Raw genomic sequence first — 112,063 nt, 5'->3', positions numbered from 1 at the left:
CATCCTGCACAACACCGACGGCCGGCTGGTGGTGGACGCCGCGCTCTTCGGCGAAGACGACCTGCTGATCCTGTTCAGCTTCGCGCGCGCCACCTTCATGGTCGACATGGAGATACCGAGCGCCTACGTGCAGTTTTTGCGCAGCCTGATGCCGCGCAAACCGCGCGCCGAGTTCTACAACGCGCTGGGCCTGGCCAAGCAGGGCAAGACGCTGTTCTACCGCGACTTCCTCTTCCACATGCGGCACAGCACCGACAAGTTCCGCATCGCGCCCGGCATCAAGGGCATGGTCATGCTGGTGTTCGATCTGCCGAGCTTTCCGTTCGTGTTCAAGGTCATCAAGGACTTCTATCCGCCGCAGAAGGACACCTCGCGCGAGCAGATCCGCGGCAAGTACCTGCTGGTCAAGCAGCACGACCGCGTGGGCCGCATGGCCGACACGCTGGAGTTCTCCGAGGTGGGATTTCCGCGCGACCGGTTCACCGACGAGCTCATCGCCGAGATCCAGAAGTTCGCGCCCAGCCAACTGGAGATCAGCGACCGCGATGGCGATGGCACGACCGAGGTGGTCTTGAAGCACTGCTACATCGAGCGCCGCATGATCCCGCTCAACATCCACCTGCAGGAAGCCTTCGACGCGGGTGCCCATGCGCAGATCGAGCACACGGTCATCGAGTACGGCAACGCCATCAAGGACCTTGTGGCGGCCAACATCTTTCCCGGCGACATGCTGTGGAAGAACTTCGGTATCACCCGCCATGGCAAGGTGGTGTTCTACGACTACGACGAGATCGAGTACATCACCGACTGCAACTTCCGCCGCGTGCCCGCGCCGCGCACCGAAGAAGACGAGATGTCGGGCGAGGTCTGGTACACGGTGCACAAGCACGACGTGTTCCCCGAAACCTTCGGCCCCTTCCTGCTCGGCAACCCCGTGGTGCGCGAGGTGTTCATGAAGCACCACGCCGACCTGCTCGATGCCGCCTTCTGGCAATCACACAAGGAGCGCATTGCCGCCGGCCATGTGTTCGATGTTTTCCCATACGAGCGCGACCGGCGTTTCCTCGCCCACGCGCTGGCCTGACCCCTTCTTCCACCACTTCCAAGGAGATTCACCATGTCCCAAGACGCAATCGTCATCGTCGGCGCCGCCCGCACCCCCATGGGGTCGTTCCAGAGCGACTTCGCAAGCCTCTCGGCCCACGACTTGGGTGGCGTCGCCATCAAAGCGGCGGTGCAGCGCAGCGGCGTGGACCCGGACCAGGTGGACGAGGTGCTGTTCGGCAACTGCCTGATGGCCGGCCAGGGTCAGGCGCCCGCGCGTCAGGCTGCGTTCAAGGGCGGGCTGCCGAAGTCGGCCGGTGCGGTGACGCTGTCCAAGATGTGCGGCTCGGGCATGAAGGCCACCATGCTCGCGCACGACATGATCGCCGCCGGCAGCGCCACCGTGATGGTGGCTGGCGGCATGGAGAGCATGACCAACGCGCCCTACCTGATGCTCAAGGGCCGCGGCGGCTACCGCATGGGCCACGACAAGATCTACGACCACATGATGCTCGACGGCCTGGAGGACGCTTACGAAGCGGGCCGCTCCATGGGCACTTTTGGTGAAGACTGCGCCGCCAAGTACAGCTTCACCCGCGAGCAGCAGGACGCGTTCGCCATCGCCTCCGTCACGCGCGCCAAGGCCGCCACCGAGAGCGGGGCCTTCGCTGCCGAGATCACCCCCGTGACGGTCAAGGACCGCAGCGGCGAGCGTGTGGTGAGCACCGACGAAGGCCCGGGCAAGGTCAAGCTCGACAAGGTGACCAGCCTCAAGCCTGCGTTCAAGAAGGACGGCACCATCACCGCCGCGTCCAGCTCGTCCATCAACGACGGCGCCGCCGCGCTGGTGCTCATGCGCGAGTCCACCGCCAAGGCCCAGGGCCTCAAGCCGCTGGCGCGCATCGTGGCGCACAGCACCCACGCCCAGGAACCCAACTGGTTCGCCACCGCCCCGGTGGGCGCCACGCAGAAGCTGCTGGCCAAGACCGGCTGGAGCGTGGCTGACGTGGATCTGTGGGAGATCAACGAAGCCTTCGCCGTGGTGCCCATGGCGCTCATGACCGAGCTGAGCATTCCGCACGAGAAAGTCAACGTCAACGGCGGAGCGTGCGCGCTGGGCCACCCCATCGGCGCCAGCGGCGCGCGCATTCTGGTCACGCTGCTGCACGCGCTGCAGGCGCGCGGCGGCAGGAAAGGTGTGGCAACCCTGTGCATTGGTGGTGGTGAAGCCACCGCCATGGCGATTGAACTGGTGTAACCCGGACACGACCTGGCCATGCTGAACCAAGACCAACTCATGATCCGCGACGCGGTGCGCAGCTTTGCCCAGGAGCAGCTCTGGCCGCATGCGGCGAAGTGGGACAAGGAGCACCACTTCCCGACCGACGTGCACAAGGGCCTGGCCGAGCTCGGCGCCTACGGCATCTGCGTGCCCGAGGCGCTGGGCGGCGCGGGGCTCGACTACGTGACGCTGGCCGTGGTGCTGGAAGAAATCGCCGCCGGCGACGGCGGCACCAGCACCGCGATCTCGGTCACCAACTGCCCGGTCAACGCGATCCTCATGCGCTACGGCAGCGCGGCCCAGCAGGAACAGTGGCTGCGCCCGCTGGCCGCCGGCCAGATGCTGGGCGTGTTCTGCCTGACCGAGCCGCATGTGGGCTCGGACGCCTCGGCCCTGCGCACGACGGCGACGCGAGAGGGCGACGAATATGTCCTCAACGGCGTCAAGCAGTTCATCACCAGCGGCAAGAACGGGCAGCTCGCGATCGTGATCGCGGTGACCGACAAGGGCGCCGGCAAGAAGGGCATGAGCGCCTTCGTGGTGCCCACCAGCACCCCGGGCTATGTGGTGGCGCGGCTGGAAGACAAACTCGGCCAGCACAGCAGCGACACCGCGCAGATCAATTTCGACCACTGCCGCATCCCGGCCGAGAACCTGATCGGCGCCGAGGGCGAGGGCTACAAGATCGCGTTGTCCGCCTTGGAAGGCGGACGCATCGGCATTGCCGCGCAGAGCATCGGCATGGCGCGCAGCGCGTTTGACTGTGCGCTGGCGTACTCCAAGGACCGCTCAAGCTTCGGCCAGCCGATCTTCAACCACCAGGCGGTGGGGTTTCGATTGGCGGACATGGCCACGCAGATCGAGGCGGCGCGCGCCCTCACGCACCATGCGGCGGCGTTGCGCGATGCGGGTCAGCCTTGTTTGAAGGAAGCTGCGATGGCCAAACTGTTTGCCAGCGAAATGGCCGAGGCGGTTTGTACTGCAGCCATTCAGGTGTTTGGTGGGTACGGTTATGTGAGCGACTTCCCGGTGGAGCGCATCTACCGGGATGTGCGGGTGTGCCAGATTTACGAAGGCACGTCGGACATTCAGAAGATCATCATTGCACGAGGATTGTGACCCCCTGCGCCGCTGACGCGGCTTCCCCCTGGGGGGTGACGCCGCAGGCGGCGCAGGGGGTGTCTTGAGCCGCGGCGCGGGGGGTACCATCCCCCACCATGAACATCATCATCCTGGGCGCAGGCCGAGTCGGAGAGAGCGTCGCCGAGAGCCTGGTCTCCGAGCAGAACGACATCACGGTGATCGACATGGATCCGGCGCGTCTCAGGATGCTGGAGGAGCGGATCGACCTGCGCGGTGTGGTGGGCAACGGCATTCAACCCTCGGTGTTGCGCGAAGCCGGGGCGAAAGACGCCGACATGGTGATCGCCTGCGCCGCCAACGACGAAACCAACCTGGTGGTGTGCAAGGTCGCGCACGACATCTTCAACGTGCCCAGCACCATCGCCCGGCTGCGCTCGCCCGAGTTCGCCGAGGGCGACGAGCTGCTGGGCCGGAACGGCTTCGCGGTGGACCACGTGATCTGCCCTGAAGAGTCGGTCACGCGCTACATCCACCAGCTCATCAGCTACCCCGAAGCCTTGCAGGTGCTGGAATTTGCCGACGGCCGCGCCAGCCTGATCGCCATCCGCGCCACGCATGGGGGTTCGCTCGTGGGCCACACCATCGGTGAATTCCGTGAGCGCTTCCCCCATGCCGAGATGCGCGTGGTGGCGCTGTACCGGCTCGACACCGAGATGGAGGCCACCAAGTCCACGCGCATCCTCGCGGGCGACGAGGTGTTCGTGCTGGCCGACACGCAGAAGATCCGCTATGTGCTGGGGGCCATCCACAACATCGACAAGCCGGTGCGCCGCATCATGATCGCCGGTGGCGGCAAGGTCGGGCTTCGCCTGGCGCGTTCGCTGGAGGGCCAGTGCCAGGTGAAGATCATCGAGCATGACCTCAGGCGCTGCGAGTACCTGGCCAGCCAGGTACCGTCGGGCATGCTGATCCTCAATGGCGATGGCGCTGACGAAGACCTGCTGCTCGAAGAGAGCGTGGGCGAGATGGACATGTTCCTGGCGCTCACCAGCGACGACGAGGACAACATCATGTCGGCCATGCTGGCCAAGCGCATGGGCGCCGGACGGGTGATGGCGTTGATCAACCGCCGCGCTTACGCCGACATGATGCAGGGCAGCACCATCGACATCGCGATTTCGCCGTCGCAGACCGTCATCGGCGAGTTGCTCACGCACCTGCGCCGCGGTGATGTGGCGGCGGTGCACAGCCTGCGCCGGGGTGCGGCCGAGGCGCTCGAAGGCATTGCGCGCGGCGACGTGAAGACCAGCAAGCTGGTGGGCCGCCGCGTTGAAGAGCTCAGGCTGCCCAAGGGGGTGCGCATCGGCATCATCGTGCGCGGCGAGGGACGCAAGTCGGAGGTGCTGATGCCGCACCACGATACGGTGATCCAGGCCGACGACCACATCATCATGTTCATCCCGAACAAGCGCCTCGTGCGCGAGGTCGAGCGCTTGTTCCAGGTGGGCGCCACCTTCTTCGGCTAGACCCGACGTGCACAGCCTGCTGCCCGTGCTCTCGGTGTTCTCGCGCATCTTGCTGGCGTTCGCGCCGGCATTTCTGGTGCCGCTTGGCTGGGCGCTGTTTCTGGACGCACAGGGCCACGCCATGGTGTGGGCCGTGGGCTTCGCCGTCACCATCCTCAGCGGCCTGCTGTTGTGGAAATGCACCCGGCAGCACCGCCGCGAACTGCAGACGCGCGACGGCTTTCTGCTCGTCAACCTGGTCTGGCTGGTGTTGCCGGCCTACGCGGCGGTGCCGCTGCTCTACACCGTGCCCGACATTGGCTGGACCAAGGCCTACTTCGAGGCCATGAGCGCGCTCACCGCCACCGGCGCCACCGCGCTCTCGGGGCTGGACGCGCTGCCGGTGTCGGTGAACGTATGGCGCTGTTTCCTGCAGCTGGTGGGCGGCCTGGGCATCATGCTGCTGGTGGTGGCGGTGCTGCCGCTGCTGGGCCTGGGCGGTGTGCAGCTCTACCGGGCCGAGACACCCGGGCCCATGAAGGACACCAAGTTCACCCCGCGCATTTCCGAGACCGCTCGCGGCCTGTGGGGCGTGTACGTGATGTTCTCCGTGGCCTGCATGCTGGCCTACCGCTGGGCCGGCATGGACTGGGCCGATGCCTTCATGCACATGTGCACCACCATGGGCCTGGGTGGTTTTTCGTCGCACGACGCGAGCTTCGGCCATTGGGATTCACCGACGATCGAGGCCGTGGCCACGGTCTTCATGGCGCTGGCCGGCGTGAGCTTCATGCGCTATTTCATCGTGCTGCGCCAGCGCTCCCTGCGCCCGCTCACCCACGACCGCGAGATCCGCACCTATGTCACCGTGCTGGTGGTGGCCGTGGTGCTGGTTGCATTCTTGCTGACAGCGCAGGGCGTGGTTGACAACTTTCCCGAGGCGCTGCGCACCAGCGCGTTTCACGTGGTGTCGGTGGCCACCACCACGGGCTACGCCTCGACCGATTACGCGCAATGGCCCGTGTTCGCGCCGGTGCTGCTCATGTTCCTGGGCTGTTTCGTCTCGTGCGCCGGCTCCACCGGCGGCGGCATCAAGCTGGTTCGCATGGTGCTGCTGATCAAGCAGGCGCGGCGCGAGCTGGTGCGCATCGTGCACCCGCGCGTGGTCAACCCGGTCACGCTGGGAGGCGCGATCATGCCCACCTCGGTCATGACCGCCGTGCTGGGCTACATGCTGATCTACGGTGCTGCCACCATGGGGCTGACCATGGTGTTGCTGTTCACCGGGCTGGACATCGTCACCGCGTTCTCGGCGGTGGTGGCCACGGTCAACAACATCGGCCCGGGCCTGGGCGAGGTGGGGCCGGCGAGCAACTTCGGCGTGCTCAACGAATTCCAGATCTGGGTCTGCACGTTTGCGATGCTGCTGGGGCGGCTTGAATTGCTGACCGTTTTGGTCTTGTTCACGGGGCACTTCTGGAGGAAGTAGGTCCACCCCCGCGCCGCGCTTTCAGCGCGTCACCCCCTCAAGGGGGCGATGCCTGCGGCCTGGCAAAGCCAGTTCCGCGGCATCCTTGGTTGGGGGCACCTCGTGTGTTGCGTTTCAGGTGCGTGCTGGGATGGTCAGGCCGCGTTGCACCGCTGGCCTTTGCTCGAAAGCCGCGAGCACCCTCGGCAGCTCGGCGAAGTCGCTGAAACTCACGAGATCGCCCGCGCCATAGAACCCGACGAGGTTGCGCACCCAGGGCCAGATGGCCATGTCGGCGATCGTGTAGTCCTTGCCCATGATCCAGTCGCGCCCGGCCATGCGCTGGTTCAGCACGCCCAGCAGGCGCCGGGTTTCGGCGGCGTAGCGGTCGCGCGGACGCTTGTCCTCGAAGTCCTTGCCGGCGAACTTGTGGAAGAAACCGAGCTGACCAAACATGGGGCCCACGCCACCCATCTGGAACATCAGCCACTGCAGGGTCTCGTAGCGCGCGGCCGGGTCCTTGGGCAGGAACTGGCCGGTCTTCTCGGCCAGGTAGATCAGTATGGCGCCCGACTCGAACAGGGCGAGTGGCTGGCCACCGGGGCCGTCGGGGTCGAGGATGGCCGGGATCTTGTTGTTGGGGTTGAGCGAGAGAAAGGCCGGCGACATCTGGTCGTTGGTCTCGAAGCTCACCAGGTGTGGCTCGTAGGGCAGGCCGGTCTCCTCCAGCATGATCGAAACCTTCACGCCATTGGGCGTGGGCAGCGAATACAGCTGCAGACGGTCGGGATGCTGTGCAGGCCACTTCTGCGCGATGGGGAAATGGGTGAGCGATGTCATGTGGGTTCCTTCTTGAACAAGAGCCGCATTGAACACCCGGCTCGCATGACCCGGGCGCTGCAAGGACATCGATAATCGGTTGCACACGCCATTGACCTCGCCGTTCAAACCCCCGCCCCGCGCCCATTCCACCCGATGAAAGACACCTGCCCCTGTGGTCGCATCGCCGCCCTTCAGGCCTGCTGCGCCCGCTATATCGGCACCGGTGTGCCCGCGCCCGACGCCGAATCGCTCATGCGCTCGCGCTACACCGCGTTCGTGCGCGGTGACACTGCGCATTTGCTGGCCACCTGGCATGCGGGCACACGGCCGGCCTCGATCGAGCTCGACGACGGCGTGAAATGGCTGGGGCTGGAGGTGAAGCGACACACGCCCGTTGACGCCACGCATGCCGAGGTGGAATTCGTCGCGCGATCCCGCGCGAAGGGCCGGGGGCAGCGCCTGCACGAGCGAAGCCGTTTCGTGCGCGAAGACGGGCATTGGTTTTACGTGGATGGCGACATCCTGACCTGAGGGACACCATGTTTGAAGCGGTGCTTTTTGATTGCGACGGCGTGCTGGTGGACAGCGAGCCCATCACCAACGGTGTGCTGCGCGAAGTGCTCAGCGAGAGCGGCTGGGCGATCACGCAGGCCGAGTGCATGAGCATCTTCATCGGCAAGGCGGTGCGCGACGAACGCGCCCGTATCGAGGCAGAGACCGGAAAACCGCTCACCGAAGAATGGATGCGCGCGTTCTACGCACGGCGTGACGCGCGCCTGCGCGCCGAGCTGCAGCCGGTGCATGGCGCCATCGATGTGGTGATGGCCGCGCACCGCCACACGGGCGGCCGCATCGCCTGCGCCTCGGGCGCCGACCGGCCCAAGGTGGTGATGCAGATCGAGATGGCGGGCATGCAACCCTATTTTGGTGACCGCATCTTCAGCGGCCACGACCTGCCGCGCTCCAAGCCCGCGCCCGATGTGTACCTGGCCGCTGCGGCGCACCTGGGCGTCGACCCGACGCGCTGCCTGGTGATCGAAGACACCGGCACCGGCGCGCAGGCCGGACTGGCGGCTGGCGCCACCGTGTGGGGCTATTGCCCTGAGGGCCATGGTCGCGCGTTTGAAGGGCAGGGCGTGCACCGTGTGTTCCACCGCATGCACGACCTGCTGGACTCACTGACCTCGCCAATCGCCCGGTGACTTGCCGGTCCAGCCCTTGAAGGCGCGGATGAAGCTCTTCTCGTTCTGAAAGCCCGCCGCCTCGGCCACCTGCTTGATCGGGCGCTTCGTGCGCAGCAGCAACTCGGTGGCACGCTGGCGGCGCACCTCGTCCTTCAGACTCTGAAGCGAAGCCCCCTCGTCCTTCAATTGCCGGTGCAGCGTGCGCGGTGAGGTGTTGAGCACGGCGGCCAGATCGCTGGCGTTGTGGGCGTCTTGCGGGCGACTGGCCAGCACCTGGCGCACGCGCTGCACCAGCAGGCGGTCACGCCGGTAGGAGCGCACCGTCAGGGGCAGGGCGCGCTGCAGCAACTGGTTCATGGCGGCTTCGTCCCGGCGTACCGGCAGGCTCAGGTAGCGGGCGTCGAAGTGAATGGCGGCGTGCTCCGCGTCAAAACGGGTTGGGCCATCGAAGAGCACGCCGTAGGCGTCGGCATGGCGCGGCGCGGCGTAGGGGAATTGGGCACCGAGCAGGGCAACGCGCGAGTCCACGTACCAACTGGCCAGGCCGTGGATGTTGCGCAGCAGCGAGACCGCACACAACTCGGCCATGGGGCCAGGGTCGCGGTGCAGGCGCAGCGCGATGCTGGCCACATCGCCCACCACCTCCAGCGTCAGCGTGGCGTCGGGCGCCAGCAGGCCGTGGTGGCGACACCAGCGCTTGAGCGCCACGCCCAGCGTGGGGCTGGAGAGCGAGGCGCGCGCGAGCATGCCGTAGCTGCCCCAGGGCAGGGGCCGCGCAAAGCAGCCCAGGCCTTCGTCGTCGAGTTCGCGCATGGCCGCACCCGAGATCACCTCCATTTGCGTTGCGGTGATGCTGGCACCCGGTTTTTTGAGTTGTGCTGGCGTTATTTGTGCCTGCTCCAACGCCCCCGACGGATCCACGCCCCGGGCCTCGTAGGCCAGCACCATGGCCCGGATCAGTGCCATGGGCGTGAGCGCAGGACCTCCCAGCAGACGGGCAGCGTCGGGCAGTGGGGCCGGGCGTCGGATGGCAGCCTGGGACATACCCGGATTTTCAGGGGCGTTGGCGGCATTTGCAACCCAGGTGACCGACACGGCCCCGGTGCTATCCGCCAGAATGATCCATTCCCTACAAGACAACCTGACAGGACCGCACCATGTCGACCCTGGAGACACAACTCAACGCCCGCTCTGCCGACTTCCAGGCCAACGCCGCCGCCATGCGCGCCGTGGTGGACGACTTGCGCGCGCAGGTGGCCAAGTCCACCTTCGGCGGTGGCGAGGCCGCGCGCGCCAAACACACCAAACGAGGCAAGCTGCTGCCGCGCGACCGCGTGCAGATGCTGCTGGACCCAGGCACGCCGTTCCTGGAACTGAGCCCACTGGCCGCACTCAACATGTACCCCGACCGCGACGGCACCGACAGCGCGCCCTGCGCCGGCGTGATCACCGGCATCGGCCGCGTGAGCGGGGTGGACTGCCTGATCGTCTGCAACGACGCCACGGTGAAGGGCGGCACCTACTACCCCATGACGGTGAAGAAACACCTGCGGGCGCAGGAGGTGGCGATGCAGAACAACCTCACCTGCATCTACCTGGTGGACTCGGGTGGCGCCAATTTGCCGAACCAGGACGACGTGTTCCCCGACCGCGAACACTTCGGGCGCATCTTCTACAACCAGGCCAACATGAGCGCCAACGGCATCGCGCAGATCGCCGTGGTCATGGGTTCATGCACGGCGGGCGGCGCTTATGTGCCCGCCATGAGCGACGAGACCATCATCGTCAAGAACCAGGGCACCATCTTTTTGGGTGGCCCGCCGCTGGTGAAGGCCGCCATTGGCGAGATCGTGAGCGCCGAAGATCTGGGCGGTGGCGACGTGCACACGCGCCTCTCGGGCGTGGCCGACCACCTGGCGCAGAACGACGCGCACGCGCTGGCTCTGGCCCGGCAGGCCGTGGCCACGCTCAACAAACGCAAGATCGCCACGCAGGCGCTGCGCGAGCCGCGCGCGCCGCTCTACCCCACCGAAGAGATCTACGGCGTGATCCCCACCGACACGCGCAAGCCCTACGACGTGCGCGAGATCATTGCGCGCATCGTCGACGGCAGCGAGTTCCACGAGTTCAAGGCGCGCTATGGCGCCACCCTGGTCTGCGGCTTCGCGCACATCGAAGGCATGCCGATCGGCATCGTCGCCAACAACGGTGTGCTGTTCTCCGAGAGCGCGCAAAAAGGCGCGCACTTCATCGAACTGTGCTGCCAGCGCAAGGTGCCGCTCTTGTTCCTGCAGAACATCACCGGCTTCATGGTCGGCAAAAAATACGAGAGCGAAGGCATTGCGCGCCACGGCGCCAAGATGGTCACGGCCGTGGCCACCGCCAGTGTTCCGAAGTTCACCGTGATCATTGGCGGCAGCTACGGCGCCGGCAACTACGGCATGTGCGGCCGCGCCTACAGCCCGCGCTTCCTCTGGATGTGGCCCAACGCGCGCATCTGCGTCATGGGCGGCGAGCAGGCCGCCGGCGTGCTGGCCACCGTCAAGCGCGACGGCATTGAAGCCAAGGGCGGCACCTGGAGCGCCGAAGAAGAGGCTGCCTTCAAGCAGCCGGTGCTCGACCAGTTCGCCCACCAGTCGCACCCGTACTACTCCAGCGCCCGCCTGTGGGACGACGGCGTGATCGACCCCGCCGACACGCGCCGGGTGCTGGGCCTGGCCCTCTCGGCCGCACTCAACACGCCGATCGGCGAGCCGAAGTTCGGCGTGTTTCGCATGTGATGCCATGGACGCTCGCGCCCATTTCACCCAACTGGCCCGCTACAACGTGTGGGCCACCGAGCGGCTGCTCTCGGCCATCGAACCGGTGAACGAGTTCGACTACCGGCGCGACCTGCGCCTGTTTTTCAAGAGCATTCACGGCACGCTCAACCACCTGCTGGTGGGCGAGCACATGCTGTGGCAGCGGCGCTTTGCGCGGGGCGAGAGCCCGAAGCTGGAACTGGACATGGAGGTCGAGCCCGAGCGCGACCGCCTGGCGCAAGCGTTGAAAGGCGGCGCCAAGGTGTGGGAGCCGCTGATCACTGGCTGGCCCGCCGAGCGCTTTGACGGGCAGCTCAACTACACCAACATGCGAGGGCAGGCCATGAGCCTGCCGTTCGCCACCACGCTGGCCCACGTGTTCAACCACGGCACGCACCACCGCGGGCAGATCAGTGCAGCGCTCACCATGCTCGGTCAACCCGCGCCCGAGCTGGATCTGGTGTTTTTCCTGCAGCAGACCGCTTGACGACCACAACGAAAAACCGCGAGACAAACCCATGACCGCCACCATCTACGACAACCCCGACCACGAACTGCTGCGCGACCAGGTGGCGCGTTTTCTCGAGCGCGAGGTGGAGCCGCACGCGGCCGCGTGGGAAGAGACCGGCATGGTGCCGCGCGACGTGTTGCGCCGCATGGGTCAGGCCGGTTTGCTGGGCATCGCGTTTGAAGGCGAGTACGGCGGTGCCGACGCCGACGCCATGACCAACCTGGTGTTTGCCGAGGCCTTGTCGCAAAGCACCTTCGCCGGCTTCATCATCACCGTGCTCGTGCACACCGACATGGCCGGCCCGCACCTGCACCACGCCGGTACCCCGGCGCAGAAGGCCAGGTACCTGCCCAAGGTGACGGCGGGCGAACTGATCACGGCGGTGGGCATCAGCGAGCCCGGTGCCGGCTCGGACGTGGCCGGCATGCGCACCACGGCCCGGCGTGAGGGCGACGAGTGGGTCATCAACGGCACCAAGATGTTCATCACCAACGGCGTGCACGGTGACCTGTATTTCGTGGCTGCCAAGACCGGCAGCGCGCGGCACGACATGTCGATGTTCATCGTCGAAAAAGGCACGCCGGGTTTCACCGTGGGCCGTGCGCTCAAGAAAACCGGCTGGCTCTCCAGCGACACGGCCGAACTCGTGTTCGACAACGTGCGCATCCCCGCCGAGAACCTGCTGGGCGAGGAGGGCAAGGGCTTCTACTCGGTGATGAAGAACTTCCAGACCGAGCGCATTGCCCTGGGCGCCATGGCCATCGGCCATTGCACGCAGGCACTCAAGATCACGCTGGACCATGTGCGCCAGCGCCAGGCCTTTGGCGCCACGCTGTGGGACCAGCAGACCATCCGCCAGCGCCTCTCGATGCTGGACGCCAAGGTGCGCGCGGCGCGGCAGTTCATGTACCACTGCGCTTGGAGCGTCACGCAGGGCCACGACATCGTTCAAGAGGTGTCCATGCTCAAGGCGCTGACCGGCGAGCTGGTCAACGAGGTGGTGCAGACCTGCCAGCAGTTCCACGGCGGCATGGGCTTCATTCGCGAAACCGCCATCGAGCGCCTGTGGCGCGACGCGCGTGTGTTGGCCATCGGCGGTGGCGCCACCGAGGTGATGCTCGAAGAAGTGGCCAAGAGGTATTGACCATGAGCAACGTGCTGGATGTGACCCGCCCCAGCGCCCATGTGGCGCATGTGTGGCTCAACCGCCCCGATGTGCGCAACGCGTTCAACGACGACGTGATTGCCGCGCTGACCGCCACCTTTGAAGCGCTGTCCAAGGACGAGAACCTGCGCGTGGTCGTGCTCGGCGCGCACGGCAAAGCGTTCTGCGCCGGTGCCGACCTGAATTGGATGAAGACCATGGCCGGCTACAGCTGGGACGAGAACCGCGCCGATGCGCAGAAGCTCGCCGACATGCTCTGGACGCTGGACCAGTGCCCGGTGCCGGTGGTGGGCCGTGTGCAGGGCGACTGTTATGCCGGCGGCATGGGGCTGGCCGCCATCTGCGACGTGTTGGTGGCGGTGGAGGGCGCGACCTTCTGCCTGTCCGAAGCCCGGCTGGGCCTGCTGCCCGCCACCATCAGCCCCTATGTGGCACGAGCCTTGGGTGTGCAAGCCTCGCGGCGCTACATGGTCACCGCCGAGCGCTTCAGTGCGGTGCGCGCGCACGCGCTGGGCATGGTGCACGAGCTCGCCACGCCCGAGACGCTGGACGCGAAAGTCGACGAGATCGTGGCCAACCTGGTCGCCAATGGCCCGAAGGCATCGCGCGAATGCAAGCGCCTGGTGCGTGATGTGAGCGGCGTGCCGATCACCGCCGAACTGCGCAGCGAGACCGCGCGCCGCATCGCCGACATCCGCGCCAGCGACGAAGGCCGCGAGGGCCTGCAGTCCTTCCTGGGCAAACGCGCACCCGGCTGGTTGCCACCAGGCTGATCGGTCATGACGGACGCCCTCGCTTCCCTGGGAACCCCCGAGCTGCTTGCTCTGGCGGGCGCGCTCGGGTGGGCCAGCGGTTTCCGTCTGTACGCGGTGGTGTTTCTGGTGGGCGCGGCCGGTGCGCTGGGCTGGATGGAGCTGCCCGCAGGCCTGCAGGTGCTGCAGCACCCGCTGCTGCTGGGGGCCAGTGGTTTCATGCTGTCCATCGAGTTCTTTGCCGACAAGATTCCGGTGGTCGACTCGATGTGGGACGTGGTCAACAGCGTGGTGCGCATTCCGGCTGGCGCGGCGCTGGCGGCCAGCGTGTTCGGCGCCGACAGCGGCGCCACGGCCCTGGCCGCCGCACTGTTGGGCGGCTCGCTGGCGGCCACCAGCCAGGCCGCCAAAACCACCACCCGCGCGGCCATCAACGCCTCGCCCGAGCCCTTCTCCAACATCGCCATGAGCCTGGTCGAAGACGGCCTGGTGGTGGGTGCCGTGTGGCTGGCCACCAACCACCCCGTCGCCTTCGGTGTGCTGCTGCTCATCACCGTGGTGCTGATGTGGGTCGCCACCTGGATGCTTTTCAAATTCCTGCGCGCGGTGTTTCGCCGCACGCAGCGCTTCTTCTCCGGACCTGCCAAGGAAACCTGATGTTCACCAAGATCCTGATCGCCAACCGAGGCGAGATCGCCTGCCGTGTGGCCGCCACCGCCCGCCGTCTCGGCGTGCGCACCGTCGCCGTGTATTCCGACGCCGACGCCAGCGCCAAGCATGTTGCGGCGTGCGACGAGGCTGTGCACATCGGCGGCAGCGCTCCCAAGGACAGCTACCTGCGGTGGGAGCGCATCATCGAAGCCGCCAAGGCCACCGGTGCACAGGCCATCCACCCCGGTTACGGCTTCCTCAGCGAGAACGACGCGTTCGCCACCGCTTGTGCCAACGCCGGCATCGCCTTCATCGGCCCGCCGGCCTCTGCCATCCTCGCCATGGGCCTGAAGGCCGAGTCCAAACAGCTGATGGAAAAAGCCGGTGTGCCGCTGGTGCCCGGTTACCACGAGGCCGACCAGGACCCGGCCATGCTGCAGCACGAGGCCAACCGCATCGGTTACCCGGTGCTCATCAAGGCCAGCGCCGGTGGCGGTGGCAAAGGCATGCGTGCGGTGGACAAGGCCGAGGACTTTGCGGCCGCGCTGGCGAGCTGCCAGCGCGAGGCGCGCAACAGCTTCGGCAGCGATGCGGTGCTGATCGAAAAATACGTGCAGCGCCCGCGCCACATCGAGATCCAGGTGTTCGGCGACACGCACGGCAACTGCGTGTACCTGTTCGAGCGCGACTGCTCGGTGCAACGCCGTCACCAGAAGGTGCTGGAGGAAGCGCCCGCGCCGGGCATGACGCCCGAGTTCCGCCAGCAGATGGGGCTGGCGGCGGTGGCGGCGGCCAAGGCCGTGAACTATGTGGGCGCCGGCACGGTGGAGTTCATCGTCGAACAACCGCCCGAGGGCGGCATGCGTTTCTTTTTCATGGAGATGAACACGCGCCTGCAGGTGGAGCACCCGGTGACCGAAGCCATCACCGGGCTGGATCTGGTGGAGTGGCAGTTGCGCGTGGCGTCCGGCGAGCCCTTGCCTCTGAGGCAGGACGAGCTGCGCATCCATGGCCACGCCATCGAGGCGCGCATCTGCGCCGAAACGCCGGACAACAACTTTCTGCCCGCCACCGGCACGCTGGCGGTGTACCGCAAGCCGGCCTGCAGCGCATTCGAACGCGGCGTGGTGCGTGTGGACGACGGCGTGCGCGAGGGCGACACCATCAGCCCGTTCTACGACTCCATGGTCGCCAAGCTGATCGTGCATGGCGCCACGCGGCAGGAGGCATTGGCGCGCATGGACGCGGCCCTGGCCGAAACGCGCATCGTCGGCCTCTCGACGAACGTGCAGTTCCTGCGCCACGTGGTGAACAGCCCGTCGTTTGCGCAGGCCAACCTGGACACGGCGTTGATCCCGCGCGAGGCGGCGGTGCTGTTCCACCAGGACAAGGTGGGCCTGGCGCTCGCGGTGGCCGCTGCCGTGGCGCAGACGCTGGTGGGCGAGCGCGCGCTGGAGGCTGCCGACCCGTTCTCGCGCCGCGACGGCTGGCGTCCGCACGGCCTGACCGTGCGCCGCTTCGATTTCGACTACATGGGCGAGCCCCTGCTCGCGCACCTCACCTACCTGCACGACGGCGCCTTGCAGCTCGCCTTTGGCGAGGTCAGCGGCGTGCTGCAGTTCGACACCTTGCCCACCGAGGGTGGCGCCCGCATGGACTTGCGGTTCCAGGGTCAGCGGCAGACCGTGCAGACCTGGCAGCAGGGCGAGATCGTGCACATCTTCTGCGCGCTCGGCGCCACGCAGATCACCGAGATCGACGCGCTGGCCCACGCCGGCGTGGCCGCAGCCGACGGTGGGCGGCTCACAGCACCCATGCCGGGCAAGGTGCTCTCGTTCGCGGTGAAGGCGGGCGACGTGATCAAGAAAGGCCAGGCGCTGGCCGTGATGGAGGCCATGAAGATGGAGCACACCATCGCTGCGCCCGCCGACGGCACCGTGGCCGAGCTGCTGTACGCGCCGGGTGACCAGGTGAACGAAGGCGCCGAGCTGCTCAAGATCACCGCCGTGTGATGGGGGTGACTGCGCTCGCGGGCGGCTTCTTTTAAGCTCGCGGCATGAACATCACCATCTGCGTTGCCCAAACCAAAGCCGCCCCTTGGGAAGAGGGCTTTCGCGCCTTGCTGCCCGATGCCCATGTGAGCACCTGGAAAGCCGGCGACCCGCAGGCCGACTACGCCATCGTGTGGTCGCCGCCGCAAGCGTTTCTGGACGAACAAGCCGGCCTCAAGGCCATGTTCAACATCGGCGCCGGGGTCGACGCCATCATGAAGCTGCGCCTGCCGCCGCAGACCCAGGTGGTGCGGCTGGACGACGCCGGCATGTCGGTGCAGATGGCTGAGTACGTGTGCCACGCCGTGATCCGCCACTTCCGCGAGTTCGACGGCTACGAAGCCGACATCGCGGCCGGGCAGTGGTCCTACCGCAAGCCGCGCAGCCGCGCCGACTGGCCCGTGGGCGTGATGGGCCTGGGCGTGCTCGGCGAGCGCGTGGCGCGCGCCCTGAGCGTGTTCGAGTTTCCGGTGCACGGCTGGAGCCGCAGCCCCAAGCAGATCGACGGCGTCACCTGCCACTCGGGCAGCGAAGGCTTCAACGGGTTTCTGGCCGCCAGCAAGGTGCTGGTCAACCTGCTGCCACTCACGCCCGACACGCAGGACATCCTCAACCGGGAAACGATGGGCCGCCTGCAGCCCGGTGGCTATGTGATCAACGTGGCGCGCGGCGCGCACCTGGTCGAAGACGATCTGATGGCCTTGCTCGACAGCGGGCACCTCGCCGGCGCGACGCTCGACGTGTTTCGCACCGAGCCGCTGCCGGCCGATCACCCCTTCTGGCAACACCCCAAAGTCACTGTCACGCCGCACACCTCGGCCCGCACCCTGCGCGACGAAAGCATCGCGCAGATCGCCGGCAAGATCGTGGCGTTGTCGCGCGGCGAGCCGATCGCGGGTGTGGTGCACCGCGACCGTGGATATTGAAAGCAAACCTCCCATGAACATCCCCTCCCGAGTCAGGCTCATCGACGTCGGCCCGCGCGACGGATTGCAGAACGAAAAGCAGCCGGTGCCCGCCGCGGTGAAGATCGAGCTGGTGCACCGCCTGCAGGCCGCTGGGCTGAAAGAGATCGAAGTCACCAGCTATGTAAGCCCCAAGTGGGTGCCGCAGATGGCCGACAACCACGAGGTGATGGCCGGCATGTCGCGCCAGGGTGGCGTGCGCTACTCGGTGCTCACGCCCAACCTCAAGGGGTTCGAGGCGGCGGTGCTCGACAAGCCCGACGAGATCGTGGTGTTCGCCGCCGCCAGCGAGGCGTTCAGCCAGAAGAACATCAACTGCTCGATCGCCGAGAGCATCGAGCGCTTTGCGCCGGTGGTGGAGGCCGCGCGCGCGGCCGGCATCGCGGTGCGCGGCGCCATGAGCTGCACCGTGGGTTGCCCGTACGAAGGCGAGATCGCGCCCGGGCGCGTGGCGTATCTCGCCGGGCTCATGAAGGGCATCGGCGTGCAGCGCGTGGACGTGGCCGACACTATTGGTGTGGGCACGCCGCGCAAGGTGCAGGCCGCACTTGAAGCCACCCTGCAGCACTACGGCATCGACGACATCTCCGGCCACTTCCACGACACCTATGGCCAGGCGCTGTCCAACACGCTGGCCGCGCTGGAGCTGGGTGTGTGGAACTTCCAGTCGTCCGTGGCCGGCCTGGGCGGTTGCCCGTATGCCAAGGGCGCCACTGGCAACGTGGCCACCGAAGACGTGGTGTACCTGCTGCACGGCATGGGCATAGCGACCGGCATCGATCTGGACGCACTGGTCGATGCGGGTGCCTACATCAGCGAGCATTTGGGCCGGCCGAGCGGCTCGCGCGTGGCGCGCGCGCTGCTGGCCAAGCGGGCGGGCTGAAGGAGCAAACGAACATGGAACTGCAAGTCTGGCTGGCGTATTTCCTGGCCTCGTGGGCCATTGCCCTGTCGCCGGGGTCGGGTGCGGTGCTGTCCATGACGCACGGCCTCGCCTATGGCGTGCAGAAGACCAGCGCCACCATCGCCGGCCTGCAGCTGGGGCTGGCGGTGATTCTGCTGGTGGCGGGCGTGGGTGTGGGCGCGCTGCTGCTGGCGTCGGCCACCGCCTTCACGGTGGTGAAGTTCGCTGGCGCGGCCTATCTGATCTGGCTGGGTTGGAAGCAATGGCGCTCACCCGTGAACGCGCAGGCCGCCACCGGTGAGGCCTTGCCCGCACAGCCGGGTGTACCGAGCGCGCGCGAGCGCTTCGTCACCGGCTTCTTCACCAACGTGACCAACCCCAAGGGCATCGTGTTCATGGTGGCGGTGCTGCCGCAGTTCATCGATCCGCAGCGACCCCTGTGGTTGCAATTGGTGGTGTTGCTGCTCACCACCATCGGGGTCGATCTGGTGGTCATGCATGGTTACGCGTTTCTCGCCTCGCGCGCCCAGCGCTGGCTGGCGACAGCAAAGGCACGGCGCGCGCAAAACCGCGTGTTCGGCGGCGTGCTCATGGCCATGGGGGCGAGCCTGCTGCTGGTCAAGCGCGCGGCCTGAGTCACCCCGATTCCGCAAGCGTCCGGGGAGCGCTCAGCCGGCGGGCGGCACGTGCAGCACGGTGCACGGTATCCAGGTGTCGATCCAGTCTTCCGCATTCATGGGGGCGTAAGGCGCCACCGTCGTGCCCGGTGTGCCGCGCCGACCGGGCTTGCGCTGCCACAGGTGCACCGACACATCAAACTCGTAGCCACTGAGGCTTTTGCCTGTCACGTACAGACCCAGCGCCTGATCGGGTTGCAGGGGCTGGGACACGCCGTCGATCGTGATCTGGCCGGGCCAGGGCAGCCAGCGCTGGTTGTATTGTTCGGCCACCCAGGGCCAGTCGGTGCGATGCAGAGGACAGTTGATCACGCCACCATGGCGCTTGCCTTCCACCATGGACTCCCCTGCCAGGGCCATTTGCAGTTGCAGGGCAAAGCGTTGGCGGGTGCGTGCATCGATCTCCAGGACACGGATGTCCTTGCGCAGCAAACCGATCGCCACCTCCGCCTGGTGCAGGAGGGCGCGGGCTTTCTGATCGTCGGATTGGAGGTCGTCCTTCAGCCTGTGGAGCGGGGCGAGCAGGTCCGAGCAGGCTTGCGAGGCGGTGGAGGTGTTGTCCAGCGCCTTCACCCGGAACAGCATGTCCTCGATGTCCCCGATGAAGAACGCGGCGGTGGTGCTCAACGCGTTCTGCACCGCGAGGTCGACGTCCGCCTCGGTCAGGTCCAGGTCGGCGCGTGCGAGCTTGTCCGGCATCTTTGTCTTGACCCGAGCTTCCTGGCGTACTGCTTTTTCCGAGGCCACGATGGCCTTGCGATCCAGTCGCTTCGGAGTCCCTTCGCTGATGGGACCCTCGATCCACCGCAACAGACGGTTCACGGACCACGTGTTGACCGGGTCAAGATTGGGTGGGCCGGATGGGTCGTCGCTCCTGGCGGGGGCAGGTGTCCGTGCCAGCTTGTTGTAGAGGCGCAGGCGCTGGGGTGTCATGCGAAGAAGCTGTTGCAGCCAGACCTGAGTGGCCGCCGTGATGGCAGCCAGGTTCTGCTGCTGCACCTTGGTGCCCAGGGGCACCCCTGCGCGCGTGGCATCGACGGTGGCCTCGATGACCGCCTGGGCGCGGGCCAGGTCGGCCGCGCGGCCCATCGCCACCTGGTTGGTCACGATATCTTCAATGGCTGTCTTCATCGAGCCGTCCAATCCCGCCGCCATGCAATCCTGCAACACGCTCACCAGAATGTCCCCCTCGGATGCCACCAGCAGGCCAGCGCCGAGCAGGGCCTGCTGGGTGCACTGCACGGCGCCAGCGAGGTGGTGTTGGGCGGCCTGCGCCAGCAGTTCGAGAAACCCCTGCCGGTCGGCCCATGCGCGCGTGAAGCCGGCGCTGACCAGCAGAACGTCGTCTGCTGTTCTCGACTCAATGCCCAGTGTGTGGGTCAGCGCATCGAGACGGGTCACGAAGTCCTGGCATTGGGCCTCCCAGGCCGGATCGACCATGGACACCATCTGCAGCCGGGCGGCCTGGCTGCGGACCATGATTTCCAGGAAGGCATCGGGCGCCAATGGCGCCAGGAGCCGGATGTGCCGGAGGCCGTCGATCATGCTGGGCAAGGTCGGCGTGCCGTTGAAATGGGCATCCAGCGTCGTGGCGATGCGGGCCTCGCGCGCCTTGCGCTGCGCGTCGGGCAGCCGCAGGTGGGCCAGCGCAAGGTACAGATCGGACAGCAGGTCGCCCGTATCGACTGGCAAGCCTCGGGCGATGGTGCTCAGGCCGTTGAGCTGGGCATCCGTGAGGTCGGAGACTTCATTGCGGATCTGCTTGAGCGTCTGGCCTCGTGCGGACGCTTGAGCCAGGGTCAAGTCCGGCAATGCAAGATCCCGGCACAGGAAATAGCTGACGGTCCAGGGGGCGTCGACGTGAGCTGGTATGTAGTCCAGTTGACCGTACATGGGGCTTCCTTCGGGAGGTTGGCGGATGGGGGATCAGTTTGTCCGCCTGCCCATGCGTCAACCATCGCTTCGCGAGCCCATGTCAGCAGCGTCCTTGGAGGGTCGATACCATCGGTGCCATGAGCGATGTTTCCACCTCCACCACCCCGGCCGTTCAACGCGTGACCGATCACTTGCGTGCGCTCGGCCATCCGCACTCCCCGCGCATGCTTGAAGACGCCGCGCGCACCGCGCAGCAGGCCGCCGACGCGCTGGGCGTGGCGCTGGGCCAGATCGCCAAGAGCATCGTGTTTCGCCGCAAGTCCGATGAGGTCGCGGTGCTGGTCGTCACCTCGGGCGACCTGCGTGTGGACGAGAAGAAGGTGCAGGCCATCGTCTGCGGCGAAGGCGGCAAGCTCGGCCGCGCCGACGCCGATTTCGTGAAAAGCGCCACCGGCTTTTCCATCGGTGGTGTCTCGCCACTGGCGCACGCAACAAGGGTCGTCACGCTGATCGACGCACAGCTGTTCCGCTTTGACACCATCTGGGCCGCTGCGGGCCATCCGCACGCCGTTTTTCCCCTCACCCCCCAACAACTCCAGACCCTGACCGGTGCACCCGTGCACGACGTCACCGTGGCCTGAAAACCCGTCTCACCATGTCCCTGCCCACCCGCCCTCCTGTCACGCTCCAGGCCGCCCGCGCCAAAGCGGGCATCGCGCCCGGCGTGCCGTCGCCCTGCATCTCGGTCTGCGAGATGGACGAGGCCAAGCTGTCGTGCAAAGGCTGCTTTCGCACGCTGGCCGAAATTTCCCAGTGGAGCCGCATGGGGGATGCCGAGAAACTGGTGGTGTGGCAGCAGATCGAAGCCCGGCAGGTGAGCCTGGCCCCGGGTCCGTGACCCCGTCCTTCGTTCGGGCTGAGTTAGTCCACGCCCTCACCAGCACCAGACCATGACCAACACCGAACTTCGCGAGATCACGTTCCACTACGACCCCATCTCGCCTTATGCGCATCTTGCGTTCGAGTGCCTGCCCCTGGCGCTCATGGGCCACAGCGTGGCGGTGCGCTACAAGCCGGTGCTGTTTGCCGCGCTGCTCAAGGCTCACGGTCAGCTCGGCCCGGCAGAGATCCCCGCCAAGCGCGACTGGACCTACCGCCAGGTGGCGTGGCTGGGCCACCACCATGGCGTGCGGCTGGAGCTGCCCGCGGCCCATCCCTTCAATCCGCTGCCCTTGCTGCGCCTGGGCCTGGCTTGCGCCACAGACGATGCCCCCGGCGATACCAGCCGGTATGTGACCGAACAACTCTTCCACCACGTGTGGCACGGCGGACAGGACGCCGCCGACCCGGCGCGCCTGGCCGAGCTGCAAGCCCGCCTGCAGGACCACATGGTCCAGCGCGGCAAGCCATGGAGCCCGCCCGACGGCGAGGTGGTGAAACAGCGGCTGCGCGCCAACACCGACGAAGCCATGGCGCTCGGTCTGTTCGGCGTGCCGTCGGTGGTGGTGGATGGCCGCGTGTTCTGGGGCTTTGACGCGTTGCCGATGTTGCGCGCCCATCTGGAGGGCGACGCCTGGTTTGACGGTGGCTGGGACGCTGCGGCGCAACGGCCCGAGGGCGTGCGCCGGCGCTGACGGATCACGCCGCGAACGCCTCGCGCACGCTCAGCACCTCGCCCGTGTTGGCCGCCTCGTAGCCCTTGAGCGCAGCCACCCGCGCCCGAAAGGCCGGTGAACGCAGCACGGTGAGCACCGGCCGCAATTCGTCGCGCTGGATCGCATCGGCCGGCATGGCGAAGAAGTAGCGCTCCTTGAGCAAGGGAATGAAATGCAGGCCGAAGCGGTGCGCAGCGGTCTGCACACCGATGCCCACATCGGCCATGCCGCTGGCCACATAGGCGGCCACCGCCGCGTGGGTGAGTTCGGTGTTTTCAAAGCCGGCCACCGCGCGCGGCGCGATGCCCTGGCGCTGCAACAGCAGATCGGTCAGCACCCGGGTGCCCGAGCCTTCGGGTCGGTTGACAAAGCGCAGCCCGTGGCGGGTGAGGTCGTCCAGGCCGTGGATGCCCAGTGGGTTGCCGGCCGCCACAAACAGACCCTGGGTGCGCACCGCGAGATGCACCAGCTGGTGTTGATCGCGCTGGAGCCAGGGCAGGTAGCGCTGGGCCGCCGCGGCTTCGAATTCGCCCAGCGGCACGTGAAACCCTGCCAGCTCGCACTCGCCCTGTGCCAGCGCCGCCACCGCCTCCAGGCTGTTGCGGTAACGCAGCTCCACCGGCACCTGGCGCGCGGCGAGCTGTTCGCACAGCGCGGCCACGGCAAAGCCGTGGCTGGCGTGCAGGCGCGGCACCGCGCGCTGGCGGCGTTGCACGCGCCCGAGCTGGCCTTGCAGCTCCGAGGCCAGCGAATCCAGCAGCGGTTGCAGCCGCGCGCCGATCCGAGCGTCGGCCCAGATGAGCTTTTCCCCCAGCTCGGTCAGCACCGAGCCCCGGCCCCGCCCGCGCACCAGCAGCGCCTGGCCAAAGAGCGCTTCCGCCTGCTGCAGCAAGCCCCAGGCGTGGCGGTACGACAAGTCCAGTTCGCGGCCCGCCTGCGAGATGCTGCCCGAGGCCTGCACGGCCGCCAGCAGGTGCAGCAAGGTGTTGGCGTCGAGCGCGGAGCCGTCGTCCTGGCTGATGCGCCATTGGGGTTGCAGGGTGATGCTCAGCATGGGGCTATTTATGAAATGGAGAACATATTAAAACCCGCCCACGGTGCTAGGCTGAAGGCATGAACACCGTGATCCCCATCCGCTCCGTGGACACCCCTGTCCGCACGCCTCTGCGCGGTGCCGCACGCCATGCGCCCAAGGGCCGGCAAGTGCAGCCCGCCGCGCGCGAGCGCGTGCTGGCCTTGTGCGCCGGCCTGGCGCCGCGCGCCGACTTGTTGATCGAGCACCTGCACCGGCTGCAGGACGGGGAAGGGGCTTTGCGCCACGGGCAGCTGGCAGCGCTGGCCGAACACCTGCGGCTCAGCCAGGTCGAGGTGTTCGAGGTTGCGAGCTTCTACCACCACTTCGAGATCGTGGACGACGAGGCGGCCGTGCCCGCCACCGTGGTGCGCGTGTGCAACAGTCTCTCGTGCACGTTGGCAGGCAGCGAGACCCTGATGGCCGAGCTGCAGGCCTCGCTGGCGCACGACGCTTCGGTGCGCGTGCAGGCTGCGCCCTGCATTGGCCAGTGCCACCGTGCACCGGCCGCCTGCGTGGGCCAGCGGCAGTTGCCGCATGCGAGCGTGGATGCGGTGCAGGCTTTGCTGGCCAGAGGTGACACCGGCCCACGCGAACTGCCGGTACCCGACGCCTCCGATCTGAAGCAGTTGCAGCGCGTGCTTTCCGGCGAACTCGGCGCCGAGCAGGTGCTGGCCGAACTCAAGGCCTCCAACCTGCGTGGCCTGGGCGGCGCGGGCTTTCCGGCCTGGCGCAAGTGGGAGACGGTGCGCGCGCAGAGCGGCCCGCGCCACATGGTGGTCAACATCGACGAGGGCGAGGTGGGCACCTTCAAGGACGGCCACGTGCTCACCAGCGCGCAGGCCGGTGCACCGCAGGTCTTGGAGGGTCTGTTGATCGCAGCGCAGGTGGTCGGCATCGACCACGTGTGGCTGTACCTGCGCGACGAATACCACGACGCTCGCGTGCTGCTGCAGCGCGAACTCGACACGCTGGCGATGCGGCTGCCAGCGCTGACCGTCCAGTACCCGGGCTACACGCCGCCCATCATCGAACTCCGGCGTGGCGCAGGCGCCTACATCTGCGGCGAAGAGTCGGCGCTGATCGAATCGGTGGAAGGCAAGCGCGGCCTGCCGCGCCTCAAGCCCCCCATCGTCGCGCTGCACGGTGTGTTCGGCCGGCCCACGCTGGCGCACAACCCCGAAACCCTGTGGTGGTTGCCGGAGATCCTGGCGCACGGCGCAGCGTGGCTGACTGCGCACGGACGCGCCGGGCGCAACGGCCTGCGGCGTTTTTCGGTGTCGGGCCGCGTGAAGCAGCCGGGTGTGTACCTCGCGCCCGCCGGCATCACGCTGCGCGAACTCATTGACGAACACGCCGGCGGCATGGCCGAGGGCCACACGCTGTACGCCTACCTGCCGGGCGGCGCCTCGGGCGGCATCCTGCCGGCGGCGCTGGCCGACGTGCCGCTGGACTTCGACACCCTGGCCGAGCACGGTGCCTTTGTCGGCTCCATGGCGGTGGTGGTGCTGGGCCAGCACGACAAGGCGCGCGACGCGGCGCTCAACCTCATGCGCTTTTTCGAACACGAATCGTGCGGCCAGTGCACGCCCTGCCGCGCCGGCACCACCAAGGCGGTGGAACTGATCCAGGCGCCGGTGTGGGACGCCGCATTGCTGGCCGAGCTCTCGCAGGTGATGCGCGATGCCAGCATCTGCGGCCTGGGCCAGGCCGCACCGAACCCGGTGGACAGTGTGCTGCGGTTCTTTTCTCACGAGGTGCGCGCATGAAGGCCAACGACTTGCCGGACCACGCCGCCCCGATCGCCTTCACGCTCAATGGCCGCGCAGTGGAAGCCGCGCCGGGCGAGACCCTGCTCAAAGTCGCGCAGCGCGCCGGCGTGGCCGTGCCGCACCTGTGCCACAAGGACGGCCTGCGCAGCCCGGGCAACTGCCGGGCCTGCGTGGTGGAGATCGATGGCGAGCGGGTGCTGGCACCCTCGTGCTGCCGCGCGCCCACGCCGGGCATGGTGGTCACCACCGACAGCCCGCGCGCGGGCGCTGCGCAGAAGACGGTGCTGGAATTGTTGTTGTCGGACGCGCCCGACACGGCTGCGCTCAAACACGACAGCGAGCTGGCGCGTTGGGCGGAGCTGGCGGGTGCCAGGGCAGGGCGTTTCCCGGCTCGGGCCGCCGCTGCGCAAGACCTGAGTCACCCGGCCATGTCTGTCAACCTCGACGCCTGCATCCAGTGCACGCGCTGCATCCGCGCCTGCCGCGAAACGCAAGGCAACGACGTGCTGGGCCTGGCGTTCCGTGGTGGCCACGCGCAGATCGTGTTCGACCAGAACGACCCCATGGGCGCGAGCACCTGCGTGGCCTGCGGTGAATGCGTGCAGGCCTGCCCCACGGGCGCCATCGCGCCGGCCAATGGCGCGTACGCACAACCATCGCAAAGGCAGGTGGATTCGGTCTGCCCGTTTTGCGGTGTGGGCTGCCAGCTCACCTACTTTGTCTCCGAAGACAAGATCGAACACGTCGAAGGTATCGACGGCCCGGCCAACGAAGGGCGCTTGTGCGTCAAGGGCCGTTTCGGTTTCGACTACGCGCACAGCCCCGAGCGGCTCACGCGCCCGCTGATCCGACGTGCCGACGCGCCCAAAGATCCGCAGTCGGTGATGCGGCGTGATTGGCGCGAACTGTTCCGCGAAGCCAGCTGGAACGAAGCACTCGACGTTGCCGCGAACGGTTTCAAACAGGCCATGGCCAGCACCCCTGCACGCGGCCGCCAGGGCCCGGTGGCCGGCTTCGGTTCGGCCAAGGGCACGAACGAAGAGGCCTACCTGTTCCAGAAGCTGATCCGCACAGCCTTTGCCACCCACAACGTCGACCACTGCACGCGCCTGTGCCACGCCTCCAGCGTGGCCGCGCTGATGGAAGGCCTGGGCTCGGCCGTGGTCACCAACCCGCTGCGCGATGTGGAACACGCCGACTTCGTGCTGCTGATCGGTGCCAACCCGGCGCAGAACCACCCGGTGGGCGCGACCTGGATCAAGAACGCGATCAAGCGCGGCATGAAGCTGGTGCTGGCCGATCCGCGCCGCACCGAGCTCGCTCGCCACAGCTGGAGGCACCTGGGCTTCAAGTCGGGCACCGACGTGGCCCTGCTCAACGCGCTGCTGCACACCATCGTGTTCGAAGGGCTGACCGACCCGGCCTACATCGAGGCTCACACGCTGGACTTTGCGCAGTTGAAAGCGCACCTCGTGGACTTCTCGCCCGAAGCCATGGCGCCGGTCTGCGGCATCGACGCCACCACGCTGCGCGAGGTGGCGCGCGCCTACGCCACGGCCAGGAACGCCATGATCCTCTGGGGCATGGGCATCAGCCAGCACACGCACGGCACCGACAACGCGCGCTGCCTGATCGCGCTTTCGCTCATCACCGGGCAGATCGGTCGCCCCGGCACCGGCCTGCATCCGCTGCGCGGGCAGAACAACGTGCAAGGCGCGAGCGACGCGGGGCTCATCCCCATGGTGCTGCCCGATTACCAGAAGGTGAGCGATCCGCACACCCGCGAGAAGGCGGAGCACCTGTGGCACCTGCCCCCCGGCACACTGGGCAGCGAGCCCGGCCTGACCGTGGTGGAAATCATCGACGCCGCGCACCGCCGCGAGATCCGCGCCATGCTGATCCAGGGCGAGAACCCGGCCATGAGCGACCCCGACGCCACCCACGCGCGCGAAGCGCTCGCCGGGCTGGACCACCTGGTGGTGCAGGACATCTTTCTCACCGAAACCGCCAGCCTGGCCGACGTGGTGTTGCCCGCCACGGCCTGGCCCGAGAAGACCGGCAGCGTGACCAACACCGACCGCTGCGTGCAGCTCGGCCGCAAGGCCGTGCGCGCACCCGGTGAAGCCATGGCCGACGCGTGGATCACCGAGCAGCTGGCCCGCCGGCTCGGCCTGGACTGGCGTTACGGTGTGGCTGCCGACGGCACTGCGGCCACGGATGCGCTGGGCGGCATCGGCGCCGTGTTTGAAGAAATGCGCGCCATGATGCCCAGCATCGCCGGCCTGTCGTGGGCGCGGCTGCAGCGCGAAGGCGCGGTGACCTACCCGGTGAGCAGCGAGAGCGACCCGGGCCACCCGGTGGTGTTCACCGACGGTTTTCCCACCGCCAGCGGGCGCGCCACGCTGGTGGGTGCCAGCGTCACGCCGCCGGCCGAGGTGCCCGATGCCGCGTTCCCGATGGTGCTCATCACCGGACGCCAGCTGGAGCACTGGCACACCGGCAGCATGACGCGGCGCAGCGAGGTGCTGGATGCGCTCGAACCCGGCCCGGTGGTGAGCCTGCACACCACCACCGCGCAGCGGCTGGGTCTGAAGGCCGGTGCGCTGGCGCAGGTGCGTTCGCGCCGAGGTGAGGTGGCGTTGCCGGTGCGGCTGGACGATGCCATGCCGCTGGACACCGCCTTCATTCCGTTCGCTTACGCCGAAGCCGCGGCCAACCTGCTCACCAATCCGGCCCTGGACCCGGTGGGCAAGATCGCCGAACTGAAGTACTGTGCGGTGGACGTGCGGCCCTCGGTGTCCACGCAGGAATCGGTCCGGGTTTGATCTGACGCAAGGTCTGCGGGCCCGCGCTTTCCTACGATGGACGGGTGCCGCCGCGCGCGGCCCGGTTCATCCACCCCCTTCAGGAGAGCAACCATGTTCAAGAAGATCCTGCTGCCCACCGACGGCTCCGAACTCGGTGTCTTCGCCACCCGCGCCGCCGTCAAGCTGGCCAAAAGCCAGGGCGCGCACATCGTGGGCGTCTATGTGATCGATCCGTTCCCCTACATCGGCATCGGCGATGCCTCGGCCATCGGCCTGCAGGCCTACCTGACCGAAGCCAAGGCGGCCGCCGGCGTGGCGCTGGACGCCGCCCGCATGGCCTGCGCGGCCGACGAGGTGCCGTTTTCGGGCGACACCATCGAGCGCAACGTGGTGTACGAGGGGATCATCGAAACCGCCGAGGCCGAGGGCTGCGACCTGATCGTGATGGGCTCACACGGGCGCCAAGGCGTCAAGGCCCTCATTCTGGGCAGCGTGGCGCAAAAGGTGCTGACCCACGCCAAGATGCCCGTGCTGATCGTGAAGTCGTAGGGGATGGTTTAGCGCATGAACTTGCCGGCGGCGTTCACGATGGACAGATCGGAAAAATCCAGCCCCGTGTGGTCGGTGGCGCTGTAGTTGATCTGCAGCCCGCCGATGTCGTGGTTGCGCAGGCCTTCCAGCGCGTCGCGCAAGGCCACGGGTGTCGGGTTGGGGCCGGCGCGCCGCAGGCCTTCGGTGACGACCTTGGCGGCGGCAAAGCCTTCCATCATGGCCGGTGACACACCGTCCAGTCCCTTGGCCTTGGCCAGGTTCTGTGCTTCCTTGATCAAGGGGTAGGCCACCGAGCGTTCGTTGGGGAACACCTGTGTGACGATCACGCCGCGTGCGTGTTCGCCGAGCAGTTTGATGAAACCCTCCGAGGCGTTGTTGGACAGCGTGACCAGCTGGGCTCGCGAGCCCGCCGCGCGGATCGCCTTCATGCCGTTGGCGGCGTTGCCGGCCGAGCCGATGACCATCACCGCCTGGGCGTTGCTCTTGGCGACGCGGTCGGCCAGTTCGGTGAAGTCGGGCTTGTCGCGCGGGAATTTCTCCTGCAGTACCGGCGTCTGCTTCACGGTTGCGAAACCCTTGAGCGCACCGGCGGCCGAGTCGGCGCCGAACGAGTCGTCGGTCTCCAGCAGCGCGATGCGTGTCATGCCGATGCTGGCCAGGTGTTCGATGGCCTTGGCGGCTTCGCGCTGGTAGGTGGCGCGCACGTTGAAGACCCAGGGGTTCACCGGTTCGTGCAGCACCATGGCGCCCGTGCTCGGTCCCACCAGTGGCACCTTGTATTCGGCCAGCAGGGGCAGCAGCGCTTGCGAGTGCGGCGTCCCGCGGTTCAGGAACAAGGCCAGCACCTTCTGTTGCGTGATGAGCTGGCGCGACACCTCCACCGTGACCTTGGGATCGAACTGGTCGTCGACCGACACCAGTTCGATCTTCTGACCGTTGACACCGCCGCGCGCGTTCACCGCATCGAAGTAAAGCCTGGCGCCGTCGATGTTCTCTTTGACCCCGGCCGCCACCGAACCGGTGATGCCCGAAGGATTGCCGATTCGCAGCTGGGCCCAGGCGGGCACGGTGAACAGGACGAGGCCGACCAGGCCGACGGTGGCGAGGCTCTTGGGCCAGGGCGTGAAGGTATTTTTCATGGGGATGTGTCTCTGAAGGTGGGCTGAGTCTAGGCAGCCTGGCCAGGCGGGAAATTGTGGGTATGACGTACACGACGGGGGGTATGCCGCGCGGCTCCGTAGAATCTTTGCGTCCCCCTCTGGAGCCCCTGCATGTCCGATGCCTTTTTGCCCGACGAGCTGCCTGCGGCCGCGATTCAACCCGCGTCCGACCACGAGGGGCGCGACCGACCGACGGAAGGTGGCACCGGGCTGATCCGCATCCGCGGCGCGCGCCAGCACAACCTGAAAAACATCGATCTCGACATCCGCACCGGTGAGCTCACGGTGGTCACCGGACCCAGCGGATCGGGCAAGTCGAGCCTGGTGTTCGACACCCTTTTTGCAGAGGGCCAGCGGCGCTATGTGGAAACCTTCAGCGCTTATGCGCGCCAGTTTCTGGACCGCATGGACAAGCCTGCAGTGGATCGGGTGGAAGGCGTGCCACCGGCCATCGCGATCGACCAGACCAACCCGGTGCGCAGCTCGCGCTCCACGGTCGGCACCATGACCGAGCTCAACGACCACCTCAAACTTTTGTTCGCGCGCGGCGCCGAGCTGTTCGACCGCGACACCGCGGCGCTAGTGCGGCACGACTCACCGGAGTCGATTTATGCCGAGTTGAGTGCGCGCGCCGCAGCGCAAGGTGACCCGCGACTCGTCGTCACCTTCCCGGTGGAGTTGCCGGCCAGCACCACACCCGAAGAAATCGAACAGTGGCTCTCGGCCAGCGGCTACACGCGCGTGCAGGCCGAACGCGTCGTGCACCGCGCCGCACCGGCTGTGGATGACAAAGTCAAAACCAAAGGCAAGGCCAAGGCCGCGCCCATGGAGGCCATCAAGGTGCTTGACGTGGTGGCCGACCGCTTCCGTATCGGCACCACCGAACCCGCGCGCGTGATGGAAGCCATCGAAGTGGGCTTGAAGCGCGGCGGTGGCAAGCTCATGGTCTATGCCCTGAAATTGGAATCTGACCCCCAATTGGGTGCGGCGGCTGAGCCCGAGATCTGGAGGTTCAGCACCGGCCTGCATTGCCCCGAGAGCGACATCCGCTACAGCGAGCCCACGCCGTCGATGTTTTCGTTCAACTCGGCGGTGGGGGCTTGCGAGGCCTGCCGGGGCTTCGGGCGGGTGATCGGGGTGGACTACGGGCTGGTGATTCCCAACGACAAGCTCACGCTGCGCGCCGGTGCGATCAAGGTGTTCCAGACGCCGGCCTGGAAAGAGGCGCAGGACGACATGATGCGGCACGCCGAGGCCGCGGGCATCCCGCGCGACACGCCCTGGGCCAAGCTCACCGACGAGCAGAAGCACTGGGTCAAGGCCGGCTCGCCGCAGTGGAACGGCAAGTGGAACCAGCACTGGTACGGCGTGGACCGGTTCTTCGAATACCTGGAAAGCAAGGCCTACAAGATGCACATCCGTGTGCTCTTGTCCAAGTACCGCAGTTACACCGAATGCCCGAGTTGCGGCGGCGCCCGTCTCAAGACCGACAGCCTGCTCTGGCGTCTGGGCACGAAGGCGCAGGCGGATGCGGTGCTGCCCGTGGCGAAACGCTATTTGCCGAAAGGCGTGAAGTGGAGCCGAGCGCAGGTGGAGGCCTTGCCGGGGCTGTGTCTGCACGATTTGATGTTGTTGCCGCTGGACCGGTTGCGCACGTTCTTCGCTTCTCTGGCTCCCTCCCCCGCTGGCCAACAAGCCCCCATCCCAACCTTCCCCCAAGGGGGGAAGGAGCCGAATGCCGGCCAGGCGCAGGCCCTCAAACTCCTGCTTGACGAAATCAACACCCGCATCCGTTACCTCTGCGAGGTCGGCATCGGCTACCTCACCCTCGATCGCCAGAGCCGCACGCTGTCCGGTGGCGAGGTGCAGCGCATCAACCTCACCACGGCGCTCGGCACCTCGCTGGTCAACACCTTGTTCGTGCTCGACGAGCCCAGCATCGGCCTGCACCCGCGCGACATGGCGCGCATCGTTGATGCGATGCTGCGCCTGCGCGACGCGGGCAACACGCTGGTGGTGGTCGAGCACGACCCGGCCGTGATGCTGGCCGCCGACCGCCTGATCGACATGGGCCCAGGCCCGGGCGAGCGCGGCGGGCAGATCGTCTTCGACGGCACGCCCGAGTCGATCCGCAGCGCCGACACGCTCACCGGCGCCTACCTGGGCGCGCGCAAGACCATCGGCATGGGTTTCAAGCGCGCGGTGACCGACAGCACGCCGCGCCTGATCCTGGAAGGTGCGCGCGAGCACAACCTGAAGGACGTGTCGGTCGAGTTCCCGCTGCAGCGCCTGGTGGTCGTCACCGGTGTCTCCGGCTCGGGCAAGTCCAGCCTGATTCAAGACGTGCTGGCCCCAGCGCTGCTGCGCCACTTCGGCAAGTCCACCGACACGCCCGGCGCGTTTGACCGCCTGCTCGGCGCTGAGCAACTGAGCGAGGTGGTCTTCGTCGACCAGTCGCCCATCGGCAAGACAGCGCGATCCAACCCGGTGAGCTACGTGGGCGCGTGGGATGCGATCCGCGCGCTGTTCGCCGACGCGCCACTCTCGCGCCAGCGCAGCTACACCCCCGCCAAGTTCAGCTTCAACAGCGGCGACGGGCGCTGCCCCACCTGCGGCGGCTCGGGCTTCGAGCACGTGGAGATGCAGTTCCTGAGCGACGTGTATCTGCGCTGCCCGGACTGCGACGGCAAGCGTTACCGGCCCGAAATCCTGGAGGTGCGCATCGAACGCGGCGATCGATCGCTCAACGTGGCCGACGTGCTCGACCTCACGGTGAGCGAGGCCGCCGCGTTGTTCGCGAACGACCGCGAAGTGATCCGCGTGCTGCAGCCCATCGTGGACGTGGGCCTCGAATACGTGAAGCTCGGCCAGCCTGTCCCCACGCTGTCGGGCGGCGAGGCGCAGCGCCTCAAGCTTGCGGGCTTCCTGGCCGAGGCCTCCAAGAGCGCGAGCGCGAGCCGCCAACCCCTCTCGCGCAAGGGCACGCTGTTCCTGTTCGACGAGCCCACCACCGGCCTGCACTTCGACGACATCGCCAAGCTCATGCGCAGTTTGCGCAAGCTGCTCGACGCCGGCCACTCGCTGGTGGTGATCGAACACAACCTGGACGTGATCCGCTCGGCCGACTGGTTGATCGACCTCGGCCCCGAAGGTGGTGACGCGGGTGGCCTGGTGGTGGCCGAAGGCGCGCCCGAGCAGGTGCGCGAACACGCGAGCAGCCACACGGCCAAGGCGCTGCGCGAGTACGCCTTGTCCATGGGCGAGGTCCACGCGGTGCGCGAGGGTCGCGTGGCCGACTACCTGGGCCAGTCCAGCGGTCTGGCCGCAGCCGCCCGGCGCAGCGACCAACATGGTCACGCCATCCGCATCGTCAACGCCAAGGAGCACAACCTCAAGAACCTGAGCGTGAACATCCCGCGCGGGAAGTTCAACGTGATCTCCGGCGTGAGTGGCTCGGGCAAATCCACGCTGGCCTTCGACATCCTGTTCAACGAAGGCCAGCGCCGCTACCTGGAGAGCCTGAACGCCTACGCGCGCAGCATCGTGCAGCCCGCGGGCCGGCCCGAGGTGGACGCGGTCTACGGGATTCCGCCCACGGTGGCGATCGAGCAAAGACTCTCGCGCGGCGGGCGCAAGAGCACGGTGGGCACCACCACCGAGGTCTGGCACTTCCTGCGCCTGCTCTATGTGAAGCTGGGCACGCAGCACTGTGTGCACGATGGCGCGGCCGTGATGCCGCAGAGCGCCGACAGCATTGCAGCCTCCATCCTCAAGCGCTACGCGGGCCAACACATCGGCCTGCTCGCGCCGCTGGTGGTCAACCGCAAGGGCGTCTACACCGAGCTGGCCGACTGGGCGCGCCCGCGCGGCCACACTCATTTGCGCGTCGATGGCGAGTTCCTCCCCACCACCGGGTTCCCGCGCATCGACCGCTTCAAGGAACACACCATCGAGCTGCCGGTGGCCGACTTCGTGGTGAACGCTGACCAGGAAGCCCAGCTGCGCAGCCAGCTCGCCAAGGCACTGGAGATCGGCAAAGGCGTGGTGCACGTGTTGCACCCGCTCGACGGTCTGGCGCGGGCGCTGGAAGAGGGTGCTTCGACGCGCGAGCTGGGTCGGCTGGAGGTGTTTTCCACCACGCGCGCCTGCCCGGTGTGTGCCACCAGCTACCCCGAACTCGACCCACGCCTGTTCTCGTACAACAGCAAACACGGCTGGTGCCCCGACTGCGTGGGCACGGGCCTCAAACTCTCGCGCGACCAGCGCAGCGTGCTCGACGATTCGGTGCGCGACGACAGGGAACGCGGGCGCGAACAGAGCTTTGCCGAACCCGAGGTGGAAGACCTGGTGGACGAGGTCTGCCCGGGTTGCGAAGGCACCCGCCTGAACGCCCAGGCCCGCGCGGTGAAGTTCAGCGCGGTGGGCATCACCGACGTGGCGCGCTTGTCGGTGCGCGAGGTTCGGAGTTGGGTGCAAGGCCTCATGAAAGAGGCCGTGATGTCCACGCGCGAAACCGGCATCGCACGCGACCTGCTGCCCGAAATCGAAAGCCGCCTGGCGTTTCTGGAAGAGGTGGGCTTGAACTACCTCACGCTGGACCGGGGCGCGCCCACGCTCAGCGGCGGCGAGGCGCAGCGCATCCGCCTCGCGGCGCAGCTCGGCAGCAACCTGCAGGGCGTGTGCTACGTGCTCGACGAGCCCACCATCGGCCTGCACGCACGCGACAACGCGATATTGCTCAACGCGCTGCACAAGCTCGGCGACATGGGCAACACGCTGGTGGTGGTGGAGCACGACGAAGACACGATCCGTCGCGCCGACCACATCATCGACATCGGCCCGAGTGCTGGCAAACGCGGCGGGCGTGTGGTGGCGCAGGGCAGTGTGGACGACCTGTCGGCGAACCCGGAGTCGGTGACGGGCCGGTATTTGCTGCACGCGATGAAGCATCCACTGCAGCCGCGGCGCGAGGTGACCCCGCTCGACCCCTTCCCCCGCTGGGGGAAGGCAGGGATGGGGGCCGGCGCTCCGAATGCAGCGGCTCAGGCGAGCCCCCACCCCAGCCCTCCCCCAGCGGGGGAGGAAGCCAGTCATTGGCTGCAGGTGCACCGCGCCCAACTCCACAACCTCAACCAGCTCGATGCCGCCGTCCCCCTGCAACGCCTGGTGGTCATCACCGGCGTGTCCGGCTCCGGCAAGTCCACCCTCGCACGCGACGTGCTGCTGACCAACGTGGCCGCCGCCGTGGCCCAGCGCAGCACCAAAGCCGGCCGCGACGCCATGGACCAAGGCCAGTTCCCCGCGTGGTCCGGCTGCGCCAGCGTGAGCGGCTTCGAGTCCGTGGACCGTGTGCTCGAAGTCGACCAGACACCCATCGGCAAAACGCCACGCAGCTGCCCGGCCACCTACATCGGCTTCTGGGACACGGTGCGCAAGCTGTTCGCCGACACGCTCGAAGCCAAGGCGCGCGGCTACGGCCCGGGCCGCTTCAGCTTCAACACCGGCGAAGGCCGCTGCCCGGGCTGTGAAGGCCAGGGCATGCGCACCATCGAGATGAGCTTCCTGCCGGACGTGAAGGTGCCCTGCGAGGTCTGCCATGGTGCGCGCTTCAACCCGGAAACCCTGGCCGTCACCTGGAAGGGCAAGAGCATCGGCGACGTGCTGCAGATGGAGGTGGACGAAGCGGTCGACTTCTTCGCCAGCATGCCCAGCATCGGCCACCCGCTGCAGCTGCTCAAAGACGTGGGCCTGGGCTACCTCACGCTGGGCCAGCCCAGCCCCACGCTCAGTGGCGGCGAGGCGCAGCGCATCAAGCTGGTGACCGAACTCAGCAAGGTGCGCGACGACATCACGCGCCGCGGCCAGAAGCCGCCGCACACGCTCTATGTGCTGGACGAACCCACCGTGGGTCTGCACATGGCCGACGTGGAAAAACTCATTCGCGTGCTGCACCGCCTGGTGGACGGCGGCCACAGCGTGGTGGTGATCGAGCACGACCTGGACGTGATGGCCGAAGCCGACTGGATCATCGACCTCGGCCCCGAGGGCGGAGGTGGCGGTGGCCTCATCGTGGCCGCAGCCCCGCCCGACGAGGTGGTGCGGCTGGACACGCACACCGGTCGCGTGCTGGGGCCGGTGCTGGCGCGTGCTTGATGAACGTCCTTTCCCCCGTTTGCCCTGAGCTCACCTTGTCCGTTCGCCCTGAGCCTGTCGAAGGGCTTGCGCGATGCTGGTGGGCGGGGCTTCGACAGGCTCAGCCCGAACGGGTATGGGCTCAGTCCGAACGGGTATGGGCTCAGCCCGAACGGATGCGGGTTCGATTCAAACAAGGCAAGGCGTGAGCGCACACCAGGTCATCCACATCCACCCGGCCGCACCTCTCCAGCCTGCGCTGGGCGCACCCTGCAACGGCTGTGGCGTGTGCTGCCTGGCCGAGCCTTGCCCACTCGGGCAGGTGCTTTCACGCAAGCGCAGCGGGGCGTGTGATGCCTTGCGATGGGACGAAGTGCAATCGGTCTACCGCTGCGGTGCCATCACTGATGCCGCCGGTGTGCTGGGCCCGCGCTGGCGCTGGGCGGCACCGGTGTTGCAGAAGCTGGCGGGGCGGTGGATTGCCGCGGGTGGGGGGTGCGATGCCCACCTGAACAGCGATCGGGGCTGATCAGCGCGCGAACAGCGCGACCACGCCGATGCCCAGCGCGGCGAGCACAAACATGAGCACGCGCGTGCGCACGCGCAGCAACTCCACAGCGGCGACCAGGCGCGCGTTCTGCTCGGCCAGCTCAGCCAGGGTCTGCGCCATCTGGGTCTGTGTCTGCGTCTGCTGGTCGATCAGTTGCCGGGCTTCAATGAGCCGGTTGCGCAGTTCACCCAGGCTGGGCGGTGTGTCCGACACGAGGTCCATGGGCGCGCCGGTGACGGGCGCTGTCTCGGGCGTCTTCTGCCGCTCCATCAGTTTGCGCGCGGCGTTGAGCACCTTGGGCGCGTGTTCGATCACGTCGCCCCAGGGAATCACTTTGAGGGCGAGCAGCCAGGGGATGGCCATGGGGAGGGTCCTTTCGCAGGGCGGAAACGCGGAATGCACCCTTGGGAGCAGCTTAACCCCGTGGGGTTCCCGCAGATGGGGACGGCGCTGCGCGTCTCAACAGCCACCAGCCCAGCCCGGCCACCGACAACAACAGCACCGGAAATCCCACCGTGGGCGCCCACTGCAGGGCCGCGGCGCCGGCGGCCGGCGCCAGCACGCCGCCCAGCGTGTAGGAGAGCACCAGCACGGCGGTGCTGTTGACCAGCGTGATGCCGTCTTCGCGCGAGCCGATGTCGATCATGGCCAGGGTGTAGAGGCTGCCGCCGGCGCCACCCCATAAAAAGGCCACTGGCGCGGCCAGCCAGGGTGTGCCGGCCACGAAGGGAATCACCAGCGTGGCCAGCAGCGTGATGAGCGCACACATCCGCATGATCGTCAGGCGGCTGGCGCGGGCGTTGCCCCAGCGTTGTGCAGGGTGGTGGGCCAGGCGGTCGGCCAGCAGGCCGGCGGGCAGCATCATGATGGCGCTGCCCAGGCCGCTGGCCGACACCAGCAGCGCAGCGGCGGTGGCGCCCAGGCCCAGCGCCAGACCGTACAGCGGCAGGATGGACGTGAGGCCGCTCTCGAAGAAACCGCCCACAAACCCCACCGTCATGATCAGCGGGTGCAGGCGCAGCGCGTGCCACACGCCCGATAGGCCAACCTTGGCGTTGTGCGCATCGGCGGCGGCAGGCAGGCGCGGAATGAGCAGACTCCAGCCCAGGCCGAACACGGTGAGCGCCAGCGCCAGCCAGAGCGCCGCATCGCTCTGCGCGCCGTACCAGGCCAGCACCAGCGGGCCGAGCACGAAGGTGGTGCCGACCATGGTCTCGAAAATGCCGACGTTGCGCCCTCGCTGTGTGGGCGGTGAAAACTCCGCCACCACGGCTTCGGCCAGCACCCAGCGCAGGCCGGCGGCCATGCCTTCGATGAGGATGCACACGAACCACAACACCAGCGAGTGGCTGAACAGGAAACCCATGATGGCCACCACCGGCACGAAGGCCGCGAGCCACAGCGAGGGCCGCCTGCCCAGGCGCTGCGTGATGGCCGAGGCAAACGGTGTCATGGCGAACACGCCGAGCCAGCCGGTGGCCACGAACACGCCGGCCAGCGCCGTGGACACGCCATCGCCCTTGAGTCGCAAGAGCAGCAGTGGCATGAGCATGAAGTAGCCCACCAGCTGGAAGAAGGTGGAGCCAAAGATGGCCACCAGCCCGAGGCGCGCCTGTGCGGGCACCAGCGCGCTGGGCGCGGTGCCGGTGAGGGCCTGGCTGTGCTGCGGCGGCAGCGGGTGTTCGCTCATTTGTCGATGGCCGAGAGCACCGCGTCCGCCACTTCGGCAAATCCCGCGCCGCGCGCGCCCTGCGCGACAAAGCGCGGGTGGTGGCTGAGCGCGGCCCAGAAGCGCGCCACGTTGGCCACGCCCACGCTGTGCGGGAAGTGGCCGAACATGCGCGCGTCGTTGGTGGAGTCGCCCACGTAGACCCAGCGGTCGAGTTCGGTATCCAGGTCGCGGCCCAGGCGCGTGCGCACGATCCAGCGCGCGCCGGCCAGCTTGTCGTGATCGCCGATCCAGCCGTTGATGTGGATCGAGCTCACGGTGGCGTTGAGGCCATCGCGGCGCATCAGCGCCACCACCTGCGCGATCTCGGCTTCGTTCAGGTGCGCGAACTCGCTGTGGTCGATGGCGATGTCGGTTTCGCGCCCGGGGCTGTCGGTGGCCAGCCGGGTTTGCGGCAGTTCGCGCAGCACGCGCTGTGCCGTGGCCTGCAGGCGGGCGAAGTTGGTGGTTCGGGTGGCGGCGTCTTGAAGGTAGTCCCGGCGGAGCCGGCCGTCGTCGCTGCGCCACAGCGCCACGGCGCCGTTTTCCGCCACGATCGCGTCCACCGGCCAGGCCAGTGCAAAGGCCTCGCTCCAGCCGGCCGGCCGGCCGGTGATGGCCAGCACCGGCAGGCCAGCGGCGCGCAGGCGGTGCAAGGCGTCCAGCGCATCGGGCGTGATGGCACCGTTGGTCGTCAATGTGTCGTCGATGTCGGTCAACACCCCATGGATGCGCGCGCGCGCCGCGGCGGGCCACAGGACGAGCGGGGAGGGCGTGGGGAGGGTCGGCATGGGGCCGGGAGTGTCGCACAGGCGTGTAGCAGGTCCGGGTTTGAGTCCCTACAAACACCCACCCGCAGGCTTGCTGGGCTAAAATCCCGCATCCGAGGAGCGTTGCAGCGTCCCCATTTGCGGGGCGTGAGGCTCGGACCATCCATGCAACGACGCTCATCCACATCCGTGCGATGAGCTTTTTTTCGCCCGCTGATGTGGTTTATCCATCCTTACTGGAGCGAACCATGAATGCCCGTCTGAACAACCCCACCTTCACCGATTGCGCGATCGCCGACATCACCCTGGCCGATTGGGGCCGCAAGGAAGTCAAGATCGCCGAGACCGAAATGCCCGGCCTGATGGCCATCCGCGAAGAGTTCGCCAAGGCGCAGCCGCTCAAGGGTGCGCGCATCACCGGCAGCATCCACATGACGATCCAGACCGCCGTGCTGGTCGAAACCCTGCAAGCCCTGGGCGCCAGCGTGCGCTGGGCCTCGTGCAACATCTTCTCCACGCAAGACCACGCCGCCGCCGCACTGGTGGCCAACGGCACGCCGGTGTTCGCACACAAGGGCGAGTCGCTGGACGAGTACTGGGACTTCACCCACCGCATCTTTGAATTCGGCGCCGCCGGCACCGAAGGCGAAGGCCCCAACATGATCCTGGACGACGGCGGCGACGCCACCCTGCTCATGCACCTGGGCCAGCGCGCCGAGAAGGACGCCTCCGTCCTGAACAATCCACAGAGCGAAGAAGAGATCTGCCTGTTCAACGCCATCAAGGCCAAGCTCTCCGAAGACAAGACCTGGTACACCCGCAAGGCGGCGCAGATCATCGGCGTGACCGAAGAGACCACCACCGGCGTGCTGCGCCTGAACGAGATGTCGGCCAAGGGAACACTGCAGTTCCGCGCCATCAACGTCAACGACAGCGTGACCAAGAGCAAGTTCGACAACCTGTACGGCTGCCGCGAGTCGCTGGTCGACTCCATCAAGCGCGCCACCGACGTGATGATCGCCGGCAAGGTCTGCGTGGTCGCTGGTTACGGTGACGTGGGCAAGGGCTCGGCCCAGGCCCTGCGCGCCCTCAGCGCCCAGGTCTGGGTGACCGAGATCGACCCCATCAACGCCCTGCAGGCCGCAATGGAAGGCTTCAAGGTCGTGACCATGGAATACGCAGCCGACAAGTGCGACATCTTTGTGTCCGCCACTGGCAACAAGAACGTGATCCGTTACGAGCACATGGCCGCCATGAAAGACGAAGCCATCGTCTGCAACATCGGTCACTTCGACAACGAGATCGACGTGGCCTCGCTCGAAAAGTGTGTGTGGGACGAGATCAAACCCCAGGTCGACCACATCACCTTCCCCGACGGCAAGAAGATCACCCTGCTGGCCAAGGGCCGCCTGGTGAACCTGGGTTGCGCCACTGGCCACCCCAGCTTCGTGATGTCGTCGAGCTTCGCCAACCAGACCATTGCGCAGATCGAGCTGTTCACCAAGCAGGACCAGTACGAAGCCGGCAAGGTCTACGTGCTGCCCAAGCACCTGGATGAGAAGGTCGCGCGTCTGCACCTGAAGAAAGTCGGCGCCATGCTGACCGAACTGAGCGACGAGCAGGCGGCCTACATCGGCGTCTCCAAGCAAGGTCCGTACAAGGCCAACACCTACCGCTACTGATCCGCATGCGGGCAGACCAACTGCTCGTCGAGCGCGGGCTGGCGGCTTCCAAGTCGCAAGCGCAACGGCTGATTGCATCGGGTGTGCGCTGGCGGCTGCCGCCGGGCGACTGGAAAACCGTCTCGAAGAACGGCGAAGAGCTGCGCGAGACGGTGGAGTTGCAAGCGGTGGACAACGCCGAGACGCGTTTTGTCTCGCGCGGTGGCCTCAAGCTCGACGGTGCGCTGCAACGCGTGGCGCTTGACGTGCGTGGCCTGCGCTGCCTCGACGTGGGGCAGAGCAGCGGTGGTTTCACCGACTGCCTGCTGCAGCGCGGCGCACAGCAGGTGGTGGGCGTGGACGTGGGCCAGGGCCAGCTGCATCCGCGCCTGCGCGCTGACGCGCGGGTGGTGTGTATCGAGCGCTGCAATGCGCGTGATCTCACCGTTGAGGCCTTGATGGATGCGGGCGGCTCAGCTGCCGCCGCACCGTTCGACCTGATCGTGGGCGACCTGTCCTTCATCTCGCAGACGCTGGTGTGGCCAGCGCTCGTCCCCTTGCTCACAGCGGGTGGGCATGTGCTCATGCTGGTCAAGCCGCAGTTTGAACTGCAGCCCGAGCACATCGGCAAGGGCGGCCTCGTGAAGAGCGAAGCGAGCTACCCGCTGGTGCGTGAGCGCATCGAGCAGGTGGTCCAAGACAGCGGCCTGGCGCTGCTGGACTACTTCGAGAGCCCGATCACCGGGGGTGACGGCAATCGCGAATTTCTGGTGTTCGCCCGCCTGCCGGCCTGAAGCTGGAGGCGGCGCCGGACCCGCACATTTCTGGAGAACCCCATGGGTCTGCCCGTGAGTTTTGAATTTTTTCCACCCAAGACACCCGAGGGTGTGGAGAAGCTGCGCGCGGTGCGCCAGCAGCTGTATGCGTTGAGGCCCGAGTTCTGCTCGGTGACCTACGGCGCGGGTGGCTCCACGCAAGAAGGCACCTTCAACACGGTGCGCGACATCCTCGCCGAATCGGTGCCGGCGGCCTCGCACTTCTCGTGCATCGGTGCCACCAAGGCCTCGGTGCGGGAGCAGCTCGCCACGCTCAAGGCCATGGGCGTGAAGCGCCTGGTGGCCCTGCGCGGTGATCTGCCCAGCGGTTATGGCGCGGGTGGCGAGTTCCACTACGCGAGCGACCTGGTGGCCTTCATCCGCGCGGAGACCGGCGACGATTTCCATATCGAGGTGGCCGCGTATCCGGAGGTGCACCCGCAGGCGAAGTCGCCCGAGTCGGATCTGCAGGCCTACGCGACCAAGGTGCGCGCGGGCGCGCATTCGGCCATCACCCAGTACTTCTTCAACAGCGACGCCTACTTCCGCTTTGTGGACGACGCCTACAAGCTGGGCGCCGACGTGCCGGTGGTGCCCGGCATCATGCCCATCACCAGCTCCACGCAGCTCATGCGTTTTTCGGACGCTAGCGGCGCCGAGATCCCGCGCTGGATCCGGCTGCGCCTGCAGGCCTTTGGCGACGACACGGCGTCCATCAAGGCCTTCGGCCTGGACGTGGTGACCGACCTGTGCGACCAGCTGCGCAACGGCGGCGTGCCGGCGCTGCACTTCTACACCATGAACCAGAGCGCGGCCACGCTGGAAATCGCGAAGCGCCTGCAGCTGTCATGAGTTTCAAGTCCGCGTTCACGCTCGCCCTGGCCACTGTGTTGTGGCTGGGCGGCTGTGCGACGCGTGCGCCCTCGCAGCCCGACCCGGTTGAGGGGGACGAGCCAGCCGCGGTACTGGAAGAGCGCGAGATCGAGCGGGGCCAGGCCTCGTGGTACGGCGATCCCTTTCATGGGCGGCGCACCGCCAGCGGCGAGATCTTCAACATGCACGATCTCACCGCCGCCCACAAGACGCTGCCCTTCGGCACGCGCTTGCGGGTGCGCAACCTCGCGACCGGGCAAGACGTGTTGCTGCGCATCAACGACCGTGGTCCCCACGTGAGGGGTCGCATCATCGACCTGAGCCGCGCTGCCGCGGCGCAGGTCGGCCTGCTGGGCAGCGGCACGGCGACGGTGGTGCTGCTGGCCGAATGAGTGCCTCGCGGCCCGCCGGATGCTCATGGACGAACTTCGCCCGGTGATGACCGGGCTGGAACTGGTAGCCTCCAACTGGGCGAGATGGCAGCGATCAGGCTGCACGCCCTCACATCAGGAGCCCGTATGCATTCCCCTGCTTCATTGAACCGCCGCACCGTGTTGATGGCCGTCGCGGCCACCGTGGCCGCGCCCGCGCTGAGGGCCCAGACACTGCCCCGCACCATCCGGCTGGTGGTGCCGTTCCCGCCCGGCGGCTCGCCCGACATCCTGGCCCGGGCCTTGCAGCCCCGGCTGGCCGCCGCGCTCGGTGTGAACGTGGTGATCGACAACAAACCGGGTGCCGGGGGTTCACTGGGCGCCACGGACGTGGCGCGCTCGGCGCCCAATGGCGCCACGCTGCTCATGGGCCACACCGGCACGCTGGCCGTCAACCCCGCCATCTACCCCGGCCTGGCCTACGACCCGCAGAAGAGCTTCGCCCCGATCGCCTGGGTGGCCCGTGTGCCCAACGTGCTGGTGATCAACGCATCGCTGCCCATCACCTCGTTGAAGCAACTCATCGAGCGCGCCAAAGCGCAGCCCGGCCAGCTCACGCACGCTTCGGGCGGCAATGGCAGCGCCGCCCACATCGCCTTTGAATACCTCAAGCAGCGCGCGGGCATGTTCATGCTGCACATCCCCTACCGCGGCACGGCGCCCTCGATCACCGACGTGATCGGTGGTCGCGTCGACTGCACCTTCACCGGCGCGCCAGCCGTCCTGCCGCACGTGCAGGGTGGCCGCCTGCGTGCGCTGGCGGTGTCGAGCCCGCAGCGCCTGCCCGCCCTGCCCAACGTGCCCACGGTGGCCGAGAGCGGTTACCCCGGCTTCGAGGCCGATCAGTGGTACGGCATCGTCGGCCCCGCCGGCATGCCACCCGACCTGGTGGCGCGGCTCAACGCAGAGATCAACGCGGCGCTGGTCCACCCCGAGGTGCTGGAGCCGCTCACGCGCGAAGGCGCCACACCCATGCCGTCGAAGCCGCAGGACTTTGCCGCGCTCATCGCGCGCGAGATTCCGCGCTGGGCCGAGGTGGTGCGCATCGGCAACGTCAAGCCGTCCTGAGTTTTCAATGCGGTCACCGCTCGCCGTGGCCGCCGCCGAAAATTGATCTGCGTCAAACGCCGGTGTGATCGCCGAGGGCGTGGTCGGCCGTATTGATGCAGCGCAATATGTCGCGGGTCGGGGTCTTCTGTAATCGATGTCGGGAATGTTCCCGCTTCGATCACTGAACACCATGAAAAAGACCACTGTGGCTCTCGCCTCCCTCGTGCTGATGGCATCGGGCGCGGCCCTTGCACAAGACTTCAACGCAGGCTCGCTGCTGGTGCGCGCCCGCGCCGTTCATCTGGACAGCGCCAACAAGGACAGCACCGGCCTGGATCTTTCGATCAACAACAAGACGCTGCCCGAAATCGACTTCACGTACTTCTTCAGCCCCAACCTGGCGGCCGAACTGGTGCTGACCGTGCCGCAGAAGCAGCGCGTGTACGCCGGCGCCACCCAGATCGGCAGCTTGAAGCACCTGCCGCCCACGCTCACCTTGCAGTACCACTTCAACCACAGCAACGGCATCAAGCCCTACCTGGGCGCCGGTCTGAACTACACGCGCTTCAGCTCGGTGGATCTGCTCGGTGGTGGCGCGGACCTCAAGCGCAACAGCTATGGTCTGGCCTTGCAGGCCGGCGTTGATGTGCCGCTGTCCAAGAACCTGTACCTGAACGTCGACGTGAAGAAGGTCTACATCAAGACCGACGTGATCGCCGCTGGAAGCAACATCGGCACCTTCAAGGTGGACCCGATTCTCCTGGGCGTGGGTCTGGGCTGGCGCTTCTGAGGCGGCGCTTCAGCGCTCGTCGAAGCTGATCACGAGCGCATCGCTCGTGGGTCGCGCCTGGCAGCTCAACACGAAACCCTTGTCGGTTTCCCAGGGCTCCAGCGTGTAGTTTTTCTCCATCGCCACCGAACCCTCCATCACCTTGGCGCGGCAGGTGCAGCACACGCCGCCGCGACACGACCAGGGCAGGTCCAGGCCTGCGCTGAGGGCCACGTCGAGCACCCGCTCGTCGCGGTTCATGCGCAGCGCGTGCGGCTTGCCGTCGAGCAGCACGGTGAGCGCGACGTCACCGTCGGTGCGCACGGCCGCATCGGCATGGCCGAGCACCACCGCCTTGCGCGCTTCGGCCGGCAGGGCTTGCAGCGTGGGCGAGGTGAAGCGCTCGGTGTGCACCCGGTCGGGCCGCACGCCGGCGTCGAGCAGTGCTTGTTCGGTGGCGTCGATCATGGCCTCAGGCCCGCAGATGAACACCTCGTCCATGCTGGCCACGGGCAGCAGCGTGGCGATGAGCGCGCGCACCTTGTCGCCGTCGATGCGACCTTCGAGCAACGGCACCTCCTGTGCCTGGCGCGAGAGGATGTGGATCAGCGTGAGTCGGTCGGCATACCTGTCCTTCAGGTCCTGCAGCGCTTCGTTGAACATCACGCTGTCCATGCGCCGGTTGCCATAGACCAGGGTGAACTTGGCCTGAGGTGATTCTTCGAGCGTGCTGGCCATGAGCGAGAGGATGGGCGTGATGCCTGAGCCAGCCGCAAAGCCCACGCGGTGCAGTGCACGCGGCTTGTGCACGGTGAAGCGGCCGTCGGGTGGCATTACCTTGAGCGTGTCGCCGGCGCGCAGTTCGCTGGCCGCCCAGTTGGAAAACACACCACCGTCCACCGGCCGGATGCCCAGCGTGAGTTCGCCCCGCTGCGTGAGCAGGCTGCGCGGGCTGCTGATGGAGTAACTGCGCCGCACGTCTTGCCCGCCAATGGTGGCGCGCAAGGTGAGGAACTGGCCCGGCTCGAAAGCGAACGCCGTGCGCTGCTCGGCCGGTATGGCCAGGGTGATGGCCACGGCGCCGGCAGCTTCGGGGCTGATGCGGGCGATGGGCAGCTCGTGGAAGCGGTGTGCGGTGCTCATGGCATCAATAGGGTTTGAAGTAGTCGAAGGGCTCAAGGCAATCGAGGCAGCGGTACATGGACTTGCACGCGGTCGATCCGAACGGCGAGGTTTCGGTGGTGTGGGTCGAGCCGCATTGCGGGCAGGGCACCACCTCGCGTTGCAGGGCCTGGCGTGAAAACTTCAGCACGTTGCCGCCCGCGTTGGCGCTGCTGCCGCACTGCGGTGGCGCAATGCCGTAGGCGCGCAGCTTCTCGCGTGCGGCCTCGCTCATCCAGTCGGTGGTCCAGGCGGGGGCGAGCTGCGTGACCACGCGGGCGCGGATGCCCGCGCTTGCCAGGGTGGCGCGCACATCGTCCTCGATCTGTCCCATGGCCGGGCAGCCGCTGTAGGTGGGCGTGATCACCACCTCGGGGGTGCCGTCGGCACCCGTGCGCACGTCGCGCAGGATGCCGAGTTCACTCAGGCTGACCACCGGAATTTCGGGGTCGCTCAGATCGGCGAGCGAGGCCCAAATGGCGGCGTGTTCGTGGACGACGGCGATGGTCATGGCGATCACCACACCGCTTGTGGGTGCGTGCGCGCCAGGCTCTGCATTTCGGCCAGCAGAAAACCCATGTGTTCCGAATGCACGCCGAGCTTGCCCTGCGGCACGTAGCCTTGCACGGCAGGGCGTTGGAGCGTGGCTTCGGTCACTGTGTCATCCACCAATGCGTCCCAGTCCGCCTTGAGGTTGGCGACATCCACGCCCGTGCCACTCTGCACCGCCTGTGTTTCAGCTTCGCTGCCGATCCAGAACTCCTGGCAGTAGGGCAGCAGGTGGTTGAGTGCCGCTTGCGCGCGGGCGTGTGATTCGTCGGTGCCGTCGCCAAAGCGCACCAGCCAGTCGCTGGCATGGCGCAGGTGGTAACGCACCTCCTTCAGCGATTTCGCGGCGATGGCGGCCAGGTGCGCGTCCGCCGATGTCTGCAGCCGGTCCCACACCAGCACCATGAGCGCGCTGTAGAGAAAGTTGCGTGTGATGGTGGTGGCGTAATCGCGGTCGCCCGATGAGGTGCTGGCCAGGGGACCGCTGTGCGGCAACTCCAGCAGCGTGAGGTTGCGGAATTCGTGCGTGTCGCGGAAATAGGCCAGGGTGTCTTCGGTCACGCGGCCATCGGTGCGCGCGCCCTGCAGGTGTTGGAAGCGCTGCGTCAGGTCGGCATCGTCGTTGATGAGCGCGGCGGCGTGCTGGTAGAGCATGCGGGCCTGGCCCAGCAGATCCAGGCTGTTGTTGGCCAGGGCCAGATCCTCTTCCAGGATGGGCCCGTGGCCGCACCACTCGGCGTTGCGCTGGCCGAGCACCAGGGCGTTGTCGGCCAGGTGCAGCAAATAGGCCACGGGCGCGTGGGTGGGCGCTGAAACCATCACATGTGCCCCACTTTGTCCGGGATCTCGTAGAAGGTCGGATGCCGGTACACCTTGTCGGCGGCCGGGTCGAAGAAGCTGTCCTTGCTGTCGGGCTCGCTGGCGGTGATGCTGTTGGACGGCACGACCCAGATGCTCACGCCTTCCTGGCGGCGCGTGTAGACGTCGCGCGCCATCTGCAGTGCGTGGGGTGCGTCGCTGGCGTGCAGGCTGCCGCAGTGCTTGTGCTCCAGGCCCTGCTTGCTGCGCACGAAGACTTCCCACAAGGGCCATTCCTTGAGTGCGGCTGTGTTCATGCGGCCTCCTTCATGGTGCGTGCCTGTTGTTTGGCCGCGTGGGCGAGCGCCGCTTCGCGGACCCATGCGCCGTCGTTCCAGGCCTTCACGCGCGTGGCCAGGCGCTCCTTGTTGCAGGGGCCGTCGCCATTGACCACGGCCCAGAACTCGTCCCAGTCGATCGAACCGTAATCGTGGTGGCCACGCGCCTCGTTCCATTTCAGGTCGGGATCGGGAAGCGTCACGCCCAGCACCTCGGCCTGCGGCACGGTCGCGTCCACGAACTTCTGGCGCAGGTCGTCGTTGGAAATGCGTTTGATGCCCCAGCGCATGCCCTGCACGCTGTTGGGGCTGTCGGCGTCGGGCGGGCCGAACATCGCCAGGCACTTCCACCACCAGCGGTTCACCGCGTCCTGCACCATGGCTTTCTGCTCGGCCGTGCCCTGCATCATGGTCATCAGCGACTCGAAGCCCTGGCGCTGGTGGAAGCTTTCTTCCTTGCAGACGCGGATCATGGCGCGCGCATACGGGCCGAAGCTGCAGCGGCACAGCGGGATCTGGTTCATGATCGCCGCGCCGTCCACCAGCCAGCCGACCACGCCCACGTCGGCCCAGGTCAGCGTGGGGTAGTTGAAGATCGAGCTGTATTTGGCCTTGCCCGAGTGCAGCGCGTCGAACATCTGGTCGCGGCTGGTGCCCAGGGTCTCGGCTGCGCTGTAGAGGTACAGGCCATGGCCACCTTCGTCCTGCACCTTGGCCACCAGGATGGCCTTGCGCTTGAGGCTGGGCGCGCGGCTGATCCAGTTGCCTTCGGGCAGCATGCCCACGATCTCGCTGTGCGCGTGCTGGCTGATCTGGCGCACCAGCGTCTTGCGGTACGCGTCGGGCATCCAGTCGCGCGGCTCGATCTTGCCGTCGGCGTCGACCACAGCGTCAAAGTGCGCCTGCAAGGCGGTGTCGTGGGGCACCGCTTTCAGCGGCGTGCCGGACTTGGTGTCGGCGTCGGGAACGTTGAACGACTGGGTGTACATGCGCGTCTCCTGCGCCGCTGGCCGGGCGCGTGAGTCGCAGTATATCCAGTTAACCGACCGAGCGGTCGGCTAATTTTCAACCGCCCGATTCGAGGGCCTGGGACTTGCCCCGGCCGCGTCCCAGGTGGGCCAGCAGTTGCGGCAGCGCCTGTTGCAGCACACCCTTGAGTGTGTGCGGCGGGTTGACGACAAACATGCCGCTGGCCGTCAGTCCGGGCCGATCTTCGGGACCGTGTGTCGGGTCCTGGCCAATGGCGAGCGTGGCGTTGAGCCAGGGTTTCTGCGCCTGGTTGGCCAGCGTCTTGAGACGGCGCGGCAGGTCGTGCGCTTCGGGCCGCGGAATCACCGGGTACCAGACGAGATAGGTGCCGGTCGGGAAACGCTTGATGGCTTCTTGTATGCAGGCGCTCACTTTTGCGTAATCGCTCTTGATCTCGTAACTCGGGTCGATCAGCACCACAGCGCGCTTGGAGCCGGTGGACGAGGGCGGCGGAGGCAGCAGCGGGCGCAGGCCCTCAAAGCCGTCCTCGCGGGCCACCGCAATCTGCCGTCCGGCGTCGAGCTGGGCGATGTTGGCCGCGAGCGTCTTGCTGTCGGTGGGGTGCAGTTCGAACAGCTTGAGCCGGTCGCGCGACTCGGTGCGCATGAGCTGCTGCATCACGAAGGGTGAGCCGGGATAGACGCGCAGCGCGCCTGACGGGTTGAAGCTGGCGATGGTGTCGAGGTAGTCGTCAATCGCGGGCGACACGTCCTTGGCCGGCGGCTGGTCGGCCGACCGAAGGGCCGCCATCAGCTTGACCACGCCGTCCTTGGCCTCGCCCCCGGTCTCGGTGTAGTCACCATCCAGGCGGTACAGGCCGGCCCCCGCGTGGGTGTCGACCAAGGTGATGCCGGCCTCTTTCTGCATCAGATGGCGCAGCGTGGCGATGAGGGTGGTGTGCTTTAGCACGTCGGCGTGGTTGCCGGCGTGGAAGGCGTGTCGGTAGCTGAACATCCGTTGATGGTAGCGGTTTGACCACGCCGGGCGGGTTTGCAAAACTGAAATTTGCCAGCCACCCCCGCAATTTCGTACAATCGATGGCTTCGCAGCGAACTGCTGGCTCCGCGGCGAAGTGTTCAAAACCCACCTAAGAGCGTTCCGTCAGAGAACGACCGACCGTGGAAAAGAGCCGCCAAACCACCTCTCCAAGAGAAAACTCATGACCAAAACGTTCAGCGCAAAACCCGCTGACGTGACGCACGAGTGGTTTGTGATTGACGCGACCGACAAGGTCCTCGGACGAGTTGCCAGTGAAGTGGCTCTCCGTTTGCGCGGCAAACACAAGGCCATTTACACGCCTCACGTCGATACCGGTGACTTCATCGTCATCATCAACGCAGCCAAGATCCGCGTCACGGGCAACAAAGCCCTCGACAAGGTCTACTACCGTCACTCGGGTTACCCCGGCGGTATCTACGGCACCAACTTCCGCGACATGCAGGCCAAGCACCCAGGCCGTGCGCTCGAAAAGGCTGTCAAGGGCATGCTGCCCAAGGGCCCGCTCGGCTACGCCATGATCAAGAAGCTCAAGGTGTACGGCGGTGCAGAGCACCCGCATACCGCCCAACAGCCGCAAGTGCTGGAACTCTAAAGGAGCCTTGAGATGATTGGTGAATGGAACAATGGAACCGGCCGTCGCAAATCCAGCGTCGCCCGTGTTTTCCTGAAAAAAGGCAGTGGCCACATCACGGTCAATGGCAAGGACATCCAGGCCTACTTCGGCCGCGAAACCTCCATCATGATCGCCAAGCAGCCCCTGCTGCTGACCAACCACGCCGAGACGTTTGACATTCAGGTCAACGTGCACGGTGGTGGTGAGTCCGGCCAGGCCGGCGCCGTGCGCCACGGCATCACCCGCGCCCTGATCGACTACGACGCCACGCTCAAAGCAGGCCTGTCGCAAGCCGGTTTCGTGACGCGCGATGCCCGCGAAGTCGAACGGAAAAAAGTCGGTCTGCGCTCTGCACGCCGTCGCAAGCAGTTCAGCAAACGCTAATCTGTCTGGCCTCAACTGCAAAAGCCGCCTTCAAGTCGAACTTGGGGCGGTTTTTGCTTTCTGGGCCCGGGTTGCGTTTGCTTTCACTTGAAAGGTTTGCATGCGGTTTCGGCTTCTGCGCAGAAAACTCACCGTCAGCGCGCCGCGCATGGCGGTTCGCAGCGCGTTGCCCTGGCCGTTTCGCTGGTTGCTCGGTGCTGTCGTGCTGGGCTTCTCTGGGGCGTTGGCGCTGTGGGCCTTCGAGTTCGGCCGGGACATCGCTGGCCTGGACCGGGCGTCCAAGCAGGAGCTCACGCAACTGCGCAGCGAGGTGCAGACCTTGCGCGCCGATCTGCTCAATGCGCAGTCGGTGGCCAACACCTCCGAGAGCCTGCTCACGACCGAGCGCAGCGTGCAGGAGCAGCTCGCCATGCGCATCCGCCAGCTTGAAGCGGACAACGAACTGCTGCGGACCGACCTCGGGTTTTTCGAGCGCCTGATCCCCGGCTCGGGTAGCGATGCGCTGAGCATCCGCGGCTTGCAGGCCGAACGGGTGTCCGCCACCCAGTGGCGATGGCAGGCGCTCATGATGCAGGCCACGAAGAACGCGCCCGATTTCAAGGGAACGCTCGAAATCACTTTCACCGGCACGCTGGACGGCAAGGCGTGGTCGCTGGCGCAGGCGCCAGCACCGCAGCCGGTGTTGATCAAAGGCTATTTGCGCCTGGAGGGCATCGTCGATGTGCCCGCGCAGGCCATGGTAAAAAACGTGACGGCCAAGGTACTTCAAGGAAGCTCGGTGCGGTCGGTACAAACATTCCAGCTGTGACAGCAGCGTTCCGTCGTTTGGAGAAGCCCATGTTCGGCAAGAAAAAACAGCCCCCCATCAAGAGCCTGATTGCGCAGGGCACCCGCATTGAGGGCAATGTCCTGTTTCACGATGGCCTGCGGGTCGACGGCGAGGTGGTGGGCGACATCCGCGCCAGCGACGAACACCCCAGCATCCTGGTGATCAGCGAAGTGGCTGTGGTCACGGGGCAGATCCTGGCCGACCACGTCATCATCAATGGCCACGTCAAGGGACCGGTGCAGGCCTTCGAGCTGCTGGAGCTTCAGCCCAAGGCGCGCATCGAAGGCGATGTGTCGTACAAGGCACTGGAAATGCATCAGGGCGCGACCATCACGGGGCAGCTCAAGCCCATGGTCGGCGGTGTGGAAGACAAACCCACACTGAAACTAGCGGCAAACAATGGCTGAGCGCAATCCCGACCAAATTGATTTACTATCTTTCCCAACCCCGGTGCGCGGTGCGCCCGATCTTTTCTCCGTGGACCTGCCCAAGGGCCACAACATTCCAAGAGGTCATCCATGAGTGCAGTGGCAGAAAACATCCAGACTGAAATGCCGGCGCCGCTGGTGTTCACCGACAGCGCAGCCGCCAAAGTGGCGGAGCTGGTGGCCGAAGAAGGCAACCCCGATCTGAAGCTGCGCGTGTTCGTGCAAGGTGGCGGATGTTCCGGCTTCCAGTACGGCTTCACCTTCGACGAGGTGGTCAATGAAGACGACACCACCATGTCCAAGAACGGCGTGTCGCTGTTGATCGACGCCATGAGCTACCAGTACCTGGTGGGCGCCGAGATCGACTACAAGGAAGACTTGGAAGGCGCGCAGTTCGTGATCAAGAACCCCAATGCCAACAGCACCTGCGGCTGCGGCTCCAGTTTCAGCGTCTGAACCACTCACGCGATCCACGCGCCAATAAAAAAGGGGAGCTTGAAGCTCCCCTTTTTCATGTCTGCTTGTTTCAGGTTTATTCGGCGCTGGCCTGCTGAACGCTGGCTGCTGCGTTGAGTTGCACCCTTTGCAGCTGGGCCAGGGCATCAAAGCGGGCGCGGGCCGAGGGGTTGATTGGAATGGACTCGCTCTGGCGGGCGATGGCCAGTGGGTCCTGGGGAATGCCGTTGTTGCGGAACTCGAAATGCAGGTGGGGGCCGGTGGACGCGCCGGTGGAGCCCACGTTGCCGATCATGTCGCCCTGGCTCACCTTCTGGCCCTGCCGCACGCCAATGCGGCTCAAGTGGGCAAACACCGTGGTCTGGTTGCTGCGGTGGCGGATGTGGATCACGTTGCCATAGCCGCGCTGCACGCCAGCGAATTCGACCACGCCATCACCGATCGTGCGCACAGGGGTGCCGGTCGGAGCCGCGTAGTCGACCCCCAGGTGGGCCTTGTTCACGCCCGAGATGGGGTGAAAGCGCATGCCGTAACCGCTGCTCACGCGCGAGAACTCCAGCGGTGAGGACAGGTAGAACTTGCGCGAGCTCTCGCCGTTGAAGCCGTAGTAGGCACCGCGTTGGCCGGGCTCTTCAAACCACACACCTTCGTGTTTGCGGCCGCCGTTGACGAACTCGGCGCTGAGCACGCGACCGGTGCGCATGCTCTCGCCATCGGCCTCCAGGCTCTCGTAGACAACGCTGAAACGGTCACCCTGGCGCAGGTCGCGGCGGAAGTCGATGTCGCTGGAGAACATCTCGGCCAGCTGAACCGCGACGGGGTCGGGGATGTTGGCGGCGTCGGTGGCGGCAAACAGGGAGCTGCGGATCACGCCACTGGCCAGGCGGGCCGAGGCGGTGAGTTCACCGGTTTCAAGGCGGGACTTGAAGCCCTCGGCGCTGTTCTCGATCACCAGGCGGGAGAACTTGCGATCATCGCCGGCGAGCCAGCGCGAGGTCAGGCGTTGCAGTTCCTGGCGGTCATTGGTTTCCACATTCACCAGCCGGCCGGCGCGGCCTTGCAGCAACTGGCGGGCCGTTGGGTCATTGCGCAGGAAACCCTGTGCTTCGGAGTCGACCACGCCCAGGCGCTGCAGCAGGCTTTGGGCCGTGTCATCGCGCCGGGTCACTTCGCTGCGGAACAGCACGAAGTCGGTGGCGGGCGCACCGAGCACGTTGGCGGATGTGGATGCGGAGGTGTCGATGGCTTCGATGACCTCACGCACCGGGAGCTGGGAAGCGTCGGGTGCGAGCGGCGCGATGCCGAAGGCGGTGACGCCGGTGCCCAGCAGCAAGACGCCGATGCCGCCCATGATGCGGCGGGGATGGCGTGCGAGGCTTTGGCGGATGGCATCGGCGACCAGGGTCGTTGAGTGGAGCAGCGAGCGGATCAAAATCGGGGCTTCCTGGAAAGAGGTCCAACGGTCTGTTGGTTGGGGCACACAGGCTGAGAGGCCGGGGCGGAACAAGTTCACACGAATTGCGCCGGGGCGATGAACCGGGTCCAGGGTGTGCAAAAAGCGCGCCAACTAAAATCCGTCACTCGGCGCGAAGTATAGCCAGCGCCATGTAGCCCGCATCTGAGAAAACGCGTATGAAACCCAGCACCCTGGCAGAACAAAGTACTCACCAAAACCATCCTGTTGAGGGCGTCCTGACGGACGGTGTGAAAAATGCCTTGGGCGTGACACTTCGGGGGTGCGAGGAATTGATCCCCCAGGCCGACTGGATCAAAAAATTGTCACGGTCGGAGCAGAGCGGACAGCCGCTGCGCATCAAATTGGGGCTGGACCCCACCGCGCCCGACATCCACATCGGCCACACGGTGGTGCTCAACAAGATGCGCCAGTTGCAGGACCTTGGGCACCAGGTGATCTTCTTGATCGGCGACTTCACCAGCCTGATCGGCGACCCCTCGGGCCGCAACAACACGCGCCCGCCGCTCACCACCGAGCAGATCCAGGTCAACGCCGAGACTTATTACAAGCAGGCCAGCCTGGTGCTGGACCCCGCGCGCACCGAGATTCGCTACAACAGCGAATGGAGCCTGCCGCTGGGTTCGATGGGGATGATCCAGCTGGCGGCCAAGTACACGGTGGCGCGCATGATGGAGCGCAACGATTTTCACGACCGCTTCAAGGCCGGCACGCCGATCAGCGTGCATGAGTTCCTGTACCCGCTGATGCAGGGTTACGACTCGGTGGCGCTCAAGAGCGACCTGGAGCTGGGCGGCACCGACCAGAAGTTCAACCTGCTGATGGGCCGCCACCTGCAGGCCGAATACGGCCAGGATCCGCAGTGCATTTTGACGATGCCGCTGCTCGAAGGCCTGGACGGCGTGGACAAGATGTCCAAGAGCAAGAACAACTACATCGGGATCACCGAAGCGGCGAACTCGATGTTTGCGAAGGTGCTGAGCATTTCCGACACGCTGATGTGGCGCTGGTACACGCTGTTGTCGTTCCAGTCGCTGGCGCACATCGACGGCTTGAAGCAGGCCATTGCCCAGGGCGCGAATCCGAAGGACGCGAAAGTGGCGCTGGCCAAGGAGATCACCACGCGTTTCCACAGCAAGGCCGCGGCCGATGCGGCGGAGCAGGACTTCATCAACCGCAGCAAGGGCGGTGTGCCGGATGACATTGCCGAGGTGTCGTTGTCGGGTGCGCCGTTGGGGATCGGGTCGTTGTTGAAGTCGGCGGGCCTGGCGCCGTCCACCAGCGAGGCCAACCGTTTGATCGAGGGCGGTGGGGTGCGAGTGGATGGGGCGGTGATCAGCGACAAGGGCTTGAAGCTGCCTGCGGGGACGTTTGTGGTGCAGGTCGGGAAGCGGAAGTTTGCTCGCGTCTCCTTGAGCTGACAGCTACTTCATTCGTTGCGTTTCGCTCATTGACCTCGCAAGATCGGAGCGGCATGGCGCTCCGATCTGACGAGATGTGGCCGCACCAGCTCAGCAGGCGAAGAAGCTAACGGCCCCCAGCTCTCTCCAACATCAAAACCATCGCCGAATACCCACGCGACCGCGCCAAAGCCAGCGGCGTCTGGCCATGCCGATCGGCCAGCTGCAGGTTCGCACCCGCATCGATCAAGGCCTTGAGCGTGGCCTGGTGGCGTGATCCGCCATCGCCCAGCACCACCGCTTCGATCGCGGCCGTCCAGTGCAGGTTGTTCACGTGGTCCAACGGCGCACCGGCGGTGATCAACTGGCGCACCACACCGTCGTGCCCCAGGTGCGCGGCGGCAATCAGGGCGGTGCCGTCGTAGCGGCTGGTGGTCTGCTTCGCGCTGGCGCCCAGTTGCAGCAACACGCGCAGCGTCTCCTCGTCGTCCGCGACCGACGCGATCGTTACCGCGTCGTAACGATCGTTTTCCAGCCGGTTGATCTCGGCGCCCGCCTTGGCCAGCGCGGCGATCGCATCCCGCTGCCGCGCGAAAGTGGCCACGTGCAGCGGCGTGCGCCCGTGCGCGTCGGTGGCGTTCAGCGCCGCGCCGCCGGCCACCAGCCGCGCGATCTTCGCGGCGTCGCCCTTGTGCGCCGCGGCGTGCAAGCCGGTGTAGGCCGCTGCTTCGGCCGCGCTGGGGGCGACCTGGGCCTGAGCGCTCGCACCGGCGAACACCAGTGACAGGAGCACCAACAGCGTTTTCATTTCAGCAGCTCGGCCACCTTGGCAATGCCCGCGTTCGCGCACTGCTCGTCCAGATGGCCACCGGGTGCACCGCCCACGCCCACGGCGCCGATGACCTCATTGCCCACCTTCACCGGCACGCCACCGCCCAGCACCAGGAAGCCCGGGATGTCCACCAGCGTGGCGGCGCCGGGGTTTTTCTGCACGCTCTCCAGCATGGCGGCGGTGGTGTTGCGCGCCGAGGCCGAGGTGTAGGCCTTGCCTTGCGCGGCGCCGATGGTGTGCGGGCCGGCGTTGTCGGCGCGCTGCAGGGCGCGCAGGGTGCCGGCGCGGTCCACCACGGCGACTGCGACGTTGTAGCCGCTGGCGCTGCACGACGCAACGGTGGCCGCGGCGATCTGGTTGGCCAGGTCCAGCGACATGTTTTTCTCCACGCGAACGGCCTGGGCGCTGGCGGCGCAGGCGATGAGGGACATGGCGAGGATGGATGCCTGAGCGACGAATTTCATGGGGTTCTCCGGTGTTGTTGAACGGTTCGATCAACCGTGGGAGAACTGTAGAAATTCGAGCGCGAAATCACCATTCGGGGGGCTACGCGCGGCCCTCCGTAGAACTACGCAGTGCCGGCATCGCCGGCGTCGACCAGCGCGGCGTAGTGCCGGATCAACTGCGCCAGCGACGGCGCCTGCAGCTTGCTGAACAGGTTGGCGCGGTGGGTCTCCACCGTGCGCGGTGACAGGCCCAGCGCGCGGCCGATCTCCTTGTTGGTCAGTCCCTCCACGATCAAGCCCAGCACCTCGCGCTCGCGTTCGGAGAGCTGTGCGTAGCGCTCACGCGCGGCGCGGTCGGTCTGGTGGCGGTGGCGCGAGCGCACGTGCTGGCGCACGGCGTTCTGCAGCGCCTCCAGCAGAGCCTCGTCGTCCACCGGCTTTTCCAGAAACTCGGCCGCGCCGGCCTTGAAGGCGCGGCGGCACATGTCCACCGTGCCGTGGCCGGTGAGCATGATCACCGGCTGGTCCACGCCCTGCGCCACCAGGGTGTCGAGCACGCTCAGGCCGCTGATGCCGGGCATGCGCACATCGAGCACGATGGCGCCGATGCCTTCGCGGTCGAACGTGCTCAGGAAAGCCTGCGGATCGCTCCAGGGCTGCACGCGCAGGCCCACGGTGCCGATCAGCAGGGCCAGGCTCTCGCGCACCGCCTGGTCGTCGTCGATCAGGTGGACGGTGGGGGAGAGGGTGTCGGTGCTCATGCCTGGTCGACGGCGAGTGGCAGGCGCAACCGGAACACCGCGCCGCCAGTGGCTGCGTTGGCCGCGCTGATTGAGCCGTCCATGCCGCTGGCCAGTGTTTCGCACAGGCTCAGCCCCAGGCCCAGGCCGCCTTCGCGGGTGGAGAAGAAGGGCTCGAACAGGCGCGGCAGCACGTCGGGAGGAATGCCGGGTCCGCTGTCGGCCACCGAGAGTTCGCCCCGCCCGTCGACCGAACGCAAGTTGAGTGTGAGCCGACGCTGTGCGGCGGGCACCTGTTCCAGCGCCTGCAGTGCATTGAGGATCAGGTTGTGCACGATCTGGTCGAGCGCCACCGGGTCGGCCATCACGGCCAGCGCGGGCGCGCCTTCGAGCGTCGGCGCCACGCCACGCCGCAGGCACTCGGGCTCCAGCAGGTACAGGGCGCGGCGCACCGCGTCGGCCATGTCCATCGCCTGGCGCTGGTCGCCACTGTCGGGCCGCTCCACCGCGCGGCGCAGCCGACCCACCACCTCGGCGGCACGCCGGGCCTGCGCAGCGGCTTGTGCCATGGCGCCGCGCGCAGTGGCCAGCTCGGGTGGGTCGTCGTCGAGCAGGCGCTGCGCGGCCTGCGTGTTGGCCAGCACTGCGGTGAGGGGTTGGTTGAGTTCGTGCGCCATGCCGGCGGCGAGTTCGCCCAGGGTGTTCAGGCGCGCCACCTGGCCCAGGCGCAGCAACTCTTCGGCGCGGCGGCGCGCCGTGCGCTGGCGCTGCAGGTGCCGTGCCACCGCCAGCAGGGCCGCCACGGCCAGCACCCAGGCCAGCATGCGGGCCCAGGGCCACTGGCGCCAGCCCAGGCTTTGCGTGGCGACCACGTCGAACGGCTGGCTCTCGGCCGCCAGCAGCTTGTGGAATTCGAATACCGAGCCGGTGCCAGCCTGCAGCCGGCCCGGCTGGATCACATGGCGCTGACCCGAGTGCACCAGCTCGACCCGCACCGCGCTCGTCCCGGCCGCCATCGGCCACTCCGCCCACGGCACCAGGGCCTGCAGGTCGATGGTGAGCGCATAGCTGGCGGGGACCGCGGCCAGCACCAGCCGGTAGCGGCCACTGGGCAGGTCCGGCGGCGCGAGTGCGGCGCGGCCGCTCTGGCGTGACCGGCGTTCGGCTTCGGCCAGTGAGGGGTCTGGCCAGGGGGTGGTGGCGTCGCTGCGCTGCACCGAGAGGATGCGCGGATAGAGCGCGGGCAGGCGCTGCTCGGGGGAGCCGGTGCCGGGCGCGGCGGGCGCGGGCTGCAGCAGCGCCAGCGTGGCCAGGATTGCGTCGTGCTGCACCACCTGCTGGCTCAACAGCCGGTGCACGATGCGCGCGTCGGTCTCGAACAACGCGTGCTGCTGTGCAATCGACTGGCGCGCGATGGCCGCCGCGCCGGCCAGGGCAGCCACCGCCCCGCCGACCACCCACCACCACGAGAAACGCCAAGGCTGCCGCATGCCGCGGATTCTGGCACGCGCCTCGGTGCGCGGCTTTCGCTCAGGGGAACAGCGGCTTGACGTTCCAGATCTCGCTGGCGTATTCGCGGATGGTGCGGTCGGATGAGAAGGCACCCATGCCGGCCACGTTCAGAACAGCGTGGCGCGTCCACTCGGTCGGGTTGCGGTAGAGCTCGTCGACCTTGTGCTGCGTGGCCAGGTAGTCGGTGTAGTCGGCCAGCAGCAGGTAGTAGTCGGACTCCAGCAGCGTGCGCGTGATGTCGTGGAAACGGCCTGGCTCCTCGGGGCTGAAAGCGCCCTCGGCGATGCGGTCGATGGTGGTCTTGAGGTCGTAGTTGTGGTCGTAGTAGCGGCGCGGGTTGTAGCCGCTGGCGCGCAGCGCCGCCACCTGCTCGGTGCGGTGGCCGAAGATGAAGATGTGCTCCAGCCCCACGTGTTCGGCGATCTCGATGTTGGCGCCGTCCCAGGTGCCGATGGTGAGCGCGCCGTTGAGCGCGAACTTCATGTTGCCCGTGCCCGATGCCTCGGTGCCGGCGGTGGAAATCTGCTCGGAGAGGTCGGCCGCGGGAATGATCACCTCGGCCAGCGACACGCGGTAGTTGGGGATGAAAACCACCTTGAGTTTGTCGCCCACGCGCTTGTCGTGGTTGACCACGCGCGCCACGTCGTTGATGAGCTTGATCACCAGCTTGGCCATGAAATAGGCCGAGGCCGCCTTGCCGGCGAACACCACCGTGCGCGGCACCCAGTCGGCGTGCGGGTGCGCCAGGATCTGCTGGTAGCGCGTGACCACATGCAGCACGTTGAGCAACTGGCGCTTGTATTCGTGCATGCGCTTGATCTGCACGTCGAACAGGCTCGTTGGGTTCACCACCACACCGGTTTCTGTGGCGATGCGCTCGGCCAGTCGACGCTTGTTCTGTGCCTTGGCGGCCTGGAAGGCACTGACGAATTCGGGGTCGGTGGCCAGCGGGCGCAGCCGTTCGAGTTCGTCGAGGTTGCGCCGCCAGGTGGTGCCGATGTGCGCATCGATCAGGCCTGACAGGGGCCGGTTGGCCTGGGAGAGCCAGCGCCTGGGCGTGATGCCGTTGGTCTTGTTGCAGAAGCGCTCGGGGTAGAGCCGCGCGAAGTCGGAAAAAATGGTCTGCACCATCAGCTGGCTGTGCAGTGCCGAGACGCCATTGATCTTGTGGCTGGCCAGCACCGAGAGGTAGGCCATGCGCACGCGGCGCTGGCCGCGCTCGTCGATCAATGACACGCGTCGCAGCAGCTCGTTTTCACCCGGGAAACGCTCGTGCACCTCGGCCAGAAAGATCGCGTTGAGGTCGTAAATGATGCGCAGGTGGCGCGGCAACAGGCGGCCCAGCAGGTCGACCGGCCAGGTCTCCAGCGCCTCCTGCATGAGGGTGTGGTTGGTGTAGCTGAACACGCGCCGGCAGATGTCCCAGGCGGTGTCCCACTCCAGGCCCTGCTCGTCGACCAGCAGGCGCATGAGTTCGGGCACGGCCAGCGCGGGGTGGGTGTCGTTGAGGTGGATCGCCACGCGGTCGGCGAACAGCGCGAAGTTGCCCTGGTGCTTGAGGAAGCGGCGCACGATGTCCTGCAGCGAGGCGCTGACGAAGAAGTACTCCTGGCGCAGGCGCAGTTCCTTGCCGTGCTCGGTGCTGTCGTCGGGGTAGAGCACGCGCGAGACGTTTTCCGATTCGTTCTTGGCCTCCACGGCGCGCATGTAGTCGCCCTTGTTGAAGGCATCCAGGTTGATGCCGCTGGTGGCGCGCGCGGTCCACAGGCGCATGGTGGCCACGCTGCTGAGTTCGTGACCGGGCACGCCGGTGTCGTAGGCGGTGGCGATCACGTCTTCGGTCTCGATCCAGCGCACGTGCGTGTCGTTCTGCACCAGGCGCCCACCAAACTTCACCGTGTAGCTGAACTCCGGGCGCATGAATTCCCAGGGGTTGCCGTTGACCAGCCAGTAGTCGGGCTCTTCGATCTGGCGGCCGTCGACGATGCGCTGCGCGAACATGCCGTAGTCGTAGCGGATACCGTAGCCCATGCCCGGAATGCCCACCGTGGCCATGGAATCGAGGAAACACGCGGCCAGCCGACCCAGGCCGCCGTTGCCCAGGCCGGCGTCGGCCTCCAGGTCGATCAGCGAGTCGAAGTCCACACCCAGCTGGAGGCAGGCGGTGCGTGCCTCGTCGAGGATGCCCACCGACAGCAGGGCGTTGGTCAGCGCACGGCCGGTGAGGAACTCCAGCGACAGGTAGTACACGCGCTTGGCATCGCTGTCCTGCGAGGTGGCCAGGGTCTCGCGCCAGCGGTGCATCATGCGGTCGCGCACGGCGTGGAACAGGGCGAAGAGCCAGTCGCGCCGGGTGGCCGAGCGCGGGTCGCGGCCGACCGAGTAGACCAGGCGGTTGGCGATGGACTTGCGCAGGGCGTCCACGCCGTTGTCCAGGTGGTCGTACTCGAACGGGACGCGTTCGATGGCGGGTGTGGTGCTGGGAAGATCGTTGGGCATGGCGTTGGGCTTCCGTGGTGGTGCTGATGGGCAGAAGCAAAAAACGTGCAGGCGCTCAGGTGCTGGCCGGCGCCGGCATGACCGAGGCGTAGACCCGAAGATAGTCGGTGGCCGCGCGCTCCCAGCCGAAGCGCAGCGACATGGCGTGGCGCTGCACGGCGCGCCAGTCGGTCGGGCGGCGCTGCAGTGCAAAGGCCCGGCGCATGGCCGAGCGCAGGTCACTCACGTCGAGTTCCTGGAAGACGAAGCCGCTGGCGCTGCCGTCGTCGAGATGTTCCAGGCTGCAATCGACCACGGTGTCGGCCAGGCCGCCGACAGCGCGCACCAGGGGCAGCGTGCCGTAGCGCAGGCCATAAAGCTGGGTCAGGCCGCAGGGTTCGAAGCGCGAGGGCAGCAGGATCACGTCGGCCCCGGCAATCACGCTGTGCGCCAGGGCCTCGTCGTAGCCCACGGTGAGCGCCACCTCACCAGGGTGTCGCTGCGCGCAGTCGCGCAGGGCTTGCTCGATGGCGGCATCGCCCGAGCCCAGCACCGCGAGTTGCCCGCCGCGCTGCACCAGTTCGTCGATCACGGCGGGCAGCAGGTGCAGGCCCTTCTGCTCGGTGAGGCGGCTGACCACCGACAGCAGCAGCGCATCGGGCCGGGGCTTCAGTCCCATGCGCTGCTGCAGCCGCGCCTTGGCCTGGGCCTTGCCCTGCAGGTGGTCGGCGTCAAAGCCGGGCTGCACCAGCGGGTCGGTCAAGGGGTTCCATACCGCGTCGTCCACCCCGTTCAAGATGCCGTGCAGGTGCGCCTGGCGCTGGCGCAGCACGCCGTCCAGGCCGCAACCTTGTTCGGCGCCGGTGATCTCGCGCGCATATGTCGGACTCACGGTGGTGATGGCGTCGCTGTATTTCAGGCCCGCCTTCATGAAGCTGATCTGGCCGTGGAACTCCACGCCTTGCAGGTGGAAAAGCGCATCGGGCAGGCCCAGGCGGGGGCGCAGCCCGGCGTTGAACACGCCCTGGTAGGCCAGGTTGTGGATGGTGAACACGGTGGCTGGCCGGTGCGGGGATGTTTGCGCGAGTTCGCGCAGGTAGGCAAAGGCCAGGCCGGTGTGCCAGTCGTGGCCGTGCACCACATCGGGCAACCAGCCCGTGTCCAGGCCGGTGCCCAGCAAGGCCGCAGCCCAGCCCAGCCAGGCGAACTGTTCGGCGCTGTCGGGCCAGGGCTGGCCCGAGGCGTCCAGGTAGGGATTGCCGCCGCGCTCGTACAGACCCGGCGCGTGCAGCAGCCACACCGGCATGCCGCTGTCGGTGATGCGACCGGCGCGCAGCCACGGCGTGGGGCCGTGGGCCGACATGGCATGCGGTCCGATGCCGGCGGGCAGGCCGCTGCCGCCCCCGGCCGGCACCAGCAGCGTCGGGCCTTCGGGCGTGACGCCGGCCACCACACTCGGAAAGGCGGGCAACAACAGGCGCACATCGGCGCCCAGGGCCTTCAAAGCCGGGGGCAGACCGGCGCTCACATCGGCCAGCCCGCCGGTCTTGAGCAGCGGGAAGACTTCGGAGCAGACGTAGAGAACCTTGAGACTCATTCCAGTTTTTCCAACATTTCGCGGGTCACCAGCACCACGCCGCTGGGTGTGCGGAAGAAGCGGCGTTCGTCCTCGGCCGCATCCACACCGATCTTCATGTCCGGCGGGATCACACAACCGTTGTCGATCACCACCTTGCGCAGTTCGCAGCCCCGGCCGATGTCGACCTCGGGCAGGATGACCGACTCTTCCACCGACGCATAGGAGTGCACGCGCACGCGGGAGAACAGCACCGAGCGGCGCACCAGCGCACCCGAAATGATGCAGCCGCCCGAGACCAGCGAGTCGACCGCCGAGCCGCGGCGGCCGTCGTCGTCGAACACGAACTTGGCCGGGGGCAGCTGCTCCTGGTAGGTCCAGATGGGCCACTCGCGGTCGTACATGTCGAGCTCGGGGATGGTGTTGGTGAGATCGAGGTTGGCGGCCCAGTAGGCGTCGATCGTTCCCACGTCGCGCCAGTAGGCTGGCGCGTAGGGCGAACTCTTCACGCACGACATGCCGAACGGGTGGGCCACGGCTTCGCCGGCAGCCACCATGGCCGGGATGATGTCCTTGCCGAAGTCGCGGCTGGAGCCAGCGGTGACCGCGTCCTGTTTCAATGCCGCGAACAGGTGTTCGGTGTTGAACACGTACACGCCCATGCTGGCCAGTGCCACGTCGGGCTTGCCGGGCATGTGGGGCGGCTGGGCCGGCTTCTCCAGGAAGTGCACGATGTTGCGCTGCTCGTCGATGTCCATCACGCCGAAGGCGCTGGCCTCGGCCAGCGGCACCTCGATGCAGGCCACGGTGCACTTCTTGCCCAGCGCGACGTGGTCGGCGATCAGGCTGGCGTAGTCCATCTTGTAGATGTGGTCACCCGCGAGCACCAGGATGTACTCGGGCTTGTGCGCGCGCAGGATGTCCAGGTTCTGGTAGACCGCGTCCGCCGTGCCGAGGTACCAGCTCTCGTCATCCATGCGCTGCTGGGCGGGCAGCAGGTCGATGAACTCGTTGAACTCGTTGCGCAGAAAGCTCCAGCCGCGTTGCAGGTGGCGCAGCAGGCTGTGCGACTTGTACTGCGTGAGCACGCCGATGCGGCGCACGCCCGAGTTCAGGCAGTTGGAGAGCGCGAAGTCGACGATGCGGAACTTGCCGCCGAAGTAGACGGCGGGCTTGGAACGCCGGTCGGTGAGGGCGTGCAGGCGCGAGCCGCGTCCGCCCGCCAGCACCAGGGCAATGGTGCGTCGGGCCAGTTGCTGGGGCGAAGTTTTTTCCATGCTTGTCTCCGGTGGTTGTGGGTCGGGTGCGTCTTGTTGCGCACTGGCTCATTGAAACGGGAATCGTGAAACAGGGACAGCCCGGGCCGTTGCCATTCAGGGTATTCGGCCGTGTGCGCGGGTCAGGGCCAGCAGGCGCTCGGCGGGGCGGTGATCGATCTGGCGCCAGTCGAAGCGCCATTCCCAGCAGCCGGTGGCGTGTCCGGGCGTGTTCATGCGGTGTTTGCCGTCCAGGCCCACCACGTCCTGGAACGGCAGCACCAGGGTGTTGGCCACCGATTGCGACAGCGCCGTGATCAGCGTCCAGTGTGGCTCGGTGTCCACCGCCGGGCCGAGGTAGGCGCGCGCGGCCGCCTTGTCGTGGCTGGACGCGGCCCGCCACCAGCCCAGGGTGGTGTCGTTGTCGTGCGTGCCGGTGTAGGCCACGCAGTTGCGCTCCAGGTTGTGCGGCAGGTAGGGGTTGGCGGCGTCACCGCCAAAGGCGAACTGCAGGATGCGCATGCCGGGGAAGCCGCAGGCCTCGCGCAACGCCGTCACCTCGGGTGTGATGAGACCCAGGTCTTCCGCGATGATGGCCAGCGGACCCAGCTCCTCCTGCAAGGCAGCGAACAGGGACAGGCCCGGGCCGCTTTGCCATTGGCCGGCCACCGCGGTGGGCTCGCTGGCCGGGATCTCCCAATGCGCTTCGAAGCCGCGGAAGTGGTCCAGCCGCACCACGTCGACTTGCTGGAACAGGTGTTCCACCCGGTCCTTCCACCAGCGGTAGCCGTCCTGCGCCATGGCCGGCCAGTTGTAGAGCGGGTTGCCCCAGCGCTGACCGGTGGCGCTGAAGTAGTCGGGCGGCACACCGGCGACCACCTCGGGCTCGAAGTCGTCGTTCAGCAGGAATTGATTCGCGTGTGCCCACACATCGGCGCTGTGGTGTGCCACGAAGATGGGCGCATCGCCCACGATCTGCACGCCGCGGCTGCGGGCGTACTCGCGCAGCGCCTGCCACTGAACCCAGAAGCGCCACTGCACGAACTGCCAGAAGCCCAGCGCCTTGGGCGAGTGCTGCCTGACCTCGGCGAGTGCCACAGGATCGCGCTGCGCAAGCGGTGCAGGCCACTGCGGCCAGCTGCCGATATGGCGCTCGTGCAGCACCATGAAGAGGGCGTAGTCGTCGAGCCAGTGCGCATGTTCGGTGCAGAACTCGGCCAGCGCTTCGCGGCAGTCGGCGCTGGCGTGCTGGCTGAAACCGTCCCAGGCCTTGCGCAGGCAGGCCATGCGCCAGGGCGCCACGCGCTCGAAGTCGCAGTGGTGGTGATCGAAGCCCTGGGTCGGCATCCAGGGCAGCCAGCCCATCTGCACCAGGTCGTCCAGATCCACCATGAGTGGGCTGCCGGCGAAGGCCGAGACGCTCTGGTAGGGGGAATTGCCCGGGCCGGCCGGCGACAGCGGCAGGATCTGCCACATCGACTGACCGGCCGAGGCCAGCCAGTCCACGAAATGGCGCGCGCCCAACCCCAGGTCACCCGAGCCGTTGGGGCCGGGCAGGCTGGTGATGTGCAGCAGCACGCCGCTGGTGCGGCGCGACAGAAAGGGGTGGATGGCGGTGTTCATGGCAGGTCCACTGGGGTGCCATCGGCCGCATGCAAGCCTTGGACCAGCACCCACACGCCCGCCTCGTGCAGTGTCAGCCGGCCGGTGAGCGTGTCGCGTGTCTGGTCTGGCAGGGCCACCCGGGCCCGTGCACTGTCCAGCAGCACGCCCCAGTCACCGGGGGGCAAGGTGAGCTGGCCGTGGCCATGGTCGGCATGCCAGACCAGCAGCAGGCGCTCCAGGGGGGGCGCGCCGGAGTTGCCCACGGTGATCACGGCCGTCAGCGTGTGGCGATCGCGCGCTTGCCATGCCTCTGGCTGCAGGGGCTGGCCATCGAGGTCGAGCCAGGCGATGTCGGGCCAGGATGCCTGGTGCTCGTGGCGCTCGCCGTTGAACCAGCGCGCATGGCGCAGGCCGGGGTGCTGCCGCCGCAGGGCGGTCAGGTCGGCGACAAAGCGGGTGAGCTCGCGGTCGGCCCGTGCCCAGTCGAGCCAGGTGGTTGCGTTGTCCTGGCAGTAGCTGTTGTTGTTGCCTTGCTGGCTGTGGCCGAGCTCGTCGCCGGCCAGCAGCTGCGGCGTGCCCTGCGCGCAGAACAGCGTGGCCAGCAGCGCGCGGCGCCACAGGCCGCGGCGGTGCAGCACCACCGGGTCGTCGGTGGCGCCCTCCACACCGCCGTTGGCGCTGAGGTTGTGGCCGTGGCCGTCGCGGTTGTCCTCCCCGTTGGCGGCGTTGTGCTTGTGCTGGTGGGCGGTCAGGTCGGCGAGATTGAAACCGTCGTGCGCGGTCACCATGTTGACGCTGGCGGTGGGCAGGCGGCTGCGCTGGTGGAACACATCGCCGCTGGCGCACACCCGCGTGGCGAGTTCACCGCGCGTGCCGTGGTGGCCGAGCCAGAAAGCGCGCACGCCGTCGCGGAAGCGGTCGTTCCATTCCAGCCAGCCGGCCTCGAAGCCACCCAGGTGGTAGCCGTTGGGCCCCACGTCCCAGGGCTCGGCGATCAGACGCACGTCGCGCAGCACCGGGTCTTGCGCCATGGCGCTCAGCAAGGCGCTGCGCGGGTTGAAGGCGTGGCCCAGCGCGGCGTCGCGACCCAGCGATGCAGCCAGGTCAAAGCGGAAGCCGTCCACGCCGAAGGCCTGCACCCACCAGCGCAGGCTGTCCAGCACCCACTGCTGCACGCGCGGCTCGCTGAACGCCAGGCTGTTGCCGGTGCCGCTGAAGTTGTGCGGCACACCGTGCTCGCCCATGGCGTACCAGCGGTTCTGGCTCAGGCCGCGCCAGGAGAGCGTGGGGCCGTCGAGGTCGCTCTCGGCCGTGTGGTTGAAGACCACGTCGAGCACCACCTCGATGCCGGCGCGGTGCAGGGTGTCGACCATGTGGCGGAACTCGGTGCGCACGGCGGCGGTGTTGTCGGCGCTGGCCGCGGCGTAGGCCGGCTCGGGCGAAAACGCATTGAGCGTGTTGTAGCCCCAGTGGTTGCGCAGGCCGCGTTCGAGCAGGTGGCGCTCGCTGATGTGCTGGTGCACAGGCAGCAGGCACACCGTGGTGATGCCCAGGCTTTGCAGGTGCTGCACCACGGCGGGGTGGGCGAGGGCGGCGTAGGTGCCGCGCTGGTGCTCGGACACCTCGGGGTGCAGGTGGGTGAGGGCCTTCACGTGCGCCTCGTAGATCACCACGCTGTCGGCGGCGATGGCGGGCCGGGGCGCAATGGCCAGGCCCGCAGCCAGCTCGGCCTGCGCATCCACCACCACGCAGCGCGGCATGTGGGCGGCGTTGTCGGCGGGGTCGCTCTGGTGTTCGCTCCAGGCTTGCGTGGGGTGCAGCGGGTCTGCGCAGGCGTGGCCGGTCTGCAGGGCCAGATGCTCGGTGTTTCCGACCAGGGCGAGCGCCCAGGGGTCTAGCAGCAGGCGCGTGGGATTGAAGCGGTGGCCGGCCTCGGGTGCCCACGGGCCGCTGGCGCGCAGGCCGTAGAGCTGGCCCGCACCCACACCGGGTACGAAGGCCGACCACACGCCGTCGCCCGCGGGTTGCAGCGCCACGCGCCGGTGTTCGACCAGGGCACCGGGCTCGAACAGACAAACATCCACGCCCTGGGCGTCGGGTGCCCAGACCGAAAAGTTCACGCCGTGCGCGCCACCCTGGTGGCCGGGATGCGCACCCAGCGCAGGAGCGCCGCAGGGGGGTGTCATGCCTGTTCTGGCTGGAGCCACAAAACAGCCAGCGGTGGCAGCGTCAGGGCGGCCGACCAGCGCTGGCCGTGCTGGGCCAGGTCTTCGGCCAGCACGCGGCCGTGGTTGCCCACGTTGCTGCCGCCATAGTGGCTGGAGTCGGTGTTGAGCCGCTCCTGCCAGTGGCCGCCGTGTGGCAGGCCCACGCGGTAGCCGTGGCGCACCATGGGTGTGAGGTTGGCCACCACCACCACCGTGTCTTCGAGTGCGTGGCCGTAGCGCGCGAAGGCCAGCACCGAGTGGTCGGCGTCGTCCACCACCAGCCACTGGAAGCTGTAGGGGTCGGTGTCGCGCGCGTGCAGGGCGGGGGCGCTGCGGTAGACGTGGTTGAGGTCGCGCACCAGGTGCTGCACGCCGGCGTGCGCCGGGTCTTGCTGCAGGTGCCAGGGCAGCTCGGCGTCGTGGTCCCACTCGGTGGGTGGGGCCAGCTCGGCGCCCATGAAGAGCAGCTTCTTGCCCGGGTGGGCGTACATCCAGGCGTAGAGCGCGCGCAGGTTGGCCAGCTGTTGCCAGCGGTCGCCGGCCATCTTGTTCAGCAGCGAGCCCTTGCCGTGCACCACTTCGTCGTGCGAGAGCGGCAGCACGTAGTCTTCGGTGTGCGCGTACATCATCGCGAAGGTCAGCTTGTTGTGGTGCCAGCGCCGGTGGATCGGGTCGAGCGCGAAATAGGCCAGGGTGTCGTGCATCCAGCCCATGTTCCATTTGTGGTCGAAACCCAGCCCGCCCTCGGCCACGGGGCCGGTCACGCGCGGGAAGGCGGTGGATTCCTCGGCGTAGGTGGTGGCGCGCGGTGCTTCCTGCTGCAGCACGTCGTGCACCTCGCGCAGGAAGGCAATGGCCTCGTAGTTCTCGCGCCCGCCGTGCTCGTTGGGCACCCACTCGCCGGCGGGGCGGCTGTAGTCACGGTAGAGCATGGAGGCCACCGCGTCCACGCGCAGGCCGTCGATGCCGTACTGCTCGACCCAGAACAGCGCGTTGCCGACCAGGAAGTTGCGCACCTCGAAGCGGCCGAAGTTGTAGATGAGGGTGTTCCAGTCGCGGTGGAAACCTTCGCGCGGGTCGGCGTGTTCGTAGAGCGCCGTGCCGTCAAAGCGGGCCAGCGCGTGTTCGTCGGTGGGAAAGTGGGCGGGTACCCAGTCCAGGATGATCTTGAGCCCGGCGGCGTGCGCCGCCTGCACGAAAAGGCGAAACGATTCGGGCGACCCGTGGCGCGCAGTGGGCGCGTACAGGCCGGTGGGCTGGTAGCCCCACGAGGCGTAGAACGGGTGCTCGCTGACCGGCAGCAGCTCCAGGTGGGTGAAGCCCATGTCCACCGCGTAAGGCACGAGGTGGGTGGTGAGGTCGTCCCAGGTGGGCACGGTGTGGGGGCCATCGGGCCGGCGCCACGAGCCTGCGTGCACTTCATAGATGGCCATGGGCGCGGCGGGGCGCTCGTGGTGGGCACCGCCCCGGTCCGCCGGTGGCCGCAGGGGTTCGCACACGCGCGCGGCGTTGCCTGGTGGCAGCTCGGTTTCACGGGCGTAGGGGTCGGTCTTGAAGACGTGGCGGCCATCGCTGCCCTGCACTTCAAATTTGTACCAGTCGCCCACCGCCGCGCCGGGCACGAACAGCTCCCACACGCCGCACTCGGGGCGCAGGCGCATGGGCTGCGGGCGCCATTGGTTGAAGTCGCCCGCCAGCCCGACATGCCGGGCGTGCGGTGCCCACACGGCAAAGGCGGTACCCGCCTGCCCGTCCAGCGTGGTGGCGTGGGCCCCGAGCTTCTGCCAGGGGCGCAGGTGCTTGCCTTCGGCCAGCAGCCAGACATCGGTCTCTCCGAGCCAGAAGCTGGCGCTGGAGGGGGCTGCGGTGGGGGATGGGGGGGGTGTGGTGGTCATGTTCGTGCTTGGTCGTTCCATTCTGGCACCGCTCGCGCTCCAGACCGACATTTCCCGGGTGGCGGTGGAAGACAATCAGGGCATGACCTCAGACCACGCCCGCCTGCTCACCCCCCAGCGCCTGCTCATGGCGTCGGTGGTGGTGGCCCTCATGACCATTGCCCTCAAGACCGGTGCCTGGGTCATCACCGATTCGGTGGGCCTGCTGTCGGACGCGATGGAGTCGCTGGTGAACCTGGCCAGCGCGGTGTTCGGCCTGGTGATGGTGACGATCGCGGCGCGCCCGGCGGATGAGGACCATCCCTATGGTCACCACAAGGCCGAGTACTTCTCGTCGGGTTTCGAGGGCATCCTGATCATTGCCGCGGCGCTGGGGATCATCTGGGTCGCCGGGCACCGTCTGTTCGATCCGCAGCCGATCGAACAGGTGGGCTGGGGCCTGGCGCTCTCGGTGCTGAGCTCCGCGCTCAACGGCCTGTTGGCCTGGGTGATGTTTCGTGCCGCCCGCGAGCACAGGTCGATTGCGCTGGAGGCCGATGCCAAGCATCTGGTCACCGACGTCTGGACCTCGGTGGGCGTGGTGGTCGGCATCGCTCTGGTGCATTTCACCGGCTGGCTCTGGCTTGACCCGGTGGTGGCCATGGGTGTGGCGGCCAACATCCTGAAGGAAGGTTTTCACCTCATGTGGCGTTCGTCGCAGGGCCTGATGGACGAGGCGCTGGAGCCCGAGGTGATGGCCACCATCCAGCAGACGCTCGACGGCTTTGCTTCCGTTGAAGGTGAGGCCAGCATCATCCGCTTCGACCACGTGAGCACGCGCAAGGCGGGGCAGCGCCGTTTCGTGGACATGCACATGCACATGCCGGCGAGCTGGTCGCTGGGCCGTGCTGCTGCCGTGCGCGGCAGTGTGGAGCAGGCGCTGATGAGCGCGGTGCCGGGGCTGCGGGCCACGATCCAGCTGCTGCCCAGCGATGTGGAAGCGCACTTTGACGATGAGAAGGACCTGATATGAAGCCCCCACGCTCCTCACTGCGTGTGTCGCTGCCCCCCGAGGGGGCGCACCGCGGCCTTCGGGCGGCCGGGCGGCCGCGGTCATGATCTCGCTGCTGCAGCGCGTGAGCGAGGCCCGCGTGGAGATCGCGGGTGAAGTGGTGGGGCAGATCGGACCAGGCCTGCTGGTGCTGCTGTGCGCCGAGCCCGACGACACCGATGCCGTGGGCGAGAAGATGCTGGCCAAGATCCTGAAGCTGCGCATCTTTGGCGACGCCGCCGGGAAGATGAACCTGAGCGTGCAGGAGATGGCAGGCGGTTTGTTGATCGTGAGCCAGTTCACCCTGGCGGCCGACACGAAGAGCGGCAACCGGCCCGGCTTCACCGGGGCTGCGCCGCCCGCGCTGGGCGAGGCGCTTTACGAGGCGTTTGTGAGATCAGCGCGCGCTGCGCACCCGGTGGTGCAGACGGGCCGTTTCGGCGCCGACATGAAGGTGCACCTGGTCAACGACGGGCCGGTGACCATCCCGCTGCGCATGGGGGCCTGACAACATTTCCGTTCGGGCTGAGCCTGTCGAAGCCCTCGCCCGCCCGCACCGCGTGAGCCCTTCGAGAGGCTCAGGGCGAACGGCGTTGGTCAGGCGTAAGGGTCGGGCTGGCCGAGTCCGCGAAGGATCTCGGTCTCGCGCGCTTCCATTTCCTCGGCATCGGCCTCGCTGGTCTCGTGGTCCCAGCCCTGCGCGTGCAGCGTGCCGTGCACCAGCAGGTGCGCATAGTGCTCGGCCAGCGGCTTCTTCAGCTCGGCGGCTTCGCGCGCCACCACCGGTGCGCACAACACCAGGTCTGCCATCACGAGGGGTTCGGTGGCGTAGTCGAAAGTGAGCACGTTGGTGGCGTAGTCCTTGCCCCGGTAATCGCGGTTGAGGGCCTGGCCTTCTTCGGCGTCGACGATGCGCACGGTGATCTCGGCGTCGGCATCCAGCGCGTGGCGGATGCAGCGCGCCACTGCGTGGCGCGGCAGGGCTGCGCGGTGGGGCGCGGCGTCGAGCAGTTCGCCGAACTGCAATGACAGGGTGAGTGCGTGAAGAGCCATCAGCGTTTGGCCGGCTGGGCGAAGCAGTTGGCCAGCAGGGTCTGCTCTTGCGCGGTGGGGTCGGCAGCCTGCTTGCTGAGTTCGCCCTTCATGCCCTGGGTATACCAGCGCAAGCTGTTCTGCTCGTCGAGTGCCACGAAGCGCACGCCGGTGGTGGCGCGGCGTCCTTGCAGCATCATGGTGAGGCCGTCAAAGTGCAGGGCGGCAAACGCATTGCCGCTGCTCAGGTTCAGGTAGACCAGTTCGATCTCGGTGCCGCCGTCACAGCGGTACTGCACCGCCTGGCTGCTGAAGATCAGGGTGGGGGCGGCGGGGGTGGACGGGCTGCTCTGGGCGAAGGCTGCGAGAGGCAGCCAGGCCAGCAGGCCGCTGAGTGCTCGGGTGAGGGGGCGGGGGTGCATGGTGTGATCGTCAGGCTGCCTTGCGGCGCGCGCGTTTGGCCGGCGTGGCGTCTTCGACATGGGGCGTGCGCGCGTCGTAGGCGTCCACGATGCGCGCCACCAGCGGGTGGCGCACCACGTCGGCGCTCGAGAGGCGCGTGATCGCGATGCCCTGCACGCGCTTGAGCACGCGCTCGGCGTCGATCAGGCCGCTGAGCTCGGTGCGCGGCAGATCGATCTGGCTCACGTCGCCGGTGATCACCGCCTTGGCGCCAAAGCCGATGCGGGTGAGGAACATCTTCATCTGCTCCACCGTGGTGTTTTGCGCCTCATCGAGGATCACGAAAGCGTGGTTGAGCGTGCGCCCGCGCATGAAGGCCAGCGGTGCGATCTCGATCTGCTGGCGCTCGAAGGCCTTCTGCACCTTGTCGGCACCCATCAGGTCGTAGAGCGCGTCGTACAGCGGGCGCAGGTAGGGATCGACCTTCTGACCCAGGTCGCCAGGCAGAAAGCCGAGCTTCTCGCCCGCCTCCACCGCCGGGCGCGTGAGCACGATGCGCTGCACCGCGCTGCGCTCCAGCGCGTCCACCGCGCAGGCCACGGCGAGGTACGTCTTGCCGGTGCCGGCCGGGCCGATGCCGAAGGTGATGTCGTGCGTGGCCATGTTCTCCAGGTAGCGCGCCTGGTTGGGCGTGCGCCCGCGCACCTCGCCGCGCCGCGTCTGCATGGCCAGCGCGCCGTCGCCCGGGTCGGCCAGCGCGGTGTCGCCACTCAGCATGAGCTGCACCTGTTCGGCCGGGATCGGTTTCTTCGCCATCTCGTACATGGCCTGCAGGGTTTCCAGCGCCTGGTTCACCTTGGGCTTGGTGCCCTCGATGCGGAACTGCTCGAAACGGTGCGCCACCTTGACCTGCAAGGCCGCCTCGATGCTGCGGATGTGGGTGTCCAGGGGGCCGCAGAGGTGACCCATGCGGACGTTGTCGGGCGGGGAGAAGGTGTGTCTGAGAATCAAGCCGATAATTCCTCAAAAGGATCGTCCAATGATAGGCAAGTTGACCGGTACGCTGCTGGAGAAAAACCCACCCCAGATCCTGCTGGACTGCCACGGTGTCGGTTACGAGGTCGACGTGCCGATGAGCACCTTCTACAACCTGCCCGGCACCGGGGAAAAAGTGGCCCTGCTCACCCACTTCGTGGTGCGCGAGGACGCCCAGATTCTCTACGGCTTCGCCACCGCACCCGAGCGTGAGGCCTTTCGCCAGCTCATCAAGATCAGCGGCGTTGGCCCCCGCACCGCGCTCTCGGTGCTCTCGGGCATGAGCGTGGGTGATCTCGCCCAGGCCATCAGCGCACAGGACAGCGGCCGCATCATCAAGGTGCCCGGCATCGGCAAGAAGACCGCCGAGCGCCTGCTGCTCGAACTCAAGGGCAAGCTGGGCGCCGACCTTCAGTTCACCGGCGGCGGCCCGGCGCAGAGCGACGTGCAAAGCGACATCCAGCAGGCCCTGATGGCGCTGGGCTACAGCGACAAAGACGCCGCAGCCGCCTTGAAGCCCCTGCCGGCTGACGTGGGGGTGAGCGATGGCATCAAGCTCGCGCTCAAAGCACTGGCCAAGTAAAAAAGATGAGCATCCAGACCGACGACTTCACCCCCGCGCCGCGCATGGTGTCCGCCGCGCCGGCTTCGCCCAAGGAAGAGGCGATCGAGCGCGCGCTGCGGCCCAAGCTGCTCGACGAGTACGTGGGCCAGGTGAAGGTGCGCGAGCAATTGGAGATCTTCATTGGCGCGGCCAAGAAGCGCAGCGAGGCGCTGGACCATGTGCTGCTGTTCGGCCCGCCGGGCCTGGGCAAGACCACGCTCTCCCACATCATTGCGCAGGAACTCGGCGTGAACCTGCGCCAGACCAGTGGGCCGGTGCTGGAAAAACCCAAGGATCTGGCCGCGCTGCTCACCAACCTCGAAGCGAACGACGTGCTCTTCATCGACGAGATCCACCGGCTCAGCCCGGTCGTCGAGGAAATCCTGTACCCCGCGCTGGAGGACTACCAGATCGACATCATGATCGGCGAAGGCCCGGCCGCGCGCAGCATCAAGCTGGACCTGCAACCCTTCACGCTGGTGGGTGCGACCACCCGCGCTGGCATGCTCACCAACCCGCTGCGCGACCGCTTCGGCATCGTTGCGCGGCTGGAGTTCTACACCTCCGAAGAGCTGGGCCGCATCGTCAAGCGCAGCGCTGGCTTGCTCAATGCACCCATGGACGAAGAGGGCGGCTTCGAGATCGCGCGGCGCTCGCGCGGCACGCCGCGCATCGCCAACCGGCTGCTGCGCCGCGTGCGCGACTTTGCCGAGGTCAAGGGCACGGGCACCATCACCCAGGACATCGCCAACCGCGCACTCGCCATGCTCGACGTGGATCCGCAGGGTTTTGACCTGATGGACCGCAAGCTGCTGGAAGCCGTGATCCACCGTTTTGACGGCGGACCGGTGGGGCTGGACAACATCGCCGCGAGCATCGGCGAGGAGCGAGACACCATCGAGGATGTGATCGAGCCCTACCTGATCCAGCAGGGTTTTCTGCAGCGCACACCACGCGGGCGCATCGCCACGCTGGCGGCCTACCGGCACTTGGGCGTGGCCCCGCCCGCCACCGACAACGGGCTGTTCCAGCCCGGCAACTGAAGCCGTTTCACCCATGACCCTGTCGTCCGCTCAACGTCGCTGGGGATGGGGCGCAGCAGGTGTGTTGCTGGTGCTTGCCTTCTGGGCTGGGTGGCTCTGGCGCCATCCCACGGTGGATGCGGTGGAGCTGCAGGCGGCGCCCCTGGTGCGCAGTCTGCAGTTTTCGGCCCGCGTGGCCACGCTCTCGCGGGTGGACATTGGCAGCACCATCACCGGGCGGGTGCAGGCCGTGCTGGTTGAAGAAGGCGCGCAGGTTCGCCGCAGCGACGTGCTGCTGCGCCTGGAATCCGACGAACTCGCCGCCGCGCTGACGCAGGCGGTGGCGGGCGAGCGCCAGGCCGCTGCCCGCTTGGCGGGCCTGCGCAGCACCGGACGCACCGCCGCCCAGGCCGCGCTGGCCCAGACCGAGGCCACCGTGCGTGCCGCGCAGGCCGAGCTCACGCGCACCGAACAGCTGGTGGCCCAGGGGTTCGTGAGCGCTTCGCGCCTGGACGAGGTCCGGCGTGCGCTGGACGTGGCCCGGGCCCAGCAGACCAGCGCGCGCGCCCAGACGCAGGCCAACGAAGACACCGGGACCGACCTGGTGCAGGCCCAGGCCCAGCTGGCCGTGGCACAGGCCACCACCCAGGCGGCGCGTGCCCGGCTGGCCCAGACCACGCTGGTGGCGCCGGCCGATGCGCAGGTGCTGTTGCGCGAGGTCGAGCCCGGTCAGATCGTGCAGCCCGGCAAGGCCTTGCTGGGCCTGGCGCTGGCCGGTCCCACGCAGATCAGCGCGCAGGTGGACGAACGCTTCCTCGATCAACTGCAAAGCGGCCAGAGCGCACGGGTGGTGTCCGACGCGTTTGCCGACCAGCCGCTGACCGCGCGCGTGCTCTCGATCGCACCGTCGGTCGATGCGCAGCGCGGCGCCATTGAGGTCAAGCTCGCGCTGGATGCGCCCGCGCCGACCTTTCTTCGCGAGGACATGACGGTGTCGGTGGAGGTGGAAACCGCCCGCCGCGAGCGTGCGCTGGTGCTGCCGCTGGCGGCGTTGCGCCCCGCGCTGCCAGACGGTTCGCCCGCCGTGATGGTGAGCGCCGAGGGCCACGCGCGCAGCCGCGCGGTGAAGCTCGGCTTGCGCACGCTCGACGCGGCCGAGGTGCTTGACGGGTTGGCCGAAGGTGACGTGGTGCTGATCGGTGGCACGCCCCACGTCGACGAGCGTGTGCGCGTACGGCGGGTGCCCTGGCAGCCGGGCCAGCGCATGGCAGCTGGTGCGGCTGCGCCCGATGCCGGGGCCGCGCTGACCAACGCCATGGGGCGTTGAACGGTGAGGGCACGTCCATGAGCGCGTGGCTGGGTTTCGAGCGGCGGGTGGCGCTGCGCTTCTTGCGCGAGGGGCGCATGCAGACCGTGCTGATCATCGTGGGCGTGGCCGCCGGGGTGGCCGTGATCGCCTACATCTCGGCGCTCATCACCGGCCTGCAGACCAACACCTTGAACAAGACGCTGGGCGCGCAGGCCCACATCACGCTCAGCGCACCGGACGACGTGGTGGCGCCACCCGCCATCAGGGCCGCGGGCACGACCACTTTGACCGAAGCGCAGCCGCGCGCGCAGCGCCTGCGCTCGGTGGCCAACTGGCAGGCGCTGGTGCCGCAACTGGAGCGCATGCCCGGCATCGCGGCGGTGTCGCCCATGGTGGCCGGGGGCGCGCTGGCGCTGCGCGGCGAAGCCACGCAATCCATCTCGTTGTTCGGGGTGGAGCTGGACCGTTACGACCGCATCGTCGGATTGCGCAGCAAGGTGGTCAGCGGCACCGCGCGCCTGGCGCCGGGCGAAGCCGTGGTGGGCCGCGACCTGGCGAGCGATCTGGGGGTGCGCGTGGGCGACCGCCTCACGGTGCAGACCACCACCGTGAGCGAATCGGTGCGTGTCACTGCGCTGGTCGATTTTGGTGTGAAGGAGCTCAACCGCCGCACCGTGATCGTGCCGTTGCGGGGCGCGCAAAGCCTGCTCGGACTGCCCGGCGGCGCCACCACGATCGATCTGACGGTGAACGACGTTTGGGCCGCGCAGGGGTTGGCCGATGGACTGCGCCGCCAACTGCCCTACCAGCTGGAGAGCTGGCAGGAGAGCAATGCCCAACTGGTCTCTGCGCTCAACGCGCAGTCGGTGAGCACCGGCCTCATCCGGGGCGTGGTGTTGGTGGTGGTGGTGCTGGGCATCGCCAGCGTGCTGGTGGTGTCGGTGGTGCAGAAGCGCCGCGAGATCGGCATCCTGCGGGCCATGGGCGCCACGCGGGCCCAGGTGCTGCGGGTGTTCCTGGTGCAAGGGGCGGTGGTGGGCGCGGTGGGCTCGGTGCTTGGCGTTGCTCTGGCTGTGTTCATGATCTGGGTGTTCACCACCTTCGTGCGCGGATCCGACGGACAGCCGCTGTTCTCCATTGCGCTGCCACCGCTGCTGGCGTTGCAGGTGGCCGTGCTGGCCACGGTGTGCGGCGTCCTGGCGGCCATCGCGCCGGCCCGCCGCGCCGCAGCCATGGACCCGGGCCAGGCCATCCGCCTCTGACGTGATGAACACCTTCGGCAGTGCCCCGCTGATCGATCTCAGCGACGTCCGCAAGACCTACAACGCCGGCCTGCCCAGCGAGGCCGAGGTGCTGCACGGCCTGAACCTGCGCGTGATGCCGGGCGAATTCATTGCGCTCATCGGCCCCTCGGGCTCGGGCAAGAGCACTTTGCTCAGCATCCTCGGCCTGCTCGAACGCATGAGCTCGGGCACCTACCGGTTCCAGGGGGAAGAAGTCCAGGGCCTGGACGACAACGGCCTCACCATGCGTCGGCGCAACCGCCTGGGCTTTGTGTTCCAGTTCCACCACCTGCTGCCGGCCTTCACCGCATTGGAAAACGTGACCCTGCCCGCGCTCATGGCCGAGGGGCGGGTGAGCGCTGCGCAACTGGCCAAGGCGCGCGAACTGCTCGATGCGGTGGGCCTCGCCCATGCCATGGACAAGCGGCCGTCCGAGTTGTCCGGCGGTATGCAGCAGCGCGTGGCGATCGCCCGCGCGCTGGTGATGGAGCCGCCGCTGGTGCTGGCCGACGAGCCCACCGGCAACCTGGACACAGCGTCCTCCGACGAGGTGTTCGTGCAACTGCGGCGCATGCACGTCGAGCGCGGTGTGTCTTTCGTCGTGGTCACTCACGACCCGCGTCTGGCGGCGCGCTGCGACCGGCTGGTGGAGCTGGTGGATGGCCGCATTTCGCGCGACGAGCCCATCGTTCACCCCTAGAAAACACACCGAAATGCCGTGCCAGAATCCGGCATGACCGTCACGCCGCAGCCTGCTTCGGAGACCACCACCACCGCGCTATACCGTGCGGCCCTGGGCCCGGTGAATGTCGGTCGATACCTGCCCGTGTTTGCCCGCTTTGACGGAGCGGGAAGGGCTGGCCCCGGCTGGAACTGGGCCGCTGCCTTGCTCACCCTGAACTGGCTGGTCTTTCGGCAGTTGTGGGGCGCCGCCCTGATGTACGTGGCGGCGGTGGAAGGTCTGGCCCTGCTGGTGTTGGGACTGAGCCGGGACTGGCAGGTCAGTCCTTCGCTGGCTGAATGGGGATTTCTCGGCGCGATCTTCGTGTTGAGCTGCCTGATCCCGGGCGTGTACGGCAACGCCTGGCTACACGCCGACACGCGTCGGCGCATGACCCGCGCCGTGCGTGAGGCCAGGACGGTGCGCGAAGCCTGCGCCGCGCTGGCGCAACGTTCCAGCACTCGCAAGCGCTTGTGGGTGCTGGCGATCATCAACGTGGCCCTGGCCGCCGCCGCGTTGGGGAGCTATTGGGGCTTGTCCCGCTGGGTCTCCGATCCGCGACCGCGGCCCGTACCCGCGGTGTTGGTGCCGGAGGTGGCGGCACCGCCTGCCGCGCCCGTTGCCGGGCCTTCCGCACCTCCCGCAGAACCCCTGATCGAGGCGATGCCTGCACCATTGACCCAGCCCACCACCGTGGCGCCAGTACCACCCGAGCTTTCTGCGGTGGTGCCCGCGCCGGCGACCGCCCCCGTCTCCGTCCCCGTTCGTCCTGTCCCGTTGGAGGGATTAGCCATCAATGTCGGCTTGTTCGCCGACGCCGCCAACGCCGATCGTGTGCACGCCCGCCTCATCGATGCCGGCTTGCCTGCCTACATCCAGGTGGTGGACTCGCCCAAGGGTCAGCGCACCCGGGTGCGGGTCGGCCCGTTCGCCAGCCGCGCCCTGGCCGACGAAGCGGCGGGGCGCATCCGTGCGCTGGGCCTGGACGCCGTGGTGTTCCGGCCGTAAGCCCGCGATCAGCAGGCCTGTGCTACATTGCCAACCTATGCAATCGCGCAACTTCTTTGCCTTTTATTTTTGGTTCTCAGTCCCTGGCGGACGAGAGGCGAGGCTGTAAGCGCATCACCGAATCTCGAACAAACCGCCGGAGCCCACAGCCCGGCGGTTTTTTTTCGACCCTGTTCCCCCACCCGCAACACCAGCCCCAGGAGCCCCGTGATGACCGCGAAACATGCCCCGACCAGCAGCGATGCCTGGCACACCCGTTCGATCGACAAGACCAGCCAGACCGACGACGAACGCATCAAGGACATCACCGTGTTGCCACCTCCTGAACACCTGATCCGCTTCTTCCCCATTGGCGGCACGCCGGTGGAGACGCTGATCAGCCAGACCCGCCATCGCATTCACAACATCCTGCACGGGAAAGACGACCGCCTGCTGGTGATCATTGGCCCGTGCTCGATCCACGACCCGGCTGCGGCGGTGGATTACGCGCGCCGCCTCAAGCCGCTGCGTGACAAGTACGCCGACACGCTGGAGATCGTGATGCGCGTGTACTTCGAGAAGCCACGCACCACCGTGGGCTGGAAGGGCCTGATCAACGACCCCTACCTGGACGAGAGCTACCGCATCGACGAAGGCCTGCGCATCGCGCGCCAGCTGCTGATCGAGATCAACCGCCTGGGTCTGCCCGCCGGCAGCGAGTTCCTCGACGTGATCTCGCCGCAGTACATCGGCGACCTGATCGCCTGGGGCGCCATCGGTGCGCGCACCACCGAGAGCCAGGTGCACCGCGAGCTGGCCTCGGGTCTGTCGGCTCCCATCGGCTTCAAGAACGGCACCGACGGCAACATCAAAATCGCCACCGACGCGATCCAGGCGGCCTCGCGTGGCCACCACTTCCTGTCGGTGCACAAAAACGGCCAGGTCGCGATCGTGCAGACCAACGGCAACAAGGACTGCCACGTGATCCTGCGCGGCGGCAAGGCGCCCAACTACGATGCCGCCAGCGTGGCCGCGTCGGTGAAGGAGCTTGAGGCCGCCAAGCTGGCGCCGCGCCTGATGGTGGACTGCAGTCACGCCAACAGCAGCAAGCAGCACGAGAAGCAGCTGGAAGTGGCACGCGACATCGCTGGCCAGATCACTGGCGGTTCGCGCAGCATCTTCGGCGTGATGATCGAAAGCCACATCGAGGCGGGTACGCAGAAGTTCACCCCGGGCAAGGACGAGGTCGGCGCGCTCAAGTACGGTCAGAGCATCACCGACGCCTGCCTGGGCTGGAGCGACTCGCTGGAGGCGCTGGAGGTGTTGGCGGGCGCGGTGCAGACCGCACGCCAGGCCAAAGCCTGATCCCCGCCGCGGGCTTTCACGGTGTGCGGCGCTGCGGGGGAGGGCCACAATGGAAGCCCATCAGGAGATTCACCATGCGAAGTCAAGTCACCGTGAGCTGGAGTCCGTCGGCGGCCTATCTCTTCGATCTGGAAGAGGTGCAACCCATGCCGCACGACCTGGCCCGCAGCTGGCTGGACGAGCAGTTCACGTTTCTCGGTTGCGAGCCGATCCGGCCCACCGGCAAGGTGCTCACGGCCGACAAGGTTCTGTGCGTGGCCGAGGCCGCGGGTGAGGAGCGTTTTCGTGAACAGGCGCACCGCGCCTGGGCGATGGCGTTTGCGCGGGCGGCCAGTGCGGCACTCGCGAAACCGGTGATCTCAATTGACGTGCCGGCTCAGGCCCTGAGTTACTAAATTCAGGCGGCGAGCGCCTTCAGCAGGCGCTCGTGCACACCGCCAAACCCACCGTTGCTCATGCAAACGATGTGGTCGCCGGGCTGCACGGCCGACACCACTTGCGCCACCAGCTCGTCGATGTTCTTGCCCACCTGGGCCCTTGCGCCCATGGGGGCCAGGGCCTCGGTGGCGTCCCAGTCCAGGCCGCCCGAATGGCAGAACGCAAGGTCGGCCGCTTCCAGGCTCCACGGCAACTGCGACTTCATCGTGCCCAGCTTCATGGTGTTGCTGCGCGGCTCGAACACCGCCAGGATGCGCCCATGCGAGCGGCCGAGGCGGCGCCGCAGGCCGTCCAGCGTGGTGCGGATGGCGGTGGGGTGGTGGGCAAAGTCGTCGTAGACCGTGATGGCGCCGCCCGCGCGCTCCACCGTGCCGCGCACTTCCATCCGCCGGCGCACGTTCTCGAAGCTGGCCAGTGCCCGCGCCGCATCGGCTGGAACCACGCCCACATGCTCGGCCGCCGCAATGGCCGCCAGCGCGTTGAGCTGGTTGTGCACGCCGCTGAGCGACCACTCCACGCGGCCGGCCGGGCGGCCCTGGTTGAGCACGTCGAAGGCGTGGGGTTCGCCCACGGCGGTGAAGTCGCTCACGGCCGCGCCAAAGGTGCGCAGCTCGCTCCAGAGGCCCTGGTGCAACACGCGGTCCAGGCCTTCTTCCAGCCCGTTGGAGACCACGCGCCCCGAGGGCGGCACGGTGCGGATCAGGTGGTGGAACTGGCGTTCGATGGCGGCGAGGTCGTCAAAGATGTCGGCGTGGTCGAACTCGAGGTTGTTCAGGACGGCCGTGCGCGGGCGGTAGTGAACGAACTTGCTGCGTTTGTCGAAGAAGGCCGTGTCGTACTCATCCGCTTCAATAACGAAAGCCCCCACGCTCCCCACTGCGTGTGGTTCGCTGCCCCCCGAGGGGGCTGCTTTGCCTTGGGGCGGCCCGGCGGCAAAACGGTTCGCGCCAGCTGCCGGTGTGCCCAAGCGGGCGGACACACCGAAGTTCAAAGGCACTCCGCCCACCAGGAATCCCGGCTGCAGGCCATTGGCCTCCAGGATCCAGGTCAGCATGGCGGTGGTGGTGGTCTTGCCGTGGGTGCCGGCCACGGCCAGCACGTGGCGGCCCTGCAGCACGTGTTCGGCCAGCCATTGCGGGCCGCTGGTGTAGGCCGCCCCGCTGTCCATGATGGCTTCCATCAATGGAAACTTCGGCGTGCCATCGGGTTTGCGCGAGCGGCTCACCACATTGCCGATCACGAATATGTCGGGTTTGAGCGCCAGCTGGTCGGCGCCGAAACCTTCGATCAGGTCGATGCCCAGCGCGCGCAGCTGGTCGCTCATGGGGGGATAGACGCCGGCATCGCAGCCGGTGACGCGGTGGCCGGCTTCGCGGGCCAGGGCGGCCAGGCCACCCATGAAAGTGCCGCAAATGCCCAGGATGTGAATGTGCATCGGGCGATTCTAGGTGGCGGCCCACCCGGTTCTTGCGGGTATGGCCGCGCGCCGCCGCGACCCATCCCCGGGGCGGGCACAATCCTGCGGATGGAAGCGAGCCGGGACGACATCACATTTGAAATCGCGGCTGTGGCCGCCCGCCTGGTGGCCGAGGACGGGCTGGAGTACGCGGCTGCCAAGCGCCAGGCCGTCAAGCAACTTGGGCTGCCCACCCGAACCGCGTTGCCCGACAACACCATGCTGGAAGCGGCGGTGCGCGAGCACATCGACATTTTCTGTGCCGACACCCAGCCAGTCGAGTTGTTGGCCCTGCGCGAACTCGCCCTGCTGTGGATGGAGCGCCTCAAAGCCTTTCGCCCGCACCTGGGCGGATCGGTCTGGCACGGAACCGCCACGCGCCACAGCGATCTCTATATCCAGCTCTTTTGCGACGACCCCAAGGCGCCCGAGTGGGCCTTGCTCGATCACCGGGTGGAATACCACCCCGGCACGGTGAACGGGTGGCGCGGGGAGCCGGTGGAGGCACTGACCTTGCGCACACGATGCGATGCGCTGGGTCAGTGGGTGCTTGTTCACCTGATGGTGCACGAGCACGACGATTTGCGCGGCGCCCTCAAGCCCGATGCCCAAGGCCGCAAACCTCGAGGAGATGCCGCCGCGTTGCTGCTGCGCATGGCCGAGTCGGCTGAAACCCCTGGACTGGATAAAACCGCCTCATGAAGTCACAACGAAGAACCCTTCTGATGGCGGGGGCCGCCGTGGCCGCCGCCGCTGCGGGCGCATGGATGTCGTGGCGCCGGATCGCGCCGCAGCCTGTGTTGAGTGGCGCCGAAGCGGCGTTCTGGGCCAGCAACTTTGAAGGACCCAACGGCGAGGCTGTGAACCTCGCGGCCATGCGCGGGCGTCCTTTGCTGGTGAATTTCTGGGCCACCTGGTGCCCGCCGTGCGTGGAAGAGTTGCCTTTGCTCAACGCGTTCAACACAGCCCACGCAGCGCAAGGCTGGCAGGTGCTCGGCCTGGCGGTTGACCAGCCCAGTGCGGTGCGCGGCTTCATGCAGAAGCTGCCTCTGAACTTTCCCGTGGGCATGGCGGGCTTTGCCGGCACCGATCTCAGCCGCAGCCTGGGCAATCCGAGCGGCAGCCTGCCGTACACGGTGGTGTTCGGGCTTGAGGGCGCGGTGCTTCACCGCAAGATCGGCAAAGTCTCCGAGGCCGACCTGGCCCAGTGGGTGAAGCCGGTCTGAGGCCGCGGCGCTGGCAATCGACCGCTGATCCATTGCCTGGAACCCGCCGCGACAAAGGGCTAAATTCCAGCTTTGTCCGTAAAAACGGCAATCAGCGTTGGACAGCAGGGCTGCAAACCGAGACCAGCCGAGCGTGTTCTACCGCACACCCCTTCGTGTACACTGCGGCACCCTGGCTGATGGGGGTGTGTCGGCAATCTTGAAGTTGCTCGAACTTAGAACAAATTAGCCGCTTTTCGTTGGAGAAATCATGGATTTGAGAAAACTAAAGACGCTGATCGACCTGGTGTCCGAATCAAACGTGTCGGAGCTGGAGATCACGGAAGCCGAGGGCAAGGTTCGCATCGTCAAGAGCGCGCCGGTATCTGCTGCCGCGCCCGTGACCTACAGCATGGCACCCGCGCCCGTGGCGCCCTCGGTGGTGCCGGCTGTTGAGGTCGCGCCCGCCGCGGCGGCGGCACCCGCCGAACCCGTGGGTCACACCGTCAAGTCGCCCATGGTCGGGACGTTCTACCGCGCATCGAGCCCGGGTGCCAAGCCCTTCGTCGAGATTGGCGACACCATCAAGGAAGGCGAGACGATCTGCATCGTCGAGGCCATGAAGATTCTCAACGAGATCGAAGCCGACAAGTCCGGCACCGTAACCAAGATCCTGGTGGACAACGGCCAGGCCGTCGAGTACGGCCAGCCTTTGTACGTGATCGAATAAAGAAGGCCACGAGCCCATGTTCAAGAAAATCCTGATCGCCAACCGCGGAGAGATCGCGCTGCGCGTGCAGCGCGCCTGCCGCGAAATGGGCATCAAGGCGGTGATGGTGTATTCCGAGGCCGACCGCGACGCCAAGTACGTGCGCCTGGCCGACGAAGCGGTGTGCATCGGCCCGGCTTCGAGCACCCACAGCTACCTCAACATGCCAGCCATCATTTCGGCAGCCGAGGTGACCGACGCCGAAGCCATCCACCCCGGTTATGGTTTTCTCTCGGAGAACGCCGACTTTGCCGAGCGCGTGGAAAAGAGCGGCTTCACTTTCATCGGCCCTTCGCCCGACTCCATCCGCCTCATGGGCGACAAAGTGTCGGCCAAGCAGGCCATGATCCGCGCCGGCGTGCCGTGCGTGCCTGGCTCCGAAGGCGCGTTGCCCGACGATCCGGTGGTCATCAAGCGCACGGCCAAGGCCGTGGGCTACCCGGTGATCATCAAGGCCGCGGGCGGTGGTGGCGGGCGCGGCATGCGCGTGGTGCACACCGAAGCGGCCTTGCTGCACGCGGTGCAGACCACCAAGGCCGAGGCCGGCGCCGCCTTCGGCAATGCCGAGGTCTACATGGAGAAGTTTCTCCAGAACCCCCGCCACATCGAGATCCAGATCCTGGCCGACACGCACCGCAACGCGGTGTACCTCGGTGAGCGCGACTGCTCCATGCAGCGCCGCCACCAGAAGGTGATCGAAGAGGCGCCGGCACCGGGCATCCCGCGCCGTCTGATCGAGAAAATCGGCGAGCGTTGTGCTGCTGCCTGCAAGAAGATCGGCTACCGCGGCGCAGGCACCTTCGAGTTCCTGTTCGAGAACGGCGAGTTCTATTTCATCGAAATGAACACCCGCGTGCAGGTGGAGCATCCGGTGACCGAGTGGATCTCGGGCGTGGACATCGTGCGCACACAGATCGCGGTTGCAGCGGGCGAGAAGCTGCCGTTCACGCAGCGCCAGATCCAGTTGCGTGGGCATGCCATCGAGTGCCGCATCAACGCCGAAGACGCCTACAAGTTCACCCCGTCGCCCGGTCGCATCACGACCTGGCACGCGCCAGGTGGCCCGGGCGTGCGCGTGGACTCCCATGCCTACACCAACTACTTCGTGCCGCCGAACTACGACTCCATGATCGGCAAGATCATCGTGCACGGCGACACGCGGGAGCAGGCGCTGGCCCGCATGCGCACGGCGCTGGCCGAGACGGTCATCGAAGGCATCAAGACCAACATCCCGCTGCACCGCGAGCTGATGGTGGACGCCAGCTTCGTGGCAGGCGGCACCAACATCCACTACCTTGAAGAGTGGCTCTCCCAACGTGAAAGGTAGGTCCCTCCCCCGAAGCGCCTGCGGCGCCTCCCCCACAGGGGGCAACACCTGCGGCCTGGCAAAGCCAGTTCCGCGGTGTTCTGGGGTTGAGTTCTTTTCACGCGTTGCGGTTGGTTGACCCCTGGAAATTTTTCATGCCTTCATTGTTTGAGTTGGTGCTCATGGTGCCTGAGGCTTCGGTCGAGGCCGTGAGCGAGGCGCTGGACGCGCTCGACGCCCTGAGCACCTCGGTGGAAGACGCCGACGCCATGACGGATGCCGAGCAGGCGCTGTTCGGCGAGCCCGGCATGCCCCCGCCCAAGGAGGGCTGGCAGCGCTCGCGGGTGGTGGCGTTGTTTGGCTCCGACGCCGCGGCGCGAGAGGCAGCCGAGTTGCTCAAGCTGCAGGATTTTTTTGAAGGTTGCGCGGTGCTCGGCATGCAGCCTGTGCCCGAGCAGGACTGGGTGCGACTGACCCAATCGCAGTTTGCCCCGGTGGAGATCACACCCACGTTCTGGATCGTGCCGAGCTGGCACGAGCCACCCGCTGCGGCCGAGCAGATCATCCGGCTCGACCCGGGTCTGGCGTTTGGCACCGGCACGCACCCGACCACCCGCATGTGTCTGCGCTGGACGGCGCAGCACCCGCCGGTGGGTCAACGTGTGCTCGACTACGGCTGTGGCTCCGGCATTCTGGCCATCGGTGCAGCCAAGTTCGGCGCGCGAGAGATCGTTGCCGTGGACATTGACCCGGCGGCGGTGGAGTCGACACGGCTCAATGCCTCGACCAACCACGTCACGCTGCAGGAGGGCTTGCCCGACATCGCGCAGGGTGAGCACGACCTGGTGCTGGCCAACATCCTGGCCACGCCGCTGAAAGTGCTCGCGCCGCTGCTGTGTTCGCACGTGCGCTCGGGCGGCCACCTGGTGCTCGCGGGCATCCTCGCGCGTCAGGCCGAGGAGCTGATCGACGCCTATGCGCCCTGGGTGGCGTTGCAGGTCAGCGACGAAGAGGACGGCTGGATCCTCATGACCGCGGTCAAGGCCTGAGTCGCCCTGCAGCGCCCGCGATAATCGGCGCATGAGTTTCACCACCCGTTGCCCGGCTTGCGGAACCACCTTCAGGATCGTCGCCGATCAGCTGAAGATCTCCGAGGGCTGGGTGCGTTGTGGGCATTGCGCCGATGTGTTTGACGCCACGCTCTACCTGGAGTCTTGGGTGCCGGGCGCACCAGCGCAGGCGGGGTCGCCGCCTGAGCCCCAGGTGCTGCTGGCCGAGCTCACCAACGCCAGCGATCCTCACGAGGATGAACTCGTCACGAGGCCGCCCGCATCGCTGCCAGACGAGCCGCGTGAAGTCGTTTCAGTCGATGCTGATTTCAGCGATGAGCTTCAGCGGTTCGCCGCCGCCAGGGCAACTGCTGATGCCGAGGCGGCTGTCCTGGTGACGCCACCCACCGCGGGCGTGACGCCGGCGACCATGCCATCGGACAGTCCTGTCAGTGAGGTCGTTGACAGCGTGGACCCCGAGGCGGTTCCCGGGTTCGTGCGCCAAGCGCAGCAGCGCGCTTTCTGGCAGTCGCGCGGCGTGCGTTTCGGTCTGTCGTTCCTGGCCTTGCTGTTGGGGGCCTTGCTGGTGGCCCAGTGGGCATTGCACGAGCGCGATCGACTGGCCGCCTGGCGGCCCGATCTGCTGCCGCTGCTGCAAAAGGTCTGTGCGCCGATCGGGTGCTCCGTGGGCCCGGTGCGCAACATCAATGCCATCGTGATCGACAGCTCTGCGCTGGTGCGCCGCCTGGGCAACTTCCATTCGTTCGATCTCGTGCTCAAGAACACCGCCGACATGGCGCTTGCCTTGCCGGCCCTTGAGTTGAGCCTGACCGACACGCGCGACGAAGTCATCTCGCGCCGCGTCTTCCTGCCCGAGGAATGGCCGGACGCGCCCACCGTGATGCCCGCAAAGAGTTCACTGAACGTGAGCTTCCGTCTCTCACTCTCCGTGGGTGAAACCACGCCCATGGCCGGCTACCGTGCCCTGGTCTTCTATCCCTGACATCTCCCAACCTCACCGATTGACTTCACCATGCCCATTCTTGTTTGCGGATCACTGGCTTTCGACACCATCATGACCTTTGAGGGTCGCTTCGCCGAGCAGATTCTTCCCAGCCAGCTGCACATCCTCAACGTGTCGTTTCTGGTACCTGCCCTGCGCCGCGAGTACGGTGGTTGCGCCGGCAACATCGCCTACGGTCTTCGGCAGTTGGGAGCGCACGCCGTGCCACTGGCCACGCTGGGCAACGATGGTCAGGAATACCTGGAGCGTCTGCAGGCGCTGGGCGTGGACACTGCGCATGTGAACAGCGCCGCCGAGAGCTACACCGCGCAGGCCATGATCATGACGGACCGCGACAACAACCAGATCACCGCGTTCCATCCCGGCGCCATGTCGATGGCCCACGACAATCCGGTGCCCGCTCGCACGGACATCACGGTGGCCATCATCTCGCCCGATGGTCGCGACGCGATGCTCACCCACGCGAAGCAGTTGCACGCAGCGGGAGTGCCCTTCGTGTTCGATCCTGGTCAGGGCTTGCCCATGTTCAATGGCGAGGAGCTCAAGCAGTTCATCGAGCTGGCCACGTGGGTCACGGTGAACGACTACGAGGCCAAGATGCTGTCCGACCGCACCGGGCTCTCATTCGAAGACATCGCGGCTCGCGTGCGCGGACTCATCGTCACGTTGGCCGAGCATGGCTGCGAGGTGTGGGAAGGCGGCCAGAAGACCGTGGTGCCCGGCGTGAAGGCGCTGGAAGTGGTCGATCCCACGGGCTGTGGCGATGCGTTCCGCGCGGCACTGCTGCATGGACTGGAGCTAGGCTGGTCGCTGGCGCGTTGCGCTGAACTGGGCAACCGCATGGGTGCGACCAAGATCTCGACCCGCGGCGGTCAGAACTACACAGTCACAACGACTTGACGCGGGCATGAAAAAGCCCGGCGCTTGCGCGCCGGGCTTGCCAAGTCATCGCAAGGACGACTTCAGGGCTTGCTGGACGTGGGGAACGGCCAGGCAGCCTGAGGGTTGAGCTTCGTTTGAGCCGCAGGAGCAGCAGGGGCCGCCGGCTTCTTGGCCGGCTCAGCTTTTTTTGCTGGGGCTGCCTTCGCGACGGCGGCCTTCTTGGCCGGAGCTGCTTTCTTTGCAGGCGCTGCTTTTTTGGCAGCTGGCTTCTTCGCAGCGGCTTTCTTCGCCGGAGCCGCTTTCTTGGCAGGCGCTGCTTTCTTCGCAGCGGCTTTCTTCGCCGGAGCAGCCTTCTTCACGGCTGGCTTTTTGGCTGCTGGCTTTTTGGCCGGTGCAGCTTTTTTCGCAGCGACTTTCTTGGCCGGTGCAGCCTTCTTCGCAGGAGCCGCTTTCTTCGCTGCTGGCTTTTTGGCCGGTGCAGCTTTCTTCGCGACAACTTTCTTGGCCGGGGCGGCCTTCTTCGCAGGAGCTGCTTTCTTCGCAGCGACTTTCTTGGCCGGGGCGGCCTTTTTCACCACGGCTTTTTTAGCCGGGGCTTTTTTCGCAGTTGCCATTGTTTTCTCCTTGATCAAGTTGCAAAGAGCACTTCATCCGGTCACTGTGCCGGTGAAGTGATTCAACGCGCTGGAGCCGTGTGGATGCATCCACGGCTGGCCCCAAGGTGTTGAATCCTGTGACAGAACCCTGCCCACGGCGCCGAGGTGCCGGTGACAGGGTTCTGAAATTTTGAAACGCATGTGAGAGTAGATCCAGACAGGCAGTGCGACCCCGGCCGTGGCATCAGTCCCAGGACAGGGCGCCGCCCGTCTGGTATTCGATCACGCGGGTTTCGAAGAAATTGCGTTCCTTCTTGAGGTCGATCATCTCGCTCATCCAGGGGAACGGGTTCTCTTCGTTCGGAAACATGGGCTCAAGGCCGATCTGCGTGGCGCGCCGGTTGGCGATGTAGCGCAGATAGCCCTTGAACATGGAAGCGTTCATGCCGAGTACGCCGCGCGGCATGGTGTCTTCGGCGTAGCGGTACTCAAGCTCCACGGCTTTGAGGAACAGCTGCTTGATCTCTTCCTTGAATTCGCTGGTCCACAGCATCGGGTTCTCCATCTTGATCGCGTTGATCAGATCGATGCCGAAGTTGCAGTGCATGGACTCGTCGCGCAGGATGTACTGGTACTGCTCGGCGGCACCGGTCATCTTGTTCTGGCGGCCCAGCGCCAGGATTTGCGTGAAGCCCACGTAGAAGAACAGGCCTTCCATCAGGCAGGCGAAGACGATCAGGCTCTTCAGGAGACGTTGGTCGGTTTCGGGGGTGCCGGTGTGGAAGTTCGGGTCCATGATCGCTTCGATGAAGGGGATCAGGAACTCGTCCTTGTCGCGGATCGACTGGACTTCGTTGTAGGCGTTGAAGATCTCGGACTCGTCCAGACCCAGCGACTCCACGATGTACTGGTAGGCGTGTGTGTGGATCGCCTCTTCAAAAGCCTGGCGCAGCAGGAACTGGCGGCACTCGGGCGCGGTGATGTGGCGGTAGGTGCCCAGCACGATGTTGTTGGCGGCAAGCGAGTCGGCGGTGACGAAGAAGCCGAGGTTGCGTTTGACGATGCGGCGCTCGTCGTCGGTCAGGCCGTTGGGATCTTTCCAGAGCGCGATGTCGCGGCTCATGTTCACTTCCTGCGGCATCCAGTGGTTGGCGCAGGTGGCGAGGTATTTTTCCCAAGCCCACTTGTACTTGAACGGCACCAGCTGGTTGACGTCGGTCTGGCCGTTGATGATGCGTTTGTCTGCGGCGTTGACGCGGTGGCCTGCAGTGGTTGCGGCGGGCGCCTTGACTGGCGCGGCGTTCGAAGAAAAAGAGGGGGCCAGCGATGCGGGTGCGGAGGAGGCGGTGCGCTCACTCGACAGTGAGGCTTGCAGACCCTGCATGCCTGAGGGCATGGGGTTGTTCGCGGGCTTCGTGGAGGGCGTGGTGTGATCGTCCCAGGTCAACATAGGTGTTTCCAATTCCTCGGATTATCAAAGTGTCTGCATGAATTGCAAAGTGCTCTTGCGTGATGCGCTGTGTTTGTGTTGCTGTGTCGCATCGATTGCATCTCGATGAACACAGCACACATCAAAGCGTCTCGCTCATTTACTGACACGCTTCGCAACCGGGATCGTCGATCGCGCAGAACTTGATGTCGGTGGCGGGTGCTTCGGACAACGCTGCGCTCGATGCCGCGGCTGCATTCGCAGCCGTGGTGGCGGCCATGCCGGCGGTGGTCGCGTCCAGTGAAACCGCGTTGAGCTGGCCTGTGCGACCCGTGGATTTTTCGGCCTGTGTGGCCGAGGTCGTGCGCAGGTAGTAGGTGGTCTTGAGACCACGCAGCCACGCGAGCTTGTAGGTGTCGTCGAGCTTCTTGCCCGATGCGCCTGCCATGTAGATGTTCAGGCTCTGCGCTTGGTCAATCCACTTCTGGCGACGCGCCGCAGCTTCCACCAGCCACAGCGGCTCGACTTCAAACGCGGTGGCGTACAGCGCTTTCACTTCTTGCGGCACGCGGTCGATCGGACGCAGCGAACCATCGAAGTGCTTGAGGTCCATGACCATCACGTCGTCCCACAGGCCCAGGCGCTTGAGGTCTTTCACCAGGTAGCCGTTGATGACGGTGAACTCACCCGACAGGTTGGACTTCACAGAGAGGTTGCCGAAGCAAGGCTCGATGGACGCGTCCACGCCGATGATGTTGGAGATGGTCGCGGTCGGTGCGATGGCCACGCAGTTGGAGTTGCGCATGCCGTCGGTGGCGATCTTCTGGCGCAGCGCGTCCCAGTCGAGGCTGACCGAGCGATCCACGTCCACGTAGCCACCGCGCTCGCGGGCGAGCAGGTCCAGTGTGTCAGGTGGCAGGATGCCCTTGTCCCACAGCGAACCTTTGTAGCTGGCGTAGCGGCCGCGTTCACGGGCGAGTTCGGTGGACGCCCAGTAAGCGTAGTAGCAGACGGCTTCCATCGAGCGGTCAGCGAACTCCACCGCTTCGTTGGAGGCGTAGGGGATGCGCAGTTCGTACAGCGCGTCCTGGAAGCCCATGACGCCCAGACCCACCGGGCGGTGGCGCATGTTGGAGTCACGCGCCTTCTTGACGGCGTAGTAGTTGATGTCGATCACGTTGTCGAGCATGCGCATCGCGGTCTTGATCGTCTTCTGCAGCTTCTCGTGGTCCATCTGACCATCCTTCAAGTGCTGCAGCAGGTTGATCGAGCCCAGGTTGCACACGGCGGTTTCGGTGTCGCTGGTGTTGAGCGTGATCTCGGTGCAGAGGTTGGAGCTGTGCACCACACCGGCGTGTTGCTGCGGGCTGCGCACGTTGCAGGCGTCCTTGAACGTGATCCAGGGGTGGCCGGTTTCGAACAGCATCGACAGCATCTTGCGCCACATGTCGGTGGCTGGCACCTTGCGGTAGGGTTTGATCTCGCCGCGCGCGGCTTTTTCCTCGTAGGCCACGTAGGCCTTTTCAAAGTCGGCACCGAACAGGTCGTGCAGGTCGGGCACGCTGTTGGGCGAGAACAGGCTCCACTCGCCCTTTTCCATCACGCGCTTCATGAACAGGTCGGGAATCCAGTTCGCCGTGTTCATGTCGTGCGTGCGGCGGCGGTCGTCGCCGGTGTTCTTGCGCAGCTCCAGGAATTCTTCAATGTCCAGATGCCAGGTTTCCAGGTAGGTGCAGACCGCGCCCTTGCGCTTGCCGCCCTGGTTCACCGCCACGGCGGTGTCGTTGACCACCTTGAGGAAGGGCACCACACCTTGCGATTCGCCGTTGGTGCCCTTGATGTGGGAGCCCAAGGCGCGCACGCGGGTCCAGTCGTTGCCCAGGCCACCGGCGAACTTGGAGAGCAGCGCGTTTTCCTTGATCGACTCGTAAATGCCGTCGAGGTCGTCGGGCACGGTGGTCAGGTAGCAGCTGGAGAGCTGCGAGCGCAGGGTGCCGCTGTTGAACAGGGTGGGCGTGGACGACATGAAGTCGAACGAGGAGAGCACTTCGTAGAACTCGATGGCACGGGCTTCGCGGTCGATTTCATTGAGCGACAGGCCCATGGCCACGCGCATGAAGAACGATTGCGGCAGCTCGATGCGGGTCTTGCGCACGTGCAGGAAGTAGCGGTCGTACAGCGTCTGCAGGCCGAGGTAGTCGAACTGCAGGTCGCGCTCGGGCTTGAGTGCAGCGCCCAGGCGGGCCAGGTCGAACTGCATCAGGCGTTCGTCCAGCAGGTCGTTGTCCACGCCCTTCTTGATGAACTGCGGGAAGTAGTCAGCGTAGCGCGCGCCCATCTCGGAGGAGGGCACTTCTTCGCCCATGACTTCCTTGACGATGGTGTGCAGCAGCAGGCGCGCGGTGGCGTAGGTGTAGTCGGGGTCTTTTTCGATCAGCGTGCGCGCGGCCAGGATGGAAGCCTTGTAGACCTCCTCGATCGGCACACCGTCGTACAGGTTGCGCTTGGTCTCGGCCACGATCGGGTCGGCGTGGATGTCTTTGCCCAGACCGCTGCAGGCGTCGGCAATACGGGCTTGCAGGCGTTGCAGGTCGAGCGGTACGCGCTGGCCGCCATCGATCACGTGCAGCGTGGCTTCCGCCGGTTTGGCGGCTTCAGCCTGGTGGGCGCGCTCCTGGGTGCGGCGCTCGCGGTAGAGCACATAAGCGCGCGCCACTTCGTGGTGGCTGCTGCGCATCAGGCCGAGCTCGACCTGGTCCTGCACGTCTTCAATGTGGAAGGTGCCGCCGCCCGGGCGCGAGCGCATCAGCGCCTTGACCACCGCGCCAGTGAGTTCGTCAACGGTCTCGCGCACGCTGGCCGATGCCGCGCCCTGCGTGCCGTGCACGGCCAGGAATGCCTTCATCATGGCCACGGCAATCTTGCTGGGTTCGAACGAGACCACCGCGCCGTTGCGGCGGATGATCTGGTACTGCGCAAGCACCGAGCTGCTGGTGGCTGTGGATGCGGATGTGGATGAACCCATGGGCTGCTTCTGGGAGGCGGATGGTGTGGCGGTGGTGGGGGAAGCGGTCAGCATGGTTCCTCTTTCATTTGTTGTGATTGGCTTGCTCGCAGGGCACGGGGTCGGGGAGCACGGCGTTCGGTTTCAGTTCGGTCTCGCGGCGTTGGTCAGGGCCTTGTTCGGGGCATCCGAAAGTTCTCAGTGGGGTGAAAACGGGCCGGAACAACGTGGAGAGTGATGAATCTGGAAACGCGGAACACACACTATATCTGGTGTGTGGGTGCCGTTCAAGCCACTACAGGTAGTGTTTGGAGAAAAAACCACCTCAACAGGCGGATCGGTGTTCTGGCTGTTTTGACGGGAGCCTGATCGCATCCAGCGGGCACGCCAGGGCGAGGTGGCCCGGAGTGCCCGAAACACCTGGGTCTTGCCACATGAATGCAGCAACGGCGTGCGTTGCAGCGCGATTTGCTTCGGTGTGCCGCGAACGGCGTGAGACCTCGAGGAGGTGGAGCGGGTCCAACGCCGCGTTTCAGGCCGTGGGTGGATTCGCGCCGGTCACCGCATCGGGGAAACACGCACTTGACCAGGGCAGTTCGTGCTGCAGGCGAGCCCAGTCAAATCCGGGGCCGGGGTCTTGCTTGCGACCGGGTGCGATGTGTTCGTGGCCGGCAATGTGTGTCACTGGATAGCGCTCCTGCAAGCGGCGGCACAGTTGGCTGAGCGTGGCGTATTGCGCCGCTTCGAACGGCTCACCCTCCAGCCCTTCCAGCTCGATGCCGATGGAGTCGTCGTTGCAGTTCTCGCGGCCTCGCCAGCTGGAGGCTCCCGCGTGCCAGGCGCGTGCATCGGCGTCGACGAACTGCACCAGTTCCCCGGTGCGGCGGATGAAAAAATGCGCCGAGACCTCCATGCCCCGGATCTGCCCGAAGTAGGGATGGGCGTCCCAGTCCAGTGCGTTGGTGAAGAGTTGCTCCACCTCGGGCCCGCCATACACGCCCGGCGGCAGGCTGATGGAGTGCAGCACGATCAGGTCGATCAACGCACCGGCAGGCCGGGGGCCGTGGTTGGGTGATGGGCAGTGGCGCGCCGCTTCCAGCCACCCGCCGGCCCAGGCCTCTGCCGGTGTTTCAGGCTGCATCGTCGTCGTTGGACGGCATGGCGATGCCCAGTCGCTGGATGCGGTAGCGCATCTGCCGCAGGTTCAGGCCCAGCCGCGCGGCAGCTGCGGTGCGGTTGAAGTCGCATTCGCGCAGCGCCTTGAGCAGCACCTGTTTCTCTTGTTCGTCGAGGTAGGACTGCAGGTCGGCCGGGATTTCTTCAGGCACCCTGGGGGTGGTGGCGGCGGTTGCCGTGGCAGCCAGCACCGAGTCGGGCAACTGGTCGGGCTGCGTGGGTATTTCGTCCGAGTCGTCGGTGTCACCGAAGTCCTCGGGCTTGAGCTGGTTGCCGCTGCTCAGGGCCAGGGCGCGCTGCAGCAGGTTTTCGAGTTCGCGCACGTTGCCGGGCAGTTCGCGCGCCTTCAGCCAGTCCAGCGCCTGGGTTGAGAGTTCGGGTGTCGGCTGGCCGGTTTCGCTGCAGATGCGTTGCAGCAGCGCGCGTGCCAGCTCGGGCAGGTCGTCGCGCCGCTCTCGCAGCGAGGGTGTGCGCAGCTCGATCACATTGAGACGGTAGAACAGGTCTTGCCGGAACTGCCCGGCTTGCACCAGGGCGGTGAGGTCCCGGTGGGTGGCGCTGACCAGGCGCACGTCCACGGCCTCCTCCTGCACGCCGCCGAGCGAGCGCACGCGCCGCTCCTGGATCACGCGCAGCAGCTTGGCCTGCATGGCCAGCGGCAGGTCGCCGATTTCGTCGAGAAACAAGGTGCCGCCCTTGGCCGCCTGGAAGTAGCCCTCGCGGTCGTGCGTGGCACCGGTGTAGGCGCCCTTGCGCGCACCGAAAAACTCGGCCTCGATGAGGTTCTCGGGGATGGCGCCGCAGTTCACCGCCACGAATGGGCCGCTGCTGCGGTGGCTGCAGTCGTGCACGGCGCGCGCCACCAGTTCCTTGCCGGTGCCCGACTCGCCCAGGATCAGCACCGGCGCCATGCTGGTGGCCACCTTTTCGATGCGCCCCTTGATCTGCACGATGCTGGCCGCACGGCCGACGATGCGAGAGAGCGCCTTCAGTCCCGAGGGCGGCGGTGGTGCGCTGCGCATGGGCTCGGCACCGGCCGCCACGCCATGGCCGGCGCGCGCCGGGTTGCCCATGAGCGGGTGGCGCTGGCTTTGCACCGCCTGCGTCACGGCATTGCGCAGTTGCTTGAGGTCCACCGGTTTGGTGAGGTAGTCGAACGCGCCCGCCTTGAGCGACTCCACCGCGTTGTCGGCCGAGCCGAAGGCGGTGATGACGATGCACTTTTCGGTGCGCTGAGCCTCGGTGAGTTCGCGCAGCAACTCCAGCCCCAGGCCATCGGGCAGGCGCATGTCGGAGATCAACACGTCAAAGCGTTGCTGGGCCAGCCATTCGCGTGCCTGGGCTAGGTCGGCCGCGGCCACCACGGCATGGCCTTCACGCAGCAGGGTGAGCTCGTACAGCGTGCGCAGGTCGGGCTCATCGTCGACGACCAGCACGGAGGCGGCAGCGGGGTTGTTGGCCATGTGTCGGCGTGCGCGGCGGTTCAGCCCGGCGCCAGCGGGGGATCGCCCAGGGTCGGGCTGAAGCGCGTGCTGTAGGGCCGCGAATCGCTGGCCGGGTACGCGAGGCTTTGCTGCACGGGCTGCGGGCCGGCGTGACCATTGGGCATGGACACGAAGAACTCGTTGCCCTCCTGTTGGTCCAGGCGCGCGCGCTGGTAGGCGATCTGGGCGCCGTAGCGCTCGCAGAGCTCGCGGCAGATGTACAGGCCCAGACCGCTGGAGCGGCTTTCGGACGAGAAGAAGGGCTCGAACAGGTGGCGCATCACGCTGGCTTCCAGCGGCTGACCATCGCTCCAGACCGAGAGCCGGCTGTGCTCGCTGCCGTTGGGCTGGGTGATGACACGAATGGAAGACGGCTTGCCCGAAGCATGGCGCAGTGCGTTGTCCAGCAAGTTGACCAACAGGCGGCGCAGGTGTTCGGGATCGAACTCCACATGCGCCTGGGGCGCATGCAGATGCACACCGAGCACGCCCTTGGCCGGGTTCTGGCGCAGCCAGTCCATCGTGATCTGGCGCACCATCGGGTCCAGCGCCATGCTGGGCGTGGAGCCATCGCCGCGCGTCGGCTGTGCCCGTGCGACGTTGAGGATGTCGTCCACGATGCGCGAGAGCCGCTGGGCGTTCTGCTCGATCATCTGGGTCAGCCGCTTTTGCGAAGCCTCCTTCAACTCCTCATCCAGCAGTGCGTTGGCCTGGGTGATGGCCGAGAGCGGGTTGCGGATCTCGTGCGCCACGGCGGCCGACATGCGACCCATGGAAGCCAGCTTTTCGGTGCGCACGCGGGCTTCCACCTCGCGCAGGTCTTCCAGGAACAACACGCACAAGCCGGTGCTGCTCCCTGCGCGCGAGGTCAGCCGCGTGCGGGCGTGCAGTCGCTGGCTGGGCCGGTCCTCGTTGTCGATGGTGGTTTCGGTCTCCAGTGCCTGCCCCAGCGCGAAGGTCTCGCTCACCAGGTCGGACAGGTGGCCCCAGCTGGAGCGCGCCGAGAGCAGCAGCTTGGCCGCCTGCGGGTAGGCCTCGCCCATCAGCATGATCTGGGCGGCCGGGTTCGCATTGCGCACCACGCCGTGCGGATCGACCACCAGCACGCCCACGCTCAGGCTCTCGATCACCAGTTCATTGACCTGCGCCTGCGTGCGTGCGGCGGCCTGGCTGCTGGAGGCCACCGCCTCTTCCCGCGCCAGGCGGATGGCCAGCTGGTTGGCCAGCACGGCGACCAGAAAGAAGCCGGTGCTGGCCAGGCCCGCCTGCAGGAGGCGCGCGGTGGCCATGTCGCTGAACAGCGGAGCGCTCAGGAAGGCTTCGGTCAGCAGGAACAGTGTCACGCTCGCTGCCGTGGCCAGGGCGAGCAACAGCGGTCCGAGGATGGAAGCCAGCAGCACCGGCAGGGCAAACAGCGGCGTGTAGTTGATGGAGCCGGTCTGGAAGAACTGCAGCAGCGCAAACACCACCACATCGACGCCAAGGGTCAGCAGCCACTGGGCCTGGAGCGGCGTGCCTTGCTCTGCGGGTCGCCATGCGTAAAGGATGACCAGGGTGGCGCTGAGGTGCACCGCAGCCAGCAGGAGCAGCCAGTCGGGACCACCCGTGCCGGTGACCACCATGAAGATCTGCAGCGCCAACAGCACGAGCGCGATGAACACCCGCGCGCGCATGAAGGCAGCCCACAGGCGCACGAAAGCGCGCAGGCGCTGCTCACGCCCCTGGTGGTTGCCAGGCTCGAAGCCAACGAACCAGGAGGGGGCGAACTGCGAGCTGTCGTCTCGGGCCATTTCAGCTCCGCAGATCTGGCGTTTGCATCAGGGGTGGGCAAGTCCGGTTCATGTCGAACCGCCTTCCTCGATTCGGCGGTGTTCGGCGCTGCAATAAGGGCCCATTGCCCCTTGCACCGTGTCGCCCTGGGGCAGGTGGGTGCCACAGTGCCTGCAAGCCACCATCACCACCGGCAGGCGAGTGGCCCCTGGCGAGGGGGGCGGCTGGCGCGAGGCATCCGAGCGGTCGGTGATGCGGTTGTTGCGCCACACATAGAACGCAACCATCACCACAGCCAGAACGAGCAGGTATTTCATGGGGGCAGTGGTTCAGCTGCGGTGCAGCAGGACTTCAAGCACGAAGCGGGAGCCGGCATAGCCCAGCAGCAGCAGCCCGGCGCCGAGGTAGAGCATGCGTGCGGCAAAGCGCCCGCGCCACCCCAGACGCCAGCGCCCCCAGAGCAGCACGGCCATGGTGATCCAGGACAAGACCGAGAAGACCGACTTGTGGTCCCACACCCAGCGGTGGTTGAGCAGCTCGGAGAAATACCAGCCCGCCAGCAGCGTGGCCGTGAGCAACACGAACCCGGCCGACACGAAACGGAAGGTCAACCGCTCCAGTGTGAGCAGCGGCATGGCGGTCTCGGCGGAGGTGCCCAGGCGCATGGCCCTTTCAGCGCGCTGCATCAACCACGCGTGACCCACCGCCACTGCGATGAGACCGTAGGAGGCGATGCCCAGCGCCCAGTGCAGGGGCATCCAGTTCGAGCGCAAGGCGGGGTAGGGCGTGCCCGGAAACACCAGGGCCAGCAGCACCACCGCCGTGCCCAGCAGAGCGAAGGTCCAGCGCTCGCGCAACTGGGGGTACAGACGGCTTTCGATCATGTAGACGGTGAGTACCAGCCAGGCGGTGACCGACAGCGATGGCGCAAAGCCGAAACGCGCGGGGTGCTCGAACAGGCTGAAAACGAGCACGCCCAGGTGCAGCAGCCAGGCTGCGGTGAGCAGCGTGCGGCTCTGCAGGGCCGATGCGCGCGAATGGACCCAGGCCAGCACGGCATAGGCCAGCGCCGCCAGAACCGAAAGCACCACCGCGGGCAGGTTGGTAGCGAGCGTTGGCAGCAGGTTCATGCGAGACGGGGCGCGCGCAGCGGGCTGGGGGTGGGCGCGGCTAAAATCATTGGCGGAGTTTAACGGCCCTGACCGTTGCCAGCCGCCGGTCTCCCGGTCAATGGCCCGACACCCTTCCCAGCCGGCGCGAACCCCGCGGCCTGCGGGTTCTTCTCCCACCACCCGAGCGCAGCATGGCATCAGCCCTTTCCGACCGACTCTCACGCATCGTCAAGGAAATGCGCGGCCAGGCCCGCATCACCGAGACCAACGTCACCGACATGCTGCGCGAAGTGCGCATGGCCTTGCTGGAGGCCGACGTGGCCCTGTCGGTGGTTCGCGACTTCATCGCGCGGGTGAAAGAGAAGGCACTGGGCCAGGAAGTGGTGGGTTCGCTCACGCCGGGGCAGGCGCTGGTGGGCATCGTCAACCGCGAACTGGCGCTGACCATGGGCGACGGCGTGGCCGACATCAACCTCGCGGCGCAACCGCCGGCGGTGATCCTGATGGCCGGCCTGCAAGGTGCGGGCAAGACCACCACCACGGCCAAGCTGGCCAAGCACCTGATCGAGAAGCGCAAGAAGAAGGTGCTCACGGTCTCGGGCGACGTGTACCGCCCCGCCGCCATCGAGCAGCTCAAGACGGTGACCGCGCAGGCTGGCGCCGAGTGGTTCCCCAGCTCCCCCGACCAGAAGCCGGTGGACATCGCGCGTGCGGCGATCGACTACGCGCGTCGCCATTACTTTGACGTGTTGCTGGTCGACACCGCCGGCCGGCTGGCGATCGACGAGGCGCTGATGCGCGAGATCCAGGAACTGCACGCCGTGCTCAAGCCGGTGGAGACGCTGTTTGTGGTGGACGCGATGCAGGGCCAGGACGCGATCAACACCGCCAGGGCGTTCAAGGAGGCCCTGCCACTGACCGGCATCATCCTGACGAAGCTCGATGGTGACTCGCGCGGCGGCGCGGCGCTGTCGGTGCGTCAGGTCACGGGTGCGCCGATCAAGTTTGCCGGCGTGTCGGAAAAGATCGATGGCCTGGAGGTGTTTGACGCCGAGCGCCACGCCGGCCGCATCCTGGGCATGGGCGACATCCTCGCGTTGGTGGAGCAGGTCACTGCCGGGGTTGACATGGCGGCCGCGCAGAAACTCGCGGCCAAGGTCAAGAGTGGCGAGGGCTTCGACCTCAACGATTTCCTCGATCAGATCCGCCAGATGAAACAGATGGGTGGCCTCTCCAGCCTCATGGACAAGCTGCCCAGCGGCATGGCGGCCAAGGCCAGCGAAGCGGATCTGGGTCGCGCGGAAAAAGACATCAAGCGCAAGGAAGGCATCATCTGCAGCATGACGCTCAAGGAGCGCCGCAAGCCCGAGATCATCAAGGCCACGCGCAAGCGCCGCATCGCTGCGGGTGCGGGCGTGCAGGTGCAGGAGGTCAACCGCCTGCTCAAGGAATTCGAGCAGATGCAGGACATGATGAAGAAGATGAAGGGCGGCGGGATGATGAAGATGATGAAGCGCATGGGAGGCATGAAGGGCATGCCCAAGTTGCCCGGCATGGGTTGAGTCGGCGCCCTCGACGAAGACCCTGGCGAATCACCAAAAAACAAAAGGCCCCACCGGTGCACACCGGTGGGGCCTTTTGCGTTGATCAGCGAAGGATCAGGCGACCTGAAGCGCCAATCGGCTGGCGTGGCGCCACGCCCGGCGCAGCACGGCGGGCGACCACGACTCTTCGGGGATCAGCAGCACGCCGCGCGAGCGCATCCAGGCACCCAGGTCCACATGGCTGGTGGCCACGGTCAGGGGCACGGCCAGCAGCAGCGGCAGGGCCACCGGGGCGAGCCAGATCAGCGCGTTGGCGTTGATCGCGGCCACACCCAGGCCCAGCAGGCCGATCACCGCCGTCATCGGCGCCAGTCGCGCCAGGGCATCGCGCCAGCTCACGCCGTTGGCTTCACGGGGGGGCGACTTCCATTCCAGCTTCAGGCCGGTGAGCGCCACCAGCACGAACAGCGAGTGCGCCAGCATGCGGATGGGGGCCTGCATCAGGGCCAGCACGGTTTCCACCACGGAACTGCCGAGCAGTCCCACGGTGCCGCCGAACGATTTTTGCTCGCCCTTCAGGAACACGGCCAGCAGACCCAGCACGCGTGGCATGAACAGCATGGTCAGCGTCCACATCCACAGGGCGCGCAGCTCTTCGGGCACGGCTTGCCAGTGCGGGATCGTGCTGGCGTCGGCGGCCCACAGGGCGGTACCGATGGTCAGGAAGGCCAGCCACAGCGGGGCCGAGAGGTAGGACATGGCGCCGATGGCGAACATGGTGCGGTGCACGCGGTGGATGCCGGGCTCGGCCATCAGGCGCGAGTTCTGCAGGTTGCCCTGGCACCAGCGGCGGTCGCGCTGCAACTCGCTCAGCAGGTCGGGCGGCTGCTGCTCGTAGCTGCCGGTGAGGTCGGAGACCAGCCACACCTGGAAGCCGGCGCGGCGCATCAGCGCGGCTTCCACAAAGTCGTGCGACATGATGCCGCCGGCCATGCCGCCCGTGCCCTTGATGGGCGCGAGCGCGCAATGCCGCATGAAGGGCTCGACGCGGATGATCGCGTTGTGGCCCCAGTAGTGCGACTCGCCGAGCTGCCAGAACTGCATGCCCAGCGTGAACAGGCGACCGGTGACGCGCGAGCCGAACTGCTGCGCGCGGGCGTGCAGCGTGGCGTGGCCGATGGCTTGCGTGGCGGTCTGCACGATGCCGGCCTTGGGGTGGGCTTCCATCAGTTTGACCATGGAGACGATGCAGCTGCCGCTCATGACGCTGTCGGCATCGAGCACGACCATGTAGCGGTAGTCCTTGCCCCAGCGGCGGCAGAAGTCGGCCACGTTGCCGGCCTTGCGGTGGGTGCGGCGTGTGCGCAGGCGGTAGTACACCTCGATCTGCGGCAGCTCGGGCTGGGCGGCGAGCGCGGCACGCAGGTTTTCCCAGGCGGATTTTTCAGCGGCGGCGATCGCCGGGTCGTAGCTGTCGGAGAGCACGAACACGTCGAACTGGCGCGCGTGGCCGGTGGCGGCGAGCGACTCGCAGGTGGCGCGCAGGCCGGCGAACACGGTGGCCACGTCCTCGTTGCAGATCGGCATGATGATCGCCGTGCGCGCTTCGGGGTTCATGGGGTGGTGGCGCACCGCGGCGGCCGAGAGCGTGTGCGCGTCACCGCGCAGCGAGACCCAGAAACCCATGAGGGCGGTCACGAAACCGGTGACGACCCAGGCCGACAGCAGGCCGAAGAGCGCCAGCTGGCCGACTTGCAGCCACAGGTTGTCGTGCTCGGGCTGAGCGTCGGCGAACAGGCTGGTGGCAAACGCCGTGCTCAGCACGGTGAGCAGCACGAACACCATGCGGCGCCGGTTGGCCGCGGTTTCCCAGGCCTCGGGTGCTGGCCTGGCATCGTCTTGTGTTGCCTGCGAGTACGGCGGCAGCACGCGGCTGGCCGTGCTCAGCAGCGCGGTGCCAATGCTGTTCCAGAAACCGCGCCACGGACGCGGCACCATGGAGCCGCGGTTGAGCGGCGGTGCGGTCACGGCGTTGGGGTGGCGTTCTTCGCGCAGCACGCTGCGCTGGGACGGGGCAGGGTGGGTCGGAGTGCTCATTCGGGTAACAGCAGGTGTGTCCATGTTTCGCTCACGGTGTCGTTGTTGTGTTGGAGGAATGCACGCAGCTCCACAGGCTGCGTCGCATCGATGCGCTCGACGCGCACGGTCACGCGCCAGGAGCGCGTGGCGGGGTTGGGGTAGGCCAGGGTCTGGAGCACGCGGCCGTTGGCGTTGGCGCTGACCACGGCCTTGACCGTGGCGCCCGCGGGCAGCGCGTCCAGCGCGGGGCCGGTGAAGTCGAGGACGTATTGCGGCTGGCGGCCTTGTTCTTCTGTGCTGAGCTGGGTGTAGCCATGGCCTCGGCGGCTCTGGGTGACCCAGCTCGATGGCGGGCGTTGCTGCGCATCGCCTTGCCAGGCCAGTTCGTAGGCCACTTCCAGCGGCTGGCCCGGTGCGGGCAGGGTGGCAGGCACCCAGTACGCCACGATGTTGTCGTGCGTCTCGTCGGGCGCGGGCAGCTGCACCAGCTCCACGCGGCCCGGGCCCCAGTCGCCCAGCGGCTTGATCCAGGCGCTCGGGCGGCGCTCGTAGCGCGCTTCCACGTCTTCATAGCTGGCAAAGCTGCGGTCGCGCTGCATGAGGCCGAAGCCGCGCGGGTTCTGCATGCTGAACGAGCTGACCGTCACCGCCTTCGGGCGCTGCAGCGGGCGCCACAGCCATTCGCCCTCGCCACTGACCATCATCAAACCGTCGGAGTCGTGCACTTCGGGGCGGAAGTCGCCGGCCATGGGCTGGTTTTCGCCCGAGAGGAACATGCTGGTCAGCGGCGCGATGCCCAGGGTGTTCACCGGGCCAGCGCCGGGGCGCAGGAAGATGCGGGCGTTGACCGTGGTGGTGGTTTGCTGGCCGGGACGGATCACAAAGCGGTAGGCGCCGGTGGCGCGCTTCGATTCGAGCAAGGCCAGCACGGTGGCCTCGGTGGCGCCTGCGACGGGGCGTTCCAGCCAGAACTCGGTGAAGCGCGGGAATTCCTCGCCGCTGCCGCCCACGGTGTCGATCGCCAGGCCGCGAGCCGACAGGCCGTATTGCTGGCCGGCGCCGAGCGCGCGGAAGTAGCTTGCGCCCTGGAACACGACCAGTTCGTCCTTGTAGGTCTGGCCGTTGAGGGGGTAGTGCAGGCGAAAGCCGGCGTGCCCGAGGTCGCCCCATGGCGCGGGGTTGAAGGTGTTCTTGCCGACGTCGAAGTCGGCGCTGCGGTACGGCAGGTGGTTCACCCGGCCATCGGGCAAGAGCTCGTGGATGCGCACGGGGTCAAGCTGGTACAGGCCGAGGTGAAAAAACTGGGCTTCAAACGGCAGGGCGTCGGTGCGCCAGAGCGACTGCTCGGGCTTGAAGCGGATGTCGCGCAACTGGTCGTAGGTGATGCTGGCCAGCTCGGCCGGCAGCTTGTCGCTGTTTGCGCGCAGGGGCTCGGCGGCGCGGGTCTGGGCCAGCTGGGTCAGGCCGTCCCAGTCCAGGCGCTGAGCCTGGGCTGACGCCCCGCAAAGCAAGGCCAGCAAGGCGCCCAGCAGCGCTGCGGCGCGGTGGCGTCGGGAGGCTGAAAAGGGGCGAATCGAGCGGGGCATGCCTTCATGAGGGCAAACCCTGTGCCAGGTCAGAAAAATGCAGCCGAATCAACGACTTGCGTTGGAAACTTCTTTTGGCGACCCGCCTGAGAGCCGGCAAGCCGCGTCAGAACGGCATTTTTGTCGTCAAACAGCGACAAATGGCCGGGTGAATTTCAACAATCTCAATGAAATCAAAGAGATGTGCTTGTCACTCATCGGCGACAGCATCTCCGGGAATACCCGAAGAACCCGGGGTGGCGTCGCTTTTGAAGAGGCCTGGCGTCAAGGCGTGTTTTTGCAGCAACCGGTAGAACTCGGTGCGGTTGCGCTGCGCCAGGCGGGCTGCGTCGGCCACGTTGCCGTCGGTCATCTTGAGCAGGCCCACCAGGTAGTCGCGCTCGAAGCGCTGCTTGGCGTCGGCAAAGCTCAGCACCTCCACCGAGGGCGTGCGCAGCGCGCGCTGCACCAGCGCCAGCGAAACCAGCGGCGTGGTCGAGAGCGCACAGACCTGCTCGACCACGTTGTAGAGCTGGCGCACATTGCCCGGCCAGGCCGACATGGTCAGTGCCTTGAGCGCCTCGGGTGCAAAGCCCGAGCTGCGTTTGCCGTACTTGGCGGCCAGCTTGGCCAGGAAATGGTTGGCCAGGAGCGGAATGTCTTCGCGCCGTTCGGCCAGTGTGGGCAGGGTCAGCGTGACCACGTTGAGGCGGTAGTACAGGTCTTCGCGGAACTGCGCCGTGGCCATGGCCTCTTCCAGGTCGCGGTGGGTGGCCGAGATGATGCGCACGTCCACCGGCAGCGACTGGCTCGATCCCAGCGGGCGCACCGCACGCTCCTGCAGCACGCGCAGCAGCTTCACCTGCAGGGCGGGCGGCATGTCCCCAATCTCGTCGAGCAGCAGCGTGCCGCCGTCGGCCGCCTGGAACAGGCCCTTGTGATTGGCCACGGCGTCGGTGAAGGCGCCCTTCATGTGGCCGAACAGCTCGGATTCGAGCAGGGCCTCGGGGATGGCGCCGCAGTTCACCGCAATGAAAGGCCGGGAAGCGCGCGCGCTGGCCTTGTGGATGGCGCGCGCCAGCATTTCCTTGCCGGTGCCCGAATCGCCGCGCAGCAGAACGCTGGCGTCGCTCTGGGCCACCATGCGCGCCTCGGCCAGCAGGTCGGCCATGCGGTTGGAGCGGCTCACGATTTCGCTGCGCCAGGCTTCATCCACCCGCGCGTTGTCGCTGGCCGGTGCGCCCAGCGCCAGGGCCTGCGCAATCTTCTCCAGCAGTTCCTTGGCGTCGTAGGGTTTGGTGAGATAGGTGAAGACGCCGCGCGCCGTGGCTTCCACCGCATCGGGAATGGTGCCGTGCGCGGTCAGCAGGATCACGGGGAGTGAGGGGTGACGCTTGCGGATTTCGTCGAACAGGGCCAGCCCGTCTTTCCCCGGCAGGCGCACGTCGGAGAGCACCAGCTGGGGCCGTTCGATGTCGAGCTGGCTGAGCGCGGCTTCGGCCGAGCCGACCGAGGTGACGTGGTAACCCGCCGAGCCCAGGCGCATCGCCAGCAGGCGCAGCATGTCGGCGTCGTCGTCGACGACCAGCAGGCGCGCGCGTGGCGCTGTGCTCATGGGGGCGGGGTCCGCGTGGCGGCGGGCGGTCGGGTGGTCAGGCTGCGTTCGATGGCGCGCATGGCTTCCAGTCGCTCGCTGAGTTGGTCGATGCGGCGTTGGTGCTCACGCAGCTGCAGGCTCTGGCGTTCCAGGCTGTCTTCAAGCCGGCGCTGCTCCATCAGCTGGTGGGCCAGCAAGCGCGCCAGGGGCTTGAGCAGCGTGGCCTCGGGCGATGCGCTGCCCACCACCCGCTGCAACAGGCCCAGCGCGCGCGCCGTGTCCGCCGCCTGCGGCATGTGCATCAGGGCCAGGGCCAACTGCATCTGTCGCAGCGGGGTGTTGCCGGGGTCGCCCTGCACCGCAATCTCGGCGGCGAGGTCGGTGGGGTTGAGCAGGCGCAGGCGCTCCGAGTAGGTGAGCAGTGCCGTGACCACATCGGGCAGGGCAGGGGCCTGGGTGTTGAGGGCCTCGGGCGACGTGAACGCGGGCGCCTGCACCGGTGTGACCACCAGAATCTGGGGCGCGGGAGCTTGCGCGGGCGTGGTGATCACGGTGGTCACGGACGCCTGGGGCGGCGGCGGTGGCGTGGTGCCGCAGGCGCTCAACAGGAGCGCTACGGGCACAGCGGAAAGACTAGTTCGCATGGGGAAGTTCGATACGGAAATGGGCGCCCTGGCGCTGGGGCAGCAGTTCGATGCGGCCACCGTGGGCAACAATGTACTCGTGCACGATGGACAGGCCGATGCCGGTGCCACGCACGGCGCCCTGGGGTTGTCGTTCGCCCCGGTAGAAGGGCTCGAAGATGCGGTCGCGGTCGGCCTCGGCCACGCCGGGGCCCTGGTCGATGATGTCCAGGCTGGCGCGCCCGGGCAGGTCCAGCAGCACGAAGCGGATCAGGCCGCCGTGGGGCGAAAAACGGATGGCGTTGGACAGCAGGTTGCCCACGGCCGAGGCGATCTTCTCGCGGTCGATCGGCAGGCTCACCGACACGCCCTCGGCGCGCACGGTGAGACCCTGAGCCTGCCACTGCAGGCGCTGGGTGTCGATCTGGTCCTCCAGCAAACCCATCAGATCGGTCTGCTCGCGCCTGAGTTGCCGCGCCTCGAAGGCCGCGGCATTGAAGCGCAGCAGCGCTTCGATCTGGTGCTGCAGCATCAGGGTGTTGTGCTGCAGGATGTTGACCACCTCGGCCTGGTTGGGGTTGAGCGCGCCGGCCACGCCGTCGCCCAGCACGGCCACCCCTTCGTGCAATGAGGCCAGCGGTGTCTTGAGCTCGTGCGAAATGTGCCGCAGGAAACGCGCCTTGTCGGCGTCCAGCTCGGTCAGGCGCAGCCGCAGCCAGTCCAGTTGCTGGCTCACGCGGCGCACGTCGCTCGGCCCGGGAATGTCGATCGGCACGTCGAGCCGGTTTTCTCCCAGGCCCTGGATGGCCTTTTCGATCCGCTTGAACGGGCGCGCCAGCCACACGCCGAAGCCCAGCGCCATGGCGGCGGCCAGGGCGATGGAGCCCAGCACCTGCTGGGTGAGTTCCTGGCGACTGGTCTCGAATCGCGCCTGCAGCGTCTCGTTGCGCGTGCCGATGATCGACTGCACCTTCTGCGCGATCGATGCGCTGTGGCCGTCGATCTCGCGGAACGCCCGCGCCACCTCACGCTCACGGTCCAGGGCCGTTTCCGGTGGTCCGTCCAGCAGGCCGGTGATGACGTTGAGCTGCGCGCGCCAGTTGGTGGCGTACTCGGGCGGCAGCTCGTTGTCTTGCAGGCGCTTGAGGATGTCTCGGGCGTTGCCGGCGGCTTCGGTGAAGCGCTGGCGCAGCTGGTAGTCGCGCAGCACCAGCGACTGGCGCGCGGCACGCTCCATGGTCAGGCTGCGTTCGGACAGCGACTGGGCCGCGGTCGACAGCGCAATCGCCTGGGCCGCACTCTCGCGGCTTTGCGCCATCAAGGCCTCCAGCGAAAACAGCGCGCGCAAGGCGGCTGCGCCCAGCAGCAGCCCGATCAGCAGGAACGCGACCAGCAGCAGCTGGGGAAAAGAGAAGCGCAGCGATTTCACAAGCGTTGGCGGTCTCAGGCGTCCAGGGCAGACTCGTGCGTGAGCACCTCGGCGCGCAGCGAATGCGGCCGGGCTTCGGTGATGCGCACATCGATCATCTGGCCCACCAGGCGGTCGGCCTGCGGACCCCCGGGAAAGTTGACGATGCGGTTGCACTCGGTGCGGCCCATGAGCTCGGGCACGTCGGTGCTGGAGCGGCGCGACGCGCCCTCGACCAGGATGCGCTGCACCGTGCCTTCGCGGCTGGCGCTGATGCGGCGCACGTTCTCCTCGATCGTGGCCTGCAGGTGCTGCAAGCGCCTGAGCTTCACCTCATACGGCGTGTCATCGGCCAGGTTGGCCGCCGGGGTGCCCGGACGCGGGCTGAAGATGAAGCTGAAGCTGGTGTCGAAGCCCACGTCGTCGATGAGTTTCATCATCTTGTCGAAGTCCTCGTCGGTCTCGCCGGGGAAGCCGACGATGAAGTCGCTGCTCATCACCAGCTCGGGCCGGGTCGCGCGCAGCTTGCGCACCGTGCTCTTGTATTCCATGGCGGTGTAGCCGCGCTTCATGGCCATGAGGATGCGGTCGCTGCCGTGCTGCACCGGCAGGTGCAGGTGGTTCACGAGCTTGGGGATCTTGCCGTAGGCCTCGATCAGGCGCGGCGTGAACTCGTTGGGGTGGCTGGTGGTGAAGCGCAGGCGCTCGATGCCGGGGATGTCGGCCACGTATTCGAGCAGCAGCGCGAAGTCGGCGATCTCGCCGCTGTCACCCATGGCGCCGCGGTAGGCGTTGACGTTCTGGCCGAGCAATGTCACCTCTTTCACGCCCTGGTCGGCCAGGCCCGCCACCTCCACCAGCACGTCGTCGAACGGGCGGCTCACCTCCTCGCCGCGCGTGTACGGCACCACGCAGTAACTGCAGTACTTGGAGCAGCCTTCCATGATGCTCACGTAAGCCGCGCCACCATCCACCTTGGCCGGTGGCAGGTGGTCGAACTTCTCGATCTCGGGGAAGCTGATGTCCACCTGCGGCAGCGCCATGCGCGCGCGCTGGTTGAGCAGCTCGGGCAGGCGGTGCAGCGTTTGCGGGCCGAACACCACGTCCACATAGGGCGCCCGTTTGATGATCTCGGCGCCTTCCTGGCTGGCCACACAACCGCCCACGCCGATCAGCACACCCTTGTCCTTGAGGTGCTTCACGCGTCCGAGGTCGCTGAACACCTTTTCCTGCGCCTTCTCGCGCACCGAGCAGGTGTTGAACAGGATCAGGTCGGCCTCTTCCACGTCCTGCGTGGGCTCGTAACCCTGCGCGGCGTGCATCACGTCGGCCATCTTGTCCGAGTCGTACTCGTTCATCTGGCAGCCGAAGGTTTTGATAAAGACTTTTTTGCTCATGGAAAGCTCCTGTGGCACCGGCTTCACAAAGGCGGTGCCCGCGCCGGGCGCAAGGGGAAATGGGATGACCACCGCGGGCCACGCTGGCCCGCGGTGGTGGGGGCTTCAGTTCGTGCTGGCGGCCGGTTTGGGCTGCAAGGACTCAAACACGTAATTGCGCTGCACGCCGAAGCCGGCGCGCTTTTCCTTGGCCTCGGCCTCGGTGAGGATCCACACGTTCTGGATCTGGTCACGCAGGTCCACCGTGTAGTTCACCACCAGCGCCTTGTTCAGCAGCGAGGACGACATCACCAGCGAGTTGTTGGTGTTGTAGATGCGCGCGCCTGGCGACAGGCGTGTCTCGCGGTCGTCCATGGTGATGTTGGGTGGCTGCACCACCACCAGGGTGCCGCGCAGGGCCTTGGCGGGGAAGTCGCGCGTGCCCGACTGGGCTTGTGCCGACAGGGGCAGAGCGATCAGGAGCGCGGCAAAGGTGCCGGCGATGAAGGCGGATGAGCAGCGGTTCATGGTGTGTGTCCAGAGGCTGTGAGGAGGGCCGCCGACCTGATCACCAGGCCCTTGGCAGAGAGGCGCCGATTGTCTCACGCCCCTGTCGCCGCGCCGCCGTCAAGGGCGGCGTGGCCCGTCCAGCGGCCGGTCCGACTCCACCAGCGGATACGCGTCGGCGACATAGGCCGGCCCCTTCATCACCATGACGATGAAGGCACCGATGGCCAGGGTCAAGAGCAAGGTCCAGAGCAGCAGCACCACGCCGATCGCCACCATGTCCACCATCTGGATGCGCGAGGCCACCCAGGCTTGCGAGCCGCTCCAGTCGAACCAGCGTGCCCCCAGCGCCGCCAGTGCCGGCAGCACGGTGCTCAGAAACAGGGCCCTGGGCATGTGTCGCAGGATCACGCGCTCCAGACCCGCGGGCGAGCGCACAAAACCGGGCAGTTTGTTGAACATCGAGAGGGTCACGTGGGGCCGATGGCGTGCAGAGGGAAGACCTTGCGGATGGGAAATTTCAATGTACGGCCCACAATGAACTTTGTCCACGAACCGCGAAAGTCCTTCATGCCTGCTCCGTCTTACCGGCCCACACACCGATGGTTTCACCGCGCTGCGCTGCTGATGTGTCTGGCCTGGTTGCCGGTGCTCAATGCCTGCACGTCGCCGCCCGACGGCGTGACGGTGGTGAGCCCTTTCGATGTGAAGCGTTATGCCGGCCAGTGGTTCGAGATCGCCCGCCTGGACCACAGCTTCGAGCGCGGCCTGACCGACGTGAACGCCACCTACCGGCTGCAGACCGATGGCAGCGTGGCCGTGATCAACCGGGGCTTCAACCCCGACAAAGGGGAATGGAAAGAGGTGGTCGGCCGTGCGCTTTTCACCGGCGACTCCAACACCGCCTCGCTCAAGGTCTCGTTCTTCGGGCCGTTCTTCGGTGGGTATCACGTCATCGCGCTCGACCCGGACTACCGGTGGGCCATGGTGATCGGTCCCAGCACAGGCTACCTGTGGATCCTGGCGCGCGACAAACAATTGCCCCCGGGCGTGCGCGAGCAGCTCGTGGCCCAGGCAGCCCGGCTCGGTGTCAACACGCGTGAACTCATCTGGGTCGAGCAGCGGCGCGGTGACAGCTGACCCATCCGCCCCTTGGTCGGGCGCCCGCACCCTCTACTGGTTTCGCAGCGACCTGCGGCTGGGAGACAACCCGGCGCTGGCCCAGGCCTGTGCCACGTCCAGCGCCTTGCTGCCGGTGGTTTGCCACGACCCTGCACAGGACGCCGACACACGTTGGGGCTTTGTGCGAAGGGGTCCACACCGCCAGCGCTTCGTGCACGACAGCCTGATCGATTTGTCCACCCAGCTCCAGGCCCGGGGCAGCCGCCTGCTGCAGTTGTCCGGCCGCGCGCGCGATGTGTTGCCTGCGCTGGCGCGCGAGCTGCAGATGGACGCCGTGGTGACCGAAGACATCGCTGCGCCCGAGGAGCAGGACGAGGTGCAGGCGCTGCGCGCCGCCGGACTGAAGGTCCACACGCGCGACCAGTCGGGCTTGTTCGAGCTGGCCGACTTGCCGTTTGCGCCGCACAAGGTGCCCGACGTGTTCACCGCGTTCCGGCAGGCGGTGGAACACGCCATGGTGCGGGTGCCTCGCGTGGAGCCGGTGCCTGAGCGCCTGCCGCCCGCACCTCCTGGACCCGCGCACCTCATGCCACCGCCACCGCCACCGCCACCGCCACCGCCAGCGAAGGACGATGCGCGTTCGTCGTTTCCCTACGCAAGACACGATTTCTCTGGTGGTGAAACGGCCGGGCTGTTGCACCTGCAGCGCTACTTTCGGGGCCCGCTCGCGCGGCAGTACAAAGCCACGCGCAACCAGCTCAGCGGCACGGACTACTCGACCAAGTTGTCACCGTGGCTGGCCTGCGGCTCACTGTCGGCTCGCCAGATCCACGCCGTGCTGCTGCAGCACGAAGACCGTGTGGGAGCGAGCGATGGCAGCCGCTGGATCGTGTTCGAGCTGCTCTGGCGCGAGCATTTTCGCCTGCTGCATCGGCGCCACGGCCAAGCGCTCTACCGTGCGCGTGGGCTGAGCCAGCTGCCCGCGCCCGCGCACGACGCGGTGGCATTTGCACGCTGGTGCGAGGGCCAGACCGGCGAGCCGCTGGTGGACGCAGGCATGCGTGAACTGGCCACCACCGGTTACCTGTCGAACCGGCTGCGGCAGGTGGTGGCCAGTTACCTGATCCACGACCTGGCCTGCGACTGGCGCGCTGGCGCGGCCTGGTTCGAATCAACGCTGGTGGATTTCGACGTGCACAGCAACCAGGGTAACTGGCTCTACATCGCCGG

101 protein-coding genes and 1 riboswitch (2 of these 102 cut by a window edge) are annotated in these 112,063 nt (G+C 67.0%); of the genes, 56 read left to right on the top strand and 45 right to left on the bottom strand.

Annotation, left to right across the window (positions count from 1 at the left end; genetic code table 11):
- The 5 genes from aceK to F9Z44_RS18625 form a co-directional block, all read left to right on the top strand.
- Window positions 1-1,084 carry the 3' portion of a bifunctional isocitrate dehydrogenase kinase/phosphatase gene (gene aceK / locus F9Z44_RS18645; protein WP_159608200.1) on the top strand. The gene continues 704 nt to the left of window position 1, outside the view, so 1,084 of the gene's 1,788 nt are visible here — the last part of the coding sequence; its start codon lies off the left edge, out of view; its stop codon occupies window positions 1,082-1,084.
- 33 nt (window positions 1,085-1,117) lie between these two features.
- Entirely contained in the window at window positions 1,118-2,302 is a 1,185-nt protein-coding gene (locus F9Z44_RS18640; RefSeq protein WP_159608199.1) for an acetyl-CoA C-acyltransferase, read from the top strand.
- Window positions 2,303-2,320: 18 nt separating this feature from the next.
- The gene (locus F9Z44_RS18635) at window positions 2,321-3,445 is read left to right on the top strand and encodes an acyl-CoA dehydrogenase family protein (protein ID WP_159608198.1); all 1,125 of its coding nucleotides are present in this window, start codon (window positions 2,321-2,323) and stop codon (window positions 3,443-3,445) included.
- Between the two features lie 98 nt (window positions 3,446-3,543).
- Entirely contained in the window at window positions 3,544-4,935 is a 1,392-nt protein-coding gene (gene trkA / locus F9Z44_RS18630) for a Trk system potassium transporter TrkA (protein WP_159608197.1), read from the top strand.
- A 7-nt stretch (window positions 4,936-4,942) separates the two neighbouring features.
- Window positions 4,943-6,403, top strand: coding sequence for a TrkH family potassium uptake protein (locus F9Z44_RS18625; RefSeq protein ID WP_159608196.1), 1,461 nt, complete (start codon window positions 4,943-4,945; stop codon window positions 6,401-6,403).
- A 114-nt stretch (window positions 6,404-6,517) separates the two neighbouring features.
- Here the strand turns inward: F9Z44_RS18625 and F9Z44_RS18620 are convergent, their stop codons facing one another.
- Window positions 6,518-7,222: a glutathione S-transferase N-terminal domain-containing protein gene (locus tag F9Z44_RS18620; RefSeq protein WP_159608195.1), complete on the bottom strand. Its 705-nt coding sequence runs from the start codon at window positions 7,220-7,222 to the stop codon at window positions 6,518-6,520.
- A 135-nt stretch (window positions 7,223-7,357) separates the two neighbouring features.
- On the opposite strand from F9Z44_RS18620, the gene F9Z44_RS18615 reads away from it, so the two are divergent.
- The gene (locus F9Z44_RS18615; RefSeq protein WP_159608194.1) at window positions 7,358-7,735 is read left to right on the top strand and encodes a YchJ family protein; all 378 of its coding nucleotides are present in this window, start codon (window positions 7,358-7,360) and stop codon (window positions 7,733-7,735) included.
- A gap of 8 nt (window positions 7,736-7,743) precedes the next feature.
- Window positions 7,744-8,406, top strand: coding sequence for an HAD family hydrolase (locus F9Z44_RS18610; protein ID WP_159608193.1), 663 nt, complete (start codon window positions 7,744-7,746; stop codon window positions 8,404-8,406).
- On the opposite strand, the gene F9Z44_RS18605 is transcribed toward F9Z44_RS18610, so the two are convergent.
- Window positions 8,380-9,432, bottom strand: coding sequence for an AraC family transcriptional regulator (locus F9Z44_RS18605; RefSeq protein ID WP_442907218.1), 1,053 nt, complete (start codon window positions 9,430-9,432; stop codon window positions 8,380-8,382). The two genes, F9Z44_RS18610 and F9Z44_RS18605, sit on opposite strands and share 27 nt — an antisense overlap.
- Before the next feature lie 113 nt (window positions 9,433-9,545).
- Here F9Z44_RS18605 and F9Z44_RS18600 point away from each other — a divergent pair, with 113 nt between their 5' ends.
- From F9Z44_RS18600 to rhtB, 9 genes are read left to right on the top strand one after another with little or no spacing between them, the layout of a single operon-like run.
- Window positions 9,546-11,168 carry a carboxyl transferase domain-containing protein gene (locus F9Z44_RS18600; RefSeq protein ID WP_159608192.1) on the top strand — a complete coding sequence of 541 codons (1,623 nt, stop codon included), beginning with the start codon at window positions 9,546-9,548 and terminating at the stop codon, window positions 11,166-11,168.
- Window positions 11,169-11,172: 4 nt separating this feature from the next.
- On the top strand, window positions 11,173-11,676 hold the full coding sequence (locus tag F9Z44_RS18595) for a DinB family protein (RefSeq protein WP_159608191.1): 504 nt from the start codon (window positions 11,173-11,175) through the stop codon (window positions 11,674-11,676).
- A gap of 31 nt (window positions 11,677-11,707) precedes the next feature.
- Window positions 11,708-12,844 carry an acyl-CoA dehydrogenase family protein gene (locus tag F9Z44_RS18590; RefSeq protein WP_159608190.1) on the top strand — a complete coding sequence of 379 codons (1,137 nt, stop codon included), beginning with the start codon at window positions 11,708-11,710 and terminating at the stop codon, window positions 12,842-12,844.
- A gap of 2 nt (window positions 12,845-12,846) precedes the next feature.
- Window positions 12,847-13,638 (top strand): enoyl-CoA hydratase/isomerase family protein, encoded by a 792-nt coding sequence (locus tag F9Z44_RS18585; protein ID WP_159608189.1) that lies wholly within the window; start codon window positions 12,847-12,849, stop codon window positions 13,636-13,638.
- A 6-nt stretch (window positions 13,639-13,644) separates the two neighbouring features.
- Window positions 13,645-14,274, top strand: coding sequence for a DUF4126 domain-containing protein (locus F9Z44_RS18580; protein ID WP_159608188.1), 630 nt, complete (start codon window positions 13,645-13,647; stop codon window positions 14,272-14,274).
- Complete coding sequence (locus F9Z44_RS18575) at window positions 14,274-16,280, top strand: acetyl/propionyl/methylcrotonyl-CoA carboxylase subunit alpha (RefSeq protein ID WP_159608187.1); 2,007 nt, start codon at window positions 14,274-14,276, stop codon at window positions 16,278-16,280. Before F9Z44_RS18580 ends, F9Z44_RS18575 begins: the two co-directional genes overlap by 1 nt.
- Before the next feature lie 44 nt (window positions 16,281-16,324).
- A complete protein-coding gene (locus F9Z44_RS18570; protein ID WP_159608186.1) occupies window positions 16,325-17,245 on the top strand; it encodes a 2-hydroxyacid dehydrogenase in 921 nt (306 codons plus the stop codon).
- A 13-nt stretch (window positions 17,246-17,258) separates the two neighbouring features.
- Entirely contained in the window at window positions 17,259-18,167 is a 909-nt protein-coding gene (locus F9Z44_RS18565; RefSeq protein ID WP_159608185.1) for a hydroxymethylglutaryl-CoA lyase, read from the top strand.
- A gap of 14 nt (window positions 18,168-18,181) precedes the next feature.
- Complete coding sequence (gene rhtB / locus F9Z44_RS18560; protein WP_159608184.1) at window positions 18,182-18,823, top strand: homoserine/homoserine lactone efflux protein; 642 nt, start codon at window positions 18,182-18,184, stop codon at window positions 18,821-18,823.
- A gap of 33 nt (window positions 18,824-18,856) precedes the next feature.
- On the opposite strand, the gene F9Z44_RS18555 is transcribed toward rhtB, so the two are convergent.
- Window positions 18,857-20,758 carry a hypothetical protein gene (locus F9Z44_RS18555; RefSeq protein ID WP_159608183.1) on the bottom strand — a complete coding sequence of 634 codons (1,902 nt, stop codon included), beginning with the start codon at window positions 20,756-20,758 and terminating at the stop codon, window positions 18,857-18,859.
- A 119-nt stretch (window positions 20,759-20,877) separates the two neighbouring features.
- Here F9Z44_RS18555 and F9Z44_RS18550 point away from each other — a divergent pair, with 119 nt between their 5' ends.
- The 3 genes from F9Z44_RS18550 to F9Z44_RS18540 are packed head-to-tail and all read left to right on the top strand — an operon-like array spanning window position 20,878 to window position 22,374.
- Complete coding sequence (locus F9Z44_RS18550; protein WP_159608182.1) at window positions 20,878-21,381, top strand: YbaK/EbsC family protein; 504 nt, start codon at window positions 20,878-20,880, stop codon at window positions 21,379-21,381.
- Between the two features lie 14 nt (window positions 21,382-21,395).
- A complete protein-coding gene (locus F9Z44_RS18545; RefSeq protein WP_159608181.1) occupies window positions 21,396-21,638 on the top strand; it encodes a DUF1289 domain-containing protein in 243 nt (80 codons plus the stop codon).
- A 52-nt stretch (window positions 21,639-21,690) separates the two neighbouring features.
- A complete protein-coding gene (locus tag F9Z44_RS18540; protein WP_159608180.1) occupies window positions 21,691-22,374 on the top strand; it encodes a 2-hydroxychromene-2-carboxylate isomerase in 684 nt (227 codons plus the stop codon).
- Between the two features lie 4 nt (window positions 22,375-22,378).
- On the opposite strand, the gene F9Z44_RS18535 is transcribed toward F9Z44_RS18540, so the two are convergent.
- Complete coding sequence (locus F9Z44_RS18535) at window positions 22,379-23,449, bottom strand: substrate-binding domain-containing protein (RefSeq protein WP_159608179.1); 1,071 nt, start codon at window positions 23,447-23,449, stop codon at window positions 22,379-22,381.
- Window positions 23,450-23,508: 59 nt separating this feature from the next.
- Here F9Z44_RS18535 and F9Z44_RS18530 point away from each other — a divergent pair, with 59 nt between their 5' ends.
- The 3 genes from F9Z44_RS18530 to F9Z44_RS18520 all read left to right on the top strand — a co-directional run bounded on the left by F9Z44_RS18530 (window position 23,509) and on the right by F9Z44_RS18520 (window position 28,595).
- Window positions 23,509-25,236: an NADH-ubiquinone oxidoreductase-F iron-sulfur binding region domain-containing protein gene (locus F9Z44_RS18530; RefSeq protein WP_159608178.1), complete on the top strand. Its 1,728-nt coding sequence runs from the start codon at window positions 23,509-23,511 to the stop codon at window positions 25,234-25,236.
- The gene (locus F9Z44_RS18525) at window positions 25,233-28,064 is read left to right on the top strand and encodes a molybdopterin-dependent oxidoreductase (protein ID WP_159608177.1); all 2,832 of its coding nucleotides are present in this window, start codon (window positions 25,233-25,235) and stop codon (window positions 28,062-28,064) included. The genes F9Z44_RS18530 and F9Z44_RS18525 overlap by 4 nt, the downstream gene beginning before the upstream one ends.
- 93 nt (window positions 28,065-28,157) lie before the next feature.
- Window positions 28,158-28,595, top strand: a complete 438-nt coding sequence (locus F9Z44_RS18520; protein WP_159608176.1) for a universal stress protein — start codon at window positions 28,158-28,160, stop codon at window positions 28,593-28,595.
- Between the two features lie 8 nt (window positions 28,596-28,603).
- Here the strand turns inward: F9Z44_RS18520 and F9Z44_RS18515 are convergent, their stop codons facing one another.
- Window positions 28,604-29,737: an ABC transporter substrate-binding protein gene (locus F9Z44_RS18515; protein WP_159608175.1), complete on the bottom strand. Its 1,134-nt coding sequence runs from the start codon at window positions 29,735-29,737 to the stop codon at window positions 28,604-28,606.
- 132 nt (window positions 29,738-29,869) lie between these two features.
- On the opposite strand from F9Z44_RS18515, the gene uvrA reads away from it, so the two are divergent.
- Together uvrA and F9Z44_RS18505 are read left to right on the top strand one after the other, a co-directional pair.
- Complete coding sequence (uvrA, locus tag F9Z44_RS18510; RefSeq protein ID WP_159608174.1) at window positions 29,870-35,911, top strand: excinuclease ABC subunit UvrA; 6,042 nt, start codon at window positions 29,870-29,872, stop codon at window positions 35,909-35,911.
- A gap of 184 nt (window positions 35,912-36,095) precedes the next feature.
- Window positions 36,096-36,419 (top strand): hypothetical protein, encoded by a 324-nt coding sequence (locus F9Z44_RS18505; protein ID WP_159608173.1) that lies wholly within the window; start codon window positions 36,096-36,098, stop codon window positions 36,417-36,419.
- On the opposite strand, the gene F9Z44_RS18500 is transcribed toward F9Z44_RS18505, so the two are convergent.
- The 3 genes from F9Z44_RS18500 to F9Z44_RS18490 are packed head-to-tail and all read right to left on the bottom strand — an operon-like array spanning window position 36,420 to window position 38,939.
- On the bottom strand, window positions 36,420-36,803 hold the full coding sequence (locus tag F9Z44_RS18500; protein WP_159608172.1) for a hypothetical protein: 384 nt from the start codon (window positions 36,801-36,803) through the stop codon (window positions 36,420-36,422).
- Window positions 36,804-36,855: 52 nt separating this feature from the next.
- Window positions 36,856-38,130, bottom strand: a complete 1,275-nt coding sequence (locus F9Z44_RS18495) for an MFS transporter (RefSeq protein ID WP_159608171.1) — start codon at window positions 38,128-38,130, stop codon at window positions 36,856-36,858.
- Window positions 38,127-38,939 (bottom strand): HAD-IIB family hydrolase, encoded by an 813-nt coding sequence (locus F9Z44_RS18490; RefSeq protein ID WP_159608170.1) that lies wholly within the window; start codon window positions 38,937-38,939, stop codon window positions 38,127-38,129. Before F9Z44_RS18490 ends, F9Z44_RS18495 begins: the two co-directional genes overlap by 4 nt.
- Before the next feature lie 88 nt (window positions 38,940-39,027).
- A riboswitch (S-adenosyl-L-homocysteine riboswitch) is annotated at window positions 39,028-39,104 on the top strand.
- Window positions 39,105-39,166: 62 nt separating this feature from the next.
- Between F9Z44_RS18490 and ahcY the strand changes: the two genes are divergently transcribed.
- From ahcY to F9Z44_RS18460, 6 genes are all read left to right on the top strand, one after another.
- Complete coding sequence (gene ahcY, locus F9Z44_RS18485; RefSeq protein ID WP_159608169.1) at window positions 39,167-40,600, top strand: adenosylhomocysteinase; 1,434 nt, start codon at window positions 39,167-39,169, stop codon at window positions 40,598-40,600.
- Between the two features lie 5 nt (window positions 40,601-40,605).
- Window positions 40,606-41,373, top strand: coding sequence for a TlyA family RNA methyltransferase (locus tag F9Z44_RS18480; RefSeq protein WP_159608168.1), 768 nt, complete (start codon window positions 40,606-40,608; stop codon window positions 41,371-41,373).
- 42 nt (window positions 41,374-41,415) lie between these two features.
- Window positions 41,416-42,246 carry a methylenetetrahydrofolate reductase [NAD(P)H] gene (metF, locus tag F9Z44_RS18475; RefSeq protein ID WP_159608167.1) on the top strand — a complete coding sequence of 277 codons (831 nt, stop codon included), beginning with the start codon at window positions 41,416-41,418 and terminating at the stop codon, window positions 42,244-42,246.
- Window positions 42,243-42,659 (top strand): septal ring lytic transglycosylase RlpA family protein, encoded by a 417-nt coding sequence (locus F9Z44_RS18470; protein WP_159608166.1) that lies wholly within the window; start codon window positions 42,243-42,245, stop codon window positions 42,657-42,659. Before metF ends, F9Z44_RS18470 begins: the two co-directional genes overlap by 4 nt.
- Before the next feature lie 126 nt (window positions 42,660-42,785).
- Window positions 42,786-43,766 (top strand): Bug family tripartite tricarboxylate transporter substrate binding protein, encoded by a 981-nt coding sequence (locus F9Z44_RS18465; protein ID WP_159608165.1) that lies wholly within the window; start codon window positions 42,786-42,788, stop codon window positions 43,764-43,766.
- 172 nt (window positions 43,767-43,938) lie between these two features.
- A complete protein-coding gene (locus F9Z44_RS18460) occupies window positions 43,939-44,538 on the top strand; it encodes an OmpW/AlkL family protein (protein WP_159608164.1) in 600 nt (199 codons plus the stop codon).
- A gap of 9 nt (window positions 44,539-44,547) precedes the next feature.
- Here the strand turns inward: F9Z44_RS18460 and F9Z44_RS18455 are convergent, their stop codons facing one another.
- From F9Z44_RS18455 to F9Z44_RS18430, 6 genes are all read right to left on the bottom strand, one after another.
- Window positions 44,548-45,660, bottom strand: a complete 1,113-nt coding sequence (locus tag F9Z44_RS18455; RefSeq protein ID WP_159608163.1) for a 2Fe-2S iron-sulfur cluster-binding protein — start codon at window positions 45,658-45,660, stop codon at window positions 44,548-44,550.
- 4 nt (window positions 45,661-45,664) lie between these two features.
- Window positions 45,665-46,189 (bottom strand): 1,2-phenylacetyl-CoA epoxidase subunit PaaD, encoded by a 525-nt coding sequence (gene paaD / locus F9Z44_RS18450; RefSeq protein ID WP_159608162.1) that lies wholly within the window; start codon window positions 46,187-46,189, stop codon window positions 45,665-45,667.
- Between the two features lie 5 nt (window positions 46,190-46,194).
- On the bottom strand, window positions 46,195-47,046 hold the full coding sequence (gene paaC, locus F9Z44_RS18445; protein ID WP_159608161.1) for a 1,2-phenylacetyl-CoA epoxidase subunit PaaC: 852 nt from the start codon (window positions 47,044-47,046) through the stop codon (window positions 46,195-46,197).
- Window positions 47,046-47,342 (bottom strand): 1,2-phenylacetyl-CoA epoxidase subunit PaaB, encoded by a 297-nt coding sequence (paaB, locus tag F9Z44_RS18440; protein ID WP_159608160.1) that lies wholly within the window; start codon window positions 47,340-47,342, stop codon window positions 47,046-47,048. The genes paaC and paaB overlap by 1 nt, the downstream gene beginning before the upstream one ends.
- On the bottom strand, window positions 47,339-48,352 hold the full coding sequence (gene paaA, locus F9Z44_RS18435) for a 1,2-phenylacetyl-CoA epoxidase subunit PaaA (RefSeq protein ID WP_159608159.1): 1,014 nt from the start codon (window positions 48,350-48,352) through the stop codon (window positions 47,339-47,341). The genes paaB and paaA overlap by 4 nt, the downstream gene beginning before the upstream one ends.
- Window positions 48,353-48,428: 76 nt before the next feature.
- Window positions 48,429-49,346, bottom strand: coding sequence for a 23S rRNA (adenine(2030)-N(6))-methyltransferase RlmJ (locus F9Z44_RS18430; protein ID WP_159608158.1), 918 nt, complete (start codon window positions 49,344-49,346; stop codon window positions 48,429-48,431).
- Between the two features lie 205 nt (window positions 49,347-49,551).
- Between F9Z44_RS18430 and rplM the strand changes: the two genes are divergently transcribed.
- From rplM to erpA, 5 genes are all read left to right on the top strand, one after another.
- Window positions 49,552-49,983: a 50S ribosomal protein L13 gene (gene rplM / locus F9Z44_RS18425; RefSeq protein WP_056267763.1), complete on the top strand. Its 432-nt coding sequence runs from the start codon at window positions 49,552-49,554 to the stop codon at window positions 49,981-49,983.
- Between the two features lie 12 nt (window positions 49,984-49,995).
- Window positions 49,996-50,388, top strand: a complete 393-nt coding sequence (gene rpsI / locus F9Z44_RS18420) for a 30S ribosomal protein S9 (protein ID WP_159608157.1) — start codon at window positions 49,996-49,998, stop codon at window positions 50,386-50,388.
- Between the two features lie 100 nt (window positions 50,389-50,488).
- The gene (locus tag F9Z44_RS18415) at window positions 50,489-51,196 is read left to right on the top strand and encodes a DUF6776 family protein (RefSeq protein ID WP_159608156.1); all 708 of its coding nucleotides are present in this window, start codon (window positions 50,489-50,491) and stop codon (window positions 51,194-51,196) included.
- 29 nt (window positions 51,197-51,225) lie between these two features.
- A complete protein-coding gene (locus F9Z44_RS18410; protein ID WP_159608155.1) occupies window positions 51,226-51,624 on the top strand; it encodes a bactofilin family protein in 399 nt (132 codons plus the stop codon).
- 111 nt (window positions 51,625-51,735) lie between these two features.
- Window positions 51,736-52,101 (top strand): iron-sulfur cluster insertion protein ErpA, encoded by a 366-nt coding sequence (gene erpA / locus F9Z44_RS18405; protein ID WP_069047942.1) that lies wholly within the window; start codon window positions 51,736-51,738, stop codon window positions 52,099-52,101.
- 76 nt (window positions 52,102-52,177) lie between these two features.
- Here erpA and F9Z44_RS18400 read toward each other — a convergent pair whose 3' ends face one another.
- Window positions 52,178-53,533 (bottom strand): M23 family metallopeptidase, encoded by a 1,356-nt coding sequence (locus F9Z44_RS18400; protein WP_236574187.1) that lies wholly within the window; start codon window positions 53,531-53,533, stop codon window positions 52,178-52,180.
- 200 nt (window positions 53,534-53,733) lie between these two features.
- On the opposite strand from F9Z44_RS18400, the gene tyrS reads away from it, so the two are divergent.
- Window positions 53,734-54,996 (top strand): tyrosine--tRNA ligase, encoded by a 1,263-nt coding sequence (gene tyrS, locus F9Z44_RS18395; RefSeq protein ID WP_159608154.1) that lies wholly within the window; start codon window positions 53,734-53,736, stop codon window positions 54,994-54,996.
- A 106-nt stretch (window positions 54,997-55,102) separates the two neighbouring features.
- On the opposite strand, the gene F9Z44_RS18390 is transcribed toward tyrS, so the two are convergent.
- From F9Z44_RS18390 to glgB, 10 genes are all read right to left on the bottom strand, one after another.
- Window positions 55,103-55,783, bottom strand: coding sequence for an ankyrin repeat domain-containing protein (locus tag F9Z44_RS18390; protein ID WP_159608153.1), 681 nt, complete (start codon window positions 55,781-55,783; stop codon window positions 55,103-55,105).
- Window positions 55,780-56,271, bottom strand: coding sequence for a GlcG/HbpS family heme-binding protein (locus F9Z44_RS18385; RefSeq protein WP_159608152.1), 492 nt, complete (start codon window positions 56,269-56,271; stop codon window positions 55,780-55,782). The genes F9Z44_RS18390 and F9Z44_RS18385 overlap by 4 nt, the downstream gene beginning before the upstream one ends.
- A gap of 104 nt (window positions 56,272-56,375) precedes the next feature.
- Window positions 56,376-57,014, bottom strand: a complete 639-nt coding sequence (locus F9Z44_RS18380; RefSeq protein WP_159608151.1) for a response regulator transcription factor — start codon at window positions 57,012-57,014, stop codon at window positions 56,376-56,378.
- Window positions 57,011-58,483, bottom strand: a complete 1,473-nt coding sequence (locus F9Z44_RS18375) for a sensor histidine kinase (protein WP_159608150.1) — start codon at window positions 58,481-58,483, stop codon at window positions 57,011-57,013. The genes F9Z44_RS18380 and F9Z44_RS18375 overlap by 4 nt, the downstream gene beginning before the upstream one ends.
- Before the next feature lie 40 nt (window positions 58,484-58,523).
- The gene (locus F9Z44_RS18370; protein ID WP_159608149.1) at window positions 58,524-61,004 is read right to left on the bottom strand and encodes a glycogen/starch/alpha-glucan phosphorylase; all 2,481 of its coding nucleotides are present in this window, start codon (window positions 61,002-61,004) and stop codon (window positions 58,524-58,526) included.
- Window positions 61,005-61,059: 55 nt separating this feature from the next.
- Entirely contained in the window at window positions 61,060-62,580 is a 1,521-nt protein-coding gene (gene glgA / locus F9Z44_RS18365) for a glycogen synthase GlgA (protein WP_159608148.1), read from the bottom strand.
- Window positions 62,577-63,836 (bottom strand): glucose-1-phosphate adenylyltransferase, encoded by a 1,260-nt coding sequence (gene glgC, locus F9Z44_RS18360; protein ID WP_159608147.1) that lies wholly within the window; start codon window positions 63,834-63,836, stop codon window positions 62,577-62,579. Before glgC ends, glgA begins: the two co-directional genes overlap by 4 nt.
- A 96-nt stretch (window positions 63,837-63,932) precedes the next feature.
- On the bottom strand, window positions 63,933-65,438 hold the full coding sequence (malQ, locus tag F9Z44_RS18355) for a 4-alpha-glucanotransferase (protein WP_159608146.1): 1,506 nt from the start codon (window positions 65,436-65,438) through the stop codon (window positions 63,933-63,935).
- Window positions 65,435-67,606 carry a glycogen debranching protein GlgX gene (glgX, locus tag F9Z44_RS18350; protein ID WP_159608145.1) on the bottom strand — a complete coding sequence of 724 codons (2,172 nt, stop codon included), beginning with the start codon at window positions 67,604-67,606 and terminating at the stop codon, window positions 65,435-65,437. The genes malQ and glgX overlap by 4 nt, the downstream gene beginning before the upstream one ends.
- The gene (gene glgB / locus F9Z44_RS18345) at window positions 67,603-69,522 is read right to left on the bottom strand and encodes a 1,4-alpha-glucan branching protein GlgB (protein WP_236574186.1); all 1,920 of its coding nucleotides are present in this window, start codon (window positions 69,520-69,522) and stop codon (window positions 67,603-67,605) included. Before glgB ends, glgX begins: the two co-directional genes overlap by 4 nt.
- 82 nt (window positions 69,523-69,604) lie before the next feature.
- Here glgB and F9Z44_RS18340 point away from each other — a divergent pair, with 82 nt between their 5' ends.
- Window positions 69,605-70,534, top strand: coding sequence for a cation diffusion facilitator family transporter (locus F9Z44_RS18340; RefSeq protein ID WP_159608144.1), 930 nt, complete (start codon window positions 69,605-69,607; stop codon window positions 70,532-70,534).
- Between the two features lie 82 nt (window positions 70,535-70,616).
- Window positions 70,617-71,060 carry a D-aminoacyl-tRNA deacylase gene (gene dtd / locus F9Z44_RS18335; protein ID WP_159608143.1) on the top strand — a complete coding sequence of 148 codons (444 nt, stop codon included), beginning with the start codon at window positions 70,617-70,619 and terminating at the stop codon, window positions 71,058-71,060.
- Window positions 71,061-71,149: 89 nt separating this feature from the next.
- Here the strand turns inward: dtd and ybeY are convergent, their stop codons facing one another.
- Genes ybeY through F9Z44_RS18320 form a run of 3 tightly spaced genes read right to left on the bottom strand, consistent with a single transcriptional unit; the run spans window position 71,150 to window position 72,997 of the window.
- A complete protein-coding gene (gene ybeY, locus F9Z44_RS18330; protein WP_159608142.1) occupies window positions 71,150-71,605 on the bottom strand; it encodes an rRNA maturation RNase YbeY in 456 nt (151 codons plus the stop codon).
- Window positions 71,605-72,006, bottom strand: coding sequence for an MliC family protein (locus F9Z44_RS18325; RefSeq protein WP_159608141.1), 402 nt, complete (start codon window positions 72,004-72,006; stop codon window positions 71,605-71,607). Before F9Z44_RS18325 ends, ybeY begins: the two co-directional genes overlap by 1 nt.
- A gap of 10 nt (window positions 72,007-72,016) precedes the next feature.
- The gene (locus tag F9Z44_RS18320; protein ID WP_159608140.1) at window positions 72,017-72,997 is read right to left on the bottom strand and encodes a PhoH family protein; all 981 of its coding nucleotides are present in this window, start codon (window positions 72,995-72,997) and stop codon (window positions 72,017-72,019) included.
- 28 nt (window positions 72,998-73,025) lie between these two features.
- On the opposite strand from F9Z44_RS18320, the gene ruvA reads away from it, so the two are divergent.
- The 8 genes from ruvA to F9Z44_RS18280 all read left to right on the top strand — a co-directional run bounded on the left by ruvA (window position 73,026) and on the right by F9Z44_RS18280 (window position 80,707).
- Entirely contained in the window at window positions 73,026-73,604 is a 579-nt protein-coding gene (ruvA, locus tag F9Z44_RS18315) for a Holliday junction branch migration protein RuvA (RefSeq protein WP_159608139.1), read from the top strand.
- Window positions 73,605-73,609: 5 nt separating this feature from the next.
- Window positions 73,610-74,668, top strand: coding sequence for a Holliday junction branch migration DNA helicase RuvB (gene ruvB, locus F9Z44_RS18310; protein WP_159608138.1), 1,059 nt, complete (start codon window positions 73,610-73,612; stop codon window positions 74,666-74,668).
- A 13-nt stretch (window positions 74,669-74,681) separates the two neighbouring features.
- Window positions 74,682-75,974, top strand: a complete 1,293-nt coding sequence (locus F9Z44_RS18305; RefSeq protein ID WP_159608137.1) for an efflux RND transporter periplasmic adaptor subunit — start codon at window positions 74,682-74,684, stop codon at window positions 75,972-75,974.
- A 17-nt stretch (window positions 75,975-75,991) separates the two neighbouring features.
- Window positions 75,992-77,218, top strand: coding sequence for an ABC transporter permease (locus F9Z44_RS18300; RefSeq protein ID WP_159608136.1), 1,227 nt, complete (start codon window positions 75,992-75,994; stop codon window positions 77,216-77,218).
- A 4-nt stretch (window positions 77,219-77,222) separates the two neighbouring features.
- Window positions 77,223-77,939 carry an ABC transporter ATP-binding protein gene (locus F9Z44_RS18295; RefSeq protein ID WP_159608135.1) on the top strand — a complete coding sequence of 239 codons (717 nt, stop codon included), beginning with the start codon at window positions 77,223-77,225 and terminating at the stop codon, window positions 77,937-77,939.
- A gap of 33 nt (window positions 77,940-77,972) precedes the next feature.
- Window positions 77,973-78,968 (top strand): SPOR domain-containing protein, encoded by a 996-nt coding sequence (locus F9Z44_RS18290; protein ID WP_159608134.1) that lies wholly within the window; start codon window positions 77,973-77,975, stop codon window positions 78,966-78,968.
- A 210-nt stretch (window positions 78,969-79,178) separates the two neighbouring features.
- Entirely contained in the window at window positions 79,179-80,312 is a 1,134-nt protein-coding gene (locus tag F9Z44_RS18285; protein WP_159608133.1) for a 3-deoxy-7-phosphoheptulonate synthase, read from the top strand.
- A gap of 74 nt (window positions 80,313-80,386) precedes the next feature.
- On the top strand, window positions 80,387-80,707 hold the full coding sequence (locus tag F9Z44_RS18280) for a hypothetical protein (protein ID WP_159608132.1): 321 nt from the start codon (window positions 80,387-80,389) through the stop codon (window positions 80,705-80,707).
- A 2-nt stretch (window positions 80,708-80,709) separates the two neighbouring features.
- Here F9Z44_RS18280 and mpl read toward each other — a convergent pair whose 3' ends face one another.
- A complete protein-coding gene (gene mpl / locus F9Z44_RS18275) occupies window positions 80,710-82,185 on the bottom strand; it encodes a UDP-N-acetylmuramate:L-alanyl-gamma-D-glutamyl-meso-diaminopimelate ligase (protein WP_159608131.1) in 1,476 nt (491 codons plus the stop codon).
- 90 nt (window positions 82,186-82,275) lie between these two features.
- Here mpl and F9Z44_RS18270 point away from each other — a divergent pair, with 90 nt between their 5' ends.
- The 7 genes from F9Z44_RS18270 (at window position 82,276) to F9Z44_RS18240 (ending at window position 88,459) form a co-directional block, all read left to right on the top strand.
- A complete protein-coding gene (locus tag F9Z44_RS18270) occupies window positions 82,276-82,908 on the top strand; it encodes a hypothetical protein (RefSeq protein WP_159608130.1) in 633 nt (210 codons plus the stop codon).
- Between the two features lie 23 nt (window positions 82,909-82,931).
- Window positions 82,932-83,432, top strand: a complete 501-nt coding sequence (locus F9Z44_RS18265; protein WP_236574185.1) for a TlpA family protein disulfide reductase — start codon at window positions 82,932-82,934, stop codon at window positions 83,430-83,432.
- A gap of 250 nt (window positions 83,433-83,682) precedes the next feature.
- On the top strand, window positions 83,683-84,141 hold the full coding sequence (accB, locus tag F9Z44_RS18260) for an acetyl-CoA carboxylase biotin carboxyl carrier protein (RefSeq protein ID WP_159608128.1): 459 nt from the start codon (window positions 83,683-83,685) through the stop codon (window positions 84,139-84,141).
- A gap of 16 nt (window positions 84,142-84,157) precedes the next feature.
- On the top strand, window positions 84,158-85,507 hold the full coding sequence (accC, locus tag F9Z44_RS18255) for an acetyl-CoA carboxylase biotin carboxylase subunit (protein ID WP_159608127.1): 1,350 nt from the start codon (window positions 84,158-84,160) through the stop codon (window positions 85,505-85,507).
- A gap of 143 nt (window positions 85,508-85,650) precedes the next feature.
- Window positions 85,651-86,535, top strand: coding sequence for a 50S ribosomal protein L11 methyltransferase (prmA, locus tag F9Z44_RS18250; RefSeq protein ID WP_159608804.1), 885 nt, complete (start codon window positions 85,651-85,653; stop codon window positions 86,533-86,535).
- A 31-nt stretch (window positions 86,536-86,566) separates the two neighbouring features.
- Window positions 86,567-87,538: a DUF3426 domain-containing protein gene (locus F9Z44_RS18245; protein ID WP_159608126.1), complete on the top strand. Its 972-nt coding sequence runs from the start codon at window positions 86,567-86,569 to the stop codon at window positions 87,536-87,538.
- Window positions 87,539-87,568: 30 nt separating this feature from the next.
- Window positions 87,569-88,459, top strand: a complete 891-nt coding sequence (locus F9Z44_RS18240; protein WP_159608125.1) for a carbohydrate kinase family protein — start codon at window positions 87,569-87,571, stop codon at window positions 88,457-88,459.
- Window positions 88,460-88,521: 62 nt separating this feature from the next.
- On the opposite strand, the gene F9Z44_RS18235 is transcribed toward F9Z44_RS18240, so the two are convergent.
- From F9Z44_RS18235 to F9Z44_RS18200, 8 genes are all read right to left on the bottom strand, one after another.
- On the bottom strand, window positions 88,522-89,055 hold the full coding sequence (locus F9Z44_RS18235) for a histone H1-like DNA-binding protein (protein WP_159608124.1): 534 nt from the start codon (window positions 89,053-89,055) through the stop codon (window positions 88,522-88,524).
- A gap of 226 nt (window positions 89,056-89,281) precedes the next feature.
- Window positions 89,282-90,487 (bottom strand): ribonucleotide-diphosphate reductase subunit beta, encoded by a 1,206-nt coding sequence (locus F9Z44_RS18230; protein ID WP_159608123.1) that lies wholly within the window; start codon window positions 90,485-90,487, stop codon window positions 89,282-89,284.
- 139 nt (window positions 90,488-90,626) lie between these two features.
- Complete coding sequence (locus F9Z44_RS18225) at window positions 90,627-93,491, bottom strand: ribonucleoside-diphosphate reductase subunit alpha (protein ID WP_236574395.1); 2,865 nt, start codon at window positions 93,489-93,491, stop codon at window positions 90,627-90,629.
- Between the two features lie 511 nt (window positions 93,492-94,002).
- On the bottom strand, window positions 94,003-94,611 hold the full coding sequence (ampD, locus tag F9Z44_RS18220; protein ID WP_159608121.1) for a 1,6-anhydro-N-acetylmuramyl-L-alanine amidase AmpD: 609 nt from the start codon (window positions 94,609-94,611) through the stop codon (window positions 94,003-94,005).
- A complete protein-coding gene (locus F9Z44_RS18215) occupies window positions 94,601-96,109 on the bottom strand; it encodes a sigma-54-dependent transcriptional regulator (RefSeq protein ID WP_159608120.1) in 1,509 nt (502 codons plus the stop codon). The genes ampD and F9Z44_RS18215 overlap by 11 nt, the downstream gene beginning before the upstream one ends.
- Before the next feature lie 20 nt (window positions 96,110-96,129).
- Entirely contained in the window at window positions 96,130-97,920 is a 1,791-nt protein-coding gene (locus F9Z44_RS18210) for a sensor histidine kinase (RefSeq protein WP_159608119.1), read from the bottom strand.
- A 48-nt stretch (window positions 97,921-97,968) separates the two neighbouring features.
- Window positions 97,969-98,217 (bottom strand): PP0621 family protein, encoded by a 249-nt coding sequence (locus tag F9Z44_RS18205; protein ID WP_159608118.1) that lies wholly within the window; start codon window positions 98,215-98,217, stop codon window positions 97,969-97,971.
- Between the two features lie 12 nt (window positions 98,218-98,229).
- On the bottom strand, window positions 98,230-99,030 hold the full coding sequence (locus F9Z44_RS18200; protein WP_159608117.1) for a cytochrome C assembly family protein: 801 nt from the start codon (window positions 99,028-99,030) through the stop codon (window positions 98,230-98,232).
- A gap of 173 nt (window positions 99,031-99,203) precedes the next feature.
- On the opposite strand from F9Z44_RS18200, the gene ffh reads away from it, so the two are divergent.
- Window positions 99,204-100,574, top strand: coding sequence for a signal recognition particle protein (ffh, locus tag F9Z44_RS18195; RefSeq protein ID WP_159608116.1), 1,371 nt, complete (start codon window positions 99,204-99,206; stop codon window positions 100,572-100,574).
- A gap of 96 nt (window positions 100,575-100,670) precedes the next feature.
- Here ffh and mdoH read toward each other — a convergent pair whose 3' ends face one another.
- The 8 genes from mdoH to F9Z44_RS18155 all read right to left on the bottom strand — a co-directional run bounded on the left by mdoH (window position 100,671) and on the right by F9Z44_RS18155 (window position 110,173).
- Window positions 100,671-102,653: a glucans biosynthesis glucosyltransferase MdoH gene (gene mdoH / locus F9Z44_RS18190; RefSeq protein ID WP_236574184.1), complete on the bottom strand. Its 1,983-nt coding sequence runs from the start codon at window positions 102,651-102,653 to the stop codon at window positions 100,671-100,673.
- Window positions 102,650-104,221 carry a glucan biosynthesis protein gene (locus F9Z44_RS18185; protein ID WP_159608114.1) on the bottom strand — a complete coding sequence of 524 codons (1,572 nt, stop codon included), beginning with the start codon at window positions 104,219-104,221 and terminating at the stop codon, window positions 102,650-102,652. Before F9Z44_RS18185 ends, mdoH begins: the two co-directional genes overlap by 4 nt.
- 190 nt (window positions 104,222-104,411) lie before the next feature.
- Window positions 104,412-105,815, bottom strand: coding sequence for a sigma 54-interacting transcriptional regulator (locus tag F9Z44_RS18180; protein WP_159608113.1), 1,404 nt, complete (start codon window positions 105,813-105,815; stop codon window positions 104,412-104,414).
- Window positions 105,812-106,420, bottom strand: a complete 609-nt coding sequence (locus tag F9Z44_RS18175) for a hypothetical protein (protein WP_159608112.1) — start codon at window positions 106,418-106,420, stop codon at window positions 105,812-105,814. The genes F9Z44_RS18180 and F9Z44_RS18175 overlap by 4 nt, the downstream gene beginning before the upstream one ends.
- 10 nt (window positions 106,421-106,430) lie before the next feature.
- Complete coding sequence (locus tag F9Z44_RS18170; protein WP_159608111.1) at window positions 106,431-107,849, bottom strand: sensor histidine kinase; 1,419 nt, start codon at window positions 107,847-107,849, stop codon at window positions 106,431-106,433.
- A gap of 14 nt (window positions 107,850-107,863) precedes the next feature.
- Window positions 107,864-109,225 (bottom strand): tRNA (N6-isopentenyl adenosine(37)-C2)-methylthiotransferase MiaB, encoded by a 1,362-nt coding sequence (gene miaB / locus F9Z44_RS18165; RefSeq protein ID WP_159608110.1) that lies wholly within the window; start codon window positions 109,223-109,225, stop codon window positions 107,864-107,866.
- 105 nt (window positions 109,226-109,330) lie between these two features.
- On the bottom strand, window positions 109,331-109,732 hold the full coding sequence (locus F9Z44_RS18160; protein WP_201449986.1) for a hypothetical protein: 402 nt from the start codon (window positions 109,730-109,732) through the stop codon (window positions 109,331-109,333).
- Window positions 109,733-109,831: 99 nt separating this feature from the next.
- Window positions 109,832-110,173 carry a hypothetical protein gene (locus tag F9Z44_RS18155; RefSeq protein WP_159608109.1) on the bottom strand — a complete coding sequence of 114 codons (342 nt, stop codon included), beginning with the start codon at window positions 110,171-110,173 and terminating at the stop codon, window positions 109,832-109,834.
- 165 nt (window positions 110,174-110,338) lie between these two features.
- On the opposite strand from F9Z44_RS18155, the gene F9Z44_RS18150 reads away from it, so the two are divergent.
- Together F9Z44_RS18150 and F9Z44_RS18145 are read left to right on the top strand one after the other, a co-directional pair.
- Window positions 110,339-110,851 (top strand): lipocalin family protein, encoded by a 513-nt coding sequence (locus F9Z44_RS18150; protein WP_236574394.1) that lies wholly within the window; start codon window positions 110,339-110,341, stop codon window positions 110,849-110,851.
- Window positions 110,841-112,063 carry the 5' portion of a DASH family cryptochrome gene (locus tag F9Z44_RS18145; RefSeq protein ID WP_159608107.1) on the top strand. Its footprint extends 100 nt past the window's final position, so 1,223 of the gene's 1,323 nt are visible here — the first part of the coding sequence; the start codon lies at window positions 110,841-110,843; its stop codon lies off the right edge, out of view. The genes F9Z44_RS18150 and F9Z44_RS18145 overlap by 11 nt, the downstream gene beginning before the upstream one ends.

Origin of the sequence: Hydrogenophaga sp. PBL-H3 (genome assembly GCF_010104355.1) — a bacterium.
GTDB lineage: Bacteria > Pseudomonadota > Gammaproteobacteria > Burkholderiales > Burkholderiaceae_C > Hydrogenophaga.
Note: the sequence above shows the minus strand (reverse complement) of the source record. Positions and strands in the feature narration are given on the sequence as shown.

Excerpts from the sequence above, each read along its gene's own strand:
- F9Z44_RS18640 (WP_159608199.1), top strand. The coding sequence starts at position 1,118 with ATGTCCCAAGACGCAATCGTCATCGTCGGCGCCGCCCGCACCCCCATG.
- F9Z44_RS18635 (WP_159608198.1), top strand. The coding sequence starts at position 2,321 with ATGCTGAACCAAGACCAACTCATGATCCGCGACGCGGTGCGCAGCTTT.
- trkA (WP_159608197.1), top strand. The coding sequence starts at position 3,544 with ATGAACATCATCATCCTGGGCGCAGGCCGAGTCGGAGAGAGCGTCGCC.
- F9Z44_RS18620 (WP_159608195.1), bottom strand. The coding sequence starts at position 7,222 with ATGACATCGCTCACCCATTTCCCCATCGCGCAGAAGTGGCCTGCACAG.
- F9Z44_RS18615 (WP_159608194.1), top strand. The coding sequence starts at position 7,358 with ATGAAAGACACCTGCCCCTGTGGTCGCATCGCCGCCCTTCAGGCCTGC.
- F9Z44_RS18610 (WP_159608193.1), top strand. The coding sequence starts at position 7,744 with ATGTTTGAAGCGGTGCTTTTTGATTGCGACGGCGTGCTGGTGGACAGC.
- F9Z44_RS18605 (WP_442907218.1), bottom strand. The coding sequence starts at position 9,432 with ATGTCCCAGGCTGCCATCCGACGCCCGGCCCCACTGCCCGACGCTGCC.
- F9Z44_RS18600 (WP_159608192.1), top strand. The coding sequence starts at position 9,546 with ATGTCGACCCTGGAGACACAACTCAACGCCCGCTCTGCCGACTTCCAG.
- F9Z44_RS18595 (WP_159608191.1), top strand. The coding sequence starts at position 11,173 with ATGGACGCTCGCGCCCATTTCACCCAACTGGCCCGCTACAACGTGTGG.
- F9Z44_RS18590 (WP_159608190.1), top strand. The coding sequence starts at position 11,708 with ATGACCGCCACCATCTACGACAACCCCGACCACGAACTGCTGCGCGAC.
- F9Z44_RS18585 (WP_159608189.1), top strand. The coding sequence starts at position 12,847 with ATGAGCAACGTGCTGGATGTGACCCGCCCCAGCGCCCATGTGGCGCAT.
- F9Z44_RS18580 (WP_159608188.1), top strand. The coding sequence starts at position 13,645 with ATGACGGACGCCCTCGCTTCCCTGGGAACCCCCGAGCTGCTTGCTCTG.
- F9Z44_RS18575 (WP_159608187.1), top strand. The coding sequence starts at position 14,274 with ATGTTCACCAAGATCCTGATCGCCAACCGAGGCGAGATCGCCTGCCGT.
- F9Z44_RS18570 (WP_159608186.1), top strand. The coding sequence starts at position 16,325 with ATGAACATCACCATCTGCGTTGCCCAAACCAAAGCCGCCCCTTGGGAA.
- F9Z44_RS18565 (WP_159608185.1), top strand. The coding sequence starts at position 17,259 with ATGAACATCCCCTCCCGAGTCAGGCTCATCGACGTCGGCCCGCGCGAC.
- rhtB (WP_159608184.1), top strand. The coding sequence starts at position 18,182 with ATGGAACTGCAAGTCTGGCTGGCGTATTTCCTGGCCTCGTGGGCCATT.
- F9Z44_RS18555 (WP_159608183.1), bottom strand. The coding sequence starts at position 20,758 with ATGTACGGTCAACTGGACTACATACCAGCTCACGTCGACGCCCCCTGG.
- F9Z44_RS18550 (WP_159608182.1), top strand. The coding sequence starts at position 20,878 with ATGAGCGATGTTTCCACCTCCACCACCCCGGCCGTTCAACGCGTGACC.
- F9Z44_RS18545 (WP_159608181.1), top strand. The coding sequence starts at position 21,396 with ATGTCCCTGCCCACCCGCCCTCCTGTCACGCTCCAGGCCGCCCGCGCC.
- F9Z44_RS18540 (WP_159608180.1), top strand. The coding sequence starts at position 21,691 with ATGACCAACACCGAACTTCGCGAGATCACGTTCCACTACGACCCCATC.
- F9Z44_RS18535 (WP_159608179.1), bottom strand. The coding sequence starts at position 23,449 with ATGCTGAGCATCACCCTGCAACCCCAATGGCGCATCAGCCAGGACGAC.
- F9Z44_RS18530 (WP_159608178.1), top strand. The coding sequence starts at position 23,509 with ATGAACACCGTGATCCCCATCCGCTCCGTGGACACCCCTGTCCGCACG.
- F9Z44_RS18525 (WP_159608177.1), top strand. The coding sequence starts at position 25,233 with ATGAAGGCCAACGACTTGCCGGACCACGCCGCCCCGATCGCCTTCACG.
- F9Z44_RS18520 (WP_159608176.1), top strand. The coding sequence starts at position 28,158 with ATGTTCAAGAAGATCCTGCTGCCCACCGACGGCTCCGAACTCGGTGTC.
- F9Z44_RS18515 (WP_159608175.1), bottom strand. The coding sequence starts at position 29,737 with ATGAAAAATACCTTCACGCCCTGGCCCAAGAGCCTCGCCACCGTCGGC.
- uvrA (WP_159608174.1), top strand. The coding sequence starts at position 29,870 with ATGTCCGATGCCTTTTTGCCCGACGAGCTGCCTGCGGCCGCGATTCAA.
- F9Z44_RS18500 (WP_159608172.1), bottom strand. The coding sequence starts at position 36,803 with ATGGCCATCCCCTGGCTGCTCGCCCTCAAAGTGATTCCCTGGGGCGAC.
- F9Z44_RS18495 (WP_159608171.1), bottom strand. The coding sequence starts at position 38,130 with ATGAGCGAACACCCGCTGCCGCCGCAGCACAGCCAGGCCCTCACCGGC.
- F9Z44_RS18490 (WP_159608170.1), bottom strand. The coding sequence starts at position 38,939 with ATGCCGACCCTCCCCACGCCCTCCCCGCTCGTCCTGTGGCCCGCCGCG.
- ahcY (WP_159608169.1), top strand. The coding sequence starts at position 39,167 with ATGAATGCCCGTCTGAACAACCCCACCTTCACCGATTGCGCGATCGCC.
- F9Z44_RS18480 (WP_159608168.1), top strand. The coding sequence starts at position 40,606 with ATGCGGGCAGACCAACTGCTCGTCGAGCGCGGGCTGGCGGCTTCCAAG.
- metF (WP_159608167.1), top strand. The coding sequence starts at position 41,416 with ATGGGTCTGCCCGTGAGTTTTGAATTTTTTCCACCCAAGACACCCGAG.
- F9Z44_RS18470 (WP_159608166.1), top strand. The coding sequence starts at position 42,243 with ATGAGTTTCAAGTCCGCGTTCACGCTCGCCCTGGCCACTGTGTTGTGG.
- F9Z44_RS18465 (WP_159608165.1), top strand. The coding sequence starts at position 42,786 with ATGCATTCCCCTGCTTCATTGAACCGCCGCACCGTGTTGATGGCCGTC.
- F9Z44_RS18460 (WP_159608164.1), top strand. The coding sequence starts at position 43,939 with ATGAAAAAGACCACTGTGGCTCTCGCCTCCCTCGTGCTGATGGCATCG.
- F9Z44_RS18455 (WP_159608163.1), bottom strand. The coding sequence starts at position 45,660 with ATGAGCACCGCACACCGCTTCCACGAGCTGCCCATCGCCCGCATCAGC.
- paaD (WP_159608162.1), bottom strand. The coding sequence starts at position 46,189 with ATGACCATCGCCGTCGTCCACGAACACGCCGCCATTTGGGCCTCGCTC.
- paaC (WP_159608161.1), bottom strand. The coding sequence starts at position 47,046 with ATGGTTTCAGCGCCCACCCACGCGCCCGTGGCCTATTTGCTGCACCTG.
- paaB (WP_159608160.1), bottom strand. The coding sequence starts at position 47,342 with ATGAACACAGCCGCACTCAAGGAATGGCCCTTGTGGGAAGTCTTCGTG.
- paaA (WP_159608159.1), bottom strand. The coding sequence starts at position 48,352 with ATGTACACCCAGTCGTTCAACGTTCCCGACGCCGACACCAAGTCCGGC.
- F9Z44_RS18430 (WP_159608158.1), bottom strand. The coding sequence starts at position 49,346 with ATGTTCAGCTACCGACACGCCTTCCACGCCGGCAACCACGCCGACGTG.
- rplM (WP_056267763.1), top strand. The coding sequence starts at position 49,552 with ATGACCAAAACGTTCAGCGCAAAACCCGCTGACGTGACGCACGAGTGG.
- rpsI (WP_159608157.1), top strand. The coding sequence starts at position 49,996 with ATGATTGGTGAATGGAACAATGGAACCGGCCGTCGCAAATCCAGCGTC.
- F9Z44_RS18415 (WP_159608156.1), top strand. The coding sequence starts at position 50,489 with ATGCGGTTTCGGCTTCTGCGCAGAAAACTCACCGTCAGCGCGCCGCGC.
- F9Z44_RS18410 (WP_159608155.1), top strand. The coding sequence starts at position 51,226 with ATGTTCGGCAAGAAAAAACAGCCCCCCATCAAGAGCCTGATTGCGCAG.
- erpA (WP_069047942.1), top strand. The coding sequence starts at position 51,736 with ATGAGTGCAGTGGCAGAAAACATCCAGACTGAAATGCCGGCGCCGCTG.
- tyrS (WP_159608154.1), top strand. The coding sequence starts at position 53,734 with ATGAAACCCAGCACCCTGGCAGAACAAAGTACTCACCAAAACCATCCT.
- F9Z44_RS18390 (WP_159608153.1), bottom strand. The coding sequence starts at position 55,783 with ATGAAAACGCTGTTGGTGCTCCTGTCACTGGTGTTCGCCGGTGCGAGC.
- F9Z44_RS18385 (WP_159608152.1), bottom strand. The coding sequence starts at position 56,271 with ATGAAATTCGTCGCTCAGGCATCCATCCTCGCCATGTCCCTCATCGCC.
- F9Z44_RS18380 (WP_159608151.1), bottom strand. The coding sequence starts at position 57,014 with ATGAGCACCGACACCCTCTCCCCCACCGTCCACCTGATCGACGACGAC.
- F9Z44_RS18375 (WP_159608150.1), bottom strand. The coding sequence starts at position 58,483 with ATGCGGCAGCCTTGGCGTTTCTCGTGGTGGTGGGTGGTCGGCGGGGCG.
- F9Z44_RS18370 (WP_159608149.1), bottom strand. The coding sequence starts at position 61,004 with ATGCCCAACGATCTTCCCAGCACCACACCCGCCATCGAACGCGTCCCG.
- glgA (WP_159608148.1), bottom strand. The coding sequence starts at position 62,580 with ATGAGTCTCAAGGTTCTCTACGTCTGCTCCGAAGTCTTCCCGCTGCTC.
- glgC (WP_159608147.1), bottom strand. The coding sequence starts at position 63,836 with ATGGAAAAAACTTCGCCCCAGCAACTGGCCCGACGCACCATTGCCCTG.
- malQ (WP_159608146.1), bottom strand. The coding sequence starts at position 65,438 with ATGAACACCGCCATCCACCCCTTTCTGTCGCGCCGCACCAGCGGCGTG.
- glgX (WP_159608145.1), bottom strand. The coding sequence starts at position 67,606 with ATGACACCCCCCTGCGGCGCTCCTGCGCTGGGTGCGCATCCCGGCCAC.
- glgB (WP_236574186.1), bottom strand. The coding sequence starts at position 69,522 with ATGACCACCACACCCCCCCCATCCCCCACCGCAGCCCCCTCCAGCGCC.
- F9Z44_RS18340 (WP_159608144.1), top strand. The coding sequence starts at position 69,605 with ATGACCTCAGACCACGCCCGCCTGCTCACCCCCCAGCGCCTGCTCATG.
- dtd (WP_159608143.1), top strand. The coding sequence starts at position 70,617 with ATGATCTCGCTGCTGCAGCGCGTGAGCGAGGCCCGCGTGGAGATCGCG.
- ybeY (WP_159608142.1), bottom strand. The coding sequence starts at position 71,605 with ATGGCTCTTCACGCACTCACCCTGTCATTGCAGTTCGGCGAACTGCTC.
- F9Z44_RS18325 (WP_159608141.1), bottom strand. The coding sequence starts at position 72,006 with ATGCACCCCCGCCCCCTCACCCGAGCACTCAGCGGCCTGCTGGCCTGG.
- ruvA (WP_159608139.1), top strand. The coding sequence starts at position 73,026 with ATGATAGGCAAGTTGACCGGTACGCTGCTGGAGAAAAACCCACCCCAG.
- ruvB (WP_159608138.1), top strand. The coding sequence starts at position 73,610 with ATGAGCATCCAGACCGACGACTTCACCCCCGCGCCGCGCATGGTGTCC.
- F9Z44_RS18305 (WP_159608137.1), top strand. The coding sequence starts at position 74,682 with ATGACCCTGTCGTCCGCTCAACGTCGCTGGGGATGGGGCGCAGCAGGT.
- F9Z44_RS18300 (WP_159608136.1), top strand. The coding sequence starts at position 75,992 with ATGAGCGCGTGGCTGGGTTTCGAGCGGCGGGTGGCGCTGCGCTTCTTG.
- F9Z44_RS18295 (WP_159608135.1), top strand. The coding sequence starts at position 77,223 with ATGAACACCTTCGGCAGTGCCCCGCTGATCGATCTCAGCGACGTCCGC.
- F9Z44_RS18290 (WP_159608134.1), top strand. The coding sequence starts at position 77,973 with ATGACCGTCACGCCGCAGCCTGCTTCGGAGACCACCACCACCGCGCTA.
- F9Z44_RS18285 (WP_159608133.1), top strand. The coding sequence starts at position 79,179 with ATGACCGCGAAACATGCCCCGACCAGCAGCGATGCCTGGCACACCCGT.
- F9Z44_RS18280 (WP_159608132.1), top strand. The coding sequence starts at position 80,387 with ATGCGAAGTCAAGTCACCGTGAGCTGGAGTCCGTCGGCGGCCTATCTC.
- mpl (WP_159608131.1), bottom strand. The coding sequence starts at position 82,185 with ATGCACATTCACATCCTGGGCATTTGCGGCACTTTCATGGGTGGCCTG.
- F9Z44_RS18270 (WP_159608130.1), top strand. The coding sequence starts at position 82,276 with ATGGAAGCGAGCCGGGACGACATCACATTTGAAATCGCGGCTGTGGCC.
- F9Z44_RS18265 (WP_236574185.1), top strand. The coding sequence starts at position 82,932 with ATGGCGGGGGCCGCCGTGGCCGCCGCCGCTGCGGGCGCATGGATGTCG.
- accB (WP_159608128.1), top strand. The coding sequence starts at position 83,683 with ATGGATTTGAGAAAACTAAAGACGCTGATCGACCTGGTGTCCGAATCA.
- accC (WP_159608127.1), top strand. The coding sequence starts at position 84,158 with ATGTTCAAGAAAATCCTGATCGCCAACCGCGGAGAGATCGCGCTGCGC.
- F9Z44_RS18245 (WP_159608126.1), top strand. The coding sequence starts at position 86,567 with ATGAGTTTCACCACCCGTTGCCCGGCTTGCGGAACCACCTTCAGGATC.
- F9Z44_RS18240 (WP_159608125.1), top strand. The coding sequence starts at position 87,569 with ATGCCCATTCTTGTTTGCGGATCACTGGCTTTCGACACCATCATGACC.
- F9Z44_RS18235 (WP_159608124.1), bottom strand. The coding sequence starts at position 89,055 with ATGGCAACTGCGAAAAAAGCCCCGGCTAAAAAAGCCGTGGTGAAAAAG.
- F9Z44_RS18230 (WP_159608123.1), bottom strand. The coding sequence starts at position 90,487 with ATGTTGACCTGGGACGATCACACCACGCCCTCCACGAAGCCCGCGAAC.
- F9Z44_RS18225 (WP_236574395.1), bottom strand. The coding sequence starts at position 93,491 with ATGGGTTCATCCACATCCGCATCCACAGCCACCAGCAGCTCGGTGCTT.
- ampD (WP_159608121.1), bottom strand. The coding sequence starts at position 94,611 with ATGCAGCCTGAAACACCGGCAGAGGCCTGGGCCGGCGGGTGGCTGGAA.
- F9Z44_RS18215 (WP_159608120.1), bottom strand. The coding sequence starts at position 96,109 with ATGGCCAACAACCCCGCTGCCGCCTCCGTGCTGGTCGTCGACGATGAG.
- F9Z44_RS18210 (WP_159608119.1), bottom strand. The coding sequence starts at position 97,920 with ATGGCCCGAGACGACAGCTCGCAGTTCGCCCCCTCCTGGTTCGTTGGC.
- F9Z44_RS18205 (WP_159608118.1), bottom strand. The coding sequence starts at position 98,217 with ATGAAATACCTGCTCGTTCTGGCTGTGGTGATGGTTGCGTTCTATGTG.
- F9Z44_RS18200 (WP_159608117.1), bottom strand. The coding sequence starts at position 99,030 with ATGAACCTGCTGCCAACGCTCGCTACCAACCTGCCCGCGGTGGTGCTT.
- ffh (WP_159608116.1), top strand. The coding sequence starts at position 99,204 with ATGGCATCAGCCCTTTCCGACCGACTCTCACGCATCGTCAAGGAAATG.
- mdoH (WP_236574184.1), bottom strand. The coding sequence starts at position 102,653 with ATGAGCACTCCGACCCACCCTGCCCCGTCCCAGCGCAGCGTGCTGCGC.
- F9Z44_RS18185 (WP_159608114.1), bottom strand. The coding sequence starts at position 104,221 with ATGCCCCGCTCGATTCGCCCCTTTTCAGCCTCCCGACGCCACCGCGCC.
- F9Z44_RS18180 (WP_159608113.1), bottom strand. The coding sequence starts at position 105,815 with ATGAGCACAGCGCCACGCGCGCGCCTGCTGGTCGTCGACGACGACGCC.
- miaB (WP_159608110.1), bottom strand. The coding sequence starts at position 109,225 with ATGAGCAAAAAAGTCTTTATCAAAACCTTCGGCTGCCAGATGAACGAG.
- F9Z44_RS18160 (WP_201449986.1), bottom strand. The coding sequence starts at position 109,732 with ATGAACCGCTGCTCATCCGCCTTCATCGCCGGCACCTTTGCCGCGCTC.
- F9Z44_RS18155 (WP_159608109.1), bottom strand. The coding sequence starts at position 110,173 with ATGTTCAACAAACTGCCCGGTTTTGTGCGCTCGCCCGCGGGTCTGGAG.
- F9Z44_RS18150 (WP_236574394.1), top strand. The coding sequence starts at position 110,339 with ATGTGTCTGGCCTGGTTGCCGGTGCTCAATGCCTGCACGTCGCCGCCC.